We start from the raw sequence: 96,757 nt of genomic DNA, 5'->3' as shown, positions 1-96,757 counted from the left end.
AGACGCTGAGCTGGAATAGACCCTTGGGCAAAGAAGAAGGCTCAGGTGCCGGGGATCGAGGCTTCGACCCGGAAGCTGTCGGGGATACTGTCCTCACCATCGAGGATAAGCCCGGCCATGAGCTGCCCGACGATCGGGGCCATGCCGAAGCCGATCTTGAAACCGCCATTGGCGATGAACTGACCGGGACGGCCGGGCCACGCCCCCAGCATCGGCGCACGGGACCGGGCGCGGGGGCGCAGGCCGGCCCATCTTTCCAGCACCGGGCGTTCGCGCAGCACCGGGACGAGTCGGATGATCCGCCCGATGATATCGTCGAGCCCGCCATCGCAACGGGAGGGGTCCGTGAACTCCCGCTCGGTGGTTGAGCCGATGGCGGTGGTGCCGTCGGCATGGGGGATCACGTGCAGCCCGTCGACAAAGATCTGAGGGCGGTCTCGGGCGTCATAATCGAAGATCGCGGATTGGCCCTTGATGGGCGCGCCCACGGGTTTGCCCAGGTCTTCGGATAGGGTGACAAGCCCGGCGGCCCCGGTGGCATGGACGATCTTGCCTTGCTCGGGCGCGTCCGTTGTGATCTCGACACCGCGCGCGCGAAGGGCTGCGGCAAGGGCCGATGTCGCCTTTCTGGGATGCGCCCGGCCGGTCAGGGTGTCGTGAATCACGAGACCCGAGGTCGTGACCGGTGCGAAGGGGCCGAAATCGCGGACGTCGCGGATCTGCCATTGGTATTTGCCACGCCACAGCTCTTCGGCATTGCGGGCACGTTCGGTGGCGATTTCCAACGCGCTGACCGGTTGAATGCGGCCGGTGCGGGCGTAGCCCGGGTCCTCACCGCCCACCTCTGCCACCTCGGCCCACATGGCTTCGGCCATATCGAGGCTTTGGAATTGCAGCTCTTTCTTGTCGTTCCAGCGTTCGGGCGTATGCGGGGCAAGCGCGCCGACAAGACCGCCCGACGCCCCGGCGGCAACCCCGTTGGGGTCGATCACCCGCACCGAGGCCCCGCGCGACACGCAGGCCCAGGCCACGGACAGGCCGAAAATCCCGGCCCCTCTGACCGTCACATCCACCATCTCTGACCCCGCTTGCCGAACCTGACGGAACCCTTCATAGGTCAGCCCATGGACAAAGCCCAGACAGACCGGACGCTCTGGCGGGACAATGGCGTGCCCGTGTCGGAACGGTTCGACGATCCCTATTACTCGCTTGATAACGGGCTGGCGGAAACGCGGCACGTGTTTCTGGATGGCAACGATCTGCCCGCGCGTTTCTTGCCGGGGTTTCACATTGCCGAACTGGGGTTCGGAACCGGTCTGAACCTGATCGCCGCACGGATGGCGTGGCGGGCGGCGGGCGTGACGGGACGATTGCGCTTCACCAGTTTCGAGGCTTTCCCGATGCCCCCCGAAGATGCGCTGCGCGCCCTGTCGGCCTTTCCCGAGGTCGCGGACCTGGCCGAGGACACCGCTGCGCTGCTGGCCGACCCCTCGCAACCCTTGATCCGTGACGATATCGAGATGCGGCTTGTCGTGGGAGACGCGCGGCAGACCTTGCCGCTATGGCAGGTCAAGGCCGATGCGTGGTTTCTCGATGGGTTTTCCCCCGCCAAGAACCCGGAGCTGTGGGGGGCTGATCTGATGGCCGAGGTCGCCCGCCACACGGCACCCGGCGGCAGCTTCGCCACCTATACCGCCGCAGGCGATGTGCGACGTGCGCTTGTCGCTGCCGGGTTCGACGTGATCCGTGTGCCCGGCTATGGCCGCAAGAGGCATATGAGCACGGGGCGCAAGACATGAGCGAGCAGAACACGCGGGCCGGCATCTGGCTGATGGTGCTGACGACCTTCATCTTTGCCATGCAGGACGGGATCTCACGCCATCTGGCAGGGGAATATAACGTGCTAATGGTGGTGATGATCCGCTACTGGTTCTTCGCGGCCTTCGTGATGGCTGTGGCCTCTCGCAAGGCGGGGGGGCTGCGGGCTGCGGCAGCAACGCGACAGCCCATTCTGCAAGGGTTCCGCGCCCTGCTGCTGGTGACGGAGATCTGCGTGATGGTTCTGGGTTTCACGTTGTTGGGTCTGGTCGAAAGCCACGCCGTGTTTGCCTGCTATCCGCTTTTGATCGCGGCCCTGTCCGGGCCGGTTTTGGGTGAAAACGTTGGCTGGCGCAGATGGGTGGCAATCGGGGTGGGTTTCATCGGCGTCATCATCATTCTGGAGCCTGGCTTCGGCGTCTTCGACCCGCGTGCGGTGGTGCCGCTGGCATCGGCCCTGATGTTCGCGCTTTATGGTCTGCTCACCCGCTTCGCCGCCCGCAAGGACAGCGCGGCAACCAGTTTTTTCTGGACGGGCACGGTTGGCGCGGTGGCGATGACGGCTGTGGGCATCTGGTTCTGGGAGCCGATGACCGGGCCGGATTGGGCTTGGATGGGCTTGCTGTGCATCACCGGTGCGGCGGGCCATTTCACGCTCATCAAATGCTATGAGGTGGCGGAGGCCAGCGCCGTTCAGCCTTTCGCCTACCTGCAGCTTGTCTTCGCGGCATCCCTTGGGATCGTCGTATTCGGCGAAGGGATCGAGTGGAATGTGGTGCTTGGCGCGACCATCGTCGTGGCGGCAGGGCTGTTCACGCTCTCGCGAGCCAGGGCCCGGGCAGCCGAAGAAAGCTGATCCCTTTCAGCTTGGTCAAAATACCTCGGGGGAGTCGCCTGAAAGGCGACGGGGGCAGAGCCCCCGTCCGCGCGGGTCGACGCCATAGGCGGCGAAACCGGCCTGCTCGGGGCTCTATCGTTGCTGCAGAAGCGCCGTCAGCGTCTGGTCTGGCAGCCGCCCGGTCAGCAACGCATCATAGATCCGCATGCTTTCCGTCACCCGCATCACGTAGTTCCGGGTCTCGCGGAACGGGATCGACTCGATCCAGTCGACCACATCCACATCCGGGTCGCGCGGGTCTCCGAAGGCCTCCATCCAGCGTTCCGCCCGGCTCGGGCCCGCGTTATAGGCGGCGGCGATCAGCACCGGGTTGGGGCCAAACTCCTCGATCAGGTAATCGAGATAGGCCGCGCCGAGCGTGGCGTTGAAGGCCGGGTCCTCGTGCATCCGGCTCTCGCTGAAGGCGACGCCAAGGCGGCGCGCCATCTCGCGCCCGGTGCGCGGCATCACCTGCATCAGGCCGAGGGCGCCTGCATGGCTGACAACCGTCGGGTCAAACTCGCTTTCCCGACGGGCGATGGAATGCACCAGCCGGTCCGACACCGGCAGGTCGTAGGCCAGCAGGTCCGATGATAGCGGGTAATAGGCGCGCATGATCTCGTGGCCCATGGTGGCGGCGCGCTTGGCGATCATCAGGGCGATATGCGGTTCATTCAGGTCCAGCAGCATCGAGGCTAGTTGTCCGGCTTCCTGACGGGACAGGCTTTCGGTCAGATGCGTCCAGAACCGTTCGGCAAGGGCAATCTCGCCCGCCTCCAGCAGCCGCACCGCAGCGCGGAAGACGCTTGTTCGAACAAAGTCGGCCAGTCGCCAGTCGCCGAAATCCTCTTGCCCCAGAAAGGCCGGGTCCGTGGGTAACCCGCCACGCTCCGCTGCCAGTTGCCCGTAAAAGCTCGACTGGAAGCGTGCCCCGAGCGCATAGGCCTGCGCTGCGGCCTCCTCATTGCCAAGCGCCTCTTGCGCGCGGCCAAGCCAATAGCCGGCGCGACCCATGGAAATCGGGGATTCCACAGCCTCGGTGAAGTGGGAAAAATGCTCCGCCGCTGTCGCCGCATCGCCCATCCGCAAGGCGGTGTAGCCGGCGATCCATTCCAGATCCGAGTAATTCACATAGTCGGTCGCGGGATCGATATGGTGGTTCGCGGCCACGGTGTAGGCGGCCTGAAAATCCCCGTCGCGCATCAGATCGCGCGCAAGGGACCGCCTGCGATTGGCCCATTCCGATGGACGGCCAAGCGTGCTTGCCGAACTGGAGGTCTCGCGAATCAGGCTGGTCGCACTGCTGGTCAGCCCTTCGCGTATCCGCCAGACGAAGCGTTCATAGGCCAGACCGGGATGGTTGCGCAGCGACGCGGGCACCGCGTCAATGGCCGCATCCACGCCGGGGCGGCGGGCACGCAGCAACAGCCGCGCCTCGGCCAGTCTCTGCCAGCCCTCACTGACCAGCGAATACATGCGCCGCGCCTGCGTGGCCTCGTTCTCCCACAGCAGGTGATCCAGCCGCGCCTCGTGATGAGTGCGCAGGGTCCGGGGCCAGTCGATCATGAACTGGTCATGCTCCGCCTCTGATAGCGACATCGTGGTCCAGGCGCGGATCGCTTCGGCCATGGCGTCTTCGCGTCGGTCTACCTCCCACAGGGCGGCAGCAAGGCGCAGCGATCCCCACCCGGTTTGCGGCGCCTGATCCTCGAAATAGGCGATAACCGTCGCGGCAGGTGTGGTTTCCTCGATATTCCGTTCGCCCTGCCGGATCAGGTAGGGCAGGCCGGGCCAGTCGTGATTTTCCGCAAGGAAGTCGAGATACGCGCTCAGGTCCCCCTCGCCCTGCCGAAGCCTGATCCATGTCACCACATCGGCGGCGGCGGGGTCGGTCACGCGGGCCTGCGCCTCGGCGGCCGATGGATAGTCGCGGGCGCCCAGGGCTTCGATGGCCTCGGCCAGCGCTTCGGGGGTTGCCAGCGCCTGGACAGGCAGGCAGGTCAGGAAAAGGCTGAAAAGAATTCGTCGCATCGTGCCACCGGTTTGTAACTATCCTCAAAGGATAGGGCCTCAGCCCTTGCTTGCAACTCACTAACTTGGCAATAGGCGGGCGGCGACCTGTCGGGTCGCGATCCTCCGCCGATCCCGGCGATACCAGACATGAAAGGAAGCGTGTGATGTTCAAAGGCTCGATGCCCGCATTGGTCACGCCGTTCAAGGACGGCGCGGTGGATTTTGACACGCTGAAGAAACTTGTCGACTGGCATGTCGCCGAGGGCAGCACCGGTCTGGTGCCCGTGGGCACAACAGGCGAAAGCCCGACCCTGACCCATGAGGAACATGAACAGGTGATCGAGGCCGTGGTAGAGGCCGCCGCGGGCCGCGTTCCCGTCATCGCCGGGGCCGGGTCCAACAACACGGTCGAGGCCATCCGCTTCCTGCAGCACGCCAAGGCCGTTGGGGCCGATGCGGGGCTTGTGGTGACGCCCTATTACAACAAGCCGACCCAGGCCGGGATGATCGCCCATTACACCGCGCTGACCGAGGCCTGCGATCTGCCGATCGTGATCTACAACATTCCCGGCCGCTCCGTGGTCGATATGACCCCCGCCACTATGGGCGAACTGGCCAAGCTGCCCTCCATTGTCGGCGTAAAGGACGCGACCGGCGACCTCGCGCGTGTCAGCTGGACCCGGATCGCCTGCGGGCCGGAGTTCTGCCAGCTTTCGGGCGAGGACGCGACCGCGCATGGCTTCAACGCACAGGGCGGTGTGGGCTGTATCTCGGTCACTGCGAACGTTGCCCCGCGCCTTTGCGCGGACATGCAGAACGCGACGCTGGCGGGCGACTATGCCGCCGCGCTGCAGATCGCGGACAAGCTTATGCCGCTGCATCGGGCGATCTTCCTCGAACCCGGCCTTTGTGGCGCGAAATACGCGATGTCGGTTCTGGGGCTCTGCTCGGACGAGGTGCGCCTGCCGCTGGTGCCCGTGACCGACGCCACCAAGGCCGAGATCCGGGCCGCCATGCAGCATGCAGGCCTGATCGACTGACATGAGCGGGATCCGCGACGGTGAGGTGACGCTGCCCTTCGATCCGGCCGACCGGGCCGAGGCGGGTGTTGCTTTCATCGGGCGGATCCGCACGCCCTGGTTCAAGGGCCATGGGCCGAAGAACCTGATCCAGGCACGCGAAACCGGGCAGGGGGCGACGATTGATCTCGCCCCCGCCTACATCCCCTGCCTTAACGGGCTAGAGGAGGGCACGCCCGTCGTGCTGCTCTACTGGATGGACAAGGCGGCGCGGAATATTGCGGTGCAACGCCCACGCCATGCCGACGGACCGCGCGGAACCTTTTCATTGCGATCCCCCGCGCGGCCCAACCCGATTGCGATGGCGGTGGTGATCCTGCAGGGGATCGACCGGAACACCGGCCTGCTGACCATCGATGCGATTGATTGCTACGACAACACGCCGCTTCTGGACATCAAGCCCTGGAAAGCCTCGATCGACGTGCCGCCCGGCGCGTGATCATTCCTCCACCACCGGCATGCCCGCGCCGTCAAAGCGCAGATTGACCTGCGCGTATCTGCCCAGTTCCCATCGTTCCTGTTGGACGCGGTCTTCGATGACAACGGCAAATCCGTGGGGGGCCAGCACCGTGAAATCGGGCAGCAGCGCCTCGGGCGGGATGGGTCCGCCGGTGATCTCGATATGCAGACTCTGAAGCTGTCTGATCGCTTCGAGCACCTCTTCGATGCCCGGCAGCGCCTCTGACGGGGCAAGCACGTAGTCCCGCAGCGGCTGCCCGTCTGCTGACACCATTCGCGCCATCACGGTGTCATGGCCACCATAGGCGGCGGTTGGTTCGTCCATGATCAGGATCTCGGGGTCATGCGCGAAGGCCGTTGCCATGCCCACACGCTGCTGTTGACCCCCGCTCATCAGTGCCCCCGGCTGTCGTGGTGTTGCCAGACCGATGGCGCCTTCAATTGCCGCTTGAACGGCAGCGCGCTGATCCTGGTCGATCCCCTCCAGCATCCCTTCCATCTGGCCGGCGATCTGATCGCGGGCGGCGTCAAGCGCTGTTGTGTCGCCCACGGCCCCCATGCCGCCCATTGTGGCCGCCATGCGCCCGGCTTCTCCAAGGTCAACGAAGCGGCCGCCGCGTGCATCCCAGACCCGGATCGTGCGTGCGATGATATCGGCGACGATTGCTCCGTCCCGTCCGGGGTTGATCGCAATAGTGCGGGGTGTGAAGACCATCACCATGGTACTGCGCCCCTGACCGGAAGCACCGAGATATTCCAGCAATCGCCCACGTTCCTGCGCAAAGCCAGTGGCCGGAAGGCAAAGCAGTATCAGGATCAACAGAGGGCGCATCGTACTCTCCTTCAAACAATCGGGGCCGATCAATATCGGGGACAGTGTATCACGAAAGGGTCTTTGCCGCAGCCTGCTGCATGGCGCCTGTAGACTCCGCCGGTTCGCCACATTACATCGGGCAGACCATGGCCAAGAAACCGAAGACAGACCCCAACTACAAGGTGATCGCCGAGAACCGGCGGGCACGCTACGACTATGCCATCGAGGAAGACCTTGAATGTGGAATCATTCTGCAAGGCTCCGAGGTAAAGTCGCTGCGCGAGGGCGGGTCGAATATCGCCGAAAGCTATGCCACCGTGGATGAGGGCGAGCTGTGGCTGGTCAACAGCTATATCGCTCCATACAAGCAGGCCAAGACCTGGGGCCATGAAGAACGCCGCCGCCGCAAACTGCTGGTCAGCAAGAAGGAACTGTCCAAGCTGTGGAACGCCACGCAGCGGCAGGGCATGACGCTGGTGCCGCTGGTGATCTACTTCAATCACAGGGGCATGGTGAAGCTGAAGATCGGTATCGCCAAGGGCAAGAAGACCCAGGACAAGCGCGCGGATGAGGCCAAGCGCGACTGGCAGCGCCAGAAATCGCGGCTGCTGCGCGAACGGGGCTGACATTCCGCCCACTTGAAAGCAGGCCCCGGCCCGCGTAGGGCTAGCAAAACCCCGCGCCTGACGGAGACCCGCATGTCCGCCGATGACCCCAAAACGCTCGTATCCACCCAGTGGCTCGCCGATCACATGAAGGATCCGGATCTGCGGATCATTGATGCGTCCTACTACCTGCCCGATATGGGCCGCGACTCGAAGGCGGAATATGACGCCGCCCACATCCCCGGCGCGCGGTTCTTCGATATCGACGATATCAGCGATTCCGTCAGCGACCTGCCTCACATGGCCCCGCCACCCGAAAAATTCATGAGCCGCATGCGCGCCATGGGTGTGGGCGATGGCCATCAGGTGGTGGTCTATGACGGCAACGGGCTCTTCTCTGCCGCGCGGATCTGGTGGCTGTTCCGGCTGATGGGCAAGACCGATATCGCCGTGCTGGATGGTGGCATCCGCAAATGGCAGGCCGAGGGGCGCGAGATCGAGGACATGCCCCCGATCGTGCGCGACCGGCACATGACCGCGCAGCGTCAGGCGCATCTGGTCAAGGACGTCACGCAGGTGGCCGCCGCTGCCAAGCTCGGTGACTGGCAGATCGTGGATGCCCGCAGCGCCGGCCGCTTCCGGGGCGAAGAAGCGGAACCGCGCGAGGGCCTGCGGTCTGGCCGCATTCCGGGCTCGAAAAACGTGCATTACGCGACGCTGCTGAACGAAGACGGCACCATGAAACGCGGCGACGCCCTGCGTGCGGCGTTTGAGGCGGGCGGCGTGGACCTGAACAAGCGCATCATCACCACCTGCGGCTCCGGCGTGACGGCGGCAATCCTGTCGCTTGGGCTGGAACTGCTCGGCCACAAGGACTGGGCGCTTTACGATGGCTCCTGGTCCGAATGGGGCCAGTTCGATCAGCTGAAGGTCGAGGTGGGATGACCATCACCCCCGCAGGCACCGAAGTCGCCTATACGATCACCTATCTTGAGATGACCGAGGCGCCCGCCCCGGCCCCCGCTCTTCCCGAAGATGTGCGGCTGGAGCGCTGCGAACAGCCCCCGGTCTGGTTCTTCCTGTCGCTCTACGATGCCGTCGGGCGGATGTATGAATGGGTCGACAAGTTCAACGAGGCCCCAGAGGCCGTTCAAGCATTCGTTCAGCACCCGGACGTCGTGCTATATGTCGCCTATCGCCACGGCTGGCCCGCAGGGTTTTTCCAGCTCGACTGGCGCGAGCCGGGGGTTTGCGACCTCGCCTATTTCGGGCTGGTGCCCGAGGCAATAGGTGGCGGCATCGGCGGTACGCTTCTGCGCTCGGCCATCGCGACCGGCTGGTCGCGCGATGACGTGATGAAGATGACCGTCAACACCTGCACGCTGGACCATCCCCGCGCGCTGGACCTTTACAAACGTGTTGGTTTTCAGCCCGTGCGCACCGAGGATCACACCCGCGTTCTGATCCGCGACCGCGACCCGTCACAATTTCCCGCCTGAGGAGAGGCACGATGTTCGAGACCCTGACCGCCCCGCAGCCCGACAAGATCATCCAGCTGATGCAGATGTTCCGCGAGGATACGCGGGACGGCAAGGTCGATCTCGGCGTCGGCGTCTACAAGACGCCCGAGGGCAAGACCCCGGTCATGAAAGCCGTGAAAGCGGCGGAGGAGCTGGTCTGGCAGACACAGGACAGCAAGGGCTATGTCGCGCTGGCAGGCGATGCGGGATACCTGGCCGCGATGAAGGGCCTGCTCTTTGCCGATGCCGTGCCGCATACGCGCCTCGCCGCGGCGGGCACCCCCGGCGGCACCGGGGCCGTGCGGCAGGTGCTGGAAATGGTCAAGCGCCTGACGCCTGACGCCACCGTCTGGATCAGCGCACCGACCTGGCCCAACCATCCGGCGATCATCAGCTACCTGGGCCTCGCCATGCGCGAATACCGCTACTACGACGCGGAAAGCGGCGGGTTGGACCGGGCGGGCATGATGGAGGATCTGGCGGGCGTGCAGAAGGGCGACCTGATCCTTGTCCACGGATGCTGTCACAACCCAACCGGCGTGGACCTGACGCTCGACGACTGGCGCGCGCTTGGCGAGCTGTGCCTGTCCACAGGGGCGATCCCTTTCGTGGACATGGCCTATCTCGGCTTCGGTCAGGGCATCGAGGAAGACGCCGCCGGAATGCGCCTGCTTGCGGGTATGGTGCCCGAGATGCTGATCGCCGCCTCCTGTTCCAAGAATTTCGGCCTCTACCGCGACCGTGTGGGCATCGCCATGGCGCTCTGCGGAGATGACAAGGCCGCGACTGCAACCGGCGGCATGCTGGCCTGGCTCAACCGTCAGAACTTCGCCTTTCCGCCTGACCATGGCGCGCGGGCAGTGCAAACCATTCTGGGCGATCCCGGTTTAACAGATGTCTGGCGGAGCGAACTGCGCGAGATGCGCGAAGGGATGCAGGCCAGCCGCGAGGCGCTGGCCGCCGAGTTGCAGCGCATCACCGGGTCCGACCGTTTCGCGTTTCTTGCCGCACATCGCGGCATGTTCTCGCTGCTTGGCGCAAGCGAAGCGCAGGTGGAACAACTGCGCGAAGACCATGGCATCTACCTCGTCTTCGACAGTCGCATGAACGTGGCAGGCCTGACACCCGAGACGATCCCGCTGGTCGCAAAAGCGGTGGCCGAGGTCATGGGCTAGGAAAAATCCTCCCGAAGATTTTTTCGCTGATCTAAAATTCTTCGGGAAGAATTTTGCGACACCTGAAGAATTTTCCTGAAAATTCTTCCATGGCGGGGGGCTTGCCATCCGGCCCCCGCCTGCGCTAAAGCGCGCCGTCCCTGCTCGTCAGGGCCAAGTCTCCGCTACCTTGTCAAAACGGACCACATTCATGACCCGCACCCATCTGCCCGGCATCCTTGCCATGGCGGCCGTTGTTGTCGCCTCGAACATCCTCGTCCAGTTTCTTTTCGGCCAATGGCTGACCTGGGGGGCCTTCACCTACCCTGTCGCTTTCCTCGTCACAGACGTCATGAATCGCATCTATGGTGTTGATGCGGCTCGGAAAGTTGTGGTTTCCGGCTTTGTGGTGGGGGTCATCTGCTCGCTGATCGGCACCCAGATCATGGGCGAGTTCGGCCCGCTTGTGACCCTGCGCATCGCCATTGGCTCCGGTCTTGCCTTCCTGACCGCGCAACTGCTTGATGTTGCTGTCTTTAATCGCCTGCGCGAGGGCGCATGGTGGCGGGCGCCGCTGGCGTCTACGCTGATTGGATCGAGCGTGGATACAGCGTTATTTTTCTCTATCGCCTTCTCGGGGGCGTTAACCTTTATCGAGCCGGGCAATGACGTGGCCTGGGCGGGGGAGGTTCTGCCTCTGCTTGGTGCCGGGCCGCAAGCGCCGCTATGGGTGTCGCTGGCCGTCGCCGACTGGCTTGTCAAACTGTCGCTTGCTTTGGTGGCACTTGTGCCCTTCCGGGTGCTCACGGCGAAACTGACAGCACAAGTTGCATAAAAACTTTTGACAAACACAAAATCTATGGCACCCTCCTAGTACGAGTTCACAATCAGAAAGGAGGTGCCCATGTCTAGAGGGATATTGGAGAAGTGCGTCGGGACAGTCTGGGAGGGACGCGGCTAGGCAGCCTTAGCTGCGCAAACCATCCCAGGTGGGCTTCAGTCTAACCGACCCCACCTCCTTAATTTCTCGGAAAGGGTCGCCCTCGGGCGGCCCTTTTTGTTAACACTTTGGGGGGGCGCCATGCGTACACCCCCCGTACACCCCCTGTACACCCCCCGTGCATACGGAAACCGGACATGCTGAGGATCACTGACCAGATCACCATCGCCGATTGGGAGATGACGGAACACTTCACCCGCGCCTCCGGCCCCGGCGGGCAGAACGTGAACAAGGTGTCCACGGCGGTGGAACTGCGGTTCGAGGCCGAGCGGTCCCCGAACCTGTCTGACCCGGTCAAACGGCGGCTGAAACGGCTGGCAGGTCAACGCTGGACCAAGGATGGCGCGGTGGTGATCTTCGTGCAGGAGACGCGGAGCCAGGCAAGGAACCGGGAGATCGCGCGGGAGAGGCTGGCGGAGCTCATTGCGCGGGCCACGGTGGCGCCGAAGAAACGCCGCCCGACCCGGCCCACCAAGGGCAGCGTGGAGCGGCGGCTGAAGGCCAAGAAGGTGCGGGGGGAGGTGAAGCGGTTACGGGGGGAGACGGGGGAGTAGGGAGCGTCGAGAAAACACCGCTTCCAGAGGAAACGGTGTCTAAGTCATGGGTACGAGGAGGATTCTTTCTTCGATCAACGTGCAAGGCGGTTGTTGAACCGCTTCAGTTGCTCGACGGTGCCCTCTGCTCGGAGGCCTTGTGCCGTCCGAACTAGTCGAACACCGGTTGCTGCGGCAGCACTTCGCATCCTACGTTCGTACTCATTCTTGAAATCGCGCGTTATCGCGCTTGCGAGGCTACGTCCGCTCGAGAACGAGCGACCTTTGTATTTGATTCGCATTCCTTCATCCTTTCGGCGGGTAGGGGTCGTTCCCGTAGCTCCAGGCTTCGCGAAACTGACCGTCGCTGTTCTGGATCCGAAGCTCGGAACGCTCATTTCTCGCGACAGCCCGTCCATACTGGATTGCTTCCTTTTGGGTATCGAAGGTTCGGGTAACTCTTCGGTTTCCTTCCCCGCGTACCGCCCACCCGTCGCGGTGCGGCACAATGTACTGATTCTTAGGCATTTTGCGCTTTCCTTTCTATTGCGCTTGTGGTCTATGATTGCACATCTGCAATCGGGAGGAAAATTGCACATGAGACGAGCAATTGCAAGAGTGAAATCATGAACGATGGTTTTCTGATAGAGGATTTCTTCGCAGCCCTTGATGCGCAACGTGAAGCCAAGCGCCTCACTTGGAAAAAGGTGGCTTCGCAAGCAGGAGTAAGTGCCTCGACTCTAACGAGGATAGCGCAGGGCCGTCGCCCTGACGTGGATACGCTAGCATCTCTCTGTAGGTGGGCGGGTCTCGATGCAAATGCCTACTTCGCATCGACAGTGGTTCCTTCTGGACAGCCCGAGACGCTTACGCAAATATCAACTAATCTACGTGCCGATAAAAACCTTTCGGAAGAAGGCGCGCGCGCTATAGAAGCTATGCTCCGTGCAGCTTATGAGCAGTTTCGCAAGGATAAGTAAATTGTCGGCCAAGTTAAGGCGAGGTTTCAAAAAAGAAGCCAACGAATGGTCAAGAGAACTTCGAGCGGAAATGGGAATGCCGCTAGATTCGCTGCTATGTTCATTTGAGCTTGCAAAGTATCTTGAAGTCCCAGTTGTCGGGGCCTCTACTGTAGTAGATTCTGGGGTGTCATCTTTCCTTTCCTCTGATCAAGGCCTTAAGGAAGTATCCGCAGCTGTCTTTTACTATGGAGTTTCGGCGTTCATTATTACGAACGACGCTCATGGCGAAAAAAGATTGCGATCCAACGTAGCCCATGAACTGGCGCACATACTGCTCAAACACCCTCCTGAGCAACGACTCTCATCCGACGGTACAAGGCAGTTCTCAAAGGAACATGAAGCAGAGGCAAATTGGCTTGGTCCAGCGCTTCTGGTTTCTGATGAAGCGGCAATCGCAGTATTTCGAAGAGTCAGGTCTGGCGCTATTTCCTTAGAAAACGTCTCGGACCAATCAGGTATTTCGCGAGAGGTTCTACAAATGCGTTTGAACGTTTCTGGTGCCAGAAGGCGCGTTCGATACTAAACCACAACCTCCAGCCGTTCCTGCTCGCCCACCCCGAACACCCGTTTATACCGGGCGATCTCGTCTGCTGGCCCCATGGCCTTCTCGGGGTTGTCCGAGAGCTTCACCGTGGGCCGCCCGTTGGCTGCCACAGCCTTGCACACCAAGGAAAACGGCGCCAGCGCGTCATTCGGGACCAGCCCGCGGAAATCATTGGTCAGCAGTGTTCCCCAACCAAAGGACACCCGCACGCGGCCGGCAAACTGCGCCTGAAGCTCCTCTATCTTTTCCACGTCCAGCCCGTCGGAGAAGATGACGAGTTTCTGGCGCGGGTCCTCGCCCCGTGATTTCCACCAGTCGATGGCGATCTCGGCCCCCGTCGCGGGATCGCCGGAATCGATGCGGATGCCGGTCCAGCCCGCCAGCCAGTCGGGGGCGTTTTTCAGGAAGCCTTCCGTCCCGTAGGTGTCGGGCAGGATGATGCGCAGGTTGCCCGAATGCTCCTCATGCCAGTCGGCGAGCACGTCATAGGGCGCGCGGGCGAGGTCTGCGTCGGTTTCCGTCAGCGCGGCGTAGACCATGGGCAGTTCGTGGGCGTTGGTGCCGATGGCCTCGATATCGCGCTTCATGGCGATGAGGCAGTTGGAGGTGCCGACGAATTTCTCGCCCAGGCCTTCCATCATCGCCTGCACGCACCAGTCCTGCCAGAGATAGGAATGGCGGCGGCGGGTTCCGAAATCGGCGATGCGCAGGTCGGGCAGGTGGCGGAGGCGTTCGACCTTCTGCCACAGATGCGTCATGGCGCGGGCGTAGAGCACTTGCAGCTCGAACTTGCCCATATGTTGCAGGACGGCGCGGCCGCGCAGTTCCATCAACACGGCAAGCGCGGGGATTTCCCACAGCATGACCTCGGGCCAGTTGCCTTCGAAGGTCAGCTCATACTGGCCGTCGCGCTTTTCGAGGTGGTAGGCGGGCAGGCGCAGTTTCTCGAACCAGTCCATGAATTCGGGCGTGAACATCTGGCGCTTGCCGTAGAACATGTTGCCGCGCATCCAGGTGCTTTCGCCACGGGTGAGGGAGAGGGAGCGGATGTGGTCGAGCTGTTCGCGCAGCTCGCCCTCGTCGATGAGGTCGGCGAGCGGAATGCGGGTGGTGCGGTTGATGAGCGAGAAGGTGACTTGCGTGTCGGGCTTGTTACGGAACACCGACTGGCACATCAGCAGCTTGTAGAAATCCGTGTCGATGAGCGAGCGGACGATCGGGTCGATCTTCCACTTGTGATTGTAGACGCGGGTGGCGATGTCGACCATGCGGGATACTCCTGTTCGCACAAGCCGTTAGAGCAAAACAGGCGGGGGGAGGGCAAGGATTTCCCTCGCCTGTTCGCGGGAAAGGGGCTAGGCAAGCCCCCATGAGCGACCTGTTTGACATCTTTCTTGTGGCCCCGCCGGGGCTGGAACCTGTGCTGGCCGAAGAGGCCCGGGACAAGGGGTTTGCCGATCCCTCTGCGGTGCCTGGTGGCGTCGCGATCAAGGGCGATTGGCCCGAGATCTGGCGGGCGAACCTCGTGTTGCGGGGGCCGGCGCGCGTGCTGGTGCGGGTGGCGGCGTTTCGGGCGATGCACCTGGCGCAGCTGGACAAGCGGTCGCGCAAGGTGGACTGGGCGGCGGTGCTGCGGGCGGACAGGCCGGTGAAGGTAGAGGCCACGTGCCGCAAGTCGAAGATTTACCATGCGGGCGCGGCGGTGCAGCGGGTGAGCACGGCGATCAGGGAAACGCTTGGGGCGGAGATCAGCGATACAGCCGAGATCGTGGTGAAGGTCCGCATCGACGATGATCTGTGCACCATCAGCCTCGATACGACCAGCGAGGCGCTGCACAAGCGCGGGCACAAGCCCGCCGTGGGCAAGGCGCCGATGCGGGAGAACCTGGCGGCGCTCTTCCTGCGGCAATGCGGGTATGACGGGTCGGAACCGGTGGTCGATCCGATGTGCGGGTCGGGGACGTTTCCTATTGAAGCCGCAGAGATTGCGGCGGGGCTTTATCCGGGCCGGTCACGGGGCTTTGCGTTCGAGGGGCTGGCGGGGTTCGACCCCGAGGCGTTTGAGGCAATGAAAGCAGCGGTTCAGCTGCGGACGCCCGAGGCCCGGTTCTACGGCTTCGACCGGGATGCGGGCGCGGTGAAGAATGCCACCGAGAACGCGGACCGGGCCGGCGTCGGCGCGTATTGCCAGTTTGCCCGGCAGGCGGTCAGCGATCTGGAACCGCCCGAGGGGCCGCCGGGTCTGGTCATCGTGAACCCGCCCTATGGCGAGCGGATCGGCAATAGAAAGCTGCTGTTTTCCGTCTACGGCGCGCTTGGCAAGACGTTGCTGGAGCGGTTTGCCGGCTGGCGTGTCGGGTTGATCACCAGCGATGGCGGGCTGGCCAAGGCGACCGGGCTGCCCTGGCTGCCGACTGAGGCCCCGGTGGCCCATGGCGGGCTGAAGGTGACGCTGTGGCGGACGGGGGCGTTGCGTTAACGGGTGCTTTGCGTATCCTTCCGGATCTCGTCCCATCTTGCCGTGATCAGGTTGGCGTAGTGGATGGGTGCCAGCCCATAGGCCCCGATGGCGTAGCCGTCATTCACCTCTACAACGACGGTGCGGCCACCCTCGGTCACACCGAAATCGAGCGCGTAGCCCATGGGGCCGTCTGAATAGGCATTGACCGCAGATCGGATCACCTCGGGGTCTGGGAAGATCAGCGCATCACCCTTGTAGGGGCGCAGGTCGATCATGTCGCCACGGATGACAAAGCAACGATATTCCGACATCAGGGTGATCGGCTCGGCGCAATCGATGGGTTCTTCGTCTGGGATATGTGCGGTCGGGATCAGGTCACGGAACGAGGAGAAGAGCTGCCCGGTAAATGACTTGAGACTGTCGGGGCGCGGTTTGGCGAAGATCGTTTCGCCCGCACTGACCCTTGCCCGCAACTCCTTCATCGTGCTTTGCCAAATCCGACGTCCCGCGAAGGGCATTAGTTGGTCGGGGATGCTTTCGATCATCGGAACAGTCAGCCCAAGCTTGCGCATGCCTCTTTGCGCAAAGCCTACGCCGCCCACCACGATATCGCCTTCGTTCAGTTCCAGCGTATCCAAGCTATCGGGCGTGAACATCCGAACCTCTTCGCCGAGGCTCAGGAACCCCATACGGGCGGAAACGCGGTTCAGGCTGAAAACGTGATCGTCGGGTTTCAGAATGTGGACAGTCATGAAATAGAGGCCTTTGGGTTGGGGTGGGGTGGGGTATGCTGGACGGGCAGGAGCCTATTGGCAAGTCATCGCACTGGCCTAAGTCCCTGCGCATGACCCATAAGAAGCCCCATCTGCCAACCAAGACCTGTGCGTCCTGTGGCCGTCCGTTTGCGTGGCGGAGGAAATGGGCGAAGGTCTGGGACGAGGTTCGCTATTGCTCGGACCGGTGCCGGCGGGAGAAGACTGTCAGGCGAGGGTGACACCCGCCCCGACCATCCCCTCCAGCGCCGCTGCAAGCGACCCGTCAAAGTCGATGGCGCGGCAGAGGTCCTGGCGGACGGTCACGGTGAAGCCCAATCGGGCGGCGTCCACGGCGGAGTAGTTCACGCAGAAATCGGTGGCGAGGCCGACCATGGTGAGCGTGTCGATGCCGCGTGTGCGCAGGTAGCCCTCCAGCCCCGTGGGCGTGGTCTTGTCGTTCTCGAAAAACGCCGAATAGCTGTCGATCGCGGGGTTGTAGCCCTTGCGGATGATCAGATCCGCGCGGTCGGTCATCAGGTCCTTGTGGAAATCCGCGCCGGGGCTTCCCTGCACGCAATGATCGGGCCACAGGACCTGCGGGCCGTAGGGCATCTCAGTCAGGGTCATCGGCGCGGCCCCGTGGTGCGAGGCGAAGGAGGAATGGCCCGATGGATGCCAGTCCTGCGTCAGGATCACGGCGTCGAAATCCCCCATCAGCGCGTTGATGCCGGGGACAATTGTATCGCCGTCTGGCACGGCCAACGCGCCGCCGGGGCAGAAATCGTTCTGGACGTCGATGACGATGAGGGCATGCATGGGCGGGTTCCTTTCCGGGGTTCCTTCAAGGGGTAGTCAGGCAGGCGCTGCCCGTCAATGCACGTGCGGAGCTGCACCGGGGTGAACAGCGGTTGTGCGCGGGTGCGTCTATGTCGGGGAAGGGGGCCGCCATAGGCTGACCGGTAGCCGCACGCAGGAGGACCCCATGACCGAAACACCCATCATCGCCGCGAAGAGCCCGGCCAAGGTCGAGCTGACCGAAGGGGAAAGCTATACTTGGTGCCGCTGTGGCCGGTCTCAGAACCAGCCCTTTTGCGACGGGTCGCATCGGGGGACGGGGATGACACCCGTGTCGTTCAAGGCCGAGGAAACCGGGACGGCGTTTCTATGCCGGTGCAAGGCCACCGGGAACGCACCCTTCTGTGATGGAACGCATTCGAAGCTGGAGGGGTTGGAGCCGGGCGCTGCCTCCCCCCCGCCGAAAGGCGATGCGCCCATGGCAGAACCGACGCCCGAGGAACCCACGGTCGCCCGCATCCATGCGCTGGCGCGTGACGGGCTGAGCCAGCTTGGCCATCACGGCGAGATGGGGGCCATGGGTGTGCCGCGAAAGGACCTGCCCCATTGGGATGACCTGCAGATCCTTCCCGCGCAGATGGCGCGCAAGCCGCTGCTGGATGACGCGCATGTGTCAACGAAGGTGGTGATCGGGCCGCGCGCGGCACGACCGCTGGTGCTGGATATTCCGCTGTTCGTGTCCGACATGAGCTTTGGTGCGCTGTCGCAGGAGGCCAAGGTCGCGCTTGCCCGTGGGGCGGAACTGGCGGGGACCGCGATCTGTTCAGGCGAGGGGGGCATGCTGCCGGAGGAGCAGGCGGAGAATTCGCGCTATTTCTATGAGCTTGCCTCGGCCCGGTTCGGGTGGCAGCCAGAGTTGGTGGAGCGCGTGCAGGCCTTTCACTTCAAGGGTGGGCAAGGGGCCAAGACCGGCACCGGCGGGCATCTGCCGGGCAACAAGGTGACCGACAAGATCGCCGAAGTGCGCGGGCTGGAAAAGGGGCAGGATGCGATTTCGCCGTCAACTTTCCCCGACCTGACCACGCCCGGCGATTTCGCACGGGTTGCCGATGAGGTGCGCGAAAGGTCCGGCGGCATCCCGATCGGGTTCAAGCTGTCGGCCAATCATATCGAGGCCGATATCGACTTCGCGCTTGAGGCGGGGGCCGATTACATCATCCTCGACGGCCGGGGCGGCGGGACCGGGGCCGCGCCTTTGATCTTCAGGGACCATATCTCGGTGCCGACGATCCCGGCGCTGGCCCGCGCCCGGCGGCATCTGGATGCGCGCACGGGGCGCGAGGTGACGCTGGTCATCACCGGCGGGCTGCGGGTGGCCGAGGATTTCGCCAAGGCGATGGCCCTCGGGGCCGACGCGGTCGCGGTGTCGAATTCGGCCATTCAGGCCGTGGGCTGTGTGGCCGCGCGCATGTGCAACACCAACAACTGCCCCGCCGGGATCGCCACACAGAAGCCGGAACTGCGCCGGCGGCTGGATGTGCAGGTCAGTGCCGACCGGCTGGCGCGGTTCTTTGGGGCATCGGTGGAGCTGATGCAGGTGCTGGCACGGGCCTGCGGACATGACAGCCTGTCGGGATTCCGCGAGGACGACCTGACAAGCTGGAAGAAGGAGATGGCAGAGCTGAGCGGCGTGCGTTTCGCGGGGGTGGGCGCGTTCCGCGATTGACCGGCACCGCGCGGCGGTGTTCGGTGTGAGGCGAAGCAAAAGGTGCCGCCATGATCGCCAACGAACGTCCCGTCATTGCCGATAGCTTGTGGAATGCCACGGCCAATCCCGCCCCCGATTGCCCGCCTCTGGTCGGCGATGTCGAGGCTGATCTTGCCATCGTCGGCGGCGGGTTCACCGGGTTGTCGGCTGCGCTCCATGCCGCCGAGGCGGGGCTTCGCGCCGTGGTGCTGGAGGCGGAAAGCCCCGGATGGGGTGCGTCGGGGCGCAATGGCGGGCAGGTCGATCCGGGGCTCTATGTGGACCCGGACGCGGTGGAAACCCGGTTCGGCCGGGACATGGGCGCGCGGATGGTGACCCTGATGGGAGGCGCCGGGAAGCTGGTGTTCGACCTGATTGCGCGGCATGGCATCCAATGCGACGCGCGGCCCGTGGGCTGGATCAGGGCGGCCCATAACGAGGCAGCGTTACGGGACATTCGGGGCAAGGTCGCGCAATGGCAGCAGCGCGGGGCGGATCTGCGGTTTCTGGAGCGTGACGAGCTGGCCGCGATGCTGGGGACCGACAGCTATGTCGGCGGGCTGATCGATATGCGCGGCGGCAATCTGCACCCTTTGAATTATACGCTCGGGCTGGCCGAGGCGGCTTTGCGGGCCGGGGCGGGGGTGCATGGGCAGTCACGTGTTGTCAGTGCCGGGCGGGAGGGCGCGGCTCATGTGCTGCGCACTGCGCGCGGGTCTGTCCGGGCGGGCAAGGTTCTGCTTTGCACCAATGGCTACACGGATGGTCTGGCCCCGCCGTTGGCGCAGGAGGTGGTGCCGGTCCGGTCCGTTCAGGTGGCGACCGATCCCTTGCCGCCGGACGTGGCGGCCAGCATCCTTCCGGGCCGACAGGCGCCCTCTGACCTGCGGCGCCTGTTGCTCTATTTCCGTATGGATGCGGCGGGTCGCTTCATCATGGGTGGGCGCGGGGGCTATGGCGACCGGGTGACACTGGCGCGGATGGAGGCGCTGCGTCGGGTCAGCGTGAAGATGTACCCGCAATTGGCCCCCTTTGGCTGGCGGCATGCCTGGGGCGGGTTCGTCGCCGTGACGCCGGACCACTACCCTCGGCTGGTGCGGATCGGGCCGGGGATGATGGCGGGGCTTGGCTATAACGGCCGTGGCGTGGCGCAGGCGACGGCCATGGGCAGGCTGATGGCGGAGTGGGCCGCAGGACGGCCAGAGGCGGAGCTGGATTTCCCCGTGACCGAACCGCAGCCCATTCCGTTTCACGGGCTGCGGCGGCTCGGGGTGGCGGCGACGGTGCTGAAGTACCGGATGCTCGATGGCTTGGGGCTATAGCGGCTGCGGGCAAATCCCTTGCTAAATGGCGGAAAACCTTCAATCCTTTGAAGGAAGGAGATTTCTGCCCTGATGCGCTATGAATTTGCCGACTGTGTGTTGGATACCGAAAGCTACAAGCTCTATCGCGACGGCGCTCCGCAGCCCGTTGAACCGCAGGTGTTCGATCTGTTGCGGGTTTTGGTGGAGAACGCCGGAAAACTGGTGTCACGGGATCAGCTGATCGCGCAGGTCTGGGGCGGGCGCATCGTGTCTGAGGCGACGATCAGCGCCCGGATCAATGCGGCGCGCAGCGCGGTTGGCGACAGCGGCAAGGCGCAGACGGTGATCCGCACCGTGCCGCGCCGGGGGATTGAACTGGTGGTGCCGGTCGCGGCCGCCGGGCAGGCGCCACCCCCTCCGCAGATGGCGGAGCGTGCGCAAAACCAGACGATCCGCTACACGACTTCCGCCGATGGAACACAGCTGGCTTTCGGGGTGTCCGGCCTTGCGGATGGGGCGCCTGTGTTGCGCGCGTCCCACCACGTCACGCATCTGGAAATGGATTGGGTCAGCCCGTTCTGGCGGCCGTTCTTCGACGCGATTGGGGGGCAACACCGGCTGATCCGCTATGACATGCGCGGCACCGGGCTGTCGGACGGGGCCGGGACCGACCACGACAAGGCCCGGCATGTAGAGGATCTGGCCGCGGTGGCCGATGCGGCGGGGCTGGACCGGTTTCCGATCCTGGCCAATCTGAACAGTGCCGCGGTTGCCATCCGCTATGCCGCCGAGAACCCCGACCGGGTCAGCCGGCTGATCATCCAGCAAGGCTATGCACGTGGGCGGGCCTTGCGGGGTGGCGCGTCCGAGCCGTCCGAGAATGACCCGTTCGTCAATCTGCTGCGCGGCGATGGCTGGGGCGATCCGCAGAACGGGTATATGCGGGCCTGGATGTCGATGACAGCGCCCACTCTGACTTATGACGAGGCCACTGCGATGATCGAGCTGATCGCTGCGGCGTCCTCGATCAGCGACGTGCTGGCCAGCCGCCAGACCATCGACCGCTTTGACGCGCGGCCCTATCTTGCGCAGGTGCAGGCCCCGACGCTGGTCATCCATGCCCGTAGCGACATCGTGCATCCGCTGGCCGAGGGTCGGGTGATTGCAGCGGGCATTCCCGGGGCGGAGTTTCGCGTTGTCGAAAGCGCCAATACGCTTTGCGTGCCGTCCGATCCGACCTGGGCAGAGCAGACGGAGGCGATCCTGGATTTTCTCGCCCGTGACTCGGGGAAGGCGAATTCGGTGGAAGGATCGACATCATGACCGCATTCGTCATTGGCCAGATGCAGATTCACAGCCGCGACTGGATGGAGGCCTATTTCGCCAAGATCCCGGATGTGGTGGCCGCCCACCAGGGGCAGTTCATCGTGCGCGGCGGTGATCCCGAGCGGCTGGAAGGAGAGGCGCCGCTACCGGACGCGGCGTTCATCATCGCGTTTCCGGACCGTGACCATGCGCGGGCCTTCTGGGTTTCGGACGCCTTTCAGACCCTGGCGGTATTGCGACGGTCAGGCTCGACTCTGAACGCTGTTCTGGTCGACAAACTGCCCTGACGCCTGCGGCAATGCGCAACCCGTGCCGCCATCTTGAAGGCCCCCGCCCGGCGGGTGTATGGAACGGGCATGTATACTGTTGCCGCGCTCTATCATTTCACCCGGTTCGAGGATCCCGACGCCCTGCGCGCGCCGCTTCGCGACCTGTGCGAGGCCGAGGATGTGCGCGGGTCGCTGCTGATCGCGTCGGAAGGGATCAACGGAACCATCGCGGGGCCGCGCAAGGGCATCGACGCGGTGCTGGCCCATATCCGCGCCCTGCCCGGCTGTGCTGATCTGGAGTGGAAGGAAAGTACCGCCACCGATGCCCCCTTCGCCCGCATGAAAGTGCGGCTGAAGAAAGAGATCGTCACCATGGGCGTGCCCGGCGTCGACCCCAAGGCGAAGGTGGGGCATTACGTGCGGCCCGAGGACTGGAATGCGCTGATTTCCGCGCCGGATGTGGCGGTGATCGACACCCGCAACGACTACGAGATTGCGATTGGCACCTTCGAGGGCGCGGTGGACCCGGAAACCGCGACGTTCCGTGAATTCCCGGCATGGTGGGAAGAGAACAAGGACCGCTTTCACAACAAGCGGATTGCCATGTTCTGCACCGGTGGCATCCGCTGCGAAAAATCCACCAACTACCTGATCGAACAGGGGGTGGACGAGGTCTATCACCTCAAGGGCGGCATTCTTCAGTATCTGGAGGATGTGCCGGAAGAGGATAGCCTGTGGCACGGGGAATGCTTCGTTTTCGATGAGCGTGTGTCGGTTGGGCACGGGCTGAAGGAAGGGCCGCATCTGCTGTGCCGGGCCTGCCGCCGCCCGCTACTGCCCGAGGACACCAAGCGCGCCGAGTATGAACATGGCGTGTCCTGCCATCAGTGTCTGGACGAGCATAGCGACGCGGATCGCGCCCGGTTCCGCGAGCGGCAGAAGCAGATCGAACTGGCGAAGGCGCGGGGCGAGCGGCATCTGGCTGGCGGTCCGGTTTGAGTTCCGACGCGACCCTGTTTCAAACGACATCCGCACGCACTGCGCTTGCCCTGCTGATCGGCATCGGATCGGGCGTCTTCGCCTATCTGATCGGGATGCCGCTGCCCTGGATGCTGGGGCCGATGATCGGCAACACCATCGCCGCGATCCTGCATGCCCCGATTGCGCCGCCCGCCCGGCTCCGCCCCATCGTGATCCCGGTGATCGGCGTCATGCTGGGGTCTGGCATCACGCCGGAGGTTTTGGACGCGATTGGCGATTGGGCGATCAGTTTCCTTGTGTTGCCGCCCTTCCTGATCGTGGCCGCCGGGGCGTCGTTTCTGTTTTACCGGCTGATCGGCAAATACGACCCCGTCACCGCCTATTTCAGTGCCATGCCCGGCGGGCTGAACGAAATGCTGATCCTCGGCGCTGAACAGGGGGGCGACGAGAAGCGCATCGCGCTGGCCCATGCCAGCCGCATCCTGCTGGTCATCGGTTTCGTGGCGCTGTTCTTCGGATTGGTTCTCGGGGTGACGTCTGGCGGGCGGGGCGGGGCCGTCTGGGTCGGGCTATGGGAACTGGACCTGACCGATTATGCGGTGCTTGCGGCCTGCGCGGTTGCGGGGGTGTATCTGGGCAAGGTTCTGCGGTTGCCCGCGGCGGCGGTTCTGGGGCCGATGCTGCTGTCGGGCATCGCGCATTTCTTTCATATCGTCGATGTGCCGCCGCCCACGGTGCTGGTGATCGCGGCGCAGGTCGTCATGGGCACGGTCATCGGCTGCCGCTTCATCGGGGCGAGTGTGCGCGAGGTGGGACATGATCTGTTCCTCGGCTTTTTTTCGACCGTCGGGATGCTGATCACCGGGGTGGGGTTTGCCGCCGTGGTCGCGGCGCTGACAGACACCGAGCTCAGTCAGGCCTTTCTCGCCTACTCCCCCGGCGGCCTGACCGAAATGAGCCTGCTGGCCTTCGCCATGGGCGGCGACATCGCCTATGTCTCGCTGACCCATATCGTTCGGATCGTGATCGTGATCTTTTCCGCCCCGCTGGTCTTTCGCTGGCTCGGGCGCGGTGGCTGAGCCCGTTTCCATTTCCTGAGTTTTCCAAAAACGACACGCACGGCGTCGCATTTTTCCTTATTTTCAAGGTCGATGAAAAAACCTTTGACAATTTCACGGGCGCATTGTGAATGTTTTAAGCGAAATTTCACGGTCATCGGCTGAACCATGCAACACCCCTCCCTCGGAGCTGACCTCAGATCCCTGCGCAAGCTGCGTGGGCTGACGCTGGAGGATCTGGCCGCACGGTTGGGCAAATCGGTCGGCTGGATCAGCCAGGTGGAACGCGACATCTCCACCCCCCGCGTCAGTGACCTGCGCGACATCGCAAAAATCTACGAGGTGCCGCTGTCGCTGTTCTTCGGCAAGGCCACCGGCCCGGAAAACGAGATGGGCCGCGTGGTGCGCGCCGCCAATCGCCGGAAGGTGGGCGAGCAGGATGGCGGGCTGGTCGAGGCGCTGCTGTCGCCCGATCTCACCGATTCATTTGAAGTGGTGCATTCGACCTTCCAACCCGGATCGTCGCGCATGGAGCGGACCAGCCGCCCCACACAGGAACTGGCCTTCGTCATGTCGGGCAAGCTGGATATCTGGCTCGATGACGATGCTTTCACCATCCGCGCGGGCGACAGTTTTCGCGTGCGCGACCAGTCTTACCGTTGGGCCAATCCCTATGATGAGCCCGCCGTCGCAATCTGGGTGATCTCACCCCCCGTCTATTGAAAGGATCCGCCATGGCCGCTTTTCCCACATCCGCAAAGGTCGTCATCATCGGGGGCGGTGCCGTTGGGGCATCCAGCCTCTATCACCTGGCCAAGAAGGGCTGGACCGACTGCGTGCTGCTGGAAAAGAACGAACTGACGGCGGGCTCGACCTGGCATGCGGCGGGGAATGTGCCGACCTTCTCGACCTCATGGGCCGTCATGAACATGCAGCGCTATTCGACCGAGCTATATGCGCGCCTCGGCGAAGAGGTGGATTACCCGATGAACTACCACCAGACCGGGTCGATCCGGCTGGCGCATTCAAAAGAGCGGATGCAGGAGTTTGAACGCGCCAAGGGGATGGGCCTGCAACAGGGCATGAACCTTGAGATTCTGACGCCCGAGGAGGTCAAGGCGCGGTATCCCTTCATCGAGACGCATGACATCAAGGGGGCGCTCTACGATCCGAACGACGGCGATATCGACCCCGCGCAGCTGACGCAGGCGCTGGCCAAGGGCGCGCGCGACATGGGGGCCAAGATCCTTCGTTTCTGTCCCGCGACGGGCGTGACGCAGAAGGACGATGGCAGCTGGATCGTTCATACCGACAAGGGCGATATTGCCTGTGACTACGTGGTGAACGCGGCCGGATACTATGCGCAGCAGGTCGGCGAATGGTTCAAGCCCTATGGCGGGCGTACCGTGCCGATGATGGTGATGAGCCATCAGTATGTGCTGACCGAGGAAATCCCCGAGATCGAGGCATGGAGCAAGGAAAACGGCCGCAAGCTGCCGCTTCTGCGCGATGTGGATGTGTCTTACTACTTCCGGCAGGAAAAGCACGGCTTCAACATCGGCCCCTATGAGCCGAACTGCAAGGCGGAATGGGCGGGCTCGCCCGACGAGGTGCCGAACGATTTCAGCTTCCAGCTCTGGACCGATGACCTGGAGCGGATCGAGGACATCGTGGCCGATTCGATGGAGCGTGTGCCGCTGGCCGCCACGGCTGGCATCAGCCGTATCATCAACGGCCCGATCCCCTATGCGCCCGACGGGATGCCGCTGCTCGGGCCGATGCCCGGCGTGACAAACGCGTTCGAGGCCTGCGTGTTCACCTTCGGCATCGCGCAGGGCGGTGGGGCTGGCAAGGTGCTGGCCGAATGGATCGTCGATGGCGCAACAGAGTGGGACATGTGGGCCTGCGACCCGCGCCGCTACACCGATTATACCGACCATGACTACTGCGTGGCCAAGGGGATGGAGGTCTATGGCAACGAATATGCCATGCATTTCCCCTGGCACCGCTGGCCCGCTGCGCCCGACCGCAAGCTGTCGCCTGTCCATGACAAGATCAAGGCGCTTGGCGGCGTGATGGGCGACTATAACGGGTGGGAACGGGCCAACTGGTTCGCGCATCCGGGCGATGACACCAGCGAGGAATCGACGCATACTTGGGGCCGATCCGGCCCGTGGGAGCAGCGGATCAAGGAAGAATGCGAGGCGGTGCGCGATGCCTGCGGCGTGCTGGACCTGCCTGGTTTCTCGCGCTTCTGGGTCAAGGGCGAGGGCGCGGATGAATGGCTGCGCGGCTTCTGCACCGGGGGCATTCCCAAGGTGGGGCGCATCGGCCTGATCTACGTGGCTGATGCCCGTGGCCGCATCCTGACGGAAATGAGCTGCATTCGGCTGGAAGAAAACAGCTTCGTCCTGATCACGGCGGCCACCGCGCAGTGGCATGATGGCGAGCTGGTGAAACGGTCCGTGCCCGAGGGCGTGACCGTGACCGAGACCACCCGCGACCGGGATTGTCTGATCGTGGCAGGCCCGACATCGCGCGACGTTCTGGCCGGGCTGACCGATGCCGACCTGTCCATGGGCTGGCTGACCCATCAGCACGCGACCGTCGCGGGAAAGCCTGCCTTCCTGATCCGCGTGTCCTTCACCGGGGAACTGGGGTGGGAGGTGCATGCCGCGAACGAGGATATGCCCGCCATCTATCAGGCGATCATCGACGCAGGCGCCAAGCCCTTCGGCATGTGGGCGCTGAATTCCCTGCGCATCGAAAAGGGCTATCGCGCGTGGAAGGGCGATCTGTCCACCGACTACACCTTGTTCGAAGGCGGGCTGGACCGGTTCGTGAAGCTCGACAAGCCGCAGGATTTCACCGGCAAGGCGGCGCTGATGTCCGAAAAGCAGCAAGGCTCGAAGAAGCGCTTCGTCACGCTGATCGTGGACGCGGGCGATTGCGATGCGCCTTACATGTCCTGCCTGTGGCATGACGGGCAGATCGTGGGGGAAACCACCTCTGGCGCGTGGGGGTATCGCCTGAATGCCTCGGTTGCGCTTGGCATGGTGCGGGCCGATCTGGCGGTGCCGGGCACGGAACTGGAGGTGGAGATCTATGGCGAACGGTTCCGTGCGGTGGTGCAGGAAGACCGGCCGCTGTGGGATCCGGAAAACGAAAGGCTGCGTGCATGACGCAGATCACCCTTCTGGATGGGTCGATCGGGCAGGAACTGGTGCACCGCGCCGGGGACCGCCCGACGCCTCTGTGGTCCACATCGGTTATGCTGGACCGGCCAGAGCTGGTGCGCGCCGTCCATGGCGATTACTTCGCCGTGGGGGCGAGTATTGCCACCACCAACACCTACGCGGTCCTGCGCGACCGGCTGCGCCCCGAGGGGCTGGAAGACCGCTTTGCCGACCTGATCGAAACGGCACTGCGCGAGGCCGAGGCGGCGCGTGATGCCCATGGCGGCGGCCGGATTGCCGGGTCGCTTGGGCCGCTGCGTGCCTCTTACCGGCCTGATCTGTGCCCACCCGAGGAGGTGGCTGCCGCCGCCTATGGGGAACTGGTGCAGATGATGGAGGGGCGGGTTGACCTGTTTCTGATCGAAACCGTGTCCTCGATCCTTCAGGCGCGCGGGGCTCTTGCGGGCTGTGCCGAAACCAGGCTGCCGGTCTGGCTTTCGGTTTCGGTCGATGATGAGGACGGCACGCGGTTGCGGTCGGGCGAAGCGCTGAGCGAGCTGGCGCCGGTGGTGGAGGAGTTCCGCCCTGACGCCCTGCTGGTCAACTGTTCCCGCCCCGAGGCGATCGCCGCGGCGCTGATCATCCTGAAACCGCTCGGCCTGCCAATGGGGGCCTATGCCAACGGGTTCACGCAGATATCGGACGGCTTTCTTGAGGATCGTCCGACCGTGGATGCGCTGACGGCGCGCAAGGATCTCGGCCCTGCCGAATACGCCGATTTCGCCATGGGTTGGGTCGATGCCGGTGCCAGTGTCGTCGGCGGCTGCTGTGAAGTCGGCCCCAACCATATTGCAGAACTTGCCCGGCGGCTGACCGCTGCGGGCCACACGATCATCTAAGGATAGTCAGATGTCAAAGATCCCATCCCATGCCCGCGTCGTCATCATCGGTGGTGGCGTGTCCGGCTGCTCGGTCGCCTACCATCTGGCGAAACTGGGCTGGAAAGACATCGTCCTGCTGGAACGCAAGCAGCTGACCTGCGGCACCACATGGCATGCGGCGGGGCTGATCGGGCAGTTGCGCGGCAGCCAGAACGCGACGCGGCTGGCGAAATATTCCGCCGATCTCTACGTCAAGCTGGAGGCGGAGACCGGCATCGCCACGGGCATGCGGCAGAACGGGTCGATTTCCGTCGCGCTGACCGAGCATCGACACGAGGAACTGCTGCGGCAAGCCACGCTGGCGCGCGCCTTCAACGTCGATGTGAACGAGATCGGGCCCGACGAGGTGAAGGCGATGTATCCGCACCTCAATGTCGGCGACGTGGTCGGCGCGGTGCATCTGCCGCTCGATGGCCAATGTGACCCGGCCAATATCGCCATGGCCCTGGCCAAAGGCGCGCGTATGAACGGCGCCAAGGTGATCGAGGGCGTGAAGGTCACGGACGTGACGCAGGCCGATGGCAAGGTCACGGGCGTTGACTGGGACAGCGGCGACGAACAGGGCCATATCGTGGCCGATCTGGTGGTCAATTGCGGGGGCATGTGGGGCCGCGACCTAGCCGGTCAGTCGGGCGTCACCCTGCCGCTGCATGCCTGCGAGCATTTCTACCTGATCACAGAGCCGATCGAGGGGCTGAGCCGCCTGCCGGTGCTGCGGGTGCCGGATGAATGCGGCTATTACAAGGAAGACGCGGGCAAGATGATGCTGGGCGCGTTCGAACCCAAGGCGAAGCCCTGGGGCATGGACGGGATTTCCGAGGATTTCTGCTTCGACTCGCTGCCCGAGGATTTCGACCATTTCGAGCCCATTCTGGGCATGGCGATGAACCGGATGCCGATGTTCGAGACGGCGGGGATTCACACCTTCTTCAACGGGCCGGAAAGCTTCACGCCCGATGACCGCTACTACCTTGGTGAAGCGCCGGAGCTGCGCGGGTATTGGGTTGCCGCCGGGTACAACTCCATCGGGATCGTGTCCTCGGGTGGGGCGGGCATGGCGCTGGCGCAGTGGATGGAGGATGGCGAGCCACCTTTCGACCTGTGGGAATCCGATATCCGCCGGGCGCAGCCGTTTCAAAAGAACCGCAAGTATCTCAAGGAACGGGTCAGCGAAACGCTCGGGCTGCTCTATGCCGATCACTATCCCTATTTGCAGGTCACGACCTCGCGCGGGGTGCGCCGGTCGCCCTTGCATGAGCACCTGAAGGCGCGCGGCGCGGTGTTCGGGGAAATGGCCGGGTGGGAACGGGCCAACTGGTTCGCCTTCGACGGACAGGAACGCGAATACCGCTATGACTGGAAAGGCCAGAACTGGTTTGCGAACCACAAGGCCGAACATATGGCGGTACGCGAGGGCGTGGGCCTCTTTGACATGACCAGCTTCGGCAAGATCCGGGTGGAGGGGCGCGACGCGCTGGCCTATCTGCAACGGCTTTGCGCGGCTGACATGGACGTGGCGCCGGGCAAGATCGTCTACACCCAGATGCTCAACAATCGCGGCGGCATCGAATGCGATCTGACCGTCACGCGCCTGTCTGAGACCGCGTTTTTCCTCGTGGTTCCGGGGGCGACCCTGCAACGCGATCTGGCCTGGCTGCGGCGGCATCTGGGGGATGAATTCGTGGTCATCACCGATGTGACGGCGGCGGAGGCTGTGCTCTGCGTCATGGGGCCGAAATCGCGTGAATTGATGCAGGCGGTCAGCCCCAATGACTTCTCGAACGAGGCGCATCCCTTCGGCATGGCGCGAGAGATCGAGATTGGCATGGGCCTGGCCCGTGCGCATCGCGTGACCTATGTAGGCGAGCTTGGGTGGGAGATTTATGTCTCCTCCGACATGGCCTGCCACGTGTTCGAGGCACTGGAAGAGGCGGGCGCCGATCTGGGCCTGAAGCTGTGCGGGTTGCACACGCTGGATAGTTGCCGGACCGAAAAGGGCTTCCGCCACTTTGGCCACGATATCTCGGATGAGGATCACGTTTTGGAGGCGGGGCTCGGCTTTGCCGTCAAGACCGACAAGGGCGATTTCATTGGCCGTGATGCGGTGTTGAAGAAACGCGAGGACGGTCTTCAGCGGCGGCTGGTGCAGTTCTTGCTGGAAGACCCCGAACCGATGCTGTTCCACAACGAGGCGGTGATCCGCGATGGCAAGATGGTCGGCTACCTGACCTCGGGTAATTACGGCCATTATCTGGGCGCGGCAGTGGGGCTTGGCTATGTGCCCTGCGAGGGCGAAAGCGCGGCGGATGTGCTGGCATCCAGCTACGAGATCGAGATCGCAGGCAAGCGGCACAAGGCGGTTGCCAGCCTGAAGCCGATGTATGATCCCAGGGCCGAACGGGTGAAGGCATGACGCTGGCCGCCCGCCACGACCGGTTTGCAGAACTGCATGGCGCGGGCTGTTTCGTGATCCCGAACCCATGGGATGTGGGTTCGGCCCGGATGATGGCGGCCATGGGCGCGCAGGCATTGGCCACGTCCTCGGCGGCGCAGGCGTTCACCCTTGGGCGGCCCGACATGGGCACGATCACAAGGGACGAGGCGCTGGCCCATGCGGAAGATATCGTTGCGGCGACCGGCCTGCCGGTGTCGGGCGATTTCGAGAACGGCTTTGCCGATGACCCCGACGGCGTGGCCGAGACCATCCGGCTGGCGGCGGAGGTGGGGCTTTCGGGCTGCGGGATCGAAGATACGCAGATGGTGACGGGCAACCCGGCCTATGAGTTCGATCTGGCGGTGGAGCGTATTCGGGCAGCCGTTGCCGCGGCCCGCGCCCTTGGGCGGCCCTTCGTGCTGGTGGCCCGCGCCGATGGCGTGATGAACGGGGCCTATGATCTGGCCGAAGGCATCCGCCGCTTGCAGGCGTTTGAAGTTGCGGGGGCCGATTGCCTCTACCTGCCGGGTCCACCGGGCAAGGCAGAGCTGGCGCAGGTGCTGGCCGCTGTCTCTGCGCCGGTCAATGCGCTGGCCGCTGGCCCCTTGCAGGACATGACAGTGGCCGAACTGGCCGCCATGGGTGTGCGCCGGATTTCGACCGGCAGCCAGATCGCCCGCGTGACCCATGCCGCGATCCGCGATTGCATGGGCGCGATGCTGACAGAAGGACATTTCGAGCCGCTGAAACAGTCGGCCTCGGGTGGTGATATCGACGTTCTGCTGAACAAAGGAGTGGCAGATGCAAGAGGCAACTGAATCCAAATCCCGCGCGCGCCGCTCTGGCGGTCGTGCGGCCCGTAAGGCTCTCCGCTCATCCCCGGTTGCGGAAAGCGACCGGTCCATTCGGCCGGGCATGCCCGGGGGCACCTACAAGCCGCTGAGCGATGCCAGCATCGAACGCATTCACAGGGCCGCGCTTCAGGCACTGGAAACCATCGGTCTGTCCGGGGCACCCGCGTCCGGCATAGAGATCCTGACCGGCGCCGGGGCAATGCTCGGCGATGATGGCCGGTTGCGGTTCCCGGCGGCTTTGGTCGAGGATGCCCTGGCCATGGCTGCGCGCGACATCACCCTTCATGCGCGCGATCCGAAGTTCGACCTGAACCTGTCAGGCACCAACACGCATTTCGGAACCGCCGGGGCGGCGGTGCATCTGGTCGATGTGGAAACCAATAGCTACCGCGAGTCCACCGCGCAGGATCTGCATGACGCGGCCCGGATCACGCAGGCGCTGGACAATATCCATTTCTTCCAGCGCCCCATGGTTTGCCGGGATATTCCTGACAACCTCGATATGGATCTGAACACCATCTACGGCGCGGTTGCGGGAACGACCAAGCATATCGGGACGTCCTTTTCCGACCCGTCCCATGTCGAGAAATGTTTCGAGCTGATCTACATGCTGGCGGGCGGCGAGGCAGCCTATCGCGAGCGGCCCTTCATCTCCAATTCCAACTGTTTTGTCGTGCCGCCGATGACCTTCGCAACCGAAAGCTGCGAAACGATGGAGGCCTGCATTCGCGGCGGAATGCCGATTCTGCTGCTGTCTGCGGGCATGGCCGGGGCCACGGCGCCCTCGACCATTGCGGGGGCGATCACGCAGGGCGTGGCCGAATGCCTTGCTGGACTGGTCTATGTGAACGCAATCGCTCCGGGGCATCCGGCGATCATGGGCACCTGGCCCTTCGGGCTGGACCTGCGCACCGGGGCCATGTCGATCGGGTCGGGGGAACAGGCGTTGCTGACGGCGGGTTGTGCCCAGATGCACCAGTTCTATGGTTTGCCCGGCGGCGCGGCTGCGGGAGCCTCCGACAGCAAGCTGCCCGACATGCAGGCAGGATGGGAACAGATGTGTTCCAACGTCATGGCAGGTCTGTCGGGCGTCAACATGGTCTATGAGGCGGCGGGGATGCATGCCTCTCTGCTCGGGTTCTGCCATGAATCGCTGATCCTCGGGGAAGACCTGATCGGCCAGGCGCTGCGCTGCGTGCGCGGGATCGAGGTGGATGACGAGACGCTGGCGCTGGACCAGATGGCCGAGGTCTGTCTTGGTGGGCCGGGCCATTATCTGGGCACCGACCGGACCCTGGCGCGGATGGAATCGGACTTCGTCTACCCCAGGCTTGGCAACCGAATGAGCCCCAAGGAATGGGCAGAGGCCGGCAAGCCGATGCTGCTGGAGAATGCGACAGCCAAGAAAAAGGCGATCCTTGCCAATGCACCAAATCTGGTGTCGCCGGAGATCGACGTCGCGGTGCGTCAGAAGTTCAACATCGTGATCTGACCTGCCACCTTGCCCTTTGCCTGCCCCTGCGCGACGCTGCCGGGGCAGGACGGCAAGCGAGGGTCAGACATGGCGAAAGTGCTTTATGAAAAAGACGGGCGGATCGGGCGGATCACTCTGAACCGGCCTGAAGTGATGAACGCCATTGACGACGACCTGCCGGGCGAGCTGGCGCAGGCGGTGGCTGAGGCTGACCATGACAGCGAGGTGCATGTCATGGTTCTGTCCGGTGCGGGCAAGGCGTTCTGCGCGGGATACGATCTTGCCCATTATGCGCAAGATCCCGACAACAAGATCACGCAGGACATGCCCTGGGATCCGATGCAGGATTTCCAGTTCATGTGGGCCAACACGCAGAATTTCATGTCGCTGTTCCGGGCGATGAAACCGGTAATCTGCAAGGTGCATGGCTTTGCCGTCGCGGGTGGGTCCGACATCGCCCTATGTGCCGATCTGACCATCATGGGCGAAACGGCGCAGATCGGCTACATGCCGACGCGGGTCTGGGGTTGCCCGACCACTGCCATGTGGGTGCATCGTCTGGGACCGGAGAAAGCCAAGCGGATGCTGTTTACCGGCGACAAGATCAGTGGCCTGGAGGCCGCTGAAATGGGGCTGGTGCTGAAATCCGTCCCCGACGACCGTCTGGACGAAGAGGTTGAGGCATTGGCCGCGCGGATGGCGTCGGTGCCGATCAATCAACTCGCCATGCAGAAAATGGTGATCAACGCGGCGGTTGAGGAACAGATTACCCGCACGCAGCGGCTGGCCACCGTTTTCGACGGGATCACTCGTCATTCGCCCGAAGGGTTGAATTTCAAGGCCCGCTCAGAGGCGGTCGGCTGGAAGCAGGCGGTGCGGGAGCGCGATATGGGCACCTTCGACTGGACGCTCAACCGCCCGATCAATCCCGAAAGCTAGGGGTGATAGGCCGCATCCCGCTGCCAGCCGTCGAAGCCCGATTGCATCACCACCACATTGGTCCGCCCTGCCACGCGCAGAGCAAAGGTCGCCTGTGACGACCGCGCGCCGGTGTTGCAGAACAGAATGGTCATTCGGTTGTCCGGAATCTCGTCAATCCGGTCCAGCACCTCGCGCCATTCGATATGGATCGCGCCGGGGATGGTGGCCTCGGCATGTTGCGCGGCACTGCGGGTGTCGACGAAGAGCGCATTGTCGAACACTGTCCGGTCGATCTGTTGCGGCAGGATGATGCCGGCGGTTTCCTCGGCGAACATCAGGTAATCCTGCATGGCTTCAATCGCCGCGTCCTGTTGGGCGAGGGCCGGAGAGGCCATTGTGATCGCCACGCCTAGCGCCAGGGTGCCTTGCCAATTCCGCATCTGATCACTCCTCCAGCAACGGTGTCGTGAGTATCTTACGCTGGAGTTGGGCGGGGGCCAAATTCCTTGCAAGGAATTTCAAAACTCTTGCAAGAGTTTTGCACGCCCCTTTCTCCGGATGTTCAGTTCGCAGGGGTCGCCGTGAACAGAACCTGCCCGCGCGGAAGCATGGTGCCGGATCTGTGAGCGGACCATCCGGTGTCCACCGCAATCTGTTCGATGTCTTCTGCCAACAGATGATAGGGTGCCTTCTGATCATGGGTCACGACCCCGTCGCGTTGCCGGAACGGCAGGGCCGCAAGGGTCAGATCAGGGGTAAGGAACACGGTGAACAGCAGCTTTTCCAGCAGGGGAAAGGCGCGCATGTTAGTCAGCGCCGCCCGCAGCCGGGCAATCCGAAGATGCGGGAAGACGGCGAAGGCGATGGCATGGGTGATGACCGGGGGAACGCCGGGGAAGGTGAAATCCCTATCGAGGATCAGGTGATCGAGCGGCAGCCGGGACGGATCGGCCAGTTCCACCGCGCGGCCCGCGAGCATGATCTCGCGCGAGGCATCCGTGGCCCAGTAGTGGCCCGGATCCAGATAATCCAACGCCTTGCAGCCGAGCCGCAGCGACCCGGCGCCGATATCCAGCAAGAAGTGATGCGGCTTCAGCCCGGCCTCCAGCAGCACCGCCATCTGGGCGCGGCCGGTTTCGTCCCACCGGCCGCCCACGATGTCGCGGTGACGGCCGGCGGCAATAGCGTTGTCGTAGAACCCGGGGGCCTCGTAGGGCGATTCAGGGCCGGAGAATGCAGGGGGCAGAGAACCCGGATCAGAAATCGAGGTTCTCCACGCTCAGCGCGTTCTGCTGAATGAATTCGCGGCGCGGTTCGACCACGTCGCCCATCAGCTTGGTGAAGATGTCGTCGGCCTCGACCATATCGTCGACCTTCACCTGCAACAGCGTCCGCGCCTCCGGGTCCAGCGTGGTTTCCCACAGCTGGTCGGGGTTCATCTCGCCCAGTCCCTTATAGCGTTGCAGGGTCAGGCCCTTTTCGCCTTCGGTCAGGATGGCATCGAGCAGGTCCATTGGCCCGTGAACAATGGTTTCACGGTCCTTGCGGGCCAGGTTGGCCGGGTCGCGATAGACGTCTCGGGTCTGCTTCGACACTTCTGACAGCTTGCGCGCCTCGCCTGAGCGCAGGACCGCCCCGTCAAGCGTTCGGATTTCCTCGACGCCGCGCAGGACGCGGGACAGGCGAATGCCGTGATCCTGGGTGATCCGGCCCTGCCAGCCGCGTTCGTATTCCAGCGCCACCTTGTCCAGTCGGGCCGCCACGTCATCGGCAACACGCTGAAGGTCGGCATCGGCGCGACCCGGATCGAAGGCGCCGGCAATCGCGGCCTGTTCCAGAATGCGGCGGGGGTAGTGGGTCGGGAAGGCCTCCAGCACGCGCTTGAAGCTGCGCGCGCCTTCGACCACGCGGGCCAGATCCTGCCCGGCGATCTCTTCGCCCGACTTCAGGCGCAGCACGGTGCCATCCACGCCCATCTGGATCAGGTAATCCTCCAGTGCCGACTGGTCTTTCAGGTACACCTCCGACCGGCCCCGCGCGACTTTGTAAAGCGGCGGTTGTGCAATGTAGAGGTATCCGCCTTCGATGATCTCCGGCATCTGCCTGAAGAAGAAGGTCAGCAGAAGCGTGCGGATATGCGCGCCGTCGACGTCCGCATCGGTCATGATGACGATCTTGTGGTAGCGCAGCTTGGCGATGTTGAACTCGTCCCGGCCAATGCCGGTGCCAAGCGCGGTGATCAGCGTGCCGATCTCCTGACTGCCGAGCATCCGGTCGAACCGCGCGCGTTCCACGTTCAGGATCTTGCCGCGCAGGGGCAGGACGGCCTGATTGTGCCGCGACCGGCCCTGTTTGGCGGACCCACCGGCAGAATCCCCCTCGACGAGGAAGATTTCGGACTTTGCGGGATCTTTCTCCTGACAGTCGGCCAGCTTGCCGGGCAGTGAGGCCACATCCATCGCCGTCTTGCGCCGGGTCAGTTCGCGGGCCTTTCGCGCGGCTTCGCGCGCCAAGGCGGCCTCGATGATCTTGCTGACGATGGTCTTGGCTTCACTGGGATGTTCCTCGAACCATTCCTGCAGCTTTTCGTTCATCAAGCCTTCGACGGCCGGTCGGACCTCGGACGAAACCAGCTTGTCCTTGGTCTGGCTGCTGAACTTGGGGTCGGGCACCTTGACGGACAGCACGCAGGTCAGGCCTTCGCGCGCGTCGTCGCCGGTGAAATTGACCTTCTCTTTCTTCGCGATGCCGGTGCTGTTCGCATAGAGGTTGATCGTCCGCGTCAGCGCCCCACGGAAGCCCGCCAGATGGGTGCCGCCATCGCGCTGCGGGATGTTGTTGGTGAAGGGCAGAACCGTTTCGTGGTAGCTGTCATTCCACCACAGCGCCGCCTCGATCTCGATATCGTCGCGGGTGCCGGTGATGAAAATGGGTTCTTCCATGGCGGAATGCTTGGACCGGTCCAGATAGCGGACGAATTCCTTGACGCCGCCTTCGTAGAACAGCTCGGACCGGAGCGGCTCTGCAGGGCGCAGGTCGTTCAGGATGATCCGCACACCGGAGTTCAGGAAGGCAAGTTCCCGCAGCCGGTTTTCCAGCGTCTTGAAGACATAGTCGAGATTGGAAAACGTTCCGGTCGAGGCCATGAAGCGCACCTCGGTGCCCTTCTCGCCATTGGCATCGCCGACCACTTCCAGATGCTTGACGGTGAAGCCGCCTTCGAACCGGGCGTAATGTTCCTTGCCATCGCGCCAGATCCGCAGGTCCAGCCAGTCGGACAGTGCATTCACCACCGATACGCCGACGCCATGCAGACCGCCCGAGACCTTGTAGGAATTGTCGTCGAACTTACCGCCCGCGTGCAGTTGGGTCATGATGACCTCTGCTGCGCTGACGCCTTCTTCCTCGTGGATGCCCACGGGAATCCCGCGTCCGTTGTCGCGGACCGAAACGGAACTGTCGGCGTGAATCGTGACGGTCACGGCATCGGCGTGACCTGCGAGGGCCTCGTCAATGCCGTTATCCACGACCTCATACACCATGTGGTGCAGGCCCGAGCCATCGTCCGTATCCCCGATATACATACCGGGGCGCTTGCGGACTGCCTCCAACCCTTTGAGAACCTTGATGGAATCCGCACCATATTCGGCGGGTGCCTGCGCGTTTTCGGCCATGTAAGACCCCTGTTTTTCTTGTCGGTTTCTTATACGTGGCGCGGCAGGCAATGTCACGGGTGCGGCACAAGATTTAGGTGTCTATTTGCGGTGTCCCGCGCCGATCTTGTTATCGGCCTGCGCCGTCAGGTCAGCGCGATGACAAGCGCTACCCCGATCAGCAGGCTGCCCGCGATCTGGTTGGTGCGCTTCAACGCACCGGGAGAGGTGATCAGCCGCCGCGCCCGGTCTACGAAACTGGCGAACATCAGGTTGCCCATCACCGGGACGGTCATGGAGATCGCGGCGATCACTGCGATATCTGGTCCTGTCAGGGCGGTCAGATCGAAGAAGCCGGGCAGCATCCCCATGTAGAACAGAACAGCCTTGGGATTGGCGAGGATCGCGGCCAGCCCGGCGACAAAGCCCGCCCAGGCACCCTTGCGGTTCAGGCGGCTGTTGGCCTCGATGCCCCGATCCGCATGGCGGATGATCAACAGCCCCATCAGTGCGAAAACCACCACGGCCAGCCAGCGCAGCAGCACCATGATGCCCGTGTAGGTCTGCACGACCCAGCTCAGGCCCAAGATGGCCACAAGGCTCCACGCCACATCCCCAAGGGCAACACCCAGGATCAGCGGCAGCGCCGCGCCGACCCCATGCGCCAGCGTCCGTGCCGCCAGCGCCAGCCAGACCGGGCCGGGTGTCAGGAACAGCACGAAAAGCGCCCCGGCATAGAGCGCCGCCTGTGCGATAGTGAGTGTCATGGGGCGTCCTCAGAACATCGGGCCCAAGAGGTCCAGCAACGCGTCGTTATTCCACGGCTCATCTTTCAGGGGAAGCACCATCAGCGAGGGTTCGCACCGCTCGTCAATGCGCAGCGTGCGCAACTCGTGCACGGCCATCAGGCGCATCTTGTTAGGCTTGTTCACAAAGCCAAGGCCCGCATAGAGCGGCCGTACCCCAAACAGCACCATGAACGCGGCGAGTGTCTTGCGCGATTGGGCGATCGCCTCGGTCATCAGGGACGTGGCAATCCCCTGTCCCCGGTGGCTATGGGCTGTGCCAACCTCTCCCACGCCGATGATCGGAACATGCTGCCCACCCATCCGAACCTCTCGCAGCAGCAGCGCGACATGGCCGACAACCTGGCCTTCGTCCCGCATGATCAGCCGCATGTGAAAGCGCTGCTTGTAGAAGGACCGGTTGTCATAACCGGTGTCAGGGCCGAACGCATCCGAGAGAAGCGCCGCGATTTCCTCGTCCTGCCTTCGTGTCAGGTCGATCTCGTGGATGGCTTCAATCTGCATCGCCAGGCTCCGGCAAGGTCAGAGAGCCGTCTGCATTCAGCGGCCAGTACGGGTTCATTGCCAGTTCCCACACATGGCCGTCGGGGTCCGCGAAATAGCCCGAATAGCCGCCCCAGAAGACCTTTTCCGGTGCCTTCAACGGCGCAGCCCCTGCGGCCAGCGCACGGGCATAGGCCGCATCAACCTCAGCCTCGGTCGCGAAGTTCTGGGCCAGCGTCGTGGCCCCGGTGCCAAGCGCTGTACCGGGCCGCCCCTGATCCTTCGCCAGATCCTCCAGCCCGAACAGCCCGAAGGCAAACCCGTTGGCCTGATAGAAGGTCACCGCCTCCTGGCTTTCGGGGTGCCTTTCCCAGCCAAGCGCCTCATAAAACGCCCGCGCCCGTGCCATGTCGGCAACGCCAAGGGTGACAAGGGTGATGCGTTGCGGTGTCATTGGTTACTCTCCCATTCCCGGACGGCGGATTGTCCGTCCGCTTCCGTGATCTCAAATGCCTGCGCCCGGTCGCCCAGTTCCGTGAACAGTTCCGGCCCGGTGCCGGTCATCCAGGCCTGCCCACCAAGCGCGCAGATCTCATCAAAGAGCGAAGCGCGCCGGCCTGCGTCCAGATGCGCCGCGACCTCGTCGAGCAGCACCAGTGGCGCGGTGCCGGTGTCCGCCTTCAGTGCGCGGGCATTGGCCAGGATCAGCGAGATCAGCAGCGCTTTCTGCTCCCCCGTCGAACACAGCCGCGCCTCGGTCTCTTTTACCGCATAGACGGCCCCCAGATCGCTGCGATGCGGGCCGATCAGGCTGCGCCCGGCGGCCATGTCGCGGGGGCGGGACTGCATATGGGCGGTGGCGAAATCATCCGCTGTCACCAGCCCCTCGCTGCCCTCGCCTTCGATCAGGGAAAGCTCTGCCACCGGAAAGGCGGTTTCAGCCCCCTCCTGCGCCGCAGCCAGCCGCGCAACCGCTTCGGCCCGGTGCCGGACGATCCGCGCGGCAGCCTCGGCCATCTGCGCCTCGACCGCCTCGAACCACATGGCGTCGCGCACCATGTCCTTGAGCATCCTGTTGCGCTCGCGCATGGCCTTTTCATGGGTCAGCACCGCCTCGCCGTGCTCGGGGAAAAAGCTCATGGTCATGCGGTCCAGAAACCGCCGCCGCCCCTCGGCCCCTTCGATCCAGAGCCGGTCCTGCGCCGGGATCAGCCAGACGATCCGCGCCAGCCCCGCCAGCGCCAGTTGCGGCTCGGGTTTGCCGTCGATCTTGAGGCTGCGCGATTGCCCCGCCTCGGCGCCTATCTCCAGCTCATGAAATCGCCTGCCGGTGACCAGCTCGGCTTTGATCTTCCAGCCAAGCGCCTCGGGCCTGCGCGCCATTTCCTCTGCCGCCGCACGCCGAAGCCCGCGCCCGGGCGACAGCAGCGACACCGCCTCGAGGATATTGGTCTTGCCCGCGCCATTGGGTCCAAAGAGCGCCACGGGCCGCCCATCCAGCGCCATCGCCGCCCGTCTATGGGAGCGGAAATGCGAGAGGCTCAGCGCCCGCACGTAAGTGCCCGCCATGCCCCTCTCCTTCTTCTTGGTTCAAATACTCCCGCCGGAGGCACGATTTTTGCAAAAATCGTTTTGCCTCACACGCGCATCGGCATCACGACATAGACCGCGCTTGTGTCATTGCCTTCGCGCATCAGGGTCGGGTCGCCGGAGGAATTGAACAGGAACACCGCGTTTTCGCGGTCCACCTGGCTGGCGATTTCCAGCAGGTATTTCGCGTTGAACCCGATCTCCAGCTTCTCGTCGCCATAGGCCACGGCCAGCTCTTCCTCCGCCGCGCCGCTGTCGGGGGCGTTGACGGACAGGATCAGCCGGTCTTCGTCGAGCGACAGTTTCACCGCGCGGGACCGTTCGGAAGACACCGTCGCCACCCGGTCCACGGCCTTGGCGAACTCGCTGGCGTCCACTTCCATGCGGCGCGTATTGCCCATGGGAATGACGCGGGTGTAGTCGGGGAAGGTGCCGTCGATGACCTTGGAGGTCAGGGTGATATCCGGCGTCGCGAAGCGCACCTTGGTTTCCGACACGGAGACCGCGATGGTCATCTCGTCATCATCCAGAAGCTTGCGTAGCTCGCCCACGGTCTTGCGGGGGACGATCACGCCGGGCATGTTTTCCGCGCCCTGCGGCAGGGGCATGTCCACGCGCGCCAGTCGGTGGCCGTCGGTTGCCACGCAGCGCAGCGCCGGGCCGTCTTCGCCCTGCGCCACATGCATGTAGACGCCGTTGAGGTAATAGCGTGTCTCCTCGGTCGAGATCGCGAATTTCGACTTGTCGAACAGCCGGCGCAGGTCGGGTGCCTTGGCGGAGAAATTGGCGCTGTATTCCGAGGAGGTCATCACCGGGAAATCTTCGCGCGGCAGCGTCGCCAGCTGGAAGGAGGAGCGGCCCGCGTTCACTTCCAACCGTCCAGAGGTGCCGTCGTCTGCGAGCTGCACCAGGGCGCCATCGGGCAGTTTGCGCACGATCTCGTGCAGGGTGACCGCCGAGACCGTCGTCGCGCCGGGGCGTTCCACCACGGCGGCGGTCTTGTCCACCACCTCGATATCGAGGTCAGTCGCGCGGAAACTGGCTGTGTCACCCTCGGCCTCGATCAGCACATTGGCCAGGATCGGGATGGTGTTGCGGCGTTCCACAACGGACTGGGCCTGCGATACGGCCTTGAGCAGCGCCGCGCGTTCGATACTGATTTTCATGTCCCTGGCTCCGACGGTATGCGGGGCGGTGAGGGTAGCCTGTCTGCCCGCAAGCACAAGTGTTTTTTCGAGTGTCCCCAATGCCGGGCCAAGGTCAATGGGGCGGGTGGAAAAAACGCGAGAAATGAGACGAGATGCCGGGTTTCGCCGCCTTACGGCGTCGACCCGGGCGGGGGCGCTGCCCCCGCACCCCCGGAGTATTTTCGCCAAGAAGAAGGGGCGATCAGGCTTCCAGCATGCGGCGCAGCAGTTCCGCGTCCTCGGCAATCTGGCTGTCGACCGAGATCAGCTCCTCGATCTTGCGCACGCCGTGCAGGATCGTGGTGTGATCGCGCCCGCCGAACTTGCGCCCGATTTCGGGCAGGCTGCGGGTGGTCAGCTTCTTGCACAGATACATGGCCATCTGCCGGGGCCGCGCGATGTTGCGGGCGCGGCTTGGGCTCATCAGGTCGGACTGGCGCAGGTGGTAGTGTTCGCAGGTCTTCTTGATGATCTCATCCATGGTGACCTTGCGGTCAGACGCGCGCAGGATGTCGGACAGGCATTCCTGCGTCAGGTCCATGGTGATTTCGCAGCCGATCAGATCGGCGAAGGCAAAGAGCCGCGTCAGCGCGCCTTCCAGAACCCGGACATTGGACGAAATGCGATGCGCGATGAACTCCAGCACGCCGGGCGCGATGGTCAGGTCGGGGGTGCGCTCGCGCTGTGCCTCGACCTTTTGCTGCAGGATGCCGAGCCGGAGTTCGTAATCCGTGGGGTGCAAGTCGACGACGAGGCCGCATTGCAGGCGGGAGGCGATGCGATTGTCGAGCTCTTCCATATCCACGGGCGCGCGGTCGCCCGAGATGATGATCTGCTTGCCCAGTTCCACCAGCGCGTTGAAGGTGTGGAAGAATTCTTCCTGCGTGGAGTTCTTGCCCGCGATGAACTGCACATCATCGACCATCAGCACGTCGATCGACCGGAAGACCTCCTTGAAAGACAGGGTGTCCTGATCGCGCAGCGCGCGGATGAAGCGGTACATGAACTGTTCCGCAGACAGGTAGATGACCTTGAGATCGGGCTTGTTGTTGCGCAACTCCCACGCGATGGCGTGCATCAGGTGGGTCTTGCCCAGGCCGACGCCGCCGTAAAGAAACAGCGGATTGAACGAGACCGGGCCGCCCTCTGCCACGCGGCGCGCGGCGGCATGGGCCAGTTCATTGGGTTTGCCGACGACGAAATCGGAAAAGGTGAAATTGGGGTTCAGGGTCGATTCCGGCAGGTCATGGGCGGTGGTGGCCGCCGGTACGGACCGCGCGCTGTGCTTGGCCGGCTTGAGCGACGGCTTGGTCACGGACTCGACCTGCTGCGCGCCGTTGGCCCTGCCTTGCGCATCGACGGCAAACTCGATCCGATCCACCTCGGCCCCGGCGGACATCATGTGCCGCAGGATCACGTCACCGAAATGCTGAGACACCCATGTGCCGATGAAACTGGTGGGCACGACCAACTGTGCGGTGCGGCCTTCGATCCCCTCAAAGGTTATCGGCTCGATCCAGGCCGAAAAATTGTTCTTTCCCACTGATTTCAGCAGTTCGCCCCGAACGTGTCCCCATTCGTCGTGTGTCATCCTGTTCCCGTCATTCTTCTGACACGGTCCTTTGCGGACCTGTGCGGGCGATCCGTTTGCCGCCCTAACCCTTTGCCTTCACGACCCGCACAAGCCCGCGTCGCCCTGCGCAAGACTGATGCGGAAACCGCACCTTGCCCCGCCATGCGCAAGGAAGGGAGACAGCCTTAATCGGCTGATCGGTTCCCCCACCTGAAAACATCGCTGAACCGCCCGGCTCTGATGGCCGATTGGTGATTCGTGCGACTATTCGCAGGTTGGAGGTCTCCGGACATGGTCATCGGCACCGGCTTGGCGCCGACAGATCGATGACACGCCCTGAAAATCGAGACACGGACCAAACCATGTCAGATCGTCAGGCCTCAGGTGCGGTATCAGGGATATGTGTCCCCTCAAGAGAGTCGCCTCTCAGCCATTCCGCGCCCGATGTCCCCCCAGACTATGTGAATCGCTGAGACCCAAGCTAGCGGGACTCTGACGGTGCTCGCAACGAAACTTCGCGCTTGACTCTGAGCTTACTGAAAACGAATCCGGCGGGCCCATTCTAAGGGTGCCGAGAACAAGGAAATTTCGCCAAATAAAAAAGGCGCCCCCATGGGACGCCTTGTTTTCAAGGTGTTGCAGCCTTGCCTCAGGCGCCGAGCGCTTTCACGCGGGCCGACAGGCGAGACATCTTGCGAGCAACGGTATTCTTGTGCAGCACGCCCTTGGTCACGCCGCGCATCAGTTCGGGCTGGGTTTCACGCAGGGCGGCGGTGGCGGCGGCCTGATCGCCGGATGCGATGGCTTCTTCCACTTTGCGCAGATAGGTGCGGATGCGCGAACGGCGGGCTTTGTTGACGGCGTAGCGACGCTCGTTCTGGCGTGCGCGTTTCTTGGCCTGAGGCGAATTTGCCATGTATCGGTTCCCTTCGTGGGTTCAATGTCTAACGGTTAGCGCTGAAGGCCCACGACCAAGGGTTCGATACCGGTCGAATCCGGCCAAAGCGGGCCTCACGCGCATGTCTGGCGGCGCTATTAGGCCAAACCTGTCGGAAAGGGAAGACCTAAAGCGGTCAAGCCCGTTAGGGTGGCACGAGTTTATTAGCCGAGGGGATACCGTGCAGCATCTTTCCAATCCGTTCCGTGGCCTGGGCCTGACGAATCTCTCTGGTGCCCCGGCACCGTCCACCGATGCAGAGGCGGTGGCAAAGTTGTTGGCCCAATGCCCGGCCCATGCAACCACGCCGTTGACGTCTGCCCCGGATCTGGCGGCGCGGGCCGGGGTCGGTGCGCTTTGGGTCAAGGATGAACGGGGCCGGATGGGGCTTGGAAGTTTCAAGGCGCTTGGTGCGGCCTATGTCATTGCCTGTGATGCGGTGGCCATGGGGGCAGAGGATCTGTCGACCGCTTTGGCAGGCCGCACCTACATTACCGCAAGTGCGGGCAATCACGGCATGTCCGTGGCCGCAGGGGCGCGGATCTTCGGGGCGCGGGCCATTGTCCATATCGCCGAAACCGTGCCGGAAAGCTTTGCCGAACGGCTGCGCGCCATGGGAGCCGAGGTTGTGAGGGCCGGGGCGGACTATGAGGCGTCCATGGCACTGGCGGCGGAATCGGCTGAAACGAACGGCCATATCCTGCTCTCCGACAGTTCCTGGCCCGGCTACATGGACCGCCCGCACCGGCTGATGGAGGGTTATCTGCAGATGGCTGCCGAGGCACTGGATGACTGCCCCGAGCCGCCCACCCATGTGTTCCTTCAAGCGGGTGTTGGCGGGCTCGCGGGCGCGGTCGCGGCTTTGGTGCGCAAACGGCTTGGGGATGGCCCGCGTGTCGTGGTTGTGGAACCGGACGCCGCGCCTGCAATCTTCAATTCGATCAAGGCGGGGGGATTCGTCACCACGACCGGGCCCGTGTCCGCCATGGGGCGGCTCGATTGCAAGGAGGCATCGCTGATCGCTCTTACGGGCCTGTCGCGGGATGCCGATGACTTTCTGCTGATCACGGAAGAGGAGGCCGCTGATACTCTGGCCCCGATGGCTGCGGAAGGGCTGGAAGGCTCCGAATCCGGGGTCGCGGGCGTTGCGGGGGTATTGGCTGCGGACGCGGCTTCGCTTGGTCTTGGCCCGGAGTCCCGCGTGCTGTGTTTCCTGTCGGAGGGGCCTGAATGACGCGCGGTTTCCCCGAGGCGGAATTTGCCGCCCGCGTCGCCCGTGCACAGGCTTTGATGGCCGAGCATGGCCTGGCGGCGCTGCTGCTGACGACGGAACCGGAGGTGCGCTATTTCACCGGCTACATCACCCGCTTCTGGGAAAGCCCGACGCGGCCCTGGTTCGTGGTGCTGCCCGCCAGCGGCAAGCCGATTGCAGTGATCCCCGCCATCGGGGCGCCCGTGATGGCCCGCACCTGGATAGAGGACATCCGTACCTGGCGCGCACCCGATCTGATCGACGATGGCGTCAGCCTGCTGGCAGAGACGCTGCGCGAAGTTGCGGGCGACGGGCCGGTTGGGCTGCCCATGGGGCATGAGACCCATTTGCGGATGCCGCTTGCGGATTATGCCCGGCTTGGGGCATCGGTGAGTCTCGTTTCTGATCAAGGGATTATGCGCTCCCTGCGGCTGGTGAAATCCGAGGCGGAGATCGACAAGATCCGCACTGCCTGCGCGGTGGCGGGCCGCGCCTTCGACCGAGTGGGCGAGATCGCCGCGCCGGGCGTGCCGCTGTCGCAGGTCTTCCGCCGGTTCCAGATGCTGTGTCTGGAGGAAGGCGCGGATTGGGTGCCTTACCTCGCAGGCGGCGCGGGGCCTTTGGGATATGACGACGTGATCTCACCTGCCTCCGATACGCCCTTGGCTGTGGGGGATGTGCTGATGCTGGATACCGGGCTCGTCGTGGACGGGTATTTCTGTGACTACGACCGGAATTTCGGGATCGGGGAGGTCGATCCGCGTTGCCTTGACGGGCACCGGACGCTGATCGAAGCTGTTGATCGCGCAATGGACATCGCGCGTCCCGGTGCGACGGCGGCGGATCTGTTTCATGCGATGGACAAGGTTCTGACCGGCGGCGCGGGCGGGTCAGAGGCCGGGCGCTATGGCCATGGGTTGGGGATGCAACTGACGGAATGGCCCTCTCTCATTCCCGATGACCACACGGTTTTGCAGCCCGGAATGGTGCTGACGTTGGAGCCGGGGGTGGAGATCGCGGATGGTCAAGTCCTTGTTCACGAAGAGAATATTGTCATTCGAGAGACCGGGCCGGAGCGGCTTTCCCCCTTTTCGGCCCCAGACTTGAGGATCCTGTGATGCAGTTCACCTACGACCTCGCCCCGCAACTGGGCACCCGTGCGACGATCGGGCTGATCAGCCTGCAATCGGACGAAACGGTGGAACATGACATGCGCCGGATTCTTCCTTTGGATGGAGTGGCTTGCTATGTCACTCGGGTGCCGAGCGGGCAGGAAGTGACCAATGACACATTGGCCGAGATGGAGGGAAAGCTGACCGGCGCGGCGGGGCTGTTTCCGGTGCCTGCGCAATTCGATGTCGTGGGCTATGGCTGCACTTCCGGCACCTCTGTCATCGGTGCCGATGTGGTCGCTGGAATGGTGAAAAAGGGCTGCAAAACCAACGCTGTAACGGACCCGCTAACAGGGCTGATCGCGGCGTGCCGGCACCTTGATGTCAAGCGTCTGGTGGTCCTGTCGCCCTATGTGGCAGCGGTGAATTCTTCGCTGATCACAGCACTTGGGCGCGCCGGAATCGAGGTGGCTTTGTTGGGCACGTTCAACGAGGAACGCGAGGAGTTCGCCGCCCGGATCGCGCCGAATTCGATCGCAGATGCGGCGGAAGAGCTTGCAAAACAAGGGGAATTCGATGCGCTCTTCCTGTCCTGCACCAATCTGCGCACGCTTGATGTGATCGACCGGATCGAGGCCACGACGGGCCTGCCGGTGCTGTCGTCCAATCAGGTCATGGGCTGGCACATGACGCAGCTGGCGGGGGTGGAGCCGCTGGCGCGGTTCGGACGTCTGATGCGCTGAGAACCGGCGAAAACAGGGGGGCGCCCCCCGTACACCGGGCGTACACCCCCTGTACACCCCCCGTACATACGAAACCGCTATTCGAAGCGGCAGGCGCAGGCCGTCTGGTGCAGAGTGCGGAAGTCGGTGCGGATGCGATAAAGCTCGGCCTCCAGCCCCTCATAGCGGTCGCGCAGCTGTCGCAGGTAGGCCGCGAGCTCGACCCACCCAAGGGCCGCGCCCATCTGGATGCGGACGGTCTGATAGCTTTGGATTTCGCTGCCCGTGTTCCAGATCGATGTGGCGATGCTGACAGGGCCGAGAAGCGACCGCGTGGCCTGCGCCCGTGCGGCGTGGCTGGTGATCGACAGCAGACCGTAGAACCCCGCGTTGTAAAGCGCGCGGTAGATCGGAACGAAGAGCCGTTCGCCGGGATAGAGCTCTTCGCCGAAGCGGTTCGGGTCTTCGGGCATGTCGATATGCCGAAGCAGGCCACTGGATTCCGCCTCGGATTGCGCAAGCGCCTCGTAGAAGGCGCGCGATTGCTGGTCACGCTCCCGCGCGGCGGCGTCGTAAAGCGCCTCGATCTCGGCGCGGGCTTCGGACACGGTACGGAACAGCTGCTCCAGCTCTGACAATTGCACGGTGACGACGGGGATATCCTCGGAGGACGCGGGGCAGGCGCGGTCAAAGCTGCGCAGTCCCTCCAGCGCTGGGCTGTTGGCGGCGATCATCCGCCCGATCTCCAGCAGGCGGTTGTCGGGGCCCCGGTTGGTGGCGGCCTGCCGGGCGATCAACGCGGCCTGTTCTCTGGGGCTCAGGTCTTCGAATTCGGGCGGCGGCGTGGGGGCGGGCCAGCCGTTTTGCAGGATTTCGGCCAGAGATGGCCCGGCTCTCTGCGGCACCGGCGCGCGATAGGTCAGCCGCCCCGGAAGGTCGGGGCGCGGCGCGACGTGGGCCAGCACCGCCAGCCGGTGGGACCAGTTGGCAGGCGGTGCCGGATCTTCGAAGAAAGCGGCCAGCCCCTCGGCCAGCGCCGCGTTGCAGGACCGGAAGGGCAGCGCGATTGAGGCGGGCGGTAGGTCGATCTGGGTTTCACCGAGGGCGATGGCGGTGCCAGTGACGGAGATTGTGACGTCCCGGTCATAAGGCGCGGGCAGGGTTTCGGGCGCGGTGGCGGGACGCAGCGGGATGATCAGGCGGAGCGGCGCCCCGGCAGGAAGCTCTGCGTCGCACTCCATGCGGTCTGCGTTTGGGACGCAGCGGGTTGTGGCGGCACCCTCGACCGGCTGAAACATCGCGCCGGGGGCGGATAGCTGCAGCATGACCGTCATCCCTTCGGCGCCCGTGGGATTGCCGACTTCGAGCAGCACCGACGGCGCGGCGGCAGACTCGGGCCAGGACCAGGCCAGCGGCGGGGTCAGGTCCGGCGGGTTGTGCAGGGTCAATGCGACGGTGGCCTGCAATCCGGGGAGGCGGAAGGGCTCTGGCCTGTCTTCGACCATGATCTGCACAAGGTATCCGGCGGGATCGAGCCCGGAGGCATCCACCGCCTGCTGTGTCGGTTGGTGAAGCTCGAACGAGAACGGGAAAAGTGGCGACCCCTGCCAGTTCGCTTCGGCTTGCAGATGGGCAAGGATCTCGGTCGCTTCGCGGATGCGTGCGACCATCGGTCGTTGGATCTGATCGTAATCTGCGTAGGCCGGACCGGGAAGGCTGTCGCGGGAGGCGTAGAGCAAGGCATTCGCTTCGATCATGTCGCGCCAGGCGGCAAGATAGGCGTCGGCGACGGCCGGATCGGGGAAGGCGGAGCGGAAGCTTTCCAGGTGGTCGAGCGCCTGCGAGAGCCCGTCGAGCTGGTAGAGCAGCCTGTCGGTCTGGGCGCCGCTCGATGGGATTTCATCTGCGGCGATAGGGGCTGCAAGCCAGAGGATCAGAAAAAGCGCGCGCCACAGCATGAGCTGTCTCCGCCGATCACAAGCATCGGGGAAATCCTAGCACGACCAACGGAAAATCCCAAAAACCCGGCGCATTGGTGAGGCGAGGCGCGCCGCACCTGCGCCGGGGGCACAGCTTCCGTGCATAGGGACGGCCGGTTTCGCGTCAGATCAGCGGGCGCGGGCCTGCGCGAAGGACAGCAGCCGGCGGCTTTGTTCATCCCACAGATGCAGCCGCGCATTGGCCAGGCTTTCTCGGACCGTCATCCGGTTGCGGCCTGCCAGTTCGGCATGATCGCGCAGCACCTCTGGCAGCCGATAGAACGGGATGCGGCTATAGAGGTGATGGACGTGGTGAATGCCGATATTGGCGCTGAGCCATTGCAGAACCGCAGGCAGCACGTAGTGGGAACTGCCGTTCAGGGCGGCGTCATGGACCTGCCAGTTTTCCTCGGCGTCCCACTGGGTGGTTTCGAACTGGTGCTGGACATAGAACAGCCAGACCCCGGCGGTAGCGGCCAGCAGGGTCGAGGGCAGGAAGATCAGCAGGATGGGCATCACGCCCCCGAAATACAGCATCAGGCAGAGGCCGATCAGGATCGCTGCATTGGTGCCCATGGCGCTGATCCAGTATTTCGCACTGGCCATCAGGCCAAGCGGCAGCCGGTTCTGCACGAAGAACAGGTATCCCGGCCCTAGGCCGAACAGCACAACCGGGTTGCGGTAGAGCCGGTACATCGCGCGGTGAAACGGCGATAGCGCCTTGTATTCGGCAACGGTCAGCGTGTGCACATCGCCGATGCCACGGCGCGTGAGGTTGCCGGAATTGCTGTGGTGGATCGAATGGGTGCGCCGCCAGACGTCATAGGGCGTCAGCGTCAGAACCCCCAGAACCCGCCCCAGCCAGTCGCTGACCGTGCGGTTGTTGAAGAACGCGCCATGGCCGCAATCGTGCTGGATGCAGAACAAACGCAACAGGAAGGCGGCGTTGACCGAAGATATGGCCAGGGTCAGCCAGTAGCTGACGGACAGCGACCACCAGGCCAGAACCCAGAGCGCCAGGAACGGGCCGATTGTGATGGCAAGTTCATAGGTGCTGCGTGATGTGTTCGGTTCCCGGTATTTCGCCAGAACCTTGATCCAGTCGCGCGCCGCGCGCAGTTCAGGCTGATGCCCGGTAAGTTCAGTGTGATCGGACATGAGCCTGCATATTTTTTCTGTGTCTGATGACCCCATACACCAGGAATAGGGGTTCGCCTATGACACATTACGACACTGGCGCGAAAACACGTCCAGGTCCCCGCTTTCGCGGGGAGAACAGGGATCAGCGGTCGCGGAACTGGGCTTCGCGCTTTTCGAGGAAGGCGGCCATGCCTTCTTTCTGGTCTTCGCTGGCGAACATGGAATGGAACAGGCGGCGTTCGAATTTCAGCCCTTCGGCCAGCGTGGTTTCGTAGCTGCGGTTCACCGCCTCTTTCGCGGCCATGGCAGAGATCAGCGATTTTTCCGCGATCTTGGCTGCCGCGCCCATGGCTTCGTCCATCAACTTCTTGGCGGGCACCACGCGGCTGACGAGGCCCGAGCGTTCGGCTTCCTCGGCATCCATGAAACGGCCGGTCAGGTTCATGTCCATGGCCTTGGATTTACCCACGAAGCGGGTCAGGCGCTGGCTGCCGCCCATCCCGGCGATGACGCCCAGGTTGATTTCCGGCTGGCCGAACTTGGCGGTGTCGGACGCGATGATGAAATCGCAGGCCATGGCCAGTTCGCAACCGCCGCCAAGCGCGTAGCCCGAGACGGCGGCGATGATCGGCTTGCGGATGCGGGTCATCCGGTCGGAGGCGCTGGCGAAGAGATCTTCGGAGAAGACCTCGGTAAAGCTCTTGTCCGACATCTCCTTGATGTCGGCCCCGGCGGCGAAGGCCTTTTCCGACCCGGTGATGACCACGCAGCGGACCTTGTCGTTTCCATCGGCGCTTTCGAGCGCATCGCAGAGTTCGGCCAGAAGCTTGGTGTTCAGCGCATTCAGCGCATCCGGCCGGTTCAGCTTGATAAGGCAGATATGCTCTTCGATCTCGACGATCAGGGTCTCGTAGGCCATTCGGTGCGTCCCGGTATTGTTGTCCCTCGGATGCGCAGGGTTATCAGCCCCGTCGCGCGGTTCAAGCTATCTTTGACAGGTGGGGCAATAGAAGCTGGACCGCCCCGACTGCACGATCCGGCGGATGGTTGCCGAGCAGCCGGGGCTGGCACAGGGGGCGCCTTCGCGGCCATAGACCTGAAAATTGTGTTGAAAATAGCCCAGTTCGCCGTCGGTCTGCCGATGATCGCGCAAGGAGGAGCCGCCCGCCTCGATCGCCTCGGACAGCACGTCGCGGATGATCGGCACCAGGGCCTCGCAACGTTGCGTCGCGATGCCGCCTGCGGGTCGTTTGGGGGAAATGCGCGCCCGAAACAGCACTTCGCAGACGTAGATATTGCCCAGACCGGCCACGATTCGCTGATCCAGCAGGGCGGATTTGATCGGCATCTTGCGGTCTTTGAGGCGGCCCGCGAGATAGGGGCCGTCGAAGGCGTTGCCGAAGGGTTCGGGGCCAATCGCGGACAGCAGCGGGTGGGCGTCCTGCGTGGCGGTCGCCATCAGGTCCATCGCGCCGAAGCGGCGGGGGTCGTTGAAGGTGATCCGCGCGCCGCCTTCCATGTCGAGCACGACGTGATCGTGTTTCTCGGGCGCGGGGTGGTCATGGTGGAACTGGCCGGGCATGTCGCGGCCTTGCGCGCCGGAGACCAGCATCCGGCCCGACATGCCCAGGTGAATTAGCAGCGTTTCGCCCGTGGACAGATCGGCGAGGATGTATTTCGACCGTCGCCGCAGGCGCAGCACTGTTGCCCCGGTCAGCCGCGCGCCCATGTCGGGCGGGAAGGGCCAGCGCAGGTCCGGGCGGCGCACATCCGCTTTGACAATGCGTTGGCCCTCCATCACGGGGGCCAGCCCGCGACGGACTGTCTCGACTTCGGGCAGTTCGGGCATGGCGGGCCTTTCAATGGGGGGCGGCGCATTGTAACGCCACCGACAAGCCCTATAAGAAGGGAGAGTTTCTGGCGAGGGCAAGACCCCCGGAAAGGATGACAGGATGAGCGACGCAGACGGACGCACCACGCATTTCGGGTTCCAGACCGTGGCCGAGGACGAAAAGGCCGGCAAGGTCCATGGGGTCTTTACCAATGTCGCCTCCAAATACGATGTGATGAACGACGTGATGTCGGTCGGCATCCACCGGGTCTGGAAAGACGCGATGATGGATTGGCTGGCGCCGCGCGACGGGGTGAAGCTGCTGGATGTGGCGGGCGGCACCGGGGATATTGCGTTCCGGTTCCTGAAACGCGCGCCGGGGGCACATGCCACGGTTCTGGACATGACGGAATCGATGCTGATCGAGGGGCAGAAGCGGGCGGAAGCCGAGCAGATGGCCGAAAAGCTCGACTGGATCGTAGGCGATGCGATGGCGCTGCCCTTCGAGGATAACAGCTTTGACGTTTACACGATCAGCTTTGGCATTCGGAACGTGACGCGGATTGGCGACGCGTTGTCCGAGGCGTTTCGCGTGCTGAAACCCGGCGGGCGGTTGATGGTGCTGGAATTCAGCCAGTTGCCGAATGAGGGGATGCAGAAGCTCTATGACCTCTATTCGTTCAACGTGATCCCGAAGATGGGCAAGGTGATCGCCAACGATGCGGACAGCTATCAGTATCTTGTCGAAAGCATCCGCAAATTCCCCGATCAGGAGATGTTCGCCAGCATGATCCGCGAGGCCGGGTTCGACATGGTGAAGTATCGCAACCTGTCCATGGGCATCGCGGCGCTGCATTCGGGCTGGAAGATCTGAGATGCGGGGACCGCACAATATCTGGCGGCTGATCCGCACCGGCGCGACCTTTGAACGGACCGGCGCCATGGCCGAGGCGCTGGAGGCGATGGACGCGCCGCGCAGTGTGCGGTTGGGGCTGCGGATTCTGGCCTGGCCGTTCAAATGGCTGGGGCTGCGGGGCGACACCAGCCTGCCGCCGCTGGTCAGGGCGCTGACCGCGCTTGGCCCGGCCTATATCAAGTTCGGGCAGATCCTGTCGACGCGGCCCGACGTGGTGGGGCCGGAGCTGGCGACCGAGCTGCGGGTGCTGCAGGACAAGCTGCCGCCCTTCGACAGCGCCATTGCCAAGCGCACCATCGCGCATGAGCTGGAGATTTCGGTCGAAGAGCTGTTCACCGAGTTTTCCGAGCCGGTTGCCGCTGCGTCCATCGCGCAGGTTCACCGCGCGCGGCTGCGCGATACCGGGCAGGAGGTGGCGGTCAAGGTGCTACGCCCCGGTATTGAACGCGCCTTTCGCAAAGATATCGACGCCTTCTACCTGATGGCGAGCTGGATCGAGACCCTGTCGCCTGCCTCGCGCCGGTTGCGGCCTCAGGATGTGATCGAGCATTTCGAAGGCGTGGTGATGCGGGAACTGGACCTGCGCATCGAAAGCTCCGCCGCCGGGGAATTTGCCGCCCGCACCGAGGGCGACGAAGGGTTCACTGTGCCCGCCGTCAATTGGTTCCTGTGTTCGCGCCGGGTGATGATGCTGGATTGGGCCGAGGGCGTGTCCTTCAGCGATATCGAGGCCATCGACGCGGCGGGTCATGACCGGACGGTATTGGCCGAGCGGGTCTTGCAGATGTTCCTGCGCCACGCGCTGCGCGACGGGTTTTTCCACGCCGATATGCATCAGGGCAACCTGAAGGTCGCGCCCAATGGCGATATCGTGGCGCTGGATTTCGGAATCATGGGGCGGCTGGATGAATATACCCGCCGGGTCTATGCCGAGATTCTGATGGGGTTCATCCGCCGCGACTATCGCCGCGTGGCCGAGGTGCATTTCGAGGCGGGCTATGTCCCCGCCGACCGCGATATCGACGAGTTTGCGCAGGCGCTGCGGTCTGTGGGTGAGCCGATTTTCGGCATGGATGCCAGCCGGATTTCCATGGCGCGGCTTCTGTCGTATCTCTTTGAGGTGACAGAACAATTCGGCATGGAAACGCGCACCGAGCTGATCCTGTTGCAGCGCACGATGGTGGTGGTCGAGGGCGTCGCGCGGTCGCTGGACGAGAATATCAATATCTGGAGTACGGCGCGCCCGGTGGTGGAGCAATACATCACCGAAAACCTCGGCCCCAAGGCGATGGTGCGCGACCTTGTGCGCACGGCGATGGTGCTGTCCCGTTTCGGTCCGCGCCTGCCGCAGATGGCGCAGGATGCGCTGCTGTCCCATGCCAATACGCTGCCGCCGCCGCGCCGGTCGCGGGTGGCGGAGCGGCTGGCCTATCTGGTGGGCGGCGTGCTGCTGGCCTTCGCCTCGGTCGCGGTCTGGGAATTCTGGTTCTGAGACCTTCGCGGGTTACGGGATGGACAGGGGGACGGGGCTTTGGGAAGGTTCTGCCAACCTTTCCTCTTGAGTGATCCCCATGGCGCATGACGCGATCCGATCCGAACTGACCGAGCTTTTCCTGGCCGGTGTCGCCGCCGCCGACCCGGTGGGGGCCGTGGCGCAGGCATTGACAGCGCGCCCGGTCAAGGTGCCCGATGGCGGAACGCTGATCCTTCTGGCCGTGGGCAAGGCCGCGAACGGGATGATGGAGGCGGCGCGGTCTGCGGTGCCGGAAGGTGTGCCGACACGCTGCCTGATCGTGACGAATTACGAGAATCACCGCGATATCGCGGGCGTGGCCTGCTACGGGGCCGGGCATCCGGTGCCGGATGGCAACGGCGTGATCGCCGGGCTGGCGGTGGAGAAACTGCTGCGCGAGGCGGGCGCGCGGGACATGGTTCTGGCGCTGATCTCGGGCGGGGGGTCGGCCTTGCTGCCGGGGCCGGTCAAGGGCCTGACGCTGGCGGACAAGGCCGAGGTGAACCGGCTGCTGCTGGCCTCTGGCGCCGATATCGAGGAGACCAATATCGTCCGGCAGGCCCTGTCGCGGTTCAAGGGTGGCGGGCTGTTGCGACTGGCGGCCCATGCCCCAGTGCGCAGCCTGATCCTGTCGGATGTGGTGGGCGATGATCTGCGGGTAATTGCGAGTGGCCCGACGGTGGGACCGATTGCCGATCTGGCCACCGCGCGGGATGTCGCGCACCGGCTTGGCATTTGGGAGCAGATGCCGGGGGCTGCGCGCGAGGCGCTGGCGCGGGAGGCGGCGCGCGATCCGCTGCCCGACCCGGACGCGACGCTTGTCGGATCCAACGCGATCAGCGTCACGGCAATGGCAGCTGCGGCGGGGCGCCCTGTGCGTGTGGTCGAGGCCCCCCTGATCGGCTCGGTCACCAAGGCCGCTGCACAGGTGCTGGACCTTGCCGCGAGTACACCCTCCGGCACGGCGCTGCTCTTTGGTGGGGAAACCACGGTGATCCTGACTGGCAATGGGCGGGGCGGACGCAATCAGGAACTGGCGCTGCGCGTGGCGCTGCTGGCTGAGGAACGGGGCCTGCCCGGTGACTGGCTGTTCCTGTCGGGCGGCACGGACGGGCGAGACGGGCCGACCGACGCCGCGGGGGCCATCGTGGATTGTCAGAGCCTGTCGCGGATGCGGGCGGCGGGGGCCGATCCCCGCGCGCTGCTGGCCAACAGCGACAGCCACGCGGCGCTGGCTGCCTCGGCCGATTTGCTGATCACCGGCGCCACCGGCACCAATGTGGCCGACTTGCAGATCTTTCTGGCGATTTGAACCCTTTCGGCCAGTGACGCGACAAAAAAGAGTCGGCGGATCGGGAAATTCCGGTCATACTGCGCGGCATTAGGTTAGTGCTTTTAGGGAGATCGGACGTGGTGCGCCCCCGCGGCCTTCTGGCTCATAGTCTGCTGGTTGTTCTGACGGCTTTGATCGGGCTGGCCCTGCCCGGGCAGCTACGGGCGGAACGTGTGGCGCTGATCATCGGCAATTCCGAATACTCCTCCAGCCCGCTGATCAACCCCGTCAACGACGCCACCGACATGGCCGAGCGCCTGACCGAGATCGGCTTTCGCGTGCATGGCGACGGGCCATTGCTGGACCAGGACCTGCACGGGATGCAGGTGGCCATCCGCGACTTCACCCGCAGCCTGAACCCCGGCGATCTGGCGGTGTTCTACTTCGCGGGGCATGGGGTGGAATACAAGGGCACCAATTACCTGATCCCCACCGACGATGAAGAGATCGCCTTCGCCGAGGATGTGCCGGACTGGGCCTATCCCGCGCCGCGCCTGTTGGAACGGCTGGCCGCCACCGGGGCCACGGGGGTGATCATCCTTGATGCCTGTCGCAACAACCCGCTGCCCGAACGCGGCGGCGGGCGCGATCTGGGGATTGGCCTGTCGGCGATGGATACGCCTGCGGGCGCCTCTGCCTTCATCCTTTATGCCGCCGCGCCCGGTCAGACCTCCTCCGATGGCGAGGGGCGCAACGGGCTGTTCACCGGGGCGCTGTTGCAGGCGCTGGAACGGCCCACGCGGCGGATCGACGACATCATGTATGAGGTGTCCTTCGCGGTGCGCAACGCCACGCAGGGCCGTCAGGTGCCGTGGCTGGAATTTGCCTTTGCCGGAGAGATCCCGCCGCAATTCCAGATCGGCGACGGGCGCGCCGATACAAACGAGGTGCCGGTGCAGGTAGAAGAGGCCGGTCTGCCAAGTGCCGGCAAGCCCGGCCGAGGGATCGAGGAAGAGGGCGCCCCGCTTTATGGGGCGATAGACCTAGCCGCCGGTCCGCCGGAGACCGCCATGGCGCTGGATATGCTGGCGGGCGGGTACGAGGATGCCTCTCAGCTTGGCGGCAATTGTTATGGCTTCGTGGCCAGCAGCCCGGATTTCCAGCTGGACTGGCAAGAGGCGATTGGCCCGCTCAGGATCACGACGCTCAGCGATGAGGACACGGTGCTGGTGATGCGCCGCCCCGATGGCACCTGGCAGTGCCGGGGCACATCCTCGGATGGATCGGCGCCGGTGCTGGCCCTGTCAGACCTGAGCGCGGGTAGCTACCGCATCTGGGTCGGCACGGAACGCGAGCTGCCGATTGCCCCCGATGCCGAACTGATCGTCGAAGCGCTGTTGCCGGAGCCGGTGGCCATCGCGCCGGTCGTGCAGGATGACGCAGGTGCGGGCGTCGGGTTCATCGTCACCTCGCCCTCTGAAACGCCGCCCGCCGTCGCGCTGAACCCCGAGGCAACGATCGAGCGGGCAATAGAATGAGTTTTTCGCGGCCCGCATTGGAAATTGGGCCGGACAATCAGGGTAAGAAAGGATGAGCCATATGAGATCTTTGACCCTTGGTGCCGCCCTTCTGACGGTCGGTTTCTTCGCAGCCCCCGATGCCGCCGAGGCACAGGAATTCTGCTCGGGCGACCGGGTGATGGGCGGCTGTGCCGTGTCGATCAGCGATTTCCCATGGATGGTGTCGCTGAACCAGGCCAATGCGCGCAGCCGGTTTGACGGGCATTTCTGCGGGGGTACCGTGATTGCGGACAGGTGGGTGCTGACCGCGGCTCATTGCGTCGATACCGTCGCCCCCAACAATCCGAGCGGTCTGGAAATCTACGCCAATACCTCCAGCCTGCAGGGCGGGGGCACGGCCTTCGACGTGTCTCGTGTCTATCTGCATTCCGGGTATCAGGGGGTTGGCGTCAACGACATTGCCCTGCTGGAGCTTGCCCGCCCCACGGGCATCACCCCGGTGCGCCTGTCGGATGCGGCACTGGCGCCGGTGGTGGAACAGATCGGTGGCCAGACTGTTATCATCGGTTGGGGCCTGACGCCGCCACCGCATATCTCCCGCGGCCGTGGGCCCCTGACCCAGGCGGAACGGGCGACCTCTTCTCCGCCGTCGATGTGGGACACGTCGCAGGTTCTGCTCGGCGCGGCGGTGCCGATTGTGCATAACCAGCTGTGTTCGTCGAATGCCGGGGGCGGGGTGATCTGCGCCGGGTTCCAGGAGGCCGTGGCCGATGCCTGCCGGGGCGATAGCGGCGGACCGCTGCTGGCCTCTGACGCGCAGGGATATGTGCAGGTCGGTCTGGTGTCGGGCGGCAATTACTGCCACCAGGACGGCGACCATTTCGGCACCTATACCCGTGTGTCCGCCTTCAGCGACTGGATCGCAGCGACAATGGCGGGCGAAACCCCGCAGGTCGATCTGCGCCCGAGCGAGCCCAACTACAACCTGCCGCCGACCTTCGGCAACGTGACCCTGTCGAGCGGTTTCTCGCCTGATCCCTACCTTCAGCATCTGCTGGCCGGCGGGTTGCTGGAAGCCTCCAGCGCCGGGCAGGGCTGTGCCGGTCATGTGGCCGAAGCTCCCGATTTCCAGGTCTATTACCAGGGCGTTGGCGCGCCCTTGTCGTTCACGGTTGAGTCGCAAAGTGACACGAGCCTGTTGATCAACGGGCCTGACGGGCAGTGGTATTGCGACGACAACGGCGCAGGCGGCATCAACCCGAGCCTTGTCTGGGGCACCCCACCGCAGGGCCGCTACGACATCTATGTCGGCACGATCCAGACATATGACGAGGTGGGCTACCCCGAGGCGCAGCTGATCATCGGAGGCGGCGGTGGTTCCGGGTCCGGTGGCGGCACGGCCCCCGTGGATGATGGCAAGTGAGATAACTTCCGGGGCGGGCCTGTTGCATGGGCCCGCCCGTCAGATCGGATCGCGCACCGCCTGAACGAGCGATGCATTGACATGCACGCCGCCGGGCATCGACAGCCAGATATCGCCATTCACGATCTGCGCTTCCTCGATCCTCGCGTAGCCCTGCGCCGGTTGCGTGTCGATCGGTTCGTCATCGCGGAAATATTCCACGTGGAAGCCATAGACGCCGCTTGGCAGCGGCGCGCCATCGGTGGTCACACCCGCCCAGGCAAAGGCGGTTTCGGTGGCTGGGATCGCCACCCGCTGAAGCGTCTGCCCGTCGGCATCCGTCACCACGAGTTCCATCCGGTCGGCCAGCGCGTTGTCACTGGCATAGAGTGTCAGCGGCTGCCCCTCGAAGGCCATCGGCATCTCGGCGCGGGCGTCCATGCCGATCCAGCCCGCGATCTGGCCCATGCTGGACAGCGCCATGCTGTCTTGAAGGCTGCCAAGCAGTTCATTCGTGCGGACCTGTTGTTCGACGCCGGAGAAAGTGGCCAGCTGCGTGGCGAACTCGGTCGATTCCATCGGGTTCAGCGGATCCTGATTCTGCATCTGGGTGGTCAGCATCGTCAGGAAGGTCTGGAAGTCGGAATTGATCATGGTGCGATCTTCCGACGCCGCCGATGTGCTGGCGGTCTGGCTGGTCTGGGGTATGGCAGCGACGTCCATGTCTGTGCTCCGTTACAGGCGAATATCCAGGCCCGATTGCCGCGTTCGCGCTGATGCGATCTGCGACGGGTCCGGGCTGTGGGTCGGGTGACTCTGCGCGCCGTCTTCGCGCGCCATGATGGACTGGAGATCGGGCCTTTGCTGCTGGCCACTTGGATCGCGGCCCGAGAAGCTGAACCCGGCATGATCAAGCCCCTGACGCTGGAGTTCCTGCATCAGCGCGGCGCCGTTGCGGCGGAGCAGATCCAGCGTTTCGGGCAGATCGGCCTGAAGATGCAGGACCATGCCTTCGGTTCCCCGGCTGACAGACACGCGAATGGCCCCGAGTTCTGGCGGGTCGAGCGTCAGTTCCAGCGGGGCATCGCGATCGGTCATCATCGGCACGGAAGCGAGCCGTTGCGCAAGCTGCGTTGGCAGCGGATCGGGGCGCGGGATGGCTGCGGGTTCCGTCGGTCGGATATCCGCATGGGCAGATGCGGGCAATGGGAGGTCGGGGGCGCTGACCGGATCGGCCCCCCCTGTGGCGGCCATGTCCGGCATCGGTTGAAGCGGCGCGGGGGCGGTGACTCGTGGCCGGTTGAATTGTGGAACTGACGGGTCCGGTGCTGCGGTCGGGATCGGTTGCGGGGTTGGCGCCACAATGGGACGTGGTTGCGGGGGCTGTTGGGTCATTTCTGACGGGTCTGCATCGGGGTTTGGGGGCGTGGGAAAAGACCGGGGCGGCGCAGGGGGGTGCTGATCCCCGGAGGGCCGGTGCGTGGTCGGAACCCTGTCGACACGAGTCGGTTTGAGATGTGCGTCCGCCATCGGGGCCGGGGTGGGCCGCGCGGGCAGCTCCGCCGGAGCGAATGGTTCCGAAGGTGCGGTCCCGATTGAAGGATGGTCGCGCCGTGGTGTGAGGGCTGACTGTGCCGCTTGCCAGTGAAGTCTGTCTTGCGTCGCGATTATTTGCGTATCGGACGGAGGCAGGGAAGACCGACGCGCCGCCGGGACTTCGGGCAAGGGCCGAACCGGAGTAGCGGGATGCGAGACAGGGGTGACGGGATGCGTGACGGGGGCGGCAGGGGCCTGCATCTGACGCGGTGTTGGATCGACATTGGGACGGAAGACCGGCCCCTCTCTGACTTGGGTCTCCTCCCGTGTCGGGGGGCGGTGCTCTGGCGAGGGTCGCGGCGCGGCGTGCCTGTCTGGCGCGTATCCGTCGTCCTTGGTCGCAGTGGCTGAACCCGGAGTCGGATTGACCTGCTGCGAGGGCTTTGCGCCGTCCGATGAGGCATTCCGAGGCGTCAAGATCGGGGGTGACACCGGTGCGGCAATGTCCGCGGATGGTGTGAACGTCGGTCGGCTGGCGGCCGCGTCGCTGCCGCTGAGCAATTCAGGCCGTGCTGGATTGCCCTGTTTCGGCGTGGCAACCGGGGTGCCTGCGGAACGGGGTATGGGATGCGCGGGGAAGGAGTTCGTGGTGTCGGGGACGGGATCCTGGGCCGGAGGTGTCTTGCCGTCACCGGGCTGCGACACGGCATTCAGCGGTAAAACGGGGGTCTGGGCTGCTTGCGACGGCGCACGCAGGACGGGGACAACACGGCCCTCGGCAATGCGGCTATCCATGTTGCTCAGGCGATGTATGGCGCCTTCATCGTGTGGCAAAGGAGGCAAAGCTGCATCTGGCTTGGGCACCGGGGTGTTTCGAGAAAGCGTTAGGGATGGTGCCCGGCGGCTATCGTCGGGAGTCGGCGCGACGGTCTGCATGTCGGGTGGGGCAGGTTCGGGGGCCAAGCCGTGGAATGGCCCGCGCGGCACTGGCACATCCTGTTTCGTGTCAAAGGCGATTGCGCGCGTACCGGTCTGATCGCTTACGGTTTGTTCAGGCGCAGAATGGGGCGAGAGAGCCGCCGGAACGGACGTGTCCCGGATAGCCGAAAGCGGTGCCTCGCCTGACTGTGGAGGACCGGTCAGAGCGAGTGCAACTGTCTCAGCCCACAAGGCAGAGGGTGTCGGAAGCCCCGGCGGGAGTGGTGCGTGCAGTTGAAGGGACGGCGCGGCTTCGGGGGTGTCGCCGGGTGGTTCGGGCACCAGCGTTTGGAGGGCAACAAGCTGACCTGCCGCTTCACGATCCGATGAATCGCCAGCCAAGTCATGATCGGTCATCACGACCGGTGCAGGTGGCATCGCTGCGTCAGGTGGCGTGGCATCCTCTGTCCAGACCGTTTGCCACGGACCCAGACCTGGACCGGGCAGCCCGGATACGGGAAGTTCCTTATCGCGCCATTGAAATTCCGCCGCAAATTCCACCCCGGTCAGATTGCCGGACGGCCCGCCACCGCGCGAGGCAGCGGGGGGTGCAAGCGGCTGCACGATCTGCGCTATCGAATCCATCGAACCTTCCAGATTTCTTCCGGGTCGATCCGCAGTTTCCGCGCCAGAGCTTACCAATTCTTTACTCCGGCGCGCGATAGTCGCCCCGAATTCGGAGAATTGGAAATGTCTGACCTCGCCCTTTCGCCCGTGACCCAAAGCCCCCTGACGCCCCGCCGTGAGGCAGAGCTGCGCGGGGCCGCGCAGGAACTGGAGGCGGCGTTTCTGTCCGAAATGCTGCGCCATGGCGGGCTCGGCACCCCCCGCGATAGTTTCGGTGGCGGACATGGGGAGGATCAGTTCGCTTCGCTCCTTAGGACAGAACAGGCCCGCGCGATGGCGGCGGGGGGGGGAATCGGTTTGGCCGAATCGTTGTTCAATGCGCTGGCCGCGCGTGAAGGACCGGCCCGATGATCTGGCGGTCAGGCGATACTCTGGCCGCTGCTGACCGGGCGCTGTCCGGGGTCGAGACGCTCTTGCGCAGCCGGCGATTCACCGATCTGCCCGCAGCCATGATTGCACTGGAACGGGCGATGCAGGCACTTCAAGGCGGCGGCATCGACAGATCCGCCGCCGCCCGGCTGGCCGATATGCGCAGGCGCGCGGGACAGGTGAGCACGCTTTTGCGCGCGGTCATGGCAGGGATGCGGGATGCGCGTACCAGCCTGTCCGGCCCATCGGGTTTTTCCAGCTATGACGCCCAGGGGCGCAGCGGCCATATCGGGCAGGCGCAGACCCGGTTCGAACGCCGCCGATGACCTGCCGAATTTCACTAAAAACCAGCGGAAAAGCCTTGTGATCTTAGGAGCTTGTTAGAGCTTTCGGGCAATGGTTCCCCTGCACCGTACTGGGTGGCGTGTCGGGCCGCGAAAGCCCGCCGCAGGCGTCAGAAGGACGTTTTGGGCTGATCTGCGAAGGCAGGTCTGAAACGGGCGCGGAATCCAGGCGCCGATCTAACTGAGGAAGGACAAAATATGTCCAGCATTCTGACGAACACCAGCGCCATGGTCGCGCTGCAAACCCTGAAATCCGTCAATACGAACCTGAACAAGACGCAGGAGGAAATCTCGACCGGCAAATCCGTGGCCACCGCCAAGGACAATTCCGCAGTCTGGGCCATTTCCAAGGTGATGGAATCGGATGTGAAGGGCTTCAAGGGTATCTCGGAAAGCCTGTCTCTGGGCGAATCCACCGTCGCCGTGGCGCGCAACGCATCGGAAACCGTGACCGACCTGCTGACCGAGATCAAAGGCAAGATCGTCGCCGCGCAGGAAGAAAACGTCGACCGCGCCAAGATCCAGACCGATATCAGCGCCCTGCGCGACCAGATCACCTCGGTCGTCAGTGCGGCACAGTTCAACGGGTTGAACCTGGTGCAGGGCACCGATGACGTAAACATCCTGTCCTCGCTCGACCGGGCGGAAAACGGGTCGGTCACGGCCAGCAACATCACCGTGGCCCGGCAGGATCTGACCACAACCGCAGGCACTTATGGCAGCGGTGCCTCGCTTGCCACCAACATCACCGCCGGGGCCGCGTCGATCGACAGCACCGGGGCGGCGAACTCCGTCGCGCTGACTTATGCCAACACGTCGGGCGCCGATTCGTTGGAACTGACGATCAACGGATCGACCATCACCGTGGCCTTCGACACCGATGCGGCCACGATGATCGACAATGCCGAGGGCCAGATCAACGCGCTTGGCCTGACCGGGATCAGCGCGTCGTCCAATGGCTCTGGCGTTCTGACGCTGTCCAACACCAATTCCTTCGACGAGTTCACCGTCGGATGGAATTCGGGCGGCACAGACACCATTGCCATGGCCAATGCCGGCACCGGAGACAGCGCCGTTGCGGCGACCGGGTCTGACAGCACCACGCTGACCTACCGGGCCGAGGAAGTGGCCCTGTCGACCAGCGCCACGGTGAACGAGGGCGACAGCTATCGCATTTCGGTCAATGGCAATGACTATGACTACGTCGCTGGCAAGGGTGAAACCATGGAGGATGTCGCGCGTGGCCTGAAGACGGCCGTGGATGCGGGCGGCGAAACCGGGGTGACCACCCAGGTGACCGGCAACTCCACCGATGGCTGGAAGGTTCTTGTCGACTATGACGGTTCCGACGCGACCGCAGGGGCGACCATGGCGCTGGCGGATAACGGCCAGGCGGGCGGCACGGCCTCTGGCGGTCTCTTCGGGCTCGACAATATCGACGTGACCACGGATGGCGGGGCCGATTCCGCGCTGGCTAACGTGGAAACGCTGATCCAGAATTCGATTGATGCGGCAGCCAGCTTCGGCTCGGCCCAGGGCCGGATCGAGACCCAGTCGAATTTCATCGACAGCCTGGTGGATTCGCTGAAGGCCGGGATCGGCACGCTGGTCGATGCCAATATGGAAGAGGCCTCGGCCAAGCTGCAGGCGCTGCAGGTGCAGCAGCAGCTGGCGACGCAATCGCTGTCCATCGCCAACCAGGCACCGCAGTCGATCCTGTCGCTGTTCCGTTAACACCGGACCGGGCCGGGGGGAACGCTCCGGCCCACCCGTCACCAGACCCCCTGACCTGACATTCCGGAAGGAACATCACCGTGACGTCATCCTATCTGGCGCAAAGCGCCTACAACCCGGTCCGATCCGCCGTGAAAACCGAGCGCGGGACCGAACATGCCGCCTTCGAACGGGTCACTGCGCAGCTGTCGCGTGCCAACCGCGCAGATGCCAGCGTTGCGCTCAAGGCCAGCGCGCTGCACGACAATCGCCGTCTCTGGACACTTATGGCCTCCAATGTGGCCGATTCCGCAAATGCCCTGCCGCAGGCGCTGCGGGCGCAGATCTTCTATCTTGCGGAATTCACCCTTCAGCACAGCCGCAAGGCCCTGTCCGGGGACGCGTCCCTCACGCCTCTCATCGACATAAACACCGCCGTGATGCGCGGTTTGCGGGGGGAGGCGCAGGCAGCATGAGCGGACTTGTTCTCAAACTGTCCCCCAAGGAGCGTGTGCTGATCAACGGCGCCGTCATCGAGAACGGCGATCGCCGGTCGCGCCTGTCCATTGTCACGCCGAACGCCAATATCCTGCGCCTGCGCGACGCCATCCACCCAGAGGAGGTCACGACCCCGGTGCGCCGGGTCTGCTATATCGCGCAGCTTGTGCTCTCGGGCGATGCCGAGGAAGGCGAGGCACGGATGCAGATCCTGCGCGGGATCGAACAGCTGAGCCAGGTCTTCACCGACCCGGACAGTCGGTCGCAACTGGGCATGGCCACCGATCAGATCGTGGCGGGCAACGCCTATCAGGCGCTGAAGGCCCTGCGCGCCTTGCTGCCGCGTGAAGAGCGGCTGATGGCGGCGCGCCCGCAATGAGCTTCATCCCCGTCATACCGATGGGGGGATACGCCGGCTGGCGTTTCCTGAACCGTACCATGGATCAGCAAAGCGCCAGCCTGGCCGCCAGCCCGTCTCTGCAGCGTGATATGGTGTATTTCCGGGAGAGCATCGGAAGCGTGACCAGCGCCGAAGCATTGGTAAAGGACTACCGGCTGTTGCGCGTGTCGCTGACCGCCTTCGGGCTGCAGGACGATCTGCCCAACAAGTATTTCATCCAGCGCATTCTTGACGATGGCGTGGTCGAGGACGACGCGCTGTCGAACCGGCTCGCTGACAAGCGCTATCGCGAGTTCTCCGAGGCGTTCGGGTTCGGCACCGGCCTGCCGCCGCTATCGCGGTTGCCGGGCTTTGCCGACAGGATCCTTGACCGGTTTCAGGCCCAGAGTTTCGAGCAGGCCGTGGGCGAGGTGGATGGCGACATGCGCCTCGCCCTTAACGCGGCGCGCGAGCTGCCCGAACTGGCGGCGGAGGGGGGCAAGAGCTCCACGCTCTGGTTCCGGATCATGGGGAACACGCCGCTGCGAGAGGTCTTCGAGACAGCGTTTGGACTGCCGTCTTCGGTTGGCACGCTCGATCTCGACCGTCAGCTTGGCATTTTTCAGGAACGGGCAGAGGACATGCTGGGATCGTCAGAGATCAGCCAGTTCACCGATCCAGACCGGATGGACGAGCTGATGCGGCAGTTCCTGGCGCGGTCCCAACTGTCTCAGCTGCCCGCAACGACCACCTCGGCCTCCATCGCCCTGGTCCTGCTTCAGGGTGCGGGCTGATCCTTCGGCTCTGCGGTATCCAACAGCTCGGCCAAGCGGGCAAACGCATCCGTTGCGCCGGTGCTCTCGCTGGCAAGGAACCCGTCCAGCCCGGGCCAGACCGAAATCGCCGCGTCAATGGCCGGATCCGACCCCGCCGAATAAAGACCAGCCTGCAACATCAGCTCGGCCCGGTCATGGACGCCCAAGTGACGGCGGGCGGTGGCGATCAGGCGGTTTTCCTCCGCGCTGGCAGCGCGTGGCAGGCTGCGAGAGACGGAGCGCAAAAGGTCCACCGCCGGGAAGCGCCCGCGCTCGGCGATTTCACGATCCAGCACGACATGACCATCCAGCACGCCGCGCAGCGTATCGGCCACCGGTTCCTCCATGTCCGACCCCGCGACCAGCACCGACAGAACGCCCGTGATGTCGCCCTGGCCCGGCCCGCCTGGCCCCGCCCGTTCGCACAGGGACATGACCGCCTGAGCCATGGACGCGGGATAGCCGTTCAGCGTGGCCGGTTCGCCAGAGGCGACGGCGACTTCCCTGTGTGCTTGTGCAAACCGGGTCACGGAATCGGCCAGCAACAGGACATGTGCCCCCTGATCGCGGAAGAACTCCGCCACCGCCATCGTCGTCCAGGCTGCGCGCTGGCGGACCAGCGCCGACCGGTCCGAGGTGGCGGCAATGACGACGGATCGCGTCAGCCCTTCGGGGCCAAGCGTGTCCTCCACGAAATCGCGCACCTCGCGCCCGCGCTCGCCGATCAGGCCGATCACGATCACATCCGCCGCAACCCCGCGCGCGAGGCGGGACAGGAGCGTCGACTTCCCCACTCCGCTGCCCGCGAACAGCCCGATCCGCTGGCCTTGCACGATCGGCAGAAGCGTGTCGAAAACCGCAAGCCCCGTGGGCAAGCGCCCACCCATGGCCCGCCGCGTCGTGGCGGCGGGAGGATGCGCCCGCAAGGCGCGCGGTGCGGGGCCGGGGAAAAGCGGGCGGCCATCCAGCGGCGCCCCGTCCGGGTCGATCACCCGCCCGATCCAATGTGCCCCCGGCGCAACCGTGACCGGCCCCAGATGGCGCACCGGGTCACCAAGGCGCAACCCATCGAGCCGCCCTTCCGGCAACGCCTGGCACCGGCCCTCGACCATGCGCACGATCTCGGCCCTCAGGCCACCGGCAAGCTCCACCGCATCGCCCAAAGCGGCGACGCGATTGAGCCCGTCGATCCAGATGGCATCCGCCTGAAGCTCACTGATGCGGCCCATGCTGTGCACGGGCGTCATCTGCTCGATCCGGGACAGGAGCGGGGTCAGGAATGTGGTCATGGTCCGGGGCCTTCCTTTGAGAAACGAGGCGGCACTTACGGTTTCTAAAGGAATCATCGTTAAGCCTTGGTGTAGCCAATCGAGGGAGAAGCCCCGATGTTCGAGAATTTGGAAATCTTTGGCCTGGCCCAGGCCCGCGCCCGACACGCCGCCGCCCGGCAGACGCAGGTGGCGATGAATGTCGCCAATGCCGATACACCGGGCTACCGCGCCCGCGATGTCGTCGCGTTCGAGGAGGTCTTCCGCACCGCCGGTGCCGGACAGGACCCCACCCGCCTTCCCATCCGCACCGTGGATGCGGGCGGCCCCGAATCCCCCAATGGAAACACCGTCTCGCTGGAACTGGAGATGGTCCGCGCCGTCGACGCGCAGCGCGACCACAGCCGCGCGCTGAACGTCTATCGCTCGGCGATGAATGTGCTGCGCACCAGCCTCGGCCGATAAGGAGCGCATGAGATGAGCTTTTCCACCGCCCTGTCCATCGCTGCAAGCGGCATGCGCAGCCAGGCCAGCCGCATCACCCATGTCTCAGAAAACATCGCCAATGCGGACACGCCCGGATATCGGCGCAAGCTGATCAGTTTCGAGCCGGACCGCGCACCGGACGCCACGCCGGGCAGCGTCACCACGGGCCGGGTGCGGCTGGATCAGACGCCGCTGCCGCAGGTCTATGACCCAGCGCACCCGCTGGCTGATGAGACCGGGCATTATGCCGGGTCCAACGTGGATATGGTCGTTGAAATCGCTGACGCGCGACAGGCGCAGCGCAGTTACGAGGCCAATCTGCGGGTCTTCGATCAGGTCCGGCAGATGTCGTCATCGCTCAGCGATCTGTTGCGCCGGTAAGGAGGGCACGGGATGGATATCAGAACCTCACTCGCCGCGCAGGGATACGGACAGGCGCGCAACGTCGCCCGACCGACCCCGCAGAATGACGGTGATCAGACCGGCGCGGCAGACGTGTTTTCGCAAGCTGTGCGCAGCTTTACCCAGACCGTCCAGCAGGGCGAGGATACCGCCCGCGCGGCCCTGACCACCGGGGCCGATCCGCATGCATTGGTGACGGCCCTGGCCCAGACAGAACTGGCCGTGGAAACCGCCGTGACCGTCCGCGACAAGGTGGTCGAGGCCTACCAGGAAATCCTGAGGATGCCGGTCTGATGGATGAGTTGATTTTCTTCGACACGCTCCGGCAGGGGCTTTGGGTGGCGGTTGCGATCTCGATGCCGATCCTGACTGTCGCGCTCGTTGCGGGCCTAATCGTGGGCCTCTTCCAGGCGCTGACCTCAATCCAGGAAATGACGCTCACCTTCGTGCCGAAACTGGCGGCGATCCTCGCGGTCTTCTGGGTGTCGATGAGCTTCATGACCCAGACGCTGACGACCTATTTCACCGACCGGTTGATCCCGCTGATGGAGGGCATGTGATGGACAGTGCCATGGTGGCCGCCCTGACCCGGCAATCGGGTCTGATGCGAGAGATGCAGGTGGTGGCCAATAACATCGCCAATATCTCCACCTCCGGGTTCCGGGCCGAGGGCGTTGTCTTCGCGGAACATGTGGCCCGGCTGGAAGGTATCTCGGGGGGCGGGCTATCGATGGCCAATGCCTCGGGCCGGAATATTCGCCTGATGCAGGGTGATATCGAGCCCACGGGCGGTCCGTACGACTTTGCCATCGAGGGCGAGGGGTTCTTCCTGCTGCAATCGGCAGAGGGCGAAAGCTTGACCCGCGCCGGTCATTTCACTCCGAACGATGCTGGCGAGCTGGTGAATGCCGATGGTCACCTGCTGCTCGATGCGGGCGGCGCGCCCATCTTCATCCCGCCCGACGCGCGTAACGTGGTGCTGGCCCGTGACGGCACGCTCTCTGCCGATGGCCGCCCGATCACGCAGCTTGGGCTGTGGCAGCCGGGTGACCCCAATGATCTGCACCATCTCGACGGGGTGCGTTTTCGCACGGAAGGCCCGGTTCAGCCGATGTTGGAGGCCACGATCCTGCAAGGCTTCGTCGAAAGCTCCAATGTCGATCCCGTGTCCCAGATCGCCCGCATGATCGAGGTGCAGCGCGCCTACGAGATGGGGCAGGGCTTCCTAGAGAAAGAGGACGAACGGATCCGCAATTTCCTGCGCACTGCCGGTGCCCAGGTCTAACCAGAAGGAGGCCCGCCCATGCGCGCCCTGATGATCGCCGCCACGGGCATGAGCGCCCAACAGATGCGGGTCGAGGTAATCTCCAACAACCTCGCGAACATGAACACCACCGGCTACAACGCGCGCCGGGCCGATTTTGCCGACCTGCATTACCAGCAGCAGATGCGCGCCGGAACGATTTCGGCGGCGGACGGGTCTATTGTGCCCGCGGGGGTGCAGCTCGGCCTTGGGGTGCGGCCCGCCGCTGTGTCGGTGACGCTGTCGCAGGGCAGTCTCAGCCAGACCGGCGGCGATCTGGATATTGCTATCGAGGGCGAAGGGTTTCTGGAGGTCGAACTGCCCTCGGGCCAGTCCGCCTATACCCGCGATGGCAGTCTCAACCGCACCGGCGACGGGCAGATCGTGACGGCGGAGGGCTTTACTGTCGCGCCGGGCATCACCATCCCCGACGACGCGCGCAGCATCTCGATCAACGCGCAGGGCGAGGTCTATGCCTATTTCGCCGACCGGGTGGAGCCGGAGCTTCTGGGCCAGTTCAACCTGGTGGATTTCTCCAATGCCCGCGGGCTGGAGGCCATGGGCGCGAACCTGTTCCTGGAAACCGCCGCCTCAGGTGCGCCCATCGTGGGCCAGCCGGGGGAGGACGGGTTGGGAACATTGCGGCAGGGCTATCTGGAGGACAGCTCCGTCGATGCGGTACGCGAGATCACCGACCTGATCGAGGCGCAGCGCGGCTATGAGCTCAACGCCAAGGTCATCACCGCCGCCGACCAGATGCTCGGCGCAACGACCCAAATCCGCTGATATGCGGTGGCTGGCGCTGATCCTGTTGCTTGCTGGTCCCGCCGGGGCCGATACGGTCGTGGCCGCTGGCACCATCCGGTCGATGTCGCTGATCGGCCCGGCCGATGTGGTGCTGGTCGAGGGCGACACGCCCGGTGCTTTGTCCGATCTGGTTGACGCCATCGGCATGGAAGCGCGGGTAAATCTCTACCCCGGCCGTCCGATCCGCGCCATCGACCTGCAGCCGCCTGCCGTCGTTAACCGCAATGAAATCATCACCCTGCAATACAACCAGGGTGGCCTGCTGATCGTCACCGAAGGCCGCGCCATGGACCGGGCGGGGGTCGGGGAACGTCTGCGGGTGCTCAACCTTGCCTCGCGCACCACCGTCACGGCCACTGTGGTCTCCGTGGGTCTGGCCGAGGTCTCCTCGGGTTTTTGAAGGAATGAACATGACGCTGCCCCGCCTGATCCTGATGGTTTCCGTCCTTGCCCCCATTGCCCTGATCGGTTGCGGTCGCATGGCCGAAGTGGGGCGCCGGCCCGATTTTCAGCCAACGACCGATGGCAACCAGTATTACGCCATGAGCACCGAGCCCTTACCCGCGATGCTGGAAGAGGCTGGACCGGTGCGTGGGGCATCGCTCTGGTCCGGCGGGCGGCAGTCGCTGCTTGGCGACCGGCGGGCCGGTCAGCGCGGCGATATCCTGACCGTGGTGATCGAGATCGACGAAAGTGCCGAGATTTCCAACGCCACCAACCGGTCCCGCAGCGGGTCTGAACAGATGGGGGTGCCGCAGCTTTTCGGCATTCCGCAGCGCATCGACGGGGACTTGCCCGACGGGGCCTCCATGGCCAATGCGGTCGAGTTGAGCTCTGGCGGGCAATCCGCCGGTCAGGGCAGCGTGCGCCGGAACGAGGCGCTGGCCCTGCGCATCGCTGCGACCGTGGTGGAGGTGCTGCCCAATGGCGTGCTGCGCATCGAAGGCGCGCAGGAGGTGCGGGTGAATTTCGAACTGCGGGAGCTGCTGGTGACCGGCTATGTCCGACCCGCCGATATCTCTCGCCAGAATGAAATCACCTATGACCGCATCGCCAATGCCCGGATCTCCTATGGCGGGCGCGGGCAGATCACCGATGTGCAGCAGCCGCGTTATGGCCAGCAGATCGCTGATATCGTTCTGCCGTTCTGAGGCTTTGCCATGATCCGCTTCCTGCTTCCCGTCATCCTGTTGCTCGCTGGCCTCGGCGGCGGCGTCGTCGCTGGCAAGATGATGTCCGGTGGCGGGGAGGAAACGGCCGCTGACAGTCCTGCAGAGGATGACGGACATGGCGGAGACGAGGGGCACGGCGCGGAAGAGGATGACGGTCATGGATTCTCCGACGGGCATGGGGAGGAGGCCGACCCGAACAGTCCCTATGAATATGTGCGGCTCAACAACCAGTTCGTGGTGCCCCTGATCCGTCATGGCAGCGTGCGGTCGCTGGTGGTTCTGACCCTGACAATCGAGGTCGAAAGCGGCGAGAACGAGCTTGTCTATGACCGCGAACCGCGCCTGCGGGACGCGCTGCTACGGGTCATGTTCTCCCATGCCAATGTGGGCGGCTTCGATGGCAGTTTCACGGCGGTGGAATCCATGGCCCCGCTCCGCGAAGGGCTGCGAGAGGCCGCGAGGCAGGTTCTGGGCGCGGTCGCCCACGACGTGCTGATCATGGATATCGTCCGTCAGGACGCCTGAGATTTCAGCTTCTCCAACACCTGTCTCCGCCCTTCCTCATACCGGGCGCGATCCAGCTTGACCTCCAGCTCGGCCCTGACCCGCGCCTCTTGCCCTCGCAGATCCCGCAACGCGCCATCGCAGTGACGCAGCCACGCGGCATGCGCGCGGGCGGTGGCCGGGTCGGGTGTTTCGGCGGCCATGGCGCGACGGTCATTCTGGAGATGACGGATATCCAAAGCCAACCCATCCGCAGCAGCCCGCGCATTCGCGGCCTCGCCCTTGGCAAGCGTCGCCTTCAGCTCGGCAATCTGGGCGAGCCTGTCGAGCTTGCTGCCCCGGCTCATCTTCGCGCCCGCGTCAGGCTGCGCATCCGGTCGGCAAAGCGGATCGCGGCGGCAACGGCACGGTAGTGATCAGGGGCGATGCCCTGGCCGATTTCCAGCGTGGCAAAAAGTGCCCGTGCCGTCGGCGGGTCGCTATAGACCGGAACGCCGTGCTCGGCGGCGATCTCGCGGATGCGGGCGGCGACGTCGTCCACGCCCTTGGCCACGCAAATCGGCACCTCGCCCGCGTCCCGGTCCCATTTCAGGGCCACGGCGTAGTGGGTCGGGTTCACAACGATCACATCGGCGGCGGGCACGTCCTTCAGCATCTTGTTCATGGCGATCTGTGTGCCCCGTTCGCGCCGTTGCTGTTTCACATGCGGGTCGCCCTCGCGGGTCTTGGTCTCATCCACCAGCTCCTGCCGGCTCATCCGGTGTTTCTTGTGATGGGCCGCGACCTGCCACATGTAATCGGCCAGCGCGATCACCAGGGCCAGTCCGAATGCCGCCATCAGGAAATCCATCATCAGCTGCCCAAGCTCGGACAGGATTTGCCCGCTGTCTGCGAATAGCGCCGCCAGAATCCGGTCGCGCCGCGACCACAGGACCCAGGCCAGCAGCCCGGAATAAATGGTCAGCTTGGCGGCAGCCTTGGCGAATTCGAACAGCCCGTTCGCGCCGAACTTGTTTTTTGCGTTCGACAGGATCGAGATGCGCGACAGCTTGGGCTGCAGCCGCGAGGGCGTGAACAGAATGGCCCGCTGCGCGAACAGCGACAGGATCAGGAGTGCACCTGGCAGAATGATAACCGCCGCGACCGGTGGGGCGACCGAGAACAGGATGCCGCCCGCGGCCGCCTGACCCTCGGCGGTCAGTAAGGCCTGGGCCATCTCGGGCGACTGATCGAGCAGCACCGCCAGAGATTGCCCCACCTGTGCCCCAAGCGACGGGCCGAGCAGCGCGAGCGCCAGTAGGAACCCGCCATAGACCACGGCTGTGTTGAGATCGGAGGACCGCACGATTTCGCCCTTCCTGCGGGCCTCCTCCAGCCGCGCGGGTGTCGGGTCATATGGTTTGTCGTCGGGGCTGGTCGTATCGCTCATGGCAGCGGCCCCATGGGACTGGCCAGCACGGCCTGCATGGCACGCATCCAGACGGGCAGCAGAAACGGCGTGGTCAGCAGCAACAATACCAGCCCGCCGAGGGTGATCGCAGGGGCACCGACAAAGGCCACCATCAGCTGCGGCATCGCCTTGTTGATGACCCCGAGCGCGAGGTTGTAGAGCACGGAGGCAATCAGAAACGGCGCGGCCAGCGAAAAGGCCAGTGCGAAGGCGTGGCCCACACGGTCCACCCCCCAGGCACCGACATCGCGGGCCAGCGGCATCCGGCCTGCGGGCAATACATCATAGCTTTCCATCAGCATCCGGGCGACCAGCACATGCAGCCCCGACATGACGGCAAGGGTCAGCCCGGCGAGTAGAAGGAACCCTGCGATGGCCGGTTGCGGTTCCGGCGTGGCCCCGCCCGCGATCTGCGACAGGGACGTGGCTTGTGCGGCCATCGACCCCGCGATCTGCAAGACCATGGCGACGAGGCGCACCGCCAACCCAAGCAAAAGCCCCGCAATGGTTTCTGTCATGACGTAGCCTGCGAAATCCTGCGCCTGCGCCTGCGCCCCGGCGGGCACCAGATCGACGGCCAGTGCCGGGGTCAGCAGCACCGTCATCGCCAGCGCCGCGCCAAGACGGATGCGCATGGGGATGTAATGTTCCCCAATGGCGGGCAGGACCAGAAAGGCCGCGCCAACCCTGAGGAAGACCACCCCCCCTGCCAGCAACCAGGCCTGGGTGATGCCGAGGATCTGGGCCAGCAGCTCTGTCATGGGGCGGCGACGCCGACAAGGGCGGGTTTGGCCTCCAGCCCGATTTCCTCGAAGGACAGGACCGGGTTAAGGATGCCCCGCGACAGCAGCACCGTGCGCAGAAACCGGCGGCGAAGCGACGACGCGACGACGGCGGGGTAGGTGCCCTTTTCCCCCGCCGCCGCGATCTTGTCGCCGACGGCCTTGGCCAGTGAATTGAACAGGTCGGGGGTGAGGGCGATCTCGGGCAGGCCGCCGTCGGATTTCACCTCGTGACGGGCGAAGATGTCTTCCCACTGCCCGGCCAGCTGCACCAGCGGCAGGGTGCCGTCATCGCGTTTCAGCTCTGCGATCAGCTGGAACCCGAGCCGCTGGCGGACATGTTCGCAGATCAGGTCGGGCTGCGGTGTGGCGGGGCGAATCTCGGCGATGGCCTCCAGGATCAGCGGCAGGTTGCGGATCGAGACCTGTTCGGCCAGCAACAGCCGCAGAACCGCATGCAGCACATCCATCGGCACCTTGTCGGGGACAAGCTCGTTCAGCAGTCGGCGGTTGGCCTCTGACCTGGTGGGGTCCGACAGTTCGACGAAGGCATCGAGATGGCGTTGCAGGGCCTTGAAGCTGAGCAGGCGGGAAAGGTTTTTCTTCAGCGTTTCCAGCAGATGGGTGGCCAGAACCTCACCGGGGGCCACGACGGTTGCGCCTTGAAGGGTCGCCGCCTCGCGGTCGCGCGGGGAAATCCAGCGCGCGGGCGCGCCGTAGACCGGTTCGGCCACGTCCTGACCGGCGGGCAGGTCGCTTTCGTCGCCCGCTTTCAGCAGCAGAAGCGCCTCCATCTCCAGCCTTGCGCGGGCGTGTTCCACGCCGTGAATGCGGATCGAATAGGTGCCCGGTGGCAGGTCGTCGCGGTCGGTCAGACGGATTTCCGGCAGGATCAGGCCAAAGCCACGGGCGATGTGTTCGCGCATCGACAAGATGCGGGCATCCAGCCCGGTGGCGGGGTCAAGCGCCATGGACACCAGGTCTGGGGCGAATTGGACGTGGATTTCATCGAGCTCCAGCAGATCTCCGATCCGGTCGACAGCGGCGGCGGTTTCGGCTGTGTCTGGCAGGGCCCTTGCCTCGGCCTCGACCCGCATCGCGCGCGCGCGGAAGACAGCCGCTGTTGCCAGCGCAATCGCCCCCATGACGAAGGGCAGGAACGGCAGGCCCGGAACGATGGCGAATACCGCCATGAGCCCGGCCACCGTCGCCAAGGCCGTGGGGTGGCGGCCAAGCTGGGTCAGAAGGGCCACATCGGTGGCCCCCGTGGTCCCGCCACGGGCCAGCAGCAGGGCCGAGGCGATGGCGATGATCACGGCGGGGATCTGCGACACCAGCCCGTCCCCCACGGTCAGGATGGAGTAGGTTTCAAAGGCCTGACTGAGCGGCATTCCATGAATCGCGACGCCAAAGACCAGCCCCATGCACAGGTTCAGAAGGGTGATGAGCAGCCCGGCAATCGCGTCGCCCTTGACGAATTTCGAGGCCCCGTCGAGCGAGCCGAAGAACGTCGTCTCGGCCTGTTCCCTTTCGCGCCGCGCCTTGGCTTCGGCATGGTCGATCGCACCCGCCGACATGTCGCTGTCGATGGCCAGCTGGCGGCCCGGCATCCCGTCCAGCGCAAAGCGCGCGCCGACCTCTGCCATGCGGGCCGCACCCTTGTTGATGACGATGAAATTGACGATGAGCAGCACGCCGAACACCACCAGCCCCATGACCACATTGCCGCCCATCACGAAATTGGCGAAGCCTTCGATCACCTCGCCCGCCGCGCCGGTGCCGGTATGGCCGTTGCCGATGATCAGCTTGGTGGACGAGACGTTGAGCGACAGGCGCAGCATCAGGGATGCAAGCAGCACCGTCGGGAAGGCCGAAAAGTCGAGCGGGCGTTCGATGAACAACGTCGTGGTGAAGATCAGGATGGCCAGTCCGAATGACATGGCGAGGCCAATATCCAGCACCCAGGAGGGCACCGGCAGGATCATCATGACGATGATCGCCATCAAAGCGAAGGCGAACAGGATCGTCGGCTGAAACAGGTCTCGAATGCTCATCTCTTGGCCTTTCTGGCCGGATCGGACCCGGATGGATCGCGGTCATCTTGGCTCCCTCAGCTTTAGGCAGCGAGGGTTACCAAAGCGTTAGTCCGTTGGACCCAGAGGGTTGGTCTCCAACAGGGCGAGGGCCTCTTGACGAAGGGCGCGGCTTTCCCTCAACAGGACCGCCATGGCCTCTGGCGTGTCAGCGGGGGCAATGGGCGCGACCGCAACCGGATCGGCGGGATCGGCGGGCACCGCACCGGGGTGGTCCTGCGCCAGCCGGTCATAGGCGAGGCTCAGCAACGCGCGGTCTCGGGCATGGTCGCTGCCGCCCGCAAGGATCAGGTCCCGCGCCATCTCGGGTAGCCCGTGATCCAGCAGATACCGCGCCACGCGGCGCCGGAATGCGGGGTTTGGGAAATAGCCGAACTGGCCGAATTCCTCGGAGGTGAGCAGAAGCAACAGCGGTGCGGTGCGTTCCAGCTCCATCAGCGCCGTGAGAATGTCGGCAAAGACGGGCCGGATCGCCTCGGCATCGCGCTGGCCGTTGAGGGCCAGGTGCGACAGCGCCGCGTCGATATCGCCTGCCAATGCGTGGCCAAGCGCTGCCGCGTGCCGCAACCCTCCCTCGGTCAAGGCGGGATCGGTTTCCCGGATCAGCGCATCGGCCGCCGCAAGGTCTGTGGACCGGGCCGCGCCGCGCGCCTCGATATCTGCCAGCAGCCGCAATGTCAGGGCCGGATCGGCGCGGGTGCTTCCGGCATTTGCAGGGAGCAGGGCGGTTGCCGACGGGTCGGGGCTGCCGGGCAGGGCCGCATCAAGAAAGGCCATGTCCTGCGCGGACACGCGCCCCCCCCGAACCAGCGCCTCGCGGATCTCCAGCGCCGCGCCTTCGTCATCGGCGGCCAGAAAGGCGCGGGCGAGGTCCGGGCCGACGATATCGCGCAGCGGCGTCGGCAGTTCGAAATACCTGGCCAGTATCTCCAGGCGGGTCTCGGAATCGGGGCGAGGCGTGTTTGCGTCGGTCAGGAACAGCCACAAGGTCAGCGCCTCCGGGCAAAGCTCATGCTCGGCAAAGCTGCCAAACTGCCCCGCCGCGCCATGTTCGAGATACCGCGCCAGGGCCCGCTGAAATCCGGGTGCCGCGCCCCGTTCATTCAGCCAAAACAGCGCCTCTGCCCCGAAGCCGTGCACAAGGTAAAGCTCGACCAGTTCAAGCGCTGTATCGTTCTGCAGGCTGCCCCGATCATCGTAAAGATAAGCCCGCGCCCGTCCGAGCGCGTTGAGGAAACTCAGCTCGCCCCGCCAGTCAGAGACTGGACGGGCCGGGGCGGCAAGGCAATTGACCGGCGCGCTGGCGATCAACCGGTCCGGCCAGACACCGGTATTGAGATCGTAGGCGGTGGCCGCAAGGATCGGCGGCGTGTCCTGCGGTGCCGGTTCGGGGTGGGGATCCGGGGTTTCCGGCCGATCTTCGTGCCCGGCGCTTTGAGGGGTCGCAGACGCCGGCTCTGGGTCGGCGACCTGTGGCCGCGGTTGAGGGCGCGACACCGGGTCGGCAGCGGACAGGGGCTCTGCCGGGGCGGCGTCCAGCAGACCGGCGGCGGCGGCCCGGGCCAGTTGTTCGGCCATGATCGCGGCGGCTTCTTCCATGTCGAAGGTTGGGGCAAGCGGGTCGGGCTCCGCCACTGGCTCGGCAAGCGGGGTCAGGGCCGGGGGCGGGTCAAGGGCGGTGTCGTGGCCGGGCAGATCAACGGGAGGCTCCGGCGCGGCTGGTGGCTGGTAGGGCGTGTCGGTGATGTCGATGACCGCGTAGCGCCCCTGAAAGCGGGATATTTCAACTGTGCAATCGCAGCCAAGTTCCAGCATCAGCCCGTCTTCGACCCGCAGATCGGCTACCCGGTCGCGCGTGATCAGCGTGTAGACGCCCGAAAGGTCGAAACCCGGAGCGGCGGGGGAAAACGCGATATGAAGGTCGCGCCCGTCGCGGGTGATCTGCCAGTCCCGGTCCGGGCCGATGGCGGCGACAAGCCGGGTGAACCCGTCATGGTCGCCCGATTGCACCCGAATGCCCTGCGCCCCTGCGGCACCTGCGCAGATCAGACAGCAGAGGGTAAGCGCCAGCCGGATCATGCCGCTGCCTGCCTCAGCCCCTTCAGCGCTTCCTCCAGATCGTTGAAAGAGGGGCGGATATGGGAGGGCGTATTCTGCCGGCCGACTTCGATGCAGATATTGGTGGCGTGGTTGTGCAGGTTCGCGACCAGCACTTCCCGGATCAGGCCATAGAAATGCATGTCCTCCTCGACCACGGCCTTCACCTTGGCGGCGAAAGGCCCGACCAGACCATAGGCCAAAAACACGCCCAGAAACGTCCCGACCAGTGCGCCGCCAATGAGCTTTCCGAGAATCTCGGGGGGCTGGTCGATGGACCCCATCGTCTTGATCACGCCAAGAACCGCCGCGACGATCCCAAGCGCGGGCAGCCCGTCTGCGATGGTCTGCAGGGCATGGCTGGAATGAAGCGCATGATGCAGATTGGCCTCCATCCGCTTTTCCAGCACGTCCTCCACCTGATGGGGGTCGTCATAGTTCAGCGACGCGGACCGCAACGTGTCGCAGATCAGGTCCACGGCTTCTCGGTCCTTGAGGATCTTGGGGTAGTTTCCAAAGATCGAGGACTCGGCGGGGTTCTCGGTATGCTCCTCCAGCGCAACCGCGTTTTCGCGGCCAAGGCGGATCAGTTCGTAAAGCAGGCAGAGAAGATCCTGGTAGTCCGAGTGTTTCCATTTCGGTCCCTTGAAGACCTTTCCGACATCTTTGATGGTGTGTTTCACGCCTGCAAAGTCGTTGGAAATGATGAACGCACCCACGGCCGCGCCGCCGATCATGGTCATCTCGTAGGGCAGCGAATGCAGGATGATGTCGAGATGCCCGCCAGAGGCGAGATAGCCGCCGAAGACCATGGCGAAGATGACGACGATACCGAGAATACCAACCATTCCAGACCTCTATGACTTCAAGGGGTGCCCGACGCTGCCAAAGCAGAGACCGGGGCCGAGGCGTTGCGCGTGGCGATGAGGACCGAGATCGTGTAGGCGACGCCCGGGTCCAGTTCCGCCATCACGCCAGCGGCGGCATCGGCCTGCATCCGGCCAAGGAACCCGGCGGCAAAGCCCGGATCCATCTGCGAAAACAGGGCGGCGGCATCGGCGGCATCCATTGTCTCATAGACCTGGGTCAGTCGGGCCAGATCCGACTCCGCCGCCGTGTCGGACAGGGCCAGAAGGGATTCCAGCCGCTCTTCCGTCGCCTCCAGGGCGGCAAGCTGTGCGGCGACCGAAGCCTCCAACTCACCAAGCGCGCGGGCCCGTTCGGCCAGGCTTTCCTCGCGGGCATCGAGCCGTTCCGCCCGCCCCTCAACCCGCGACAGCGCCTGTTCCAGCGCCGTATTGGCTACGCACTGCCCCTCGGGCTCGTTCATCATGCCTGCATGCAGCTCCGGGTCCTCATGGTCCGGGGCAGGATCATCCGCCGATACGGAGGCGCTGGCAAAGCCGATGGCCCCGAGCCTGAAGAGACCCGACAGGATGAACAGCGCGATCACGCCAAGCAGGCTGAAACGGTGCCAGATGCGGCGGGGTTTTCTCTTGCTGCGTGCCATGGATCAGCCCGCCCCTGCCAGCCGCGAGCGATTTTTCAGGAAGAAGGGAACCGGCGGGTTTTCATCCTCGCCCTGCGCATGCCGCCGCCGCGTTCCGAAAACCGGTGTGTCGTCATCGGGTCCGGTGTCGCACCCGGTCATCGCCGGTGTCGTGTCAGCCGTTTTCGGCGTCGCGTGATCAAGGTCATGGCAGGCTGACAGCATCAGCTCCAGCTCCTCCGCCAGTTGCCGCGCTTCGCGGTTCAGTGCGTCAAGCCGCCCGGCAGAACTTTCCGTCCCCGTTTTCATCTCGGCCAGGGCCTTGTTCATGTCGTCGACCTGGGCCGACAGAACGGCAATCGCGCCACCCAGCCCGTTGTCGATGCTGGACAGTCGCGTCAGCCTGCGTGAGAGGACAAGGCAGAAAACGGCCGCGCCGAGCGACGCGAGGATCAGCAGCGCATCGGCTGCGTAGGCCAGGATTTGGGGCAGGGTCTCCATTCAGTTCACCACGAATTGGGTTACGAGAAGGTCGCGGACCAGCACATCGCCGGTCACGATCTGAATGCGGCGTAGAAGCTGCGCGCGTATACGCACCAAGGTGCGCGGGTCGCTCAGCTCCTGCATGTCGAGCACGCGCAGATAGCTGTTCATCACGTCCATGACGCGGGGCATCAGATGGGTCACTTCCTCGGTGTCGTCGGGGGCGACTTCAAGTTCGGCTTCGAACAGCAGGTGGCGCTGATTGGTGTCGGACCCGATATTGACCACCAACTGATCCAGTGGAACGAAAGCCACATGATCCAGCTCTGGCCGCGGGCGTTCCGACGGGCTGTCGTCACCTTCCTCATCCTCATCGCCATGGCTGCCATCTTCCGCCGCTGCATGGTCCGAATCGCTGGTGCCGTCAGAGGCGAGCGGCCCGCTGGTCACCGCCCAGTAACCACCTGCGCCACCGGCACCGGCCAGTACGAGCCCCACCAGAAGCGGCAGCAGCAGGCCCTTTTTCTTCTTGGGCGCGTCTTCGGTTTCCGGGTCGTCGCTGGCCACGTTCTGTACCTCATGCCGTCTTGGGACAGGAGGAACATAAACCGAACAGCACTAACCAAATCTTAAGCGAGCTGCGCTTTGATCGACCCTGACAGGTCAGAACGACCAGAAGGAGAAAACACAGGTGCAGCAGCTCTTTGATCTATGGGGCGCGATGGATGCCCGTCGGCGTGGGGTGCTGATCGGGGGGCTTGCAGGGCTGGTCACGATCCTGTTTTTGCTGACCCGGATGGCCGGTGCGCCAAGCTTTGCGCTGCTCTATTCCGGGCTCGATCCCTCTGCTGCGGGAGAGGTGATAACTGCGTTGGAGGCGCGCGGAATCGCCTATCAGGTGCGCGGCGATTCGATCCATGTGGACGAAACCGAACGCGATGCCCTGCGCATGAGCCTTGCGGGAGAGGGCCTGCCGGCGCTTGGGGCCGCGGGATATGAACTCCTTGATTCGCTGTCCGGTTTCGGCACCACCTCGCAGATGTTCGACGCCGCCTATTGGCGCGCGAAAGAGGGAGAGCTGGCTCGCACCATCGCCGCCAGCCCGCGCATTCGATCGGCCCGCGTGCACCTGGCCGCCCCGACCAGCGATCCCTTCGCCCCGGCGCGTGACCCGTCCGCTTCGGTCAGCATCCAGCCGGTTTCAGGGGGCATCTCGTCGGGCCACGCGCAGGCGCTGCGCTATCTGGTGGCCTCTGCCGTGCCGGGGCTGCTGCCGGAAAACGTGACAATCATCGATTCGGATACCGGCCGGGTTCTGGCCAATGACGATGCGCAATCCCAGGCGGGTGACAGCAATGCCCTGTCAGAAACCCTGCGCCGCAATGTGGAACGTCTGCTGAATGCCCGTGTCGGCCCCGGAAACGCCGTGGTGGAGGTCAGTGTGGAACTGGAAACCGCCCGCCAGACGGTGTTCGAACGGATCATCGACCCCGACAGCCGCGTGGTGATCGGTACGGATTCAGAGGAAAGCGCCAACACCTCGCGCGATGCCGGGGACGCCGCCGTGACCGTCGCCTCGAACCTGCCTGAAGGCGATGCTGCGGCAGGTGGCGGCGGGTCATCGGCTCAGACCAGCGAAACCCGCGAGAGGGTAACCTACGACATTTCCGAAACGCAGCGCGAAACCGAAAGCGGGCCGGGAACGGTGCGGCGGATCACGGTGGCGGTATTGGTCAACGCAGTACCGGTCGTGGGGCCCGATGGCCTGGTGCAGCAGCAACCGCGCGACGCGGCAGAACTGCAATCGCTGCGCGACCTTGTGCAATCCGCCGTGGGCTACGATGAGGCGCGCGGTGACGTGGTGACCTTGCAATCCATGGTATTCGAGCCGCAGGGCGAGGTTCTGGGCACAGAAGACAGCGGCGCCTCACTGCTTTCCCGGCTGGACCCGATGCGGCTCCTGCAACTGGCTGCCCTTGTCGGGGTGGCGCTGGCCGTGGCCTTCGGCGTCGTGCGCCCGGCGATGCGGACGGCGCCGGAAATGGCGGGGCTGCCACCATTGGCGGGGTTGCCCGGGGTCAGGCTTCAAGCCGCCGCAGCCCGGTCCACCCCCGGCATCCTGCCGCCGGCAGATCCCGCCACCCGACCCATGGACGAAAACCTGGATGTTGATGCAGCGGCCCTCACCAATGGAACAGAGGGCGACGCGCCCGACACGCTCCCCTCACCTGAGGTGCTTGCGATGGAAGAGGCCTCCGACCCGGTCGCGCGCCTGCGCCGTCTGATCGAGGAGCGGGAAGAGGAGACGGTTCAGATTCTGCGCTCGTGGATGGAAGAAGATGAGGAACTGACATGACATATCACGCCCTGTCGCTAGAGGATTTCACGGCCTCCCCCCGCATGAGCGATGCCACACTGTCGGATGCAGATGCGGAATCCATCCGGTTGGACGCCTACGAGGCCGGGTACAAATCCGGCTGGGACGATGCCAATTCCGAAACAGCGGCCTCCGACCACAGGATCGCCGCCGATCTGGAACGCAACCTGACCGATCTGCGGTTCACCTACGAAGAAGCGCGCGCGGAGGTTTTACAGGGCATGTCCGGACTGATGACCTCGATCCTGTCCAGCTTTCTGCCGAAGCTGGCCGCCGATGCCGTGCTGCCGCGCGTGTCCGATCAGATCGACGCGATGATCGCCGCAACCGGGACGGGCAACTGCCGGCTGCAAGCGGCGCCCGCAACCTGCAAACAGCTCGACTGGCTGGCGGAAAAATACATGGAAACGGAGCTGCAGATCATCCCTGAACCCGCATATCCCGACGGGCGGGTGACGCTGCATTTTGCAAGTGAAATCAAGGAAATCGACCTCACGGACCTGCTGTCCAGCATGACCAAGGCAATTCGTGATTTCACCATGTCCCCCACCCCCGAACAGGAGCGTCGCCATGGCTGATGCTGCCCCCCAGGACCCGGGCCTTCAGGGCTCCGGCCTGTCCGGCAAGCTGCGCAGCGTACCGGTCGAAGTCCGGGTTACGGTCGGTCGTGCGCGGCCGTCGATCTGCGAACTTCTGGCGCTCGGACAAGAGGATGTGCTGCCGCTGGATCGCCGCATCGAGGACCCGGTAGAGCTGTTCATTGGCGACCGGCTTGTTGCCTGCGGCGAACTGGTCGAAGCGGAGGATGGCGGGCTTGGCGTGCGCATCACCGAACTGGTCGATGGCGGCAATGGCTGAGCCCTTGCGCCGACGGCTGTTGCTGGCCGGGATCCTTGCGGTTTTGCTGGCCGTCCCCGCGGCGGCCCAGGACATAACCATCGACATGGGCGATGCCGACACGCTGACCGCGCGCACGTTGCAGATCATTGCACTGGTCACGGTGCTCAGCCTCGCGCCCGGCCTTGCGGTGATGATCACCTGCTTTCCCTTCGTGGTGACCGTCCTGTCGATCCTGCGGCAGGCTATCGGGTTGCAGCAATCGCCGCCAAATATGCTGATCGTCAGCCTTGCGCTCTTTCTGACCTATTTCGTCATGGCCCCCACGTTCGAGGCCGCCTATCAGGCCGGGATCGGCCCCGTGATGGACGGTCAGCTGGAGCTGATGGACGGCATGGCCCGCGCCTATGAGCCGTTTCGCAGTTTCATGATGCTGCGCGTGGACCCCGAGACCCTGCAAAGCCTGTCCTCCCTGCGCGAGATCCCCGAGGGCGATGACCCGGGTGCATCGGTCCTGATCCCCTCCTTCATGCTGAGCGAGGTGGAACGCGCCTTTCAGATCGGGTTTCTCGTGTTCCTGCCGTTTCTGATTATCGACCTCGTCGTGGCCGCGATCCTGATGTCGATGGGGATGATGATGGTCCCGCCCGCAATCGTATCGCTGCCTTTCAAGCTGGCCTTCTTCGTGGTGGCGGATGGATGGGCACTGGTGACGGGCGCCCTTGTGCGCAGCTATTTCTGAAGGAGAATTCCATGCCCAACCCGGCCCAATCCGAGTCCGCCCCTCTCCGCGATGAAAGCTTTGCCCGCAAGGCGCGCGTCCTGCTGGACCTTTTTGGCCCCTCCGGAGTGGAGCGGTTGCGCAAGGCTGGTCTGGCGACAGAGGTGGACGGGCTGGGAACGCAGGCAAACGCCAGAGGAGAGGCCGATCGCCTCGCATTGCTGGAGCGGTTTCGCAAACTGGGTCTGTTCGAGGAAGACCCGTCCTGGATAGTGACGCCGCCGCCAAGCCCGGCTATGCGAATGCCCCCCCTGACTGCACGCATTGCCGATCATCTGGATGAGGCGGCGCTGGAAAAAGAGCATCCGGCGGTCATTGCCATGGTGCTTCGGAATCAACCCAGGGGCCTTCAGTTGCAGGCGCTGCACGCCTTGCCGGGACCGGTTGCGCGCGCGACAATCCGCTATCTGCGTGGCTGACCTGGCTGCCGTTATCTGACAACCAGTTCCGCATGCAGGGCACCTGCTGCGTTGATCGCGTTCAGGATGTCGATCATGTCGCCCGGCGAGACACCAAGCGCGTTCAGACCGGCGATGACTTCCGACAGGGATGCGCCACCCGAAACCTCTGCTAGACCGGTGCCGGGCTCTTCCTCGATATCGGCCTGGGTGCGGGGCACGACGACGGTTTCCCCCTCTGCAAAGGGGTTCGGTTGCACGGCAATCGGGGTTTCCTGGATGCGCAGAGTCAGGTTGCCCTGCGCCACGGCGACGTGAGAGATGCGCACATCTTCCCCCATCACAATGGTGCCAGAGCGTTGATCGACTACCACGCGGGCGCGGCTTTCGGGCTCCACCAGCAGGTTTTCGATGCGGAACATGGCATGGGCGGCGGACGGCTCGCGCGTGGCCGCAAGGTCCAGCGCGACGGTGCCGGAATCGAGCATCACCGCCACCGGGCGGCCATAGGCGGTGTTGATCACGCCCTCGATCCGCGCGGCGGTGGTGAAATCGGGGGAGCGGAGGGCCAGGCGGATCGTCTCGAGGCTCGACAGCTCGAAATCCACCTCGCGTTCGATCCGCGCGCCGGAGGGGACGGTTCCGGCGGTCGGCACACCCTCTGTCACGCTGGCCGCATCGCCTTCAGCGACAGCCCCGCCCGCGATGACGGTGCCTTGCGCCACGGCGTAGATTTCCCCGTCGGCCGCGGTCAGGGGGGTCATCACCAGCGTGCCGCCCATCAGGCTGTCGGCATCGCCAATGGCGGACACGTTGATGTCAATCTGCGACCCGGCCCGCGAAAACGGGGGGAGCGTGGCCGTGACGATCACCGCCGCCACGTTTTGAGGGCGGAACTGCTCGCCCGAGATATTGACGCCAAGCCGTTCGAGGATGTTGGTCATGATCTCTTCGGTAAAGGGCGAGTTGCGGATGCCGTCGCCGGTTCCGTTCAGTCCCACGACCAGCCCGTAGCCGATCAGATCGTTGCCGCGCACCCCGTCGAATTCCACCAGGTCCTTGATGCGGATGGGGGTGGCCTGAGCCAGTAGGGGAGCGAGAACCAGGATAAGGGTAAACAGAATGCGGATCATCGGAGGTACTCCGTCAGGTTGAGGCGGGACAGGCGGGTGGTCAGCAGGTAGAGCGCTTCGAGCCGGGTCTCTGCCTCCTGCAATTCGGTGGCGGTGGTGTAGGGATCGGCACCGGTCAGGCGGCTGCGTTCCAGCTCCAGTAGACCGCGGGTGGTATCGCCGCGCAGCTCTGCGGCCTCGATCCGGCCTTCCACATGGCCCACACGAGCGCGCAGATCGGTCACACCATCGTTGCCCGACGCCATGTCGAGCGCAGCGCGTTCCAGCAACTGGCGTCTTTCGTCATCGCTGAAACTGCCCGTTTCATTGGAGACCAGAGTGGCCAGCGCCATCCCCATCAGCCCGCGCCGAACACCGGGATCGAGCGCTGAAATGGGGTTCTGGATCGTCTCCCCCTCGGCCACGGTGAAGCCCGGCGCGGGATCGGGGCTGCCCTGATAGGCCAGCGTTTCGAACCCGCCACCCGGATCCATGAACCAGCTGTCCAGCGTCGTGATCAGGTCCGCCGCATCCGTGGCACCGGTAGCCAGCGGTTCCAGCGCGGTTAGCAGGTCTTCCACCGGGATCAGCGCATCCTGATCGGTATTCGCACCGGAAAACAGCGCCCGGCCCGCGACCGTCTGGTTGAGCGAGCCGATCATGGCGCTCAGCCGGTCGGGGGCGCTGGCGGCCATCAGTTCCATCTGTTGCAGGGTATCGGTGCCGGTGGCCGACAAAAGCGCCGGGGCCATGTCAGACAGGTTGCCCTGCAAAGCCTCCAATGCCGATTGCACGGCGGAGGTCATCAGCGCGGCCTCGGCTGCGGCGTTGCGATAGGCGGCAACCATGCGCAACCCGCGTTCTATCCCCGAAAGCGCTGAAAAATCCCCGCCAAGTGCCCTGCCCGTATCGGCGTGCTGCCCACTGGCCAGTTCTTGCGTCAGCCGTGAGAGGTCGGTCTTGACCTGATGGTGATGATGACGGAGGTGAAAACTGCGGGCCAGATCGCCCGTGGAAATGATGCTCATCGCTACAGCCCCAGCAATCGGTCGAGCATGTCGTCGAGGGTCGAGATCACCCGAGCATTGGCGGCATAGGCGTTCTCGATCTCCAGCAGGCGTTGCATCTGCCGGTCGGCATCGACCCCACGCGACAGTTCCGCCTCTCGCAGCACGGTGAACTTGCCCGAGGTTTCGGCGGCCCTGGCATCAGCAAATTGCCGGTCCATGGAGGTGAGCGACAGGATGTCCGAGGCAAGCTCGGCCATGCTGCGGCTTGCGGAGGAGAAGGCCGTGGAGGCGGTCGGGCGTTCGGTCTGCAGCGCGTCGAGGATGCCTTGCAGCAGCGTGGGATCGCCGGGGGCGCCCTCACTCGTCGCGCCAACCCCGTCGCGCAGCCTCCACAGCGCGCCGCCCCGGTCGGGATCGACGGCGGCGTTTACCGTGATGCGCGCGGCGAGACCGTCTTCATAGGTCGCAGAGGCCAGCAGTCCGTCGTCGCTGAAAAGGCCAGGGTCCGCTGCGGCCCGGGTCGGATCAAGGCCGGGATTGTCCAGCCGCGCGGTCAGGTCGAGCGCCAGCCCGTCGAGCTGCGCCTGTGCCTGGGGGGCGATCTCGTCGCGGACGGCAAAAAGGGCCGCCAGCCGCCCGCCGGAGAGCGACGCGTAGCTGCCCGAGGTGCTGATCGGACGGCCATTCACGGTAAGGCCCGACAGGTCGTTGTTCTGCAGGGACATTAGCGGCGTGATCGCGGGCGTGGCGGAAAAGCCGAACTCTGCCGGGCGGCCCTCGACCAGCGGCAGCCCGTCGGTGGTGTAGAGGCTGACCATCCCCGCGTCGTTGCGGGTCTCCCGGATCGGGACGAGATCGGCGATGCCGTCGATAAGCGCCTGTTGCCGGTCGATAAGGCCGAGCGCGTTCTCTCCCCGGCTGATGGATGTTCGAATGGTGCCGTTCAGGTCGTGGATCGCGCTGAGCGTGCGATTGAGATGGGTGATCTCGGTGGCGATCAGCGCATCGGCCTGCTGGCGGATCTCCTGGATGCCGTCCGAGATGTTGTTCAGCGTGCTTGCCAGTTGTTGCGCCGCGTTCAGGACGGAGTCGAGCCGGGCCTGGCTGTCGGGGCGGCTGGCGGCGGACACGAGGCTGGTCTCGAACGCATCGAACCGGGCGGACAGGCTGGCGCCCTCACCCGGCAATCCGATCAGGGTCTCGATCCGTTGCAGGTAGCCTGCGCGGGTCTCTGCCTCGCCCTGCGCGGCCTCGGTGGATCGGCGTTCGCCAAGAATGACCGGGTCCGAGCTGCGGGTGACGCCCACGACCTGCACCCCGCGCCCCGCACCATGGGCGATGGAGGAGAGGGTCAGGCTGCGCTCGCCGAACCCTTCGGTCCGGGCGTTGGCGATGTTTTCCGACACCACCGACGCCGCCCGGCTGGACGCGGTCAGCCCGGTCAGGGCCGCAGAGAGGGCGTTGGAAATGGTCATGACCTGGCCTCAGCGCCCGGATCAGCGCTTGATATTGGTGGTTTCCTGCAACATCTCGTCCACCGTCTGGATGACCTTGGCGTTGGAGGAATAGGCACGCTGCGTCTGGATCAGCTGGGTCAACTCGCCCGCGACATCGGTTGTGGATTCCTCGCGAGAGAAGCCCACGATGTCACCGGTCGGCCCGTCGCCCGCATCCCACAGGAAGAACGATCCGCTGTCGGGCGAGATCTGATAGGCCTGGTTCGACAGGGCGATCAGCCCGTTGGGGTTGGGCACGTCAATCAGCGGCACCTGATAGATCACGCGGGTAAAGCCACTGTCATAGATCGCGTGGACCATGCCTTCGCCATCGACCTCCACCGACGACAGGTTGCCGACCGGAGAGCCGTCCTTGACCACGGGCGCGTTCGAGAAACTGTCGGACAGTTGCGTGAAACCGCCGGGTTCACCGATGATGCCGATATCGAGCTCCATCGGGCCGCCATTCACATTGACCTCGATCGTGCCATCGGTGGCGTTATAGGCACCGCCGGAGATGGCTGTTACGGACAGAAGGTTGCCGCCACTGCCACGCGCATCGTCGAAAGTCAGGGTGTATTCCCCGATCACGGCCCCGCCAGATGCGGAATCGCGAATCTCCATGGTCCATTCATTCGAAGATCCGGAGGCGGGGACGGTGGGTGTGAAATTGATCTCCAGCACTTCGGAGGTGCCGAGGTTGTCGAAATACTCGGTCGACATGGTAACGGTATCACCCGACGCGCCCGCCTCGGTCGCGGTGGCGGGCAGGTTCAGCGTCAGTTCCATCTGGGTGGTGGGATCGCCCGCGAACTGGTTGGTATGGACGCGCACCGGTTCCAGCCCGTCCGTGGTGTCGCGCGGGAAGGTGGGGATGGTGCCATCGCCATCGGCTGGCCAGCCAAGCAGAACCAGCCCGGTTTCCGTGCGCAGCACGCCATCGGCATCGGGGCGAAAGGACCCGGTGGTGGCCAGCATCACAGGTTGATTGCCGGACTGGGATTCCAGGGAAGCGGCCGTGGTGACCGGCAGCATGCCGCGCCCGCCAATGGCCAGGTCGGTGGGGTTGTCGGTGGTGATCAGCGTGCCGCGCTGTTCGATCATGCGCCCGGTGATGACCCGGACGCCCCCAGCGGAATAGCTGCCATGGCCCTGAGAGATCACCATCGACTGGAAGTTGGTCACGGCGCGCTTGTAGCCGTAGGTGCCCGAATTCGCGATATTGTCGGAAATCGTGGCGAGGCGGCTGGCGTTCACGTTGAGCCCGGCAACCCCGGAATTGAGCGAGGAGGAAATCGTCATTGGAATGCGCCTTTCTGCTGCATCTCGTCCTTTGGGCCAGACAAGCACGGGCGCATTTAACAGGGGCCTAACAGATAAAAATCGAACTGATTTCCCTCAGGGCAGGCTGCGCAGAAGGGTGATTTCGACCCTGTCATTGCGTATTGCCATGCGGTCGGCGACCGCCGGGCTGCGGTCTGCGTGCCCGGTGATGCGCTGAAACCTCTCCGCATCCAGCCCGGCGCGTTGCAGCGCGGTGCGAAGCGCTTGAGCCTGAGCGGTGGACCGGTCCCAGGCTGTGTCCTCCGCCACCACGATCGGGTCGGACCGGACATGTGCCGCGACCGCGACGCCATTGGTGACGGTCCCGAAAAGCGCTGCCATCACGGCCAGCAGGTCTTCCAGCCAGGGCTCGGGCGTGGTGCCATCCGAGCCAAAAAGCGGTGTGCCGGGGCGGGCGAAGATCTCGACCACCAGCCCCTGATCTGTCAGCCGCGTCTGGACATGATCGAGTGTCTCATCCGACACCCGCGCATCGCCGCCGCCATCCATCAGCGAATCCTCGATATCCTCCATCAGCGCCTGTTCCAGTTCCTCGGCGCTGTGGTCTGTCCCTTCCATCCCCATGGCCTGCCGCCCCTCGGTGGGGCGCCGGTCAGAGGCGCCGGTGCCGTTCTGGGCGACAACGGTTTCCGAAAAAGGGCTGTCGCCGCCGAAAGACCCGTCGCCCCCGCCCGAGATCCGGGCAATGGGTACCGTGGGGCTGAAATAGTCGGCGATCCCCTTGCGCTGCTGTTCCGTCGTGGCGTTGAGTAGCCACATCAGCATGAAAAACGCCATCATGGCGGTCACGAAATCCGCGTAGGCCACCTTCCACGCGCCACCATGGTGGCCATCGCCGCCGCTGACCTTTTTCTTCTTGATGATGATCGGGCGTAATTCGTTCTGCGCGGCCATGGCCTGCCTCACCCAATGGGACTGTCGGCGGGCAGCCTAGCGGCGGGCAGTGAAGGAAGGCTTAATGCGGGCTCTGGCTGGCTTCGTTGATCAGCCAGTCGCAGGTTTTCCTCGCTTCGGGTGACAAGGCCGCGCCGCTTCGCGTCAGAAGGTGAAAGGCCCGGCTCGGACGCAGCATCTGCGAGAACGGCTGGACAAGCGCACCGCTTTCGATCTCGGACGCGACGAGGGGAAAGACGCCAAGCGCCACACCCAGGCCGTCTTTGACCGCCTGCAGCACAACGTTGGAATCGGTGATGACGGTTTCCTCGGCGAAACCCGGATCAGGCAAGTCGACCAATGCCAGCCATGCCGCCCATTCCGACCGGTCCTGCTGATGAATGATCGGGAAACGGGCAAGGTCGGCGGGGGTTGTCAACCCGCCCATCTGGTCGATCAGGGCAGGGCTGACCACCGGGCTGTAGCTGATCTCCATCAGCTTGCGCGCATCCAGTCCCGACCAGTTCCCTATGCCCCAATCCACGGCGATCTGCGTTACCATCGCGGCCTCGTTGGTGATCCGGGGACTGTGGTGAAGCACGAGTTCGATATCGGGGTGCTGCTGGCGGAACCGCCCAAGCCGGGGAATCAGCCAGCGGGACCCGAAGATCGGGCCAACCGCAAGGGTGACGGTCCTGCGCGGGGTGCTGATATGGGATTCGACCTCGGCCCGGATATCATCGAAGGCGCGGCTGACCACGCGGGCCAGCGACCGGCCCGCATCGGTCAGTACCACGGCGCGGGTCTTGCGAACGAACAGCTGACAGCCCCAGTCCTGTTCTAATTGGCGGATCTGGTTGCTGATGGTGGTGGGGCTGACACAAAGCTCGGTTGCGGCATCCTTGAAGCTGAGCAGCCGTGCCGCGGCCTCGAAGCTGCGCAACGCGGTCAGGGGCAGGCGCCTGTTGGGAAGTTTCATGACGCGATCCGCAGAGGGGCTATGGATGAGGTTTTCTTTATGCATAGAGCCTGCAATAGTCGCTTGTCCAACTGTTCCGGTTTGGAAACTATCCGGAAGACAGCAGGACAGGAGAGACCGCCGGGATGGCACAGACGGGAACACGACGCAGAGGGCGGCGGCGAGGCAGCAGCGGTGATGCGGATGACGCACTCAAACCCGTGCCCCGCAACAGGCTTTCCGGGGGGCGGCTGGACCCGCTGGACGCGGACGCCATCGCGCGGATTGACGCGGCCGCACGCGCTATCCTGTCCGAGGTCGGGATGGCGGAACCGCCGCAAGCCGTTGTGGATCTGGTCACCGCTGCAGGGGGCAGCCTGACCGGGGAGGGCCGGTTGATGTTCCCGCGTGACCTGCAAGACCGGGCGCTGGCGGGCATTGGGCGGGACGTCACTCTATGCGGCCGGGCAGCGGGGCTGGATATGCAGCTGACCGGTCAGCAGGTGCATGTGGGCACCGGCGGGGCATCGCCGCAGATGGTGGATATCGACAGCGGAATTTACAGAGCGTCGACTCTGGCCGACCTCTATGATGCCGCGCGCGTGGTGGATGTGCTGGACAACATCCACTTCTTCGCCCGCCCGGTCGTGGCCCGAGACATGGATGACGACCTGTCGCTTGACGTCAACACCGCCTATGCGGCCTTGGCGGGCACGGCCAAACACGTCGTCGTCAGCGCGTCCAGCGCTGAGGCGGTGCGGGCAATCGCCGAGATGTGCTTTGCAATCGCGGGCAGCGTCGAGGCGTTTCGGGACCGGCCCTTTTTGTCCCTGACGATCAACCACGTCGTGCCGCCGCTGCGCTTCTCGGAAGAGGCCTGCGAGGTGATGATCGAGGCTGCCCGGCTTGGCATTCCCATGCAGTGCAACACCTTCGGTCAGCTTGGGGCCTCCAGCCCTGTCACCATCGCCGGATGTGTGGCGCAGACCATTGCCGAAACACTGGCGGGGGTGATCGTTGCATGGCTGGCCAACCCGCAGGCGCGGATCATCTTTGGCCCGCGTCCCATGGTGACCGACCTTCGTACTGGCGGCATGGCGGGTGGCTGTGGCGAACAGGCTTTGCTGACGTCCGCCGCCGTACGCATGGCGCGGCACTACGGCCTGCCGAATTCCACCATCGCGGGCGCGACGGACAGCAAACTGCCGGACGCGCAGGCGGGGTTCGAGAAATCGCTCAGCGTGTCCATGGCGGCACAGACCGGGTCGAACATGATCACGCAGGCCTGCGGGGCCTTGGCCGGGCTGATGGCCTGTTCGCTTGAGGCCTATATCATCGACAACGATATGCTCGGGGTGATCCTGCGGTCGCTGGCCCCGATCGAAATGGACGAAAGCGCGCTATCCGTGGCTGCGATTGCAGAGGTGGCGCGTGGCGAGGGCCATTTCCTTGGTCGCCCCGAAACCTACCAGCGGATGCAGAGCGATTTCCTCTATCCCGACGTATCCGACCGGCGCAGCCCGGATGACTGGGCCGCCGCCGGATCGCCCGATATCCGTGGCACTGCCAACGCCCGTGCGCGCGAGATCCTCGCATCGCATTTTCCCTGTCATATCCCGGCCGAGATCGACGAGGCGCTGCGCGCGCGCTTCGATATCCGTCTGCCGCAAACCAGAATGAGGCCCGCATGAAGATCGCCGTTTTCGGAGTTGGGGCCATGGGCTCTGTCTATGCCGGGCTGCTGGCCGATGCCGGTCACGAGGTTTGGGCCGTGGATCCGTGGCAGGCGCATCTCGACGCCATCGCCACGACCGGCCTGCGGGTCGAAGGGGCCAGCGGTGACCGGGTGGTCAAGACCATCCGCACCGCCGCTGATCCAGCTGATCTTCCGATGGTCGATCTGGTGATCATCGCCACCAAAGCCTCTGCCGTGGGGGAGGCGGCGCGGGCGCTGACCGGGTGCGTGGGGCCGGAAACGCTGATCCTGACCATCCAGAACGGACTTGGTGCGGGCGAGCGGATCGGTCATCACATGGACACCGCCAATGTGATCCTTGGCGTGGCGGATGGGTTCGGGGCCTCGATGAAGGGTCCGGGCCACGCGCATCACAATGCCATGAAGCTGATCCGCATCGGCGAAATGGGCGGCGGCATGACCGAGCGGCTGGAACAGCTGGCGGAGGTCTGGCAGGGGGCCGGGTTCAACGTGAAGGCCTTTGCCGACATCAATCAGCTGATCTGGGAGAAATTCCTGTGCAATGTCACCCTGTCCGCCCCCTGCACCGTGATCGGCTGTACCGTGGGTGAGGTGATGGACAACGCCGAGACCCGTGCCCTGGCGCTCAACTGCATGCGCGAGGCCTATGCCATCGGTCTGCACAAGGGCATCGACTTCTCCTTCGATGACCCGGAGGCCTATGTCACCGCTTTCGCCGCGCAGATGCCCCATGCGCGGCCTTCGATGCTGCTCGACCACATGGCTGGCCGCCCGTCAGAGATCGACGCAATCAACGGGATGGTGCCGGTTTTGGGGGCCGAAATCGGCCTGCCCACACCCTATAACCAGACGCTCAGCACCATCGTGCGCGCCCGCGAGGCGGCATTCGGAAAGGACAAGGCATGAAACTGGCACGCTGGCAGCAGGATGGGGTTGAGGCCTATGGCCTGATCGATGGGGGCAATGCGCACCCGGTCAGCAACGGGTTTCGCATGCGGTTTCCCGATCTGCATGATGTCTTGGCCGCTGCGGCACTCTCCGACCTGCGCGCCGACGCACTGGCCCAACCGCCGGTTCCGGTGTCGGGCATCACCTGGCGATTGCCGATCCACCCTGCAGCGCGGGTGATCTGCGTGGGCATCAACTACCCAAAGCGTTACCCGCTGGATCAAAGCGTGACCCGTCCGGAAAACATCATCCTCTTCGCCAAGCTGGATGGCACGCTCGTCCCTCATGACACGCCGCTGGAGATCCCTGTGGGAGAGGCCGCCGAGAGCTTTGACTATGAAGGCGAGATCGGTGTGGTCATTGGCCGGGCCGCGCGCCATATCAGCCCCGATCAGGCCCATGCCCATATCGCCGGGTTTACCGTCGTCAATGACGGGTCCGTGCGCGAATGGCAGAAGCATTCGGTGCATGCGGGCAAGAATTTCGCCGCGTCGGGTGGCTGCGGGCCATGGATCACCACCGCCGATGAAATCGACGTGCCCGAGGCGCTGAAGCTGACCACGCGGCTGAACGGCCAGATCGTGCAGCATGCAAGCGCCAGCGAAATGTTCTTCTCGATCCCGCAGGTGATTTCCTACATCTCGCACATGATCCCGTTGCATCCAGGCGACCTGATCGCCATGGGTTCGCCCGATGGCACCGGAGGCAGTCGCAGCCCGCAACGCTTCCTGAAGCGGGGTGACGTGCTGGAAATCGACGTGCCCGGTGTGGGTGTCCTGTGCAACCGGGTTGGCACGGACTGAGCGGGGCTATCCCTCGGCCTGTTCGCAAAAGGCCGCGTATTCATCTGACAGGGCCGCCAGTTCCGCCCTGATCCGGCTGCGTTGCGTGGTCAGCTTGCTGGCCCTGCGAGAGTTGCCCCTTAGCAGCACGCGCGCCCGTGTCTCGGCCCAGATCGCGGCAGCATTGTCGAGAAAGGTCAGGGTTGGCCGCCCCGTGGCCGGAGCCAGCAGGATCGTGATGCCTCCACAAATCCAGCCGGTCGCTGCATCCCCGTAGGCCGCAGCGACAAGGCCTATGGCCAGTGCTGTGACCAGCCAGAAGAATGGAAACACAAAGAACCCGGCAAAAATCGACCAGGTGGATCGCTTGTCCAGGTCCTTGCGGCGGCTCAGCATGCGCAGCACGAAGAAGGGCAGCAGGTTCAGCGCCAGGCCAAGCAGGGCAACGGGGGCCAGCAGGACGGTCTTCAGCGCGGTCCGCTTTCTGCCAGTGGCAAATGCCCCACCGGCTGCGACCCCATGCGCGATCTGATCGTCGCGCAGGCCGGAACTGCGCAGGGCGCGGTCATATTCCGCGATCTGTTGGCGCAGCGCCGCCGTTCGGCTTGGCTGAGTTTGCTGAACCCAGAGATATCCGTCATGGATGCCGCGCCGGATCTCGGCGATGCTGTAAAGCCCGGTTCCGGTCAAGTCCGGGTCCGCATTGCCGATCATCTCGGCCGCCCGCGCGACAAGCCGCGCCTCTTCCCAGCTTTCGTGTCCGGGTGTCATGGCGTCCAGGCGATCATGGAGACGACCGGTCAGGGCCTTCACCGCTGCGGCCTGCCCTTTTCGGCCTTCCGAACCGAAAGCCTCGACATCTTCGCAGGCCAGATCGACAGGGTCGCCGATTTCCAGCAAGGCCCGCGATCGGACCCGGTATTTCGCCTCGAATGTCAGGCAGACAGGCACGATGCTCAACCGGGTCGGGCCATGGCGGGCTTCGGTTTCCAGCGCGATGCGGGCCGCCCCGGATTTGAGCGGCAGCACGCGCGGATTGTTGTGGCTGATCCCCTCGGGAAAGATCGCCAGAACTCCACCGGCTTCAAGCAACTTGCAAGCGCTGGCGAAACTGTCTGCAAGCTTGCCCCGATCCGCACGGCCATCCTGACGGCGGTGAAGCGGCACCACTCCTGCGGCATTCAAAATCGGGCGGAGCGGACGGTAGTCCCAGACGGTACTGGCCCCGAGAAACCGGGGCATGCGTGGCAGAAAAGAGGTGATGACAGCGCCATCCACCAGGCTGTTGGAATGGTTCGCCAGAACGATCACCGGCCGATCCATCGGAAAGCGCTCGACCCCGACGACCTCGATGCGGCGATAGAAAGCATCCAGGGTCAATCGCCCGAGCCACCGCAAGAAGCGGTCGGTCAGCGGGCGTGGGCGGTCCCCGCCAGGTCGGGGTTCGGTGGTCATTTCGCTATTCTTGGCTCAAAGTCGCGCGGCATGTCGGGCCGCAGATCGTTAGTATTGGTGGTTGAAAATGGAGTCTCGAGACGCAGCGTATCCGGTCTTGCGCCGGTTGCAAGGGGAAGGCCGCCCGCCGGGCCTGAAACGGGCCGCGTGGCCAGTATGGTCCCACAACATCGGTTTCGGAGCCGGGCGGCGTATGCCGGTGAAGCTCGGGATAGATCTGACGTATTTCAGGACGTGCGCTTTTCCGCTGT

General features: G+C 64.4%; 98 protein-coding genes. 58 read left to right on the top strand and 40 right to left on the bottom strand.

The genetic code is table 11. The features are described from left to right. Positions 1 to 41 precede the first annotated feature (41 nt). Entirely contained in the window at positions 42 to 1,076 is a 1,035-nt protein-coding gene (locus tag EP237_RS08065; protein WP_127559923.1) for an NAD(P)/FAD-dependent oxidoreductase, read from the bottom strand. Between the two features lie 48 nt (positions 1,077 to 1,124). On the opposite strand from EP237_RS08065, the gene mnmC2 reads away from it, so the two are divergent. Both mnmC2 and EP237_RS08055 read left to right on the top strand, forming a co-directional pair. Further along, the gene (gene mnmC2, locus EP237_RS08060; RefSeq protein ID WP_127559921.1) at positions 1,125 to 1,799 is read left to right on the top strand and encodes a tRNA (5-methylaminomethyl-2-thiouridine)(34)-methyltransferase MnmC2; all 675 of its coding nucleotides are present in this window, start codon (positions 1,125 to 1,127) and stop codon (positions 1,797 to 1,799) included. Next, a complete protein-coding gene (locus EP237_RS08055) occupies positions 1,796 to 2,674 on the top strand; it encodes a DMT family transporter (RefSeq protein WP_127559918.1) in 879 nt (292 codons plus the stop codon). The genes mnmC2 and EP237_RS08055 overlap by 4 nt, the downstream gene beginning before the upstream one ends. Before the next feature lie 114 nt (positions 2,675 to 2,788). On the opposite strand, the gene EP237_RS08050 is transcribed toward EP237_RS08055, so the two are convergent. Next, entirely contained in the window at positions 2,789 to 4,726 is a 1,938-nt protein-coding gene (locus EP237_RS08050; protein WP_127559916.1) for a lytic transglycosylase domain-containing protein, read from the bottom strand. 146 nt (positions 4,727 to 4,872) lie between these two features. On the opposite strand from EP237_RS08050, the gene dapA reads away from it, so the two are divergent. Then, complete coding sequence (gene dapA, locus EP237_RS08045; RefSeq protein WP_127559914.1) at positions 4,873 to 5,748, top strand: 4-hydroxy-tetrahydrodipicolinate synthase; 876 nt, start codon at positions 4,873 to 4,875, stop codon at positions 5,746 to 5,748. A 1-nt stretch (position 5,749) separates the two neighbouring features. Then, positions 5,750 to 6,226, top strand: a complete 477-nt coding sequence (locus EP237_RS08040; RefSeq protein WP_127559912.1) for an SAM-dependent methyltransferase — start codon at positions 5,750 to 5,752, stop codon at positions 6,224 to 6,226. On the opposite strand, the gene EP237_RS08035 is transcribed toward EP237_RS08040, so the two are convergent. Further along, positions 6,227 to 7,078 (bottom strand): ATP-binding cassette domain-containing protein, encoded by an 852-nt coding sequence (locus tag EP237_RS08035; RefSeq protein WP_127559910.1) that lies wholly within the window; start codon positions 7,076 to 7,078, stop codon positions 6,227 to 6,229. Between the two features lie 128 nt (positions 7,079 to 7,206). Between EP237_RS08035 and smpB the strand changes: the two genes are divergently transcribed. The 6 genes from smpB (at position 7,207) to arfB (ending at position 11,893) form a co-directional block, all read left to right on the top strand. Further along, positions 7,207 to 7,686 (top strand): SsrA-binding protein SmpB, encoded by a 480-nt coding sequence (gene smpB / locus EP237_RS08030; protein ID WP_127559944.1) that lies wholly within the window; start codon positions 7,207 to 7,209, stop codon positions 7,684 to 7,686. A gap of 72 nt (positions 7,687 to 7,758) precedes the next feature. Next, positions 7,759 to 8,610: a 3-mercaptopyruvate sulfurtransferase gene (gene sseA / locus EP237_RS08025; protein WP_127559908.1), complete on the top strand. Its 852-nt coding sequence runs from the start codon at positions 7,759 to 7,761 to the stop codon at positions 8,608 to 8,610. Next, on the top strand, positions 8,607 to 9,164 hold the full coding sequence (locus EP237_RS08020) for a GNAT family N-acetyltransferase (protein WP_164744657.1): 558 nt from the start codon (positions 8,607 to 8,609) through the stop codon (positions 9,162 to 9,164). The genes sseA and EP237_RS08020 overlap by 4 nt, the downstream gene beginning before the upstream one ends. Before the next feature lie 11 nt (positions 9,165 to 9,175). Further along, positions 9,176 to 10,360, top strand: a complete 1,185-nt coding sequence (locus EP237_RS08015) for an amino acid aminotransferase (RefSeq protein WP_127559906.1) — start codon at positions 9,176 to 9,178, stop codon at positions 10,358 to 10,360. Between the two features lie 190 nt (positions 10,361 to 10,550). Further along, positions 10,551 to 11,174: a queuosine precursor transporter gene (locus EP237_RS08010; RefSeq protein ID WP_127559905.1), complete on the top strand. Its 624-nt coding sequence runs from the start codon at positions 10,551 to 10,553 to the stop codon at positions 11,172 to 11,174. A 302-nt stretch (positions 11,175 to 11,476) separates the two neighbouring features. After that, positions 11,477 to 11,893, top strand: a complete 417-nt coding sequence (arfB, locus tag EP237_RS08005; RefSeq protein ID WP_127559904.1) for an alternative ribosome rescue aminoacyl-tRNA hydrolase ArfB — start codon at positions 11,477 to 11,479, stop codon at positions 11,891 to 11,893. Positions 11,894 to 12,178: 285 nt separating this feature from the next. Here the strand turns inward: arfB and EP237_RS08000 are convergent, their stop codons facing one another. Continuing rightward, a complete protein-coding gene (locus EP237_RS08000) occupies positions 12,179 to 12,400 on the bottom strand; it encodes a DUF2188 domain-containing protein (protein ID WP_127559903.1) in 222 nt (73 codons plus the stop codon). A 98-nt stretch (positions 12,401 to 12,498) separates the two neighbouring features. On the opposite strand from EP237_RS08000, the gene EP237_RS07995 reads away from it, so the two are divergent. Both EP237_RS07995 and EP237_RS07990 read left to right on the top strand, forming a co-directional pair. Further along, complete coding sequence (locus tag EP237_RS07995) at positions 12,499 to 12,852, top strand: helix-turn-helix domain-containing protein (protein WP_127559902.1); 354 nt, start codon at positions 12,499 to 12,501, stop codon at positions 12,850 to 12,852. After that, positions 12,827 to 13,417 carry an ImmA/IrrE family metallo-endopeptidase gene (locus EP237_RS07990; protein WP_127559900.1) on the top strand — a complete coding sequence of 197 codons (591 nt, stop codon included), beginning with the start codon at positions 12,827 to 12,829 and terminating at the stop codon, positions 13,415 to 13,417. The genes EP237_RS07995 and EP237_RS07990 overlap by 26 nt, the downstream gene beginning before the upstream one ends. On the opposite strand, the gene pncB is transcribed toward EP237_RS07990, so the two are convergent. Continuing rightward, positions 13,414 to 14,706: a nicotinate phosphoribosyltransferase gene (pncB, locus tag EP237_RS07985; protein ID WP_127559898.1), complete on the bottom strand. Its 1,293-nt coding sequence runs from the start codon at positions 14,704 to 14,706 to the stop codon at positions 13,414 to 13,416. The genes EP237_RS07990 and pncB overlap by 4 nt on opposite strands. A gap of 101 nt (positions 14,707 to 14,807) precedes the next feature. On the opposite strand from pncB, the gene EP237_RS07980 reads away from it, so the two are divergent. Next, positions 14,808 to 15,917 (top strand): THUMP domain-containing class I SAM-dependent RNA methyltransferase, encoded by a 1,110-nt coding sequence (locus tag EP237_RS07980; protein ID WP_127559896.1) that lies wholly within the window; start codon positions 14,808 to 14,810, stop codon positions 15,915 to 15,917. On the opposite strand, the gene EP237_RS07975 is transcribed toward EP237_RS07980, so the two are convergent. Then, positions 15,914 to 16,651, bottom strand: coding sequence for an ATP-grasp domain-containing protein (locus tag EP237_RS07975; RefSeq protein ID WP_127559894.1), 738 nt, complete (start codon positions 16,649 to 16,651; stop codon positions 15,914 to 15,916). The two genes, EP237_RS07980 and EP237_RS07975, sit on opposite strands and share 4 nt — an antisense overlap. A 35-nt stretch (positions 16,652 to 16,686) precedes the next feature. Between EP237_RS07975 and EP237_RS07970 the strand changes: the two genes are divergently transcribed. Then, positions 16,687 to 16,893, top strand: a complete 207-nt coding sequence (locus tag EP237_RS07970; RefSeq protein ID WP_338068157.1) for a DUF2256 domain-containing protein — start codon at positions 16,687 to 16,689, stop codon at positions 16,891 to 16,893. On the opposite strand, the gene pncA is transcribed toward EP237_RS07970, so the two are convergent. Beyond that, positions 16,880 to 17,470 carry a bifunctional nicotinamidase/pyrazinamidase gene (gene pncA / locus EP237_RS07965; RefSeq protein WP_127559890.1) on the bottom strand — a complete coding sequence of 197 codons (591 nt, stop codon included), beginning with the start codon at positions 17,468 to 17,470 and terminating at the stop codon, positions 16,880 to 16,882. The genes EP237_RS07970 and pncA overlap by 14 nt on opposite strands. Positions 17,471 to 17,636: 166 nt before the next feature. Here pncA and EP237_RS07960 point away from each other — a divergent pair, with 166 nt between their 5' ends. The 13 genes from EP237_RS07960 to EP237_RS07900 all read left to right on the top strand — a co-directional run bounded on the left by EP237_RS07960 (position 17,637) and on the right by EP237_RS07900 (position 33,952). Next, positions 17,637 to 19,175: a glutamate synthase-related protein gene (locus EP237_RS07960; protein WP_127559887.1), complete on the top strand. Its 1,539-nt coding sequence runs from the start codon at positions 17,637 to 17,639 to the stop codon at positions 19,173 to 19,175. 50 nt (positions 19,176 to 19,225) lie between these two features. Continuing rightward, positions 19,226 to 20,518, top strand: a complete 1,293-nt coding sequence (locus EP237_RS07955) for an NAD(P)/FAD-dependent oxidoreductase (RefSeq protein ID WP_127559885.1) — start codon at positions 19,226 to 19,228, stop codon at positions 20,516 to 20,518. Between the two features lie 72 nt (positions 20,519 to 20,590). Further along, positions 20,591 to 21,823 carry an alpha/beta hydrolase gene (locus EP237_RS07950; protein ID WP_127559883.1) on the top strand — a complete coding sequence of 411 codons (1,233 nt, stop codon included), beginning with the start codon at positions 20,591 to 20,593 and terminating at the stop codon, positions 21,821 to 21,823. Next, a complete protein-coding gene (locus tag EP237_RS07945; RefSeq protein ID WP_127559881.1) occupies positions 21,820 to 22,113 on the top strand; it encodes a DUF1330 domain-containing protein in 294 nt (97 codons plus the stop codon). The genes EP237_RS07950 and EP237_RS07945 overlap by 4 nt, the downstream gene beginning before the upstream one ends. A gap of 69 nt (positions 22,114 to 22,182) precedes the next feature. Further along, on the top strand, positions 22,183 to 23,094 hold the full coding sequence (gene trhO / locus EP237_RS07940) for an oxygen-dependent tRNA uridine(34) hydroxylase TrhO (RefSeq protein WP_127559879.1): 912 nt from the start codon (positions 22,183 to 22,185) through the stop codon (positions 23,092 to 23,094). Continuing rightward, on the top strand, positions 23,091 to 24,155 hold the full coding sequence (locus EP237_RS07935; RefSeq protein WP_240661571.1) for an AbrB family transcriptional regulator: 1,065 nt from the start codon (positions 23,091 to 23,093) through the stop codon (positions 24,153 to 24,155). The genes trhO and EP237_RS07935 overlap by 4 nt, the downstream gene beginning before the upstream one ends. Before the next feature lie 147 nt (positions 24,156 to 24,302). Continuing rightward, entirely contained in the window at positions 24,303 to 24,857 is a 555-nt protein-coding gene (locus tag EP237_RS07930; protein ID WP_127559877.1) for a helix-turn-helix domain-containing protein, read from the top strand. 11 nt (positions 24,858 to 24,868) lie between these two features. After that, the gene (locus tag EP237_RS07925) at positions 24,869 to 27,316 is read left to right on the top strand and encodes a GcvT family protein (RefSeq protein ID WP_127559875.1); all 2,448 of its coding nucleotides are present in this window, start codon (positions 24,869 to 24,871) and stop codon (positions 27,314 to 27,316) included. After that, entirely contained in the window at positions 27,313 to 28,209 is an 897-nt protein-coding gene (locus EP237_RS07920) for a homocysteine S-methyltransferase family protein (protein WP_127559873.1), read from the top strand. Before EP237_RS07925 ends, EP237_RS07920 begins: the two co-directional genes overlap by 4 nt. 10 nt (positions 28,210 to 28,219) lie before the next feature. Then, on the top strand, positions 28,220 to 30,664 hold the full coding sequence (locus EP237_RS07915; RefSeq protein WP_127559871.1) for a GcvT family protein: 2,445 nt from the start codon (positions 28,220 to 28,222) through the stop codon (positions 30,662 to 30,664). Then, on the top strand, positions 30,661 to 31,503 hold the full coding sequence (locus EP237_RS07910; RefSeq protein ID WP_127559869.1) for an isocitrate lyase/PEP mutase family protein: 843 nt from the start codon (positions 30,661 to 30,663) through the stop codon (positions 31,501 to 31,503). The genes EP237_RS07915 and EP237_RS07910 overlap by 4 nt, the downstream gene beginning before the upstream one ends. Next, positions 31,487 to 33,031 (top strand): trimethylamine methyltransferase family protein, encoded by a 1,545-nt coding sequence (locus EP237_RS07905; RefSeq protein WP_127559867.1) that lies wholly within the window; start codon positions 31,487 to 31,489, stop codon positions 33,029 to 33,031. Before EP237_RS07910 ends, EP237_RS07905 begins: the two co-directional genes overlap by 17 nt. Positions 33,032 to 33,100: 69 nt before the next feature. Continuing rightward, complete coding sequence (locus EP237_RS07900) at positions 33,101 to 33,952, top strand: crotonase/enoyl-CoA hydratase family protein (RefSeq protein WP_127559865.1); 852 nt, start codon at positions 33,101 to 33,103, stop codon at positions 33,950 to 33,952. Here the strand turns inward: EP237_RS07900 and EP237_RS07895 are convergent. The 10 genes from EP237_RS07895 to rpsT form a co-directional block, all read right to left on the bottom strand. Next, positions 33,949 to 34,374, bottom strand: coding sequence for a rhodanese-like domain-containing protein (locus tag EP237_RS07895; protein ID WP_127559863.1), 426 nt, complete (start codon positions 34,372 to 34,374; stop codon positions 33,949 to 33,951). The two genes, EP237_RS07900 and EP237_RS07895, sit on opposite strands and share 4 nt — an antisense overlap. 122 nt (positions 34,375 to 34,496) lie before the next feature. Further along, complete coding sequence (locus EP237_RS07890; protein ID WP_240661570.1) at positions 34,497 to 35,090, bottom strand: class I SAM-dependent methyltransferase; 594 nt, start codon at positions 35,088 to 35,090, stop codon at positions 34,497 to 34,499. 100 nt (positions 35,091 to 35,190) lie between these two features. Then, complete coding sequence (gene gyrB / locus EP237_RS07885; protein ID WP_127559858.1) at positions 35,191 to 37,608, bottom strand: DNA topoisomerase (ATP-hydrolyzing) subunit B; 2,418 nt, start codon at positions 37,606 to 37,608, stop codon at positions 35,191 to 35,193. Positions 37,609 to 37,733: 125 nt separating this feature from the next. After that, positions 37,734 to 38,354 (bottom strand): LysE family translocator, encoded by a 621-nt coding sequence (locus tag EP237_RS07880; protein WP_127559855.1) that lies wholly within the window; start codon positions 38,352 to 38,354, stop codon positions 37,734 to 37,736. A gap of 9 nt (positions 38,355 to 38,363) precedes the next feature. Then, a complete protein-coding gene (locus EP237_RS07875; protein WP_127559853.1) occupies positions 38,364 to 38,897 on the bottom strand; it encodes a GNAT family N-acetyltransferase in 534 nt (177 codons plus the stop codon). Next, positions 38,887 to 39,330 carry a VOC family protein gene (locus EP237_RS07870; RefSeq protein ID WP_127559851.1) on the bottom strand — a complete coding sequence of 148 codons (444 nt, stop codon included), beginning with the start codon at positions 39,328 to 39,330 and terminating at the stop codon, positions 38,887 to 38,889. The genes EP237_RS07875 and EP237_RS07870 overlap by 11 nt, the downstream gene beginning before the upstream one ends. Beyond that, positions 39,327 to 40,445, bottom strand: coding sequence for a DNA replication/repair protein RecF (gene recF / locus EP237_RS07865; RefSeq protein WP_127559849.1), 1,119 nt, complete (start codon positions 40,443 to 40,445; stop codon positions 39,327 to 39,329). The genes EP237_RS07870 and recF overlap by 4 nt, the downstream gene beginning before the upstream one ends. A gap of 68 nt (positions 40,446 to 40,513) precedes the next feature. Further along, complete coding sequence (gene dnaN / locus EP237_RS07860; RefSeq protein WP_127559847.1) at positions 40,514 to 41,632, bottom strand: DNA polymerase III subunit beta; 1,119 nt, start codon at positions 41,630 to 41,632, stop codon at positions 40,514 to 40,516. Between the two features lie 223 nt (positions 41,633 to 41,855). After that, a complete protein-coding gene (dnaA, locus tag EP237_RS07855) occupies positions 41,856 to 43,244 on the bottom strand; it encodes a chromosomal replication initiator protein DnaA (protein ID WP_127559845.1) in 1,389 nt (462 codons plus the stop codon). Positions 43,245 to 43,875: 631 nt separating this feature from the next. After that, positions 43,876 to 44,142: a 30S ribosomal protein S20 gene (gene rpsT / locus EP237_RS07850; RefSeq protein WP_127559843.1), complete on the bottom strand. Its 267-nt coding sequence runs from the start codon at positions 44,140 to 44,142 to the stop codon at positions 43,876 to 43,878. 202 nt (positions 44,143 to 44,344) lie between these two features. Here rpsT and EP237_RS07845 point away from each other — a divergent pair, with 202 nt between their 5' ends. The 3 genes from EP237_RS07845 to EP237_RS07835 are packed head-to-tail and all read left to right on the top strand — an operon-like array spanning position 44,345 to position 47,270. Then, entirely contained in the window at positions 44,345 to 45,397 is a 1,053-nt protein-coding gene (locus EP237_RS07845) for a pyridoxal-phosphate dependent enzyme (RefSeq protein ID WP_240661569.1), read from the top strand. Then, positions 45,394 to 46,533 (top strand): M24 family metallopeptidase, encoded by a 1,140-nt coding sequence (locus EP237_RS07840; protein WP_127559839.1) that lies wholly within the window; start codon positions 45,394 to 45,396, stop codon positions 46,531 to 46,533. Before EP237_RS07845 ends, EP237_RS07840 begins: the two co-directional genes overlap by 4 nt. Continuing rightward, a complete protein-coding gene (locus EP237_RS07835; protein WP_127559837.1) occupies positions 46,533 to 47,270 on the top strand; it encodes a maleate cis-trans isomerase family protein in 738 nt (245 codons plus the stop codon). The genes EP237_RS07840 and EP237_RS07835 overlap by 1 nt, the downstream gene beginning before the upstream one ends. A 77-nt stretch (positions 47,271 to 47,347) precedes the next feature. Here the strand turns inward: EP237_RS07835 and EP237_RS07830 are convergent, their stop codons facing one another. From EP237_RS07830 to mutM, 4 genes are all read right to left on the bottom strand, one after another. Continuing rightward, positions 47,348 to 49,207, bottom strand: a complete 1,860-nt coding sequence (locus tag EP237_RS07830) for a YML083C domain-containing protein (protein ID WP_127559835.1) — start codon at positions 49,205 to 49,207, stop codon at positions 47,348 to 47,350. A gap of 150 nt (positions 49,208 to 49,357) precedes the next feature. Next, positions 49,358 to 50,386, bottom strand: a complete 1,029-nt coding sequence (locus EP237_RS07825; RefSeq protein ID WP_127559833.1) for a fatty acid desaturase — start codon at positions 50,384 to 50,386, stop codon at positions 49,358 to 49,360. A 124-nt stretch (positions 50,387 to 50,510) separates the two neighbouring features. Beyond that, positions 50,511 to 51,287 (bottom strand): enoyl-CoA hydratase, encoded by a 777-nt coding sequence (locus EP237_RS07820; protein WP_127559831.1) that lies wholly within the window; start codon positions 51,285 to 51,287, stop codon positions 50,511 to 50,513. Positions 51,288 to 51,353: 66 nt separating this feature from the next. Continuing rightward, positions 51,354 to 52,217 carry a bifunctional DNA-formamidopyrimidine glycosylase/DNA-(apurinic or apyrimidinic site) lyase gene (gene mutM, locus EP237_RS07815; RefSeq protein ID WP_127559829.1) on the bottom strand — a complete coding sequence of 288 codons (864 nt, stop codon included), beginning with the start codon at positions 52,215 to 52,217 and terminating at the stop codon, positions 51,354 to 51,356. A 103-nt stretch (positions 52,218 to 52,320) separates the two neighbouring features. On the opposite strand from mutM, the gene ubiE reads away from it, so the two are divergent. The 5 genes from ubiE to EP237_RS07790 all read left to right on the top strand — a co-directional run bounded on the left by ubiE (position 52,321) and on the right by EP237_RS07790 (position 58,844). Next, positions 52,321 to 53,073: a bifunctional demethylmenaquinone methyltransferase/2-methoxy-6-polyprenyl-1,4-benzoquinol methylase UbiE gene (gene ubiE, locus EP237_RS07810; protein ID WP_127559827.1), complete on the top strand. Its 753-nt coding sequence runs from the start codon at positions 52,321 to 52,323 to the stop codon at positions 53,071 to 53,073. 1 nt (position 53,074) lies between these two features. Next, on the top strand, positions 53,075 to 54,607 hold the full coding sequence (gene ubiB, locus EP237_RS07805) for a 2-polyprenylphenol 6-hydroxylase (protein ID WP_127559824.1): 1,533 nt from the start codon (positions 53,075 to 53,077) through the stop codon (positions 54,605 to 54,607). A gap of 79 nt (positions 54,608 to 54,686) precedes the next feature. Continuing rightward, a complete protein-coding gene (locus EP237_RS07800; RefSeq protein ID WP_127559822.1) occupies positions 54,687 to 55,940 on the top strand; it encodes a glycerate kinase type-2 family protein in 1,254 nt (417 codons plus the stop codon). Between the two features lie 98 nt (positions 55,941 to 56,038). Then, positions 56,039 to 57,439, top strand: coding sequence for a caspase family protein (locus EP237_RS07795; RefSeq protein ID WP_164744656.1), 1,401 nt, complete (start codon positions 56,039 to 56,041; stop codon positions 57,437 to 57,439). A 61-nt stretch (positions 57,440 to 57,500) separates the two neighbouring features. Further along, positions 57,501 to 58,844 carry a S1 family peptidase gene (locus EP237_RS07790; RefSeq protein WP_164744655.1) on the top strand — a complete coding sequence of 448 codons (1,344 nt, stop codon included), beginning with the start codon at positions 57,501 to 57,503 and terminating at the stop codon, positions 58,842 to 58,844. 39 nt (positions 58,845 to 58,883) lie between these two features. On the opposite strand, the gene EP237_RS07785 is transcribed toward EP237_RS07790, so the two are convergent. Together EP237_RS07785 and EP237_RS23090 are read right to left on the bottom strand one after the other, a co-directional pair. Continuing rightward, positions 58,884 to 59,546: a flagellar hook capping FlgD N-terminal domain-containing protein gene (locus tag EP237_RS07785; protein ID WP_127559816.1), complete on the bottom strand. Its 663-nt coding sequence runs from the start codon at positions 59,544 to 59,546 to the stop codon at positions 58,884 to 58,886. 12 nt (positions 59,547 to 59,558) lie between these two features. Continuing rightward, positions 59,559 to 60,077: a flagellar hook-length control protein FliK gene (locus tag EP237_RS23090; protein WP_164744654.1), complete on the bottom strand. Its 519-nt coding sequence runs from the start codon at positions 60,075 to 60,077 to the stop codon at positions 59,559 to 59,561. Positions 60,078 to 62,027: 1,950 nt separating this feature from the next. Here EP237_RS23090 and EP237_RS07775 point away from each other — a divergent pair. The 6 genes from EP237_RS07775 (at position 62,028) to EP237_RS07750 (ending at position 66,061) form a co-directional block, all read left to right on the top strand. Further along, positions 62,028 to 62,315, top strand: coding sequence for a rod-binding protein (locus EP237_RS07775; protein ID WP_127559812.1), 288 nt, complete (start codon positions 62,028 to 62,030; stop codon positions 62,313 to 62,315). Beyond that, positions 62,312 to 62,659, top strand: coding sequence for a hypothetical protein (locus EP237_RS07770; protein ID WP_127559810.1), 348 nt, complete (start codon positions 62,312 to 62,314; stop codon positions 62,657 to 62,659). Before EP237_RS07775 ends, EP237_RS07770 begins: the two co-directional genes overlap by 4 nt. Positions 62,660 to 62,875: 216 nt before the next feature. Then, positions 62,876 to 64,411, top strand: a complete 1,536-nt coding sequence (locus EP237_RS07765) for a flagellin N-terminal helical domain-containing protein (protein WP_127559808.1) — start codon at positions 62,876 to 62,878, stop codon at positions 64,409 to 64,411. A gap of 80 nt (positions 64,412 to 64,491) precedes the next feature. After that, positions 64,492 to 64,866, top strand: a complete 375-nt coding sequence (gene flaF / locus EP237_RS07760; protein WP_127559806.1) for a flagellar biosynthesis regulator FlaF — start codon at positions 64,492 to 64,494, stop codon at positions 64,864 to 64,866. Beyond that, positions 64,863 to 65,267, top strand: coding sequence for a flagellar biosynthesis repressor FlbT (flbT, locus tag EP237_RS07755; protein ID WP_127559804.1), 405 nt, complete (start codon positions 64,863 to 64,865; stop codon positions 65,265 to 65,267). Before flaF ends, flbT begins: the two co-directional genes overlap by 4 nt. After that, positions 65,264 to 66,061 (top strand): DUF1217 domain-containing protein, encoded by a 798-nt coding sequence (locus tag EP237_RS07750; RefSeq protein ID WP_127559802.1) that lies wholly within the window; start codon positions 65,264 to 65,266, stop codon positions 66,059 to 66,061. The genes flbT and EP237_RS07750 overlap by 4 nt, the downstream gene beginning before the upstream one ends. Here the strand turns inward: EP237_RS07750 and EP237_RS07745 are convergent. Further along, complete coding sequence (locus tag EP237_RS07745) at positions 66,046 to 67,371, bottom strand: FliI/YscN family ATPase (protein WP_127559800.1); 1,326 nt, start codon at positions 67,369 to 67,371, stop codon at positions 66,046 to 66,048. The two genes, EP237_RS07750 and EP237_RS07745, sit on opposite strands and share 16 nt — an antisense overlap. Positions 67,372 to 67,467: 96 nt before the next feature. Here EP237_RS07745 and EP237_RS07740 point away from each other — a divergent pair, with 96 nt between their 5' ends. From EP237_RS07740 to EP237_RS07700, 9 genes are read left to right on the top strand one after another with little or no spacing between them, the layout of a single operon-like run. Then, positions 67,468 to 67,815, top strand: coding sequence for a FlgB family protein (locus EP237_RS07740; RefSeq protein WP_164744653.1), 348 nt, complete (start codon positions 67,468 to 67,470; stop codon positions 67,813 to 67,815). Between the two features lie 12 nt (positions 67,816 to 67,827). Next, entirely contained in the window at positions 67,828 to 68,217 is a 390-nt protein-coding gene (gene flgC / locus EP237_RS07735) for a flagellar basal body rod protein FlgC (protein ID WP_127559798.1), read from the top strand. A 12-nt stretch (positions 68,218 to 68,229) separates the two neighbouring features. Next, positions 68,230 to 68,532, top strand: coding sequence for a flagellar hook-basal body complex protein FliE (fliE, locus tag EP237_RS07730; protein ID WP_127559797.1), 303 nt, complete (start codon positions 68,230 to 68,232; stop codon positions 68,530 to 68,532). Further along, complete coding sequence (locus tag EP237_RS07725; protein WP_420812511.1) at positions 68,532 to 68,798, top strand: flagellar biosynthetic protein FliQ; 267 nt, start codon at positions 68,532 to 68,534, stop codon at positions 68,796 to 68,798. Before fliE ends, EP237_RS07725 begins: the two co-directional genes overlap by 1 nt. After that, a complete protein-coding gene (locus tag EP237_RS07720) occupies positions 68,798 to 69,523 on the top strand; it encodes a flagellar hook-basal body complex protein (protein WP_127559793.1) in 726 nt (241 codons plus the stop codon). Before EP237_RS07725 ends, EP237_RS07720 begins: the two co-directional genes overlap by 1 nt. Before the next feature lie 18 nt (positions 69,524 to 69,541). Then, a complete protein-coding gene (flgG, locus tag EP237_RS07715; protein WP_127559791.1) occupies positions 69,542 to 70,327 on the top strand; it encodes a flagellar basal-body rod protein FlgG in 786 nt (261 codons plus the stop codon). A gap of 1 nt (position 70,328) precedes the next feature. After that, positions 70,329 to 70,748, top strand: coding sequence for a flagellar basal body P-ring formation chaperone FlgA (flgA, locus tag EP237_RS07710; RefSeq protein WP_127559789.1), 420 nt, complete (start codon positions 70,329 to 70,331; stop codon positions 70,746 to 70,748). Between the two features lie 16 nt (positions 70,749 to 70,764). Next, positions 70,765 to 71,499, top strand: coding sequence for a flagellar basal body L-ring protein FlgH (gene flgH, locus EP237_RS07705; protein ID WP_420812512.1), 735 nt, complete (start codon positions 70,765 to 70,767; stop codon positions 71,497 to 71,499). Between the two features lie 9 nt (positions 71,500 to 71,508). Further along, on the top strand, positions 71,509 to 72,045 hold the full coding sequence (locus EP237_RS07700; RefSeq protein ID WP_127559785.1) for a flagellar basal body-associated FliL family protein: 537 nt from the start codon (positions 71,509 to 71,511) through the stop codon (positions 72,043 to 72,045). Here the strand turns inward: EP237_RS07700 and EP237_RS07695 are convergent. From EP237_RS07695 to EP237_RS07655, 9 genes are all read right to left on the bottom strand, one after another. Continuing rightward, positions 72,033 to 72,371, bottom strand: coding sequence for a hypothetical protein (locus EP237_RS07695; RefSeq protein WP_127559783.1), 339 nt, complete (start codon positions 72,369 to 72,371; stop codon positions 72,033 to 72,035). The two genes, EP237_RS07700 and EP237_RS07695, sit on opposite strands and share 13 nt — an antisense overlap. Further along, on the bottom strand, positions 72,368 to 73,453 hold the full coding sequence (flhB, locus tag EP237_RS07690) for a flagellar type III secretion system protein FlhB (RefSeq protein WP_127559781.1): 1,086 nt from the start codon (positions 73,451 to 73,453) through the stop codon (positions 72,368 to 72,370). The genes EP237_RS07695 and flhB overlap by 4 nt, the downstream gene beginning before the upstream one ends. Continuing rightward, positions 73,450 to 74,235 (bottom strand): flagellar biosynthetic protein FliR, encoded by a 786-nt coding sequence (locus EP237_RS07685; RefSeq protein ID WP_127559779.1) that lies wholly within the window; start codon positions 74,233 to 74,235, stop codon positions 73,450 to 73,452. Before EP237_RS07685 ends, flhB begins: the two co-directional genes overlap by 4 nt. Next, a complete protein-coding gene (gene flhA, locus EP237_RS07680) occupies positions 74,232 to 76,310 on the bottom strand; it encodes a flagellar biosynthesis protein FlhA (RefSeq protein WP_127559777.1) in 2,079 nt (692 codons plus the stop codon). Before flhA ends, EP237_RS07685 begins: the two co-directional genes overlap by 4 nt. An 87-nt stretch (positions 76,311 to 76,397) precedes the next feature. Beyond that, entirely contained in the window at positions 76,398 to 78,428 is a 2,031-nt protein-coding gene (locus EP237_RS07675) for a hypothetical protein (RefSeq protein ID WP_127559775.1), read from the bottom strand. After that, positions 78,425 to 79,294, bottom strand: a complete 870-nt coding sequence (motA, locus tag EP237_RS07670) for a flagellar motor stator protein MotA (RefSeq protein WP_127559773.1) — start codon at positions 79,292 to 79,294, stop codon at positions 78,425 to 78,427. Before motA ends, EP237_RS07675 begins: the two co-directional genes overlap by 4 nt. 17 nt (positions 79,295 to 79,311) lie before the next feature. Beyond that, entirely contained in the window at positions 79,312 to 79,956 is a 645-nt protein-coding gene (locus EP237_RS07665) for a MotE family protein (RefSeq protein ID WP_127559771.1), read from the bottom strand. 3 nt (positions 79,957 to 79,959) lie between these two features. Further along, positions 79,960 to 80,436 (bottom strand): DUF6468 domain-containing protein, encoded by a 477-nt coding sequence (locus EP237_RS07660; protein ID WP_127559769.1) that lies wholly within the window; start codon positions 80,434 to 80,436, stop codon positions 79,960 to 79,962. Beyond that, positions 80,437 to 80,985 (bottom strand): flagellar basal body-associated FliL family protein, encoded by a 549-nt coding sequence (locus EP237_RS07655; protein WP_127559767.1) that lies wholly within the window; start codon positions 80,983 to 80,985, stop codon positions 80,437 to 80,439. Positions 80,986 to 81,109: 124 nt separating this feature from the next. Here EP237_RS07655 and fliF point away from each other — a divergent pair, with 124 nt between their 5' ends. From fliF to EP237_RS07630, 5 genes are read left to right on the top strand one after another with little or no spacing between them, the layout of a single operon-like run. Further along, positions 81,110 to 82,774: a flagellar basal-body MS-ring/collar protein FliF gene (fliF, locus tag EP237_RS07650; protein WP_276316984.1), complete on the top strand. Its 1,665-nt coding sequence runs from the start codon at positions 81,110 to 81,112 to the stop codon at positions 82,772 to 82,774. Beyond that, on the top strand, positions 82,771 to 83,373 hold the full coding sequence (locus EP237_RS07645; RefSeq protein WP_127559765.1) for a PX domain-containing protein: 603 nt from the start codon (positions 82,771 to 82,773) through the stop codon (positions 83,371 to 83,373). The genes fliF and EP237_RS07645 overlap by 4 nt, the downstream gene beginning before the upstream one ends. Beyond that, entirely contained in the window at positions 83,366 to 83,653 is a 288-nt protein-coding gene (locus EP237_RS07640) for a FliM/FliN family flagellar motor switch protein (RefSeq protein WP_127559763.1), read from the top strand. Before EP237_RS07645 ends, EP237_RS07640 begins: the two co-directional genes overlap by 8 nt. Then, positions 83,646 to 84,374, top strand: coding sequence for a flagellar type III secretion system pore protein FliP (gene fliP / locus EP237_RS07635; RefSeq protein WP_206052266.1), 729 nt, complete (start codon positions 83,646 to 83,648; stop codon positions 84,372 to 84,374). The genes EP237_RS07640 and fliP overlap by 8 nt, the downstream gene beginning before the upstream one ends. Positions 84,375 to 84,385: 11 nt before the next feature. Further along, positions 84,386 to 84,832, top strand: coding sequence for a hypothetical protein (locus tag EP237_RS07630; protein WP_127559761.1), 447 nt, complete (start codon positions 84,386 to 84,388; stop codon positions 84,830 to 84,832). A gap of 11 nt (positions 84,833 to 84,843) precedes the next feature. Here EP237_RS07630 and EP237_RS07625 read toward each other — a convergent pair whose 3' ends face one another. The 6 genes from EP237_RS07625 to EP237_RS07600 all read right to left on the bottom strand — a co-directional run bounded on the left by EP237_RS07625 (position 84,844) and on the right by EP237_RS07600 (position 91,625). Further along, positions 84,844 to 85,944, bottom strand: coding sequence for a flagellar basal body P-ring protein FlgI (locus tag EP237_RS07625; protein ID WP_127559759.1), 1,101 nt, complete (start codon positions 85,942 to 85,944; stop codon positions 84,844 to 84,846). After that, entirely contained in the window at positions 85,941 to 86,951 is a 1,011-nt protein-coding gene (locus EP237_RS07620; RefSeq protein ID WP_127559757.1) for a flagellin, read from the bottom strand. The genes EP237_RS07625 and EP237_RS07620 overlap by 4 nt, the downstream gene beginning before the upstream one ends. 2 nt (positions 86,952 to 86,953) lie before the next feature. Beyond that, positions 86,954 to 88,408, bottom strand: a complete 1,455-nt coding sequence (gene flgK / locus EP237_RS07615) for a flagellar hook-associated protein FlgK (RefSeq protein ID WP_127559755.1) — start codon at positions 88,406 to 88,408, stop codon at positions 86,954 to 86,956. 21 nt (positions 88,409 to 88,429) lie between these two features. Next, a complete protein-coding gene (locus EP237_RS07610; protein ID WP_127559754.1) occupies positions 88,430 to 89,731 on the bottom strand; it encodes a flagellar hook protein FlgE in 1,302 nt (433 codons plus the stop codon). Between the two features lie 96 nt (positions 89,732 to 89,827). Further along, a complete protein-coding gene (locus tag EP237_RS07605; RefSeq protein ID WP_127559751.1) occupies positions 89,828 to 90,667 on the bottom strand; it encodes a flagellar motor protein MotB in 840 nt (279 codons plus the stop codon). Positions 90,668 to 90,728: 61 nt separating this feature from the next. Beyond that, positions 90,729 to 91,625 carry a LysR substrate-binding domain-containing protein gene (locus tag EP237_RS07600; RefSeq protein ID WP_164744652.1) on the bottom strand — a complete coding sequence of 299 codons (897 nt, stop codon included), beginning with the start codon at positions 91,623 to 91,625 and terminating at the stop codon, positions 90,729 to 90,731. A gap of 200 nt (positions 91,626 to 91,825) precedes the next feature. Here EP237_RS07600 and EP237_RS07595 point away from each other — a divergent pair, with 200 nt between their 5' ends. From EP237_RS07595 to EP237_RS07585, 3 genes are read left to right on the top strand one after another with little or no spacing between them, the layout of a single operon-like run. After that, on the top strand, positions 91,826 to 93,295 hold the full coding sequence (locus tag EP237_RS07595) for a trimethylamine methyltransferase family protein (RefSeq protein ID WP_240661568.1): 1,470 nt from the start codon (positions 91,826 to 91,828) through the stop codon (positions 93,293 to 93,295). After that, entirely contained in the window at positions 93,292 to 94,227 is a 936-nt protein-coding gene (locus EP237_RS07590) for a ketopantoate reductase family protein (protein WP_127559745.1), read from the top strand. The genes EP237_RS07595 and EP237_RS07590 overlap by 4 nt, the downstream gene beginning before the upstream one ends. Next, on the top strand, positions 94,224 to 95,072 hold the full coding sequence (locus EP237_RS07585; protein WP_127559743.1) for a fumarylacetoacetate hydrolase family protein: 849 nt from the start codon (positions 94,224 to 94,226) through the stop codon (positions 95,070 to 95,072). The genes EP237_RS07590 and EP237_RS07585 overlap by 4 nt, the downstream gene beginning before the upstream one ends. A gap of 6 nt (positions 95,073 to 95,078) precedes the next feature. On the opposite strand, the gene EP237_RS07580 is transcribed toward EP237_RS07585, so the two are convergent. Then, entirely contained in the window at positions 95,079 to 96,506 is a 1,428-nt protein-coding gene (locus EP237_RS07580; RefSeq protein ID WP_127559741.1) for a lysophospholipid acyltransferase family protein, read from the bottom strand. Positions 96,507 to 96,757: the final 251 nt, after the last annotated feature.

It is taken from the genome of Nioella ostreopsis (genome assembly GCF_004000255.1).
Lineage (GTDB): Bacteria > Pseudomonadota > Alphaproteobacteria > Rhodobacterales > Rhodobacteraceae > Nioella > Nioella ostreopsis.
This window is presented reverse-complemented; position numbering and strand designations above follow the sequence as displayed.

Bases quoted from the DNA above. Each gene is read 5' to 3' on its own strand.
- EP237_RS08065 (WP_127559923.1), bottom strand. From the start codon at position 1,076: ATGGTGGATGTGACGGTCAGAGGGGCCGGGATTTTCGGCCTGTCCGTG.
- mnmC2 (WP_127559921.1), top strand. From the start codon at position 1,125: ATGGACAAAGCCCAGACAGACCGGACGCTCTGGCGGGACAATGGCGTG.
- EP237_RS08055 (WP_127559918.1), top strand. From the start codon at position 1,796: ATGAGCGAGCAGAACACGCGGGCCGGCATCTGGCTGATGGTGCTGACG.
- EP237_RS08050 (WP_127559916.1), bottom strand. From the start codon at position 4,726: ATGCGACGAATTCTTTTCAGCCTTTTCCTGACCTGCCTGCCTGTCCAG.
- dapA (WP_127559914.1), top strand. From the start codon at position 4,873: ATGTTCAAAGGCTCGATGCCCGCATTGGTCACGCCGTTCAAGGACGGC.
- EP237_RS08040 (WP_127559912.1), top strand. From the start codon at position 5,750: ATGAGCGGGATCCGCGACGGTGAGGTGACGCTGCCCTTCGATCCGGCC.
- EP237_RS08035 (WP_127559910.1), bottom strand. From the start codon at position 7,078: ATGCGCCCTCTGTTGATCCTGATACTGCTTTGCCTTCCGGCCACTGGC.
- smpB (WP_127559944.1), top strand. From the start codon at position 7,207: ATGGCCAAGAAACCGAAGACAGACCCCAACTACAAGGTGATCGCCGAG.
- sseA (WP_127559908.1), top strand. From the start codon at position 7,759: ATGTCCGCCGATGACCCCAAAACGCTCGTATCCACCCAGTGGCTCGCC.
- EP237_RS08020 (WP_164744657.1), top strand. From the start codon at position 8,607: ATGACCATCACCCCCGCAGGCACCGAAGTCGCCTATACGATCACCTAT.
- EP237_RS08015 (WP_127559906.1), top strand. From the start codon at position 9,176: ATGTTCGAGACCCTGACCGCCCCGCAGCCCGACAAGATCATCCAGCTG.
- EP237_RS08010 (WP_127559905.1), top strand. From the start codon at position 10,551: ATGACCCGCACCCATCTGCCCGGCATCCTTGCCATGGCGGCCGTTGTT.
- arfB (WP_127559904.1), top strand. From the start codon at position 11,477: ATGCTGAGGATCACTGACCAGATCACCATCGCCGATTGGGAGATGACG.
- EP237_RS08000 (WP_127559903.1), bottom strand. From the start codon at position 12,400: ATGCCTAAGAATCAGTACATTGTGCCGCACCGCGACGGGTGGGCGGTA.
- EP237_RS07995 (WP_127559902.1), top strand. From the start codon at position 12,499: ATGAACGATGGTTTTCTGATAGAGGATTTCTTCGCAGCCCTTGATGCG.
- EP237_RS07990 (WP_127559900.1), top strand. From the start codon at position 12,827: ATGAGCAGTTTCGCAAGGATAAGTAAATTGTCGGCCAAGTTAAGGCGA.
- pncB (WP_127559898.1), bottom strand. From the start codon at position 14,706: ATGGTCGACATCGCCACCCGCGTCTACAATCACAAGTGGAAGATCGAC.
- EP237_RS07980 (WP_127559896.1), top strand. From the start codon at position 14,808: ATGAGCGACCTGTTTGACATCTTTCTTGTGGCCCCGCCGGGGCTGGAA.
- EP237_RS07975 (WP_127559894.1), bottom strand. From the start codon at position 16,651: ATGACTGTCCACATTCTGAAACCCGACGATCACGTTTTCAGCCTGAAC.
- EP237_RS07970 (WP_338068157.1), top strand. From the start codon at position 16,687: ATGCTGGACGGGCAGGAGCCTATTGGCAAGTCATCGCACTGGCCTAAG.
- pncA (WP_127559890.1), bottom strand. From the start codon at position 17,470: ATGCATGCCCTCATCGTCATCGACGTCCAGAACGATTTCTGCCCCGGC.
- EP237_RS07960 (WP_127559887.1), top strand. From the start codon at position 17,637: ATGACCGAAACACCCATCATCGCCGCGAAGAGCCCGGCCAAGGTCGAG.
- EP237_RS07955 (WP_127559885.1), top strand. From the start codon at position 19,226: ATGATCGCCAACGAACGTCCCGTCATTGCCGATAGCTTGTGGAATGCC.
- EP237_RS07950 (WP_127559883.1), top strand. From the start codon at position 20,591: ATGCGCTATGAATTTGCCGACTGTGTGTTGGATACCGAAAGCTACAAG.
- EP237_RS07945 (WP_127559881.1), top strand. From the start codon at position 21,820: ATGACCGCATTCGTCATTGGCCAGATGCAGATTCACAGCCGCGACTGG.
- trhO (WP_127559879.1), top strand. From the start codon at position 22,183: ATGTATACTGTTGCCGCGCTCTATCATTTCACCCGGTTCGAGGATCCC.
- EP237_RS07930 (WP_127559877.1), top strand. From the start codon at position 24,303: ATGCAACACCCCTCCCTCGGAGCTGACCTCAGATCCCTGCGCAAGCTG.
- EP237_RS07925 (WP_127559875.1), top strand. From the start codon at position 24,869: ATGGCCGCTTTTCCCACATCCGCAAAGGTCGTCATCATCGGGGGCGGT.
- EP237_RS07920 (WP_127559873.1), top strand. From the start codon at position 27,313: ATGACGCAGATCACCCTTCTGGATGGGTCGATCGGGCAGGAACTGGTG.
- EP237_RS07915 (WP_127559871.1), top strand. From the start codon at position 28,220: ATGTCAAAGATCCCATCCCATGCCCGCGTCGTCATCATCGGTGGTGGC.
- EP237_RS07910 (WP_127559869.1), top strand. From the start codon at position 30,661: ATGACGCTGGCCGCCCGCCACGACCGGTTTGCAGAACTGCATGGCGCG.
- EP237_RS07905 (WP_127559867.1), top strand. From the start codon at position 31,487: ATGCAAGAGGCAACTGAATCCAAATCCCGCGCGCGCCGCTCTGGCGGT.
- EP237_RS07900 (WP_127559865.1), top strand. From the start codon at position 33,101: ATGGCGAAAGTGCTTTATGAAAAAGACGGGCGGATCGGGCGGATCACT.
- EP237_RS07895 (WP_127559863.1), bottom strand. From the start codon at position 34,374: ATGCGGAATTGGCAAGGCACCCTGGCGCTAGGCGTGGCGATCACAATG.
- gyrB (WP_127559858.1), bottom strand. From the start codon at position 37,608: ATGGCCGAAAACGCGCAGGCACCCGCCGAATATGGTGCGGATTCCATC.
- EP237_RS07880 (WP_127559855.1), bottom strand. From the start codon at position 38,354: ATGACACTCACTATCGCACAGGCGGCGCTCTATGCCGGGGCGCTTTTC.
- EP237_RS07875 (WP_127559853.1), bottom strand. From the start codon at position 38,897: ATGCAGATTGAAGCCATCCACGAGATCGACCTGACACGAAGGCAGGAC.
- EP237_RS07870 (WP_127559851.1), bottom strand. From the start codon at position 39,330: ATGACACCGCAACGCATCACCCTTGTCACCCTTGGCGTTGCCGACATG.
- recF (WP_127559849.1), bottom strand. From the start codon at position 40,445: ATGGCGGGCACTTACGTGCGGGCGCTGAGCCTCTCGCATTTCCGCTCC.
- dnaN (WP_127559847.1), bottom strand. From the start codon at position 41,632: ATGAAAATCAGTATCGAACGCGCGGCGCTGCTCAAGGCCGTATCGCAG.
- dnaA (WP_127559845.1), bottom strand. From the start codon at position 43,244: ATGACACACGACGAATGGGGACACGTTCGGGGCGAACTGCTGAAATCA.
- rpsT (WP_127559843.1), bottom strand. From the start codon at position 44,142: ATGGCAAATTCGCCTCAGGCCAAGAAACGCGCACGCCAGAACGAGCGT.
- EP237_RS07840 (WP_127559839.1), top strand. From the start codon at position 45,394: ATGACGCGCGGTTTCCCCGAGGCGGAATTTGCCGCCCGCGTCGCCCGT.
- EP237_RS07835 (WP_127559837.1), top strand. From the start codon at position 46,533: ATGCAGTTCACCTACGACCTCGCCCCGCAACTGGGCACCCGTGCGACG.
- EP237_RS07830 (WP_127559835.1), bottom strand. From the start codon at position 49,207: ATGCTGTGGCGCGCGCTTTTTCTGATCCTCTGGCTTGCAGCCCCTATC.
- EP237_RS07825 (WP_127559833.1), bottom strand. From the start codon at position 50,386: ATGTCCGATCACACTGAACTTACCGGGCATCAGCCTGAACTGCGCGCG.
- EP237_RS07820 (WP_127559831.1), bottom strand. From the start codon at position 51,287: ATGGCCTACGAGACCCTGATCGTCGAGATCGAAGAGCATATCTGCCTT.
- mutM (WP_127559829.1), bottom strand. From the start codon at position 52,217: ATGCCCGAACTGCCCGAAGTCGAGACAGTCCGTCGCGGGCTGGCCCCC.
- ubiE (WP_127559827.1), top strand. From the start codon at position 52,321: ATGAGCGACGCAGACGGACGCACCACGCATTTCGGGTTCCAGACCGTG.
- ubiB (WP_127559824.1), top strand. From the start codon at position 53,075: ATGCGGGGACCGCACAATATCTGGCGGCTGATCCGCACCGGCGCGACC.
- EP237_RS07800 (WP_127559822.1), top strand. From the start codon at position 54,687: ATGGCGCATGACGCGATCCGATCCGAACTGACCGAGCTTTTCCTGGCC.
- EP237_RS07790 (WP_164744655.1), top strand. From the start codon at position 57,501: ATGAGATCTTTGACCCTTGGTGCCGCCCTTCTGACGGTCGGTTTCTTC.
- EP237_RS07785 (WP_127559816.1), bottom strand. From the start codon at position 59,546: ATGGACGTCGCTGCCATACCCCAGACCAGCCAGACCGCCAGCACATCG.
- EP237_RS23090 (WP_164744654.1), bottom strand. From the start codon at position 60,077: ATGGCCGCCACAGGGGGGGCCGATCCGGTCAGCGCCCCCGACCTCCCA.
- EP237_RS07775 (WP_127559812.1), top strand. From the start codon at position 62,028: ATGTCTGACCTCGCCCTTTCGCCCGTGACCCAAAGCCCCCTGACGCCC.
- EP237_RS07770 (WP_127559810.1), top strand. From the start codon at position 62,312: ATGATCTGGCGGTCAGGCGATACTCTGGCCGCTGCTGACCGGGCGCTG.
- EP237_RS07765 (WP_127559808.1), top strand. From the start codon at position 62,876: ATGTCCAGCATTCTGACGAACACCAGCGCCATGGTCGCGCTGCAAACC.
- flbT (WP_127559804.1), top strand. From the start codon at position 64,863: ATGAGCGGACTTGTTCTCAAACTGTCCCCCAAGGAGCGTGTGCTGATC.
- EP237_RS07750 (WP_127559802.1), top strand. From the start codon at position 65,264: ATGAGCTTCATCCCCGTCATACCGATGGGGGGATACGCCGGCTGGCGT.
- EP237_RS07745 (WP_127559800.1), bottom strand. From the start codon at position 67,371: ATGACCACATTCCTGACCCCGCTCCTGTCCCGGATCGAGCAGATGACG.
- EP237_RS07740 (WP_164744653.1), top strand. From the start codon at position 67,468: ATGTTCGAGAATTTGGAAATCTTTGGCCTGGCCCAGGCCCGCGCCCGA.
- flgC (WP_127559798.1), top strand. From the start codon at position 67,828: ATGAGCTTTTCCACCGCCCTGTCCATCGCTGCAAGCGGCATGCGCAGC.
- fliE (WP_127559797.1), top strand. From the start codon at position 68,230: ATGGATATCAGAACCTCACTCGCCGCGCAGGGATACGGACAGGCGCGC.
- EP237_RS07725 (WP_420812511.1), top strand. From the start codon at position 68,532: ATGGATGAGTTGATTTTCTTCGACACGCTCCGGCAGGGGCTTTGGGTG.
- EP237_RS07720 (WP_127559793.1), top strand. From the start codon at position 68,798: ATGGACAGTGCCATGGTGGCCGCCCTGACCCGGCAATCGGGTCTGATG.
- flgG (WP_127559791.1), top strand. From the start codon at position 69,542: ATGCGCGCCCTGATGATCGCCGCCACGGGCATGAGCGCCCAACAGATG.
- flgA (WP_127559789.1), top strand. From the start codon at position 70,329: ATGCGGTGGCTGGCGCTGATCCTGTTGCTTGCTGGTCCCGCCGGGGCC.
- EP237_RS07700 (WP_127559785.1), top strand. From the start codon at position 71,509: ATGATCCGCTTCCTGCTTCCCGTCATCCTGTTGCTCGCTGGCCTCGGC.
- EP237_RS07695 (WP_127559783.1), bottom strand. From the start codon at position 72,371: ATGAGCCGGGGCAGCAAGCTCGACAGGCTCGCCCAGATTGCCGAGCTG.
- flhB (WP_127559781.1), bottom strand. From the start codon at position 73,453: ATGAGCGATACGACCAGCCCCGACGACAAACCATATGACCCGACACCC.
- EP237_RS07685 (WP_127559779.1), bottom strand. From the start codon at position 74,235: ATGACAGAGCTGCTGGCCCAGATCCTCGGCATCACCCAGGCCTGGTTG.
- flhA (WP_127559777.1), bottom strand. From the start codon at position 76,310: ATGAGCATTCGAGACCTGTTTCAGCCGACGATCCTGTTCGCCTTCGCT.
- EP237_RS07675 (WP_127559775.1), bottom strand. From the start codon at position 78,428: ATGATCCGGCTGGCGCTTACCCTCTGCTGTCTGATCTGCGCAGGTGCC.
- motA (WP_127559773.1), bottom strand. From the start codon at position 79,294: ATGGTTGGTATTCTCGGTATCGTCGTCATCTTCGCCATGGTCTTCGGC.
- EP237_RS07665 (WP_127559771.1), bottom strand. From the start codon at position 79,956: ATGGCACGCAGCAAGAGAAAACCCCGCCGCATCTGGCACCGTTTCAGC.
- EP237_RS07660 (WP_127559769.1), bottom strand. From the start codon at position 80,436: ATGGAGACCCTGCCCCAAATCCTGGCCTACGCAGCCGATGCGCTGCTG.
- EP237_RS07645 (WP_127559765.1), top strand. From the start codon at position 82,771: ATGACATATCACGCCCTGTCGCTAGAGGATTTCACGGCCTCCCCCCGC.
- EP237_RS07640 (WP_127559763.1), top strand. From the start codon at position 83,366: ATGGCTGATGCTGCCCCCCAGGACCCGGGCCTTCAGGGCTCCGGCCTG.
- fliP (WP_206052266.1), top strand. From the start codon at position 83,646: ATGGCTGAGCCCTTGCGCCGACGGCTGTTGCTGGCCGGGATCCTTGCG.
- EP237_RS07630 (WP_127559761.1), top strand. From the start codon at position 84,386: ATGCCCAACCCGGCCCAATCCGAGTCCGCCCCTCTCCGCGATGAAAGC.
- EP237_RS07625 (WP_127559759.1), bottom strand. From the start codon at position 85,944: ATGATCCGCATTCTGTTTACCCTTATCCTGGTTCTCGCTCCCCTACTG.
- EP237_RS07620 (WP_127559757.1), bottom strand. From the start codon at position 86,951: ATGAGCATCATTTCCACGGGCGATCTGGCCCGCAGTTTTCACCTCCGT.
- flgK (WP_127559755.1), bottom strand. From the start codon at position 88,408: ATGACCATTTCCAACGCCCTCTCTGCGGCCCTGACCGGGCTGACCGCG.
- EP237_RS07610 (WP_127559754.1), bottom strand. From the start codon at position 89,731: ATGACGATTTCCTCCTCGCTCAATTCCGGGGTTGCCGGGCTCAACGTG.
- EP237_RS07605 (WP_127559751.1), bottom strand. From the start codon at position 90,667: ATGGCCGCGCAGAACGAATTACGCCCGATCATCATCAAGAAGAAAAAG.
- EP237_RS07600 (WP_164744652.1), bottom strand. From the start codon at position 91,625: ATGAAACTTCCCAACAGGCGCCTGCCCCTGACCGCGTTGCGCAGCTTC.
- EP237_RS07590 (WP_127559745.1), top strand. From the start codon at position 93,292: ATGAAGATCGCCGTTTTCGGAGTTGGGGCCATGGGCTCTGTCTATGCC.
- EP237_RS07585 (WP_127559743.1), top strand. From the start codon at position 94,224: ATGAAACTGGCACGCTGGCAGCAGGATGGGGTTGAGGCCTATGGCCTG.
- EP237_RS07580 (WP_127559741.1), bottom strand. From the start codon at position 96,506: ATGACCACCGAACCCCGACCTGGCGGGGACCGCCCACGCCCGCTGACC.